Origin of the sequence: Bradyrhizobium sp. Bra78, from assembly GCF_024519855.1 — a bacterium.
Lineage (GTDB): Bacteria > Pseudomonadota > Alphaproteobacteria > Rhizobiales > Xanthobacteraceae > Bradyrhizobium > Bradyrhizobium japonicum_G.
The window spans coordinates 166524-281866 of record NZ_JALJRE010000010.1 but is presented as its reverse complement, the minus strand read 5'-3'; the positions used below and the strand labels follow the sequence as shown (position 1 = coordinate 281866).

Below are 115343 nucleotides of genomic sequence, written 5' to 3'. Positions count from 1 at the left end.
GCCGCCCGCGCAGATTCGTGGGCCCGGTCAAGAAGCGTGGGGCCAAATTAAGTCCCGCCATTCGGAACGGGCGGCGCGGAACAGCGCCGCCCTCCCCTGCACGATCAGAAGAAGCCGAGCTTCTTCGGACTGTAGCTGACCAGGAGGTTCTTGGTCTGCTGGTAGTGATCGAGCATCATCTTGTGGTTCTCGCGCCCGACACCCGACTGCTTGTATCCGCCGAAGGCCGCATGCGCAGGGTATGCATGGTAGCAGTTGGTCCAGACCCGCCCGGCCTGGATCGCCCGGCCGAAGCGGTAGCAGCGATTGGCATCGCGGCTCCAGACGCCGGCGCCCAGGCCGTAGAGCGTGTCGTTGGCGATCGCGAGCGCTTCATCGTCGGTCTTGAAGGTCGTGACCGAGACCACGGGCCCGAAGATCTCTTCCTGGAAGATCCGCATCTTGTTGTGGCCCTCGAACACCGTCGGCTGAACGTAGAAGCCGCCGGAGAGATCGCCGCCGAGTTCGGCGCGACCACCGCCGGCCAGCACCTTGGCGCCCTCCTGCTTGCCGATATCGATATAGGAGAGGATTTTCGCGAGCTGCTCGCCGGAAGCCTGTGCGCCGATCATGGTGTCGGCGGCACGCGGATCGCCCTGCTTGATGGCAGCGACGCGCTTCAGCGCCCGCTCCATGAAGCGGTCGTAGATGTCGGCGTGGACCAGTGCCCGGCTCGGACAGGTGCAGACCTCGCCCTGGTTCAGCGCGAACATGACGAAGCCTTCGATTGCCTTGTCGAAGAAATCGTCGTCCTCGGCGGCGACGTCGCTGAAGAAGATGTTCGGCGACTTGCCGCCAAGCTCCAGCGTGACCGGAATGAGGTTCTGGCTGGCATATTGCATGATCAGCCGGCCGGTCGTGGTCTCGCCGGTGAAGGCGATTTTGGCGATCCGCGGGCTCGAGGCGAGCGGCTTGCCGGCTTCAAGGCCAAAGCCGTTGACGATGTTGAGGACGCCGGGCGGCAGCAGATCGGCGATGATCTCGGCCCAGACCATGATCGAAGCCGGGGTCTGCTCAGCCGGCTTGAGCACGACGCAATTGCCGGCCGCGAGCGCGGGCGCGAGCTTCCAGCACGCCATCAGCAGCGGGAAGTTCCAGGGAATGATCTGGCCGACCACGCCGAGCGGCTCGTGGAAGTGATAGGCGATGGTGTCGTGATCGATCTCGCCGATCGAACCTTCCTGGCCGCGCACCACGCCGGCGAAATAGCGGAAGTGATCGATCGCGAGCGGCAGGTCGGCGGCGCGGGTCTCGCGGATCGGCTTGCCGTTGTCCCAGGTCTCGGCGATCGCGAGCCGCTCGAGGTTTTCTTCCATGCGGTCGGCGATCTTGTTCAGGACCGCGGCGCGCTCGGCGACGCTGGTGCGGCCCCAGGCGTCCTTGGCGGCATGCGCCGCGTCGAGGGCGGCTTCGACATCCTGCGCGTCGGAGCGCGCAATCTTGCAGACGATCTGGCCGTTCACAGGCGAGGCATTGTCGAAATATCTGCCCGAGATCGGTGCGACGAACTTGCCGCCGATGAAGTTGTCGTAGCGTTCGGCGAAGGGAACCTTGGTGACGCTGAGGAATTCCACCTTGTTCATTGATCACTCCCGATGTTTGCTGTTTGCGCAATTCGTCGCGTGGTCGCGACTTGCGCCGACGATGATGCGGGAGGCGTTTGTTGTCAGCCCGGGCGGGAGCGATGGTGGAGCGCACCTGTCGCAGTTCTGCGACAGGTGGTGCAGCGCCACTGAAGGCGGGAGACGCGATGGCTCAGTGGTTCAGCTCGAACCGCTTCAGCTTCCGGTGCAGCGTGGCACGGCTGACGCCGAGGGCCTTGGCGGCCGCCGACACATTGCCACTGGCGCGCAGGAGCGCCCGCTGCAGCACCGCGCGCTGACCGCCGGCGAGGTGGTCGCGCGCGGTATCGCCGCCCAACAGATCCGCCGCAGGCACCGGCTGCAACGGCCGGCCGGGCGCGATCCCGAGGCTCACCCGGGCGGAGCGGGTGGCGCCGATCACGAGATCGTCCGCATCGACTGCGACGAGGCCGCTGCACTGTCCGTCCGCCGCGGGCGTCAGTACGATGCGGGCGTGGGCGAAAGCCCTGCGAAACAGATCAGCCTCGATGCGCCTCGCCGCCTCGCATGCCGCCAGCGCGATCAGATTGGAAAACGCATCGGTGCGGTCGGCCCGGCAGGAGGAGACGTCGAGCACGCCGGCAAAGGCCGCCTCATGGTCGTAGATCGGTACCGCGGTGCAGCTCAGAAGCGTGTTGCGCGTGAAGAAGTGCTGGTCGCGGTCGATCGTCAGCGGACGCTGCTCGACGACACAGGTGCCGATGCCATTGGTTCCTTCATGCTCCTCGCTCCAGAGCGCACCGGTCCACAGGCCCCAGGACTGGAATGTGGCATCGTCTGCCGGTGTGCCGCGACGGTCGACCGGCACGCCCTCGCCGTCTGCGAGCAGCACACAGCAGCCGCTCGCACCAACCGCCTGATAGAGCCGGTCCATCGCGACTTGCGCGGCGGCCAGCAGCGGCGCGATTCGCTCGCGCGCCTGGTGCAGCTCCACCTCTGTCAGCCGCATCGGCGAGGTACGGCCGGCGGGATCGAGATGGTGCAATCTGGAGGAACGGCGCCACGAGGCCACGAGCGCGGACCGTGCCGCCTGGCCTGACGCGATGGCGGCCTCGACACGGGCCGCGTGATGCCGGCACATTGGCCCATTCATCACTGTTTCCTCCGGATGGCAGTCTAGGCTGTGCCCGCACGGCACGGTTGATCTGCGTCAACTTGGAGCGGCAGCGGCGGAAGCCATGAGCCCGTTGCGGCCCTGCCGTCAAGGCGGCCGTCCCGTTCCAGATCTACGACTTTGGGACGTGTTTTTCGAAAATTGCGGTCGGCGCTATTTCGCCGGGATCATTCGAACAAGATCGTGCGGATTGACATAGTCGAGCTGGAAGCGCGCCCGCTCGTCGAGCATGTCCGGATCGATCCGCGAGGTGCGCAGCAACGAGACGCGCTGCTCGCTCCTGGCGCGCTCGCGCTTGAGCTGCGCCAGCTCGCTCGTCAGCGCGATGATCTCTTGGTCGAGTTCCTGACGCGCATTGAGGCCGTATTTGCCGGTGTAGGCATTGACGCCGAAATAGCCGACGATGGCGGCCGCCATCGCATAGAGGGCAAGGCCGGTCAGGATCGATTTCAGGCGCGCGCGAGAGACCATCCTGGAAAGATGGGACAGGTTGGTTAAGGGAGTGCTAATTGCGGCTCCTGCCCGAACCACCAATCGTCGTGCCCGGGGTTGTCCCGGGCATGACGAAGACTTGGGTGTCGGCTTCAGCCGTGGTGCTTTGCGACGTGCGTGGCGAAGGCGTCGATATAGGCCTGGAGCACACCCTTCAGCGAGTCCTTGGCCAGATTGCCGTCGGCATCAAAAGCGTCGCCGACTGCGTTCAGATAGATCTCCGGCTGCTGCATGATCGGGCCGGCGATGCCCGGCAGGATGTTCTGGAGCGTCTTGGCAGCGCTGACGCCGCCGAGCGGGCCCGGCGAGTTCGAGACGATGCCGACCGGCTTGCCGTTGAACGAGCTCTTGCCGTAGGGCCGCGAGGCGACGTCGATCGCGTTCTTGAGAACACCCGGGATCGCGCGATTGTATTCGGGGGTGACGAAGATAACGCCGTCAGACCTCTGGAGCTTTTCGCGGAAGGCCAGCCAGTCGGCCGGCGGCGCGCCCTCGAGATCCTGGTTGAAGAACGAGATGCCCGCCGGCGTGACGACCTCGAGCTTGAGCGAGGCCGGCGCGAGCTTTGCCAGCGCATTGGCGATCTTCAGCGAAAAGCTGTCCTTGCGCAGGCTGCCGGCGATCGCGACGATGTTGTAGGCCATGGGGTGTCCTTGAAAGCTTGAGGGAAGTGCCGCGCGGCACTTAAGCGACCTCGGGGGATGGATGCAAGTGCATGGACCCCTCCGATTTGGAAACACTGCGTTTCTGAAACAATCGCCCCAAAAAATCAGGCCGCCAGACGGCGGCCCGATCCTTCGCGCAAACGTCGAGCCCGGATCAGATCGTCGGATTCCACGCCGACGGGATCAGGCGGTACTTGGCGCCGTCCTTCTCGACATGGCCGACCGAGGGAAAGGTGAAGTGGAAGCCGATCACGGTCGCCTTCTCGGCCGCCGCCATGTCGTAGAATTTATGGCGGGTTGCCTGCGCCATCGCGGCGTCGGTGTCGAACACCACGTGCCAGTCCGGATTGCGCAGGAAGAATTCCGGAATGTTGGTGACGTCCGACTGGATCAGCACCTTGGCATCGCCCGAGGCGACCGCGAACGAGGTGTGACCCGGCGTGTGGCCCGGTGTCGCGATCGAGGTGATGCCCGGCGCGACCTCCTTGCCCCAATCGTACTTCGTGACCTTGGATTCGAGGCCGGCAAAGGTCTTCTTCACGTTGGCAAAGTAGTTCTTCATCATCGCGTTGGGCTCGGCCTTGGCGGCGTTCTCCTCGCTGGTCCAGAACTCCCAGTCCTTGCCCGGCACCATGATCTCGGCATTCGGGAAGGCGAGTGCGCCGTCGGCCAAACGGATGCCGTTGGTGTGGTCGGGATGCAGATGCGACAGCAGCACGACGTCGATGCTCTTCGGGTCGACGCCGGCAGCCTGGAGATTTTGCAGCGTGCGGCCGACCGCGCCCTTGCTGGGCTCGAGATTGGCGACGCCGTTGCCGGTGTCGATCAGCACGAGCTTGCTGCCGGTGTTGATCAGCTGCGGATTGAACGGCACCGTGACCATACCCTTCGGCATGTAGGACGCCTCGCCTGCGGCGAGCGCCTCGTCCTTCGGCACGTTGACGACGAACTTGTCCGGCATCGGGAAGGTGCGCGCACCGTCATTGATCGAGGTGCACTCGTAGGACCCAACCTTGTAGCGATAGAAGCCCGGCGCCTGCGTGCCAGTTTGCGGCACTGAGGCATTCGCAATATTCGGCCGAAGCCCGGTAACGGCAGCCGCGCCGACGGCAGCGGCACCTGCGAGCAGGTGGCGGCGATTGAGGTCAGTCATGGAAAGTCCCCTTCTGAGCACTGCGGTTTTCCGCTTTCATTGGCGGCGGAATAATCTCCCGCCGCGCTCAGAAGGCAAGACCTTCTTTCGGTGACGTGCCGCCGCACATCACGATTATTTATTTGGGTTGATGAGGAATTTTTCGCCGGTGGCCCGTTTGGCGTAGACCGCGATGTTGGCGGGATCGAGCGCTTCCTGAAGCGACACCACCTTGGTGTAGTGGCTGGCAAACGTCGTCTTCAATTCGTCGACGACGCGCTGGCGCAGCTTTGCCCCGTCCGCCTGACCGATCTTCATCAGGAACGGAAACAGCAGCCAGCCGCCGACGCCCCAGGCCATGCCGAAGCCGCGCGGCAGCTCGATCGGGCGGACATCGAGCCCGCCGTAGACGTAGACCTGCTTATGCACGTTGGAGCCGTAGCGGCTGTATTCCTTCGCGGTCTTGTTGATCGCGACTTCCATGCAGTTGAGGATGTCGCCGGCGAGCTTGCCGCCGCCGATCGCATCGAAGGCGATGGTGGCGCCGGTCTCGACCAGCGCATTGGTGAGATCGCCGAGAAAGCTCGGCGCCGTGGAATCGACGACATGTTTGGCGCCGATCTTGTGCAGGATATCGGCCTGCTCCTTGCTGCGGACGATGTTGACGAGCGGTATCCCGTCCTTGATGCAGATCTTGTTCAGCATCTGGCCGAGATTGGAAGCCGCGGCCGTGTGCACCAACGCCTTGTGCCCTTCGCGCCGCATCGTCTCGGTCATGCCGAGGGCGGTCAACGGATTGACGAAGCAGGAGGCGCCTTCGGCCGGCGTGGTGCCTTCAGGCAGCGGCAGGCACTCGCGCAGTTTCAGCGTGCGGTACTGGGTATACATCGCGCCGCCGATCATGGCGACGGTCTTGCCCATCAGCGCCTTGGCGGCATCGGACGAACCGGTCTTGATGACCACGCCGGCGCCCTCGTTGCCGACCGGCATGGATTCGTCGAGCCGGCCCGCCATCGCCCGCATCGCGCCTTCCGGCACCTTCGCGGTGATGACGGGGGCATCCTTGCCGCCCGACGCTTTCGCCGTGCTCATATCGGCTGCGCCGATCAGGAGCCCGAGGTCGGACGGGTTGATCGGCGCCGCCTCGACGCGGACGACGACCTCGTCCGGGCCCGGTTCGGGCGTCGGCACGTCCAGGAGCGAGATCTCGAGCTCACCGCTCTTCTTAATCAGCGAACGCAGTTGCAGGCCGGTCTTGCCGTCGCTCATGTCGATCCTCCCCTGTCCGTGTTGGTGAAGCGCTGGCTTATGCCAGCGCCTTCAGTGCCGCCTTGCCGCCGTAGAGCGCCTGCTTGCCGAGCTGCTGCTCGATGCGCAGGAGCTGGTTGTATTTGGCGGTGCGATCGGAACGTGCAAGGGAGCCGGTCTTGATCTGACCGCAATTGGTGGCGACGGCGAGATCGGCGATGGTGGAATCCTCGGTCTCGCCGGAGCGGTGCGACATCACCGAGGTATAGCCGGCCTTGTGCGCCATCTCGACGGCGGCGAGCGTCTCGGTCAGCGTGCCGATCTGGTTGACCTTGATCAGGATCGAGTTGGCACGGCCGGCCTTGATGCCCTCGGCGAGGCGCTTGACGTTGGTGACGAAGAGATCGTCGCCGACCAGCTGGCACTTCTTGCCGACGAGGTCGGTGAGCTCCTTCCAGCCGTCCATGTCGTCTTCCGACATGCCGTCCTCGATGGTGACGATCGGATAGCGCGAGACGAGGTCCGCAAGATACTTGGCCTGCTCGGAGATCGAGCGGGTCTTGCCCTCGCCTTCATAGACGTACTTGCCGTCCTTGAAGAACTCCGTCGAGGCGCAATCGAGGCCGATCACAATGTCGGAGCCCGCCTTGTAGCCGGCCTTGCCGATCGCATTCATGACGAATTCGAGCGCGGCGTCGGCCGACGGCAGGTTCGGGGCAAAGCCGCCCTCGTCGCCGACATTGGTGTTGTGGCCGGCCTTCTTCAACTCCGATTTCAGCGTGTGGAAGACCTCGGCGCCGTAGCGCAGGCCCTCGGCGAAGGAGGACGCGCCGACGGGCAGGATCATGAACTCCTGGAAGTCGATCGGGTTGTCGGCGTGCACGCCGCCATTGATGATGTTCATCATCGGCACCGGCAGGAGCCGCGCCGAGGTGCCGCCGACATAACGATAGAGCGGCATGTCGAGCGAGTTCGCGGCTGCCTTGGCGCAGGCCAGCGAGACGCCGAGGATGGCGTTCGCGCCGAGCCGGCTCTTGTTCGGCGTGCCGTCGAGGTCGATCATGATCTGGTCGAGCTGGGCCTGCTGCTCGACATCGAGGCCGCTCAGGGCCTCGAAGATCTCGCCGTTGACGGCGCCGACCGCCTTGGTGACGCCCTTGCCGAGATAGCGGGCCTTGTCGCCGTCGCGCAGTTCCACCGCCTCATGGGCGCCGGTGGAGGCGCCGGACGGCACCGCGGCACGGCCGAGCGCGCCATCTTCCAGCACGACGTCGACCTCGACGGTGGGATTGCCGCGGCTATCCAGGATTTCACGTCCGATGATGTCGATGATGGCGGTCATGAGGGCCTCTTTTCGGGGAACGGAGGGGGCAGTTGGCGGTGCTTCTACCGCAATGCATCGAAGCGGAAAAGGCCGGGTGACGGCCGCACGATGATTGGCTAAGAGGGCCGCACGGAGGCGGCCTCATGTCGAAAAATCCCAGCAAATCGAAGAACTCACGCTCGAACCCGGCTGCCCTGCAACTCGGCCGCGCGGTGGAATGGCCGGATGCGCCCGAGAAGGCGAAGCTCGATCGCGTGCCCAATCCGCAGGCGGGTACCGATTACCTGGTGCGCTTCACCGTGCCGGAATTCACCTCGCTCTGTCCGGTCACGGGACAGCCGGATTTCGCGCATCTGATGATCGACTACGCGCCGGGTGCGTGGCTGCTGGAGTCAAAGTCGCTGAAACTCTACATCGCAAGCTTCCGCAATCACGGCGCCTTCCACGAGGACTGCACCGTGATGATCGGCAAGCGCATCGCCAGCGAGATCAAGCCGAAATTCTTGCGCATCGGCGGCTATTGGTATCCGCGCGGCGGCATCCCGATCGACGTGTTCTGGCAGACCGGACGCGCGCCGAAGGGGCTCTGGGTGCCGGAGCAAGGCGTCGCGCCGTATCGCGGGCGGGGTTAGCCACGAACGGGACCTGCGGCCGGCCATTGGCTGCGCGGCAATGAGGCCGATCCCTAATAAGCGCTCAGCAGATCCACCTTCGCATTCGCCAACACCAGCCGCCGCGCCAGGATGGCTGCGAGGTTGCGCATGATCTTCAGCGAGGTCTCGGGGTGCAGCCGTCGGTAGTCCGCAAAGCTGTCGAGCGGCAGTTCGAGGCAGGTCACCGGCGTGTCGGCGAACACATCGGCGCTGCGGCCCTGCTCCAGGATCGCCATCTCGCCGAATTCCATGCCGGGGCCGAGCGAGGCCAGCCGCACGCCGCTCCGCAATTTTACGCTGACCATGCCGCTCTGCAAGAAGAACAATGAGTTGGCGGGCTCGCCGGCGGCGATGATGCGTTGACCAGCGGAATAGTGGCGCGTGGTGGACAGCTTGACGATGGCGGCGATCTCGTCGGTGTCGAGCTCGGCCAGCAGCGCCTGTTCGCCGAGATGCGCGCTCTCCTTCACGTCGGTGAAGCCACCGAAGCGGTAGATCACCTGGTCCTCGGCCCATTCGATGGCATCGTCGAGCAGTGCAAAGCGGCGCAGCCGGCGTGGCTCCGCCGTGCGCGCCGAGATCGCGGCCCACACCGCCGAGGTCTCCTCGAAGCCCGACAGGATCGTGGTGATGCCTGCATTGCCGAGCGCCGTCAGGGTCTCGCCCAGAAGCTCGGCGCCGGCCGAAGTAATATCCGGAACGCGGCGGAAATCGACGATCAGCAGCGGCGCGTTCGGCGGCTCGCTGGTGAGCCTTCGCGTGACGTAATCGATGGTGCCGAAATTGAGCGCACCGACCAGCTCGAGGATGCGGATGTCGCTATGGCGATCATCGAGGATCTGCTGCTCGTGCGGCGGGCGGCTGCGGCGCGAGGAGATGCCGTAGACGTCGTAATCGGCCATGATGCAGGTACGGACGTCGGCATTGCGGTTGAGCATGTGCAGGTCGAACCGCGCCGACAGCGCCTCGCAGACCTTCAGGCCACGCACGCTGTTGAAATGATTGTCGAGCAGCGGCGAGAAGGTACCGAGCCCCAATTGCGAAGGCAGCGCCGCGACGATGCCGCCGCCGACGCCGCTCTTGGCGGGAATCCCGACGCGATAGGTCCACTCGCCGGCATAGTCGTACATCCCCGAGCTCGTCATCACCGACAACGTGCGCGCGACGATGTGCGGCGTGATCACCTGCACGCCTGTCACCGGATTGATGCCGCGATTGGCGAGAGTGGCCGCCATCACGGCCAGATCGCGCGCGGTCACCAGGATCGCGCATTGCCGAAAATACACATCGAGCACCGCATCGACGTCGTCCGGCAGCACCGCGTAATTGCGCAGCAGCCACGCGATGGCGCGGTTGCGGTTGCCGGTCGCGGTCTCCGAGACATGCACGGCCTCGTCGACCCCGAGCTCGCGCCCGGCGAACTGGCTGAGCTTGGAGCGGACGCGCTCGAAGGCGCCCTTCCCGTCCACTCCGTAGATCAGTCCCGAACATGCGATCGCGCCGGCATTGACCATTGGGTTGAAGGGACGGTTGTCGTTGGTGAGCCGGATCGAATTGAAGGCTTCGCCGCTCGGCTCGACCCCGATGGTTGCAGCGACACGCTCCTCGCCGACCGTCTCCAACGCAAGGGCAAAGACGAAGGCTTTCGAGACCGACTGGATCGTGAACGGCACTGCGCTGTCGCCGACCTCGTAGACGTGGCCGTCGATCGTGACGAGCGCAACGCCGAAATGACCGGGGTTGGCGCGCGTCAATTCGGGAATGTAATCGGCAAGCTCGCCAGAATTGTCGGTCCTGAATTCCTCGTAGCAATCGGTCAGGAAACGCCGCAGCGGTGGTCTCGTGGGATATCCGGTCGATCGGGTCGAACCGGCAACGCTGGGCGAACGGCTGGGCTGGGCATCCACGGTGTCACCTTCGGTTTTGCTCAAAATCGAAGCAATCCGCGTGCCATGCATGCAGAGGCACCCGTGGCACGGTGACGCGAATTGCGCGTTTTCGCGACCAAACGGCGGCGAACAACAAGATCGCCGCCAACCCGGGGCAATTCCCGCCTCATGCTTCCGACCGCAAGCTCAGCGGTTGATCCAGCTCGATTGCGAAGAGCGGTAGTTCGATACTTCCGTCAGGGCCGCGCGTCAGCCGGGGCTCGCGGCTTGAGCAGCCGCGCGCAGACGAAGCCGAGCGCAACCATGATCGCTGCGCTCGCAAACAGGGTCGGCATCTTGCCACCGTGCTGGAGACCGAGGCCATAAGCGAGCGGCCCCACCGTCTGTCCCATGAAGAAAAAGAACGAATGCAGCGACAGCGCGGTCGCACGGGCCTCGGCCGAGAGCTCGCTGGCGAAGACCTGCAGACAACCATGGGCGATGTAGAAGCCCCATCCCATCACGACGAGATTGAGCGCCTGCACTTCCCAGCGAGGGCCGAAGGCGACGACAACGAGCTGCGAGGCCACCAGCGTCATGCCCGCGATCATCATGCCCTTCATGCCCAGCCACGGCAGCAGGCGCGACACCGTCAGCGTGTAGAACAGGCCGCCGACCGCAAAGCCCGCGATGACGATTCCGGCGATCGAGAGCGATGTCTGCCCGAGCTCGAACAGGAACGAAGCGATGTAGGGAAACAGGCCGAGCACGCAGCAGCCTTCGATGAAAACAGCCGAATAGCACACATAGGCGTTCGGGTTGGTGAAGATGGTGCGATAGCCGGCCTTCAGCGCCGACAGGCTGGTCTTTGGCGGGTGCTTGACCCTGGCGCCACGAAAACCGGCGGCGACCGCGATCGAGGCAACGATCACGAGCACACCGAGCACCGCCAGCACGCCGCGCCAGCCGAGGAAATCGCCGATCAGGCCGGAGGCGGAGGCGCCGAGGAGATTGCCGGTCATCGCGCCCGCGAGCGTGCGGCTGATCGCGACCTGGCGCTTCTCCGGCCCGACGAGATCGCTGGTCAGGCTGAGCGCCACCGGAAACACGCCGCCGGAGCCGATGCCGGCGAGGATGCGGGTTGCGAACAGAACCGAGAACGAGGTCGAGAACGCACCCAGGATGTTGGCAAGGCCGAGCAGCGCGAGGCAGCCGATCATCAGCCGCGTCTTGCCGAACAGGTCGGCAGCGGCGCCGACGATCGGCTGGATGATCGAGAAGGTGAAGGCGAACACCGCGGCAAAGCCGGCAGCGGTCGCGATGCTGACGCCAAAATCCTCGGCGACGTGCGGCAGCACCGGATCGAGCGCGCGCGCGGAGAGCGCTGCGGCAAAGCTTGCACCGGAGATGACATAGAGCGCGGCCGGCAGGCCGTGATCGTGCGGCCGCGCCTCGCCTTGCTGCATCAGCGCGGGTTCTTTGCGATGGCGTCGAACGCCATCAGCTTTCGGATCAGTCCTTCGAACTCGCGCAGCGGCACCATGTTGGGTCCGTCGGACGGCGCGCGATCGGGATCGGGATGGGTCTCGATGAAGACGCCGGCAACGCCGACGGCGACAGCCGCGCGTGCCAGCACCGGCACGAATTCGCGCTCGCCCCCGGAGGAGGTCCCCTTCCCGCCCGGCTGCTGCACCGAATGAGTGGCATCGAAAATCACCGGAGCGCCGGTGGTGCGCGCCAGGATCGGCAAGGCGCGCATGTCGGACACCAGCGTGTTGTAGCCGAAGGACGCACCGCGCTCGGTGACGAGCACGTTGGGATTGTTCGCGCTGGTGATCTTGGCGACGACGTTGGCCATGTCCCAGGGCGCCAGGAACTGCCCCTTCTTGACGTTGACGACCTTGCCGGTCGCGGCCGCGGCCAGCAGCAGATCGGTCTGCCGGCACAGGAACGCCGGGATCTGCAGGATGTCCACGGCCTGCGCCACGTCGGCGCACTGCGTGGCCTCGTGCACGTCGGTCAGGACCGGCAGGCCGAGCGACGATCGGATTTCCGCGAAGATCGGCAGCGATTGCGCGAGCCCCAGCCCGCGCGCGGCGGATGCGCTGGTGCGGTTGGCCTTGTCGAACGAGGTCTTGTAGACGAGGCCGATCTTCAGCCGCGCGGCGATCTCCTTCAGCGCGGAGGCCACCTCCAGCGCATGCTGGCGGCTTTCGAGCTGGCACGGCCCGGCAATGATCGAGATCGGCAGATCATTGCCGAATTTGACCGTGCCGACGGTGACGACCGGCGCCGCTGACGTCGAAGAGCTCAAGGCAAATCCCTCGTTTCGCCGCGACCATAGCGGCGATGAAGGGCGGATCAACCCTATTCGGCCCGGGCTGTTTGAATATCAGGGTTGCGCGGGGTTCCCCGCACTGCGCCCTGCGGCGGGAGACGCTACCTGACCGACGAGAAGGCCGTCGGCGTCAGCAGCTGGCTGACGATATTGCCGACGATCTGGCCGTCCGCCTCGCTCTCGGCGCGTGCCTTCATCCAGTCCGGGTCGGTCATGAACTTGCCCCACTTCGCTTCGCGATCGGCGAGCGAATCCCAGGCCAGGAAATAGGTCAGCTCCTGGTTCGATTCGCCGATCAGAGTGGTGAAGAAGCCGGCCTGCTTGATGCCGTGCTTTTCCCAGAGCTTCAGTGTCACCGTCTCGAACCGCTTCAAGAGCGCCGGCAGGCGGCCGGGCACGCAGCGATAGATGCGCATTTCATAGATCATCGGAGTTCACTCCTGCATTGTTGTTCTTGCGGCAGGGAGTTGTCGCAACAAATGGCGCGATCGTCAAAGGCGGGGAAATCAGACCAGCCGGCTCTGCACCATCGCCGCCTGAATGAAGGACGCGAACAGCGGATGCGGCTCGAACGGCCGCGATTTCAGCTCCGGATGGAACTGGACGCCGATGAACCAGGGGTGATCCTCGTACTCGACGATCTCCGGCAGCACGCCGTCGGGCGAGAGGCCCGAGAATTTCAGGCCGTGCTGCTCGAGGCGATCCTTGTAGGCGGTGTTGACCTCGTAGCGGTGGCGGTGGCGCTCGGAAATCTCGGTCGCGCCGCCATAGACCTGCGAGACGCGGCTGCCGCGGTTGAGCGCGGCAGGATAGGCGCCGAGGCGCATCGTGCCACCGAGATCGCCGGCCTTGGAGCGCTTCTCGAGCTCGTTGCCGCGCAGCCACTCCGTCATCAGGCCGACCAGCGGCTCCTTGGTCGGGCCGAACTCGGTTGAGTTGGCCTCCTCGATGCCGACCAGATTTCGCGCGGCCTCGATCACGGCCATCTGCATGCCGAAACAGATGCCGAAATACGGCACGTCGCGCTCGCGCGCGAACTGCGCCGCGCGGATCTTGCCTTCGGCGCCGCGCTGGCCGAAGCCGCCCGGCACCAGGATGCCATTGACGTGCTCGAGGAACGGCGCGGGGTCTTCCTTCTCGAAGATCTCGCTCTCGATCCAGTCGAGATTGACCTTCACCTTGTTGGCGATGCCACCATGCGAAAGCGCCTCGATCAGCGACTTGTACGCATCCTTCATGCCGGTGTACTTGCCGACGATGGCGATGGTGACGTTGCCCTCGGGATTGCGGATGCGCTCGTTGATCTGCTGCCAGCTCTTGAGCACCGGCGGGATTCGCGAGCCGATGCCGAAGGCGGCGAGCACTTCGTCGTCGAGGCCCGCGTTGTGATAGGCTTCGGGCACGGCGTAGATGCTGTCGGCATCGCGCGCCTCGATCACCGCGCTTTCGCGTACGTTACAGAACAGGCCGAGCTTGCGGCGCTCCTCCTTCGGAATCTCGCGGTCGGTACGGCAGAGCAGGATGTCCGGCTGGATGCCGATCGAGCGCAGCTCCTTCACCGAGTGCTGCGTCGGCTTCGTCTTCAATTCGCCGGCGCTGGGGATGTAGGGCAGCAACGTGAGGTGGATGTAGATGGCGTGATCGCGCGGCAACTCGTTCTTGAGCTGGCGTATCGCCTCGAAGAACGGCAGGCCTTCGATGTCGCCGACAGTGCCGCCGATCTCGACCAGCACGAAGTCGTAATCGTCGTTGCCGGAGAGGACGAATTCCTTGATGGCGTTGGTGACGTGCGGAACGACCTGGATGGTCGCACCGAGATAGTCGCCGCGCCGCTCCTTCGAGATGATGTCCTGGTAGATGCGCCCGGTGGTGATGTTGTCCTGCTTGGTCGCGGGCCGTCCGGTGAAGCGCTCATAGTGACCGAGATCGAGATCGGTCTCCGCGCCGTCATCGGTCACGAACACTTCGCCGTGCTGATACGGCGACATCGTCCCGGGATCGAGGTTGAGATAGGGGTCGAGCTTGCGGAGGCGGACCTTGTAGCCCCGGGCCTGCAGCAGGGCACCGAGTGCCGCTGAAGCCAGACCCTTGCCGAGCGAAGAAACCACGCCGCCGGTGATGAATATGTACCGCGCCATGGGGCTTAACCTCTAATCCCTCGAATTCGATTCGCCAAAGCGATTCGTATTCCGCCCCAAATAATCTGCGGGCCTGTGGGTGAGCCAAAACTGAGAGTGGTGACAGAGCCTTGATGGGGATTTTTGATGCAGGACGGTAGAAGCCGCCCTGCATGGCCCCCCTGCTTTATTGCGAACGCGGAACCTGGGGGCCGCTCGGCGCCGGCGCGGGCTGCTGCTGCTCGTCGGCCTTCTTCAGCGAATCCAGGATGCCGCCGGAGGTCGGCGGCGCGATCGGCGATCCGCCGGCCGGCTGGCCCTGCGACGCCGGCGTGCCGATGATCGACGAGGGCGCACGATTGTAGCCGGCATACCAGGACAGGAACAGGCTGGTCAGGAAGAAGCCCGCGGCCAGGATCGCGGTCGTCCGCGACAAGAGATTCGCGGTGCCGCGGCTCGACATGAAGCCCGCGCCGCCGCCCATGCCGAGGCCGCCGCCTTCCGACTTCTGGAGTAGGACGGCGCCGATCATGACGGCGACGATCATGAGGTGGATGACGATGACAACAGTCTGCATAGTGTCCTTCCGTCACAAGCCGACAGCGCCGGTACCGGCAGCCGATCGCGCTTCGCGGGTTTTCCTGAAGTTGCGCGGTGTTACACGATCGGAAACGGCATTGCCACCCCCGATCGGGCCCGTATCCGCGCTTTGAGATTAGCTAGGGGCAGCCCTTCGCAATGGCAAGAAAATCGGCCGCCTTCAGGCTGGCGCCGCCGACCAACGCTCCGTTGACGTTCTTCACGGCCATCAGCTCGGCTGCGTTCGAGGGCTTGACCGATCCGCCATAGAGGACGCGCATCCTGGCGCCGTCAGCTTTGAACCGGGAGGTCAGGAACTCCCGGATAAAGCCATGAATTTGCTCGACATCCTTGGACGTCGGGGTCAGGCCGGTACCGATCGCCCAGACCGGCTCATAGGCCACGACCAGATTCGCCGCCGTGGAGCCGTCCGGCAGCGAGCCGTCGAGCTGGCCGCGCAGGACGTCCAGGGTCTGGCCGGCATCGCGCTGGCCTTGTGTCTCGCCAATGCAGACGATCGCGACCGCCCCGGCCCGCCGGGCGGCCTCGGCCTTCTGCCGGATCAGGGCATCGCCCTCGCCGTGGTCGGCGCGGCGCTCGGAATGTCCGACGATGATCGAGGTAGCGCCCGCATCCACCAGCATTTCGGCCGCGATATCACCGGTATGGGCGCCCGAGGCCTTGGGATGGCAATCCTGGGCCCCCACCGCGACGTTCTTGCCGCGCGCCCTCTCGGCGAAGGCTGCGATCAGGGTCGCCGGCGGGCAGACCAAGAGATCTGCCTTGCCGTGCACCTCTGCCGCACCATTGAGCATGGCGTCGAATTCGGCAGTCGCGCTCTTCAAGCCGTTCATTTTCCAGTTGCCGGCGATCAGCGGTCGGATGGCATCGGTCATGTCGATTTCCAGCAAAATGAGGTTTGTGCATGCGCTAGCAGAGGTGTCGCGGCAGTTCCAGAGACCCCGGGCCTTTAACCGCAGCTGCGAACGACCGCCTGACCCGAGGTTGCGGGGGGAAAGCCGCCACTTTATGATGATTGATCAATTTGGTGACGCGCTTTTGCGGAATCTGCATTAAAGACGCGCTCCGTTCCCCTCCTGCCAAACAAGTTGGACCAAATGCTTCGAGGAATGCGCAAGGCCTCATCAAACTGGCTCGGCAAGACCATTATGGCCGTGGTGATGGGCGTGCTGATCGTCAGTTTCGGCGTTTGGGGCATCGCCGACATCTTCAAGGGCTTCGGGCAGTCCACGGTCGCCAAGGTCGGCGGGACCGAGATTTCGCTGAACGAGTTCCGCCAGATCTACACCGATCGCCTGCAACAGATCAGCCGTCAGTTCGGCCGTCCGCTGACGCCTGACCAGGCGCGCGCGTTCGGCCTCGACCGCCAGGTGCTCCAGCAGACGATCGCGGAAGCCGCCCTCGACGAAGAGGCGCGCCGTCTCGGGCTCGGCCAGTCCGACGACCAGATCCGCCAGGTCATCATGAGCGATCCCAACTTCAAGGGCGTCGGCGGCAGCTTCGACCCGAACCGCTTCCAGGCCATGATCCGCAATTTCGGCTATACCGAGCAGCGCTACGTAGCCGACCAGCGCAAGGTCTCGCTGCGACGGCAGATCACCGGCACGATCGGCGCCGGTCTCGAGCCGCCGAAGGCGATGATCGACGTGCTGACGCGCTTCCAGAACGAGCAGCGCGCCATTGAATTCGTCAGGCTCGATGCGGCCCAGGCAGGCACCATCGACGCGCCCTCGCCCGAGGCGCTCGCCGCCTATTTCGAGGATCACAAGGTCCAGTTCCGCGCGCCCGAATATCGCAAGATCGCCTTCGTCGTGGTCTCGCCGGAAGAGATCGGCAAGTGGAGCGAGGTCTCCGACGACGACGCGAAAAAGCTGTTCGACCAGCGCAAGGACCGCCTCGGCACGCCGGAGAAGCGCCAGATCCAGCAGCTCGTGTTCCCCAACGCCACCGAGGCGCAGGCCGCGCGCGAGCGGCTCGTCGGCGGGATGTCGTTCGAAGATCTCGGCAAGGAGCGCGGGCTCAGCGCCTCCGACATCGACCTTGGGCTCGTGACCAAATCCTCGCTCGATCCCACAGTCGGGACTGCCGCCTTCGCGCTTCCCGCGGGGGAGATCAGCCAGCCGATCCAGGGCGCTCTCGGCACCTCGATCGTCAAGGTCGACAAGATCGAGCCGGGCAAAGAGGCGAACTACGCCAGCCTTGCCGGCGACATCAAGCGCGAGATCGCCACCGAGCGCGCGCGCGTCAAGGTCGCCGATCTTCGCGACAAGATGGAAGACGAGCGCGGCGGCGGCTCCAGCGTGATCGACGCGGCGCAGAAGCTCGGCCTCACCGCCGTGACCATCGACGCCGTCGACCGTTCGGGCCGCGCCCCGAACGGTCAGGCGGTCGCCAACATCCCGCAGGGCCTCGACGTGGTGTCCCAGGCCTTCAACACCGACGTCGGCGTCGACAACGACTCGATCTCGTTCAAGGGCGGCTTTGTCTGGTACGACGTGCTTGCCATCACGCCGTCCCGTGACCGCAATCTCGACGAAGTTCGCGACCAGGTCGAGGCGCGCTGGCGGCAGGACCAGATCGCGACCAAGCTGAAGGCCAAGGCGACCGAGATGGTGCAGAAGCTCGAATCCGGCGGCAAGCTCGCCGACGAAGCAGCCGCGGTCGGCGCCAAGGTCGAGACCGCGACCGGCTTCAAGCGCGACGACTCGCCCGCCAGCGTGCCCGCAACCGTCGTGGCGGCGGCCTTCCGCGCCGCCAAGGACAGCGTCGGGCAGACGCCGGTGACCGGCGGCACCGAGGTGATCGTGTTCCGCGTCACCGACATCATCGATCCCACGGTCGACGCCGCTTCCGACGCGGTCAAGAAGCTGAAGGACGGCCTCGATCGCGCGCAAACCGAGGAGCAGGTCGCCTCCTATGTCAACAAGCTCGAAACCGACATCGGGACCAGCATCAATCAGGCCGCCTTCGCGCAGGTGACCGGCGCGAACCAGTGAGTTGAAAGCACGCGATGGACGACCTGAAATCGATCATTGGAAAAGTGGCGACCGGCGCCAGCCTGTCGCGTGAGGAAGCGGCGTCCGCCTTCGACGCCATGATGTCCGGCGAGGCGACGCCCTCGCAGATGGGCGGCCTCCTGATGGCGCTGCGGGTGCGCGGCGAGACCGTGGACGAGATCACCGGCGCGGTCGCGGCAATGCGCTCCAAGATGCTCACGGTCGACGCGCCCGCGGACGCGGTCGACATCGTCGGCACCGGCGGCGACGGTTCGGGCTCGGTCAATGTCTCGACCTGCGCCTCCTTCATCGTCTCGGGTGCCGGTTTGCCGGTGGCCAAGCACGGCAACCGCGCGCTGTCGTCGCGCTCGGGCGCCGCCGACGTGCTGGCTTCGCTCGGGGTGAAGATCGACCTCCGGCCCGAACAGGTCAGCCGCTGCGTGCGCGAATGCGGCATCGGCTTCATGTTCGCCCCCGCCCATCATCCCGCCATGAAGAACGTCGGCCCGACCCGGGTCGAGCTGGCGACGCGCACGATCTTCAATCTGCTCGGCCCCCTGTCCAATCCGGCCGGCGTGAAGCGGCAGATGGTCGGCGTGTTCTCCCGCCAATGGGTGCAGCCGCTGGCGCAGGTGCTGAAGAATCTCGGCTCCGAATCCGCCTGGGTGGTGCACGGCTCCGATGGCCTCGATGAGATCACCCTCACCGGCCCGACCTTCGTCTCCGCGCTCCACAATGGCGAGATCCGGAATTTCGAGGTGACGCCGGAGGAAGCCGGCCTGCCGCGCTGCGAGCCCGGTGCGTTGAAGGGCGGCGACGCCGACGCCAATGCGATTGCGCTGCAGAGCGTGCTCGACGGCAAGCCGAGCCCCTATCGCGACGTGGCGCTGATGAACGCCGCCGCGGCGCTGGTGGTGGCTGGCCGCGCCAAGGATCTCAAGGAAGGCGTCGCGATCGGCGCAACGTCGCTCGACAGCGGCGCGGCGAGCGCACGGCTGAAACATCTGATCGCGGTCTCCAACGGCTGAGTTTCCCATGTCGGACATCCTGACCAAGATCGAAGCGTACAAGCGCGAGGAAATCGCAGCCGCTAGGCGCGCACGGCCGCTTTCGGACGTCGAGGCGGCGGCGAAGGCGCAACCCGCTCCGCGCGGCTTCCTCCGCGCGATCCGGACCAAGCTCGGCCATGGCGACTACGCGCTGATTGCCGAGATCAAGAAGGCCTCGCCCTCGAAGGGACTGATCCGCGCCGATTTCGATCCGCCGCTGCTCGCGAGGGCCTACGAAGCCGGCGGCGCCGCCTGCCTGTCGGTGCTGACCGACACGCCCTCGTTCCAGGGCCATCTCGACTTCATGGTGGCAGCGCGCACGGCGACATCGCTGCCGGTGCTCCGCAAGGACTTTCTGTTCGACACCTATCAGGTGGCGGAGGCCCGTGCGCATGGCGCCGACTGCATCCTGATCATCATGGCTGCGCTCGACGACGCCACCGCCAAGGATCTCGAAGACGCTGCTATCGCCTATGGCATGGACGTGCTGATCGAGATCCACGACCGGGCCGAGCTCGACCGGGCGCTGAAACTCCGTTCGCCGATGATCGGTGTCAACAATCGCAACCTGCGCACCTTCGAAACCACGCTTGCGACCAGTGAAGGATTGGCGCCCCTGATTCCCGGGGACCGGCTGATGGTCGGCGAGAGCGGCATCTTCACGCCCGCCGATCTCGCCCGGCTCGAGCGCGTCGGCATGTCGACCTTTCTGGTCGGCGAAAGCCTGATGCGGCAGGCTGACGTGACCGCCGCCACGCGTACGCTGCTGGCGCGTGAGACTGCGCTCGCGACGGGTACGCGCTGACATGGCGCGCAAATCCTCGGCGCGCAAATCTTCGGCGCGAAAGTCCTCCGCGGCCAAGTCCTCCGCGACCAGGCCATCCAGGAGGGTCGGCCCTGCCCTCACCCACATCGGCGCTTCCGGCGAGGCACGGATGGTGGACGTGTCTGACAAGCCCGCGACCGAGCGGCTCGCGGTCGCGGAAGGACGCGTCGTCATGACCAGGGCGACGCTTGATCTGATCGTCTCCGGCAACGCCAAGAAGGGCGACGTGCTCGGCACGGCCCGCATCGCCGGCATCATGGCCGCCAAACGCACCTCGGAGCTGATCCCGCTCTGCCATCCGCTCGCGCTGTCGAAGGTGACGGTCGAGATCGAGCCCGACGCAAAGCTGCCCGGCTGCCTCGTCCGCGCCAGCGTGAAGGTCACTGGGCCGACCGGCGTCGAGATGGAGGCGCTCACCGCCGTCTCGGTCGCCTGCCTCACGATCTACGACATGATCAAGGCGGTCGAGCGCGGCGTGCGCATCGAGGGCATCCACCTGGTCGAGAAGCTCGGCGGCAAGTCCGGCCATTACCGCGTCTAGAACCTCATTCCGATTGCATCGGAACGGAGCTCCGGATTTCTGTTTTGACGCGTTTTCTTTACGCGAACCGGTGCCCACTTCGCTTGAAAATGCTCTGGTGCGCGCCGCTATTTCAGCGACGTGCTGATCGACCCGAATTTTGTATTGAGCTTGCTGCCCATGCCGTTCACGACGGTGATGATCGCAAGCGCGATGCCGGCGGCGATCAGGCCGTACTCGATCGCGGTTGCACCGGTTTCGTCGGCGAGAAAATTCTTCAAAGTATTCTTCATGATCGTATCCTCTCTGCTTCGTTGCGAAGACACTCGCAATTCGTGTGCCAATGCGGACATGAGGATCGCCAGCACCTTAGATGGTTAAGCTCGCGTTGATCATCGCGATGCCCGGCAGGAATTGACCGGCCCGGTGCAAGCAACCGGCAAATCCTGCACGTCTCGTGTCCCGCGCATCGATCGCTTTTGTGCGCGTTCGTTCACGGCGCGTTAACCCACCTTCCTAACTTTGCCTCCACCCCGTTCCCGTAAACCAACGGATGCTTTCGGGGCCGAGAATGACCCTGACGTGTGCACGGCAACGATCGAGCATGATGACGAGATTCGGCAGTCGCCTTTTTGACCAGGCCTTCGCGCGCAGCGGGCCGATCCGCTGGCTGGTCGTGGGCGGCGCGCTGCTGATCGCGGCGATCGCCGTCGGCGCGACGCTGATGGCGCAGAACTTCCGCGAACGCGCGTTGCGCAACTCCGCCCGCGAGCTGGAAAATACCGTGCTGCTGCTCGCCCATCATTTCGATCAGCAGTTGCAGGATTTCGCCGTCATCCAGAAGGACTTCGTCGACCACGTCCGTATCAGCGGCATCGCAACCGTGGAGGACTTTCGCAAGCGCCTCGCCGGCCAGGACATCCACCGGATGCTGCGCTCGAAGATCGAGGCACTGCCCTATATGGGCGGCGTCAACGTCATCGATGCCGAAGGCAATTTGATCAATTCGTCGGCGGCATGGCCAGCCCCGAAAGTGAACGTTGCCGATCGCGCCTATTTTCGGACCTTCAAATACGATCCCAACTCGCCGGACGTGCTGATCGAGCCGCTGTACAGCCGCGTCTCCGGCGCCTGGACCATCCTGATCGTGCGCAGGATCAACGGACCGAACGGCGAGTTCATCGGCGTGGTCGGACGCGGCATCGAACCGGCCAATTTCGAGAAATTCTTCGAACCCGTCGTGCTCGGCGAGAGCGCCACGATCTCGATGCTGCACCGGGACGGCACGCTGCTCGCCCGCTATCCTCACTCCAGCGAATTGATGGGGCGGAATTTCAAGAACGGCGCGTTCGAGCAGCAGAGGGTCTTCGGGCTCGATCACTTCGCCGGTCACTTCACGAGTCCCGTCGACGGAGAGGACCGGCTGATCTCCGCGCATGCCCTGCCCCACTTCCCGATTCTGATGATGGCCACCACGACCCGCGCCGCAGCCCTTGCAGATTGGCGCGAGCAGATCGGCATCCTGATCTCGGTCGCCGCCTCTTCCGCGCTCGCCATCGCGGGCGTGCTGATCGCGATCGTGCGCAAGCTCATGGAGCAGCACCGCCTTTCGCGCGAGCGGCTGACGCTGGAAAAGCAGCGTCTCGATCGCGCCGTCAACAACATGACCCAGGGCCTGTTGCTGTTCGACGCTTCGCAGCAGCTCGTGATATGCAACCAGCGCTACATCGAGATGTACGGGCTGTCGGCCGAAATCGTGAGACCGGGCTGCAGCTTCCACGACATCATCGCACACCGCAAGGCCACCGGCTCGTTCACGGGCGATGTGGACCTGTACGTCGCGCGGGTCCTGCGCGACATCCATGCGCGCAATTCCATGGTGATCGACACCTCCGATGGGCGCTCGATCCAGATCGTCAACGAACCCCTCGCGGACGGCGGCTGGGTGGCGACGCATGAGGACATCACCGAGCGCCGGCGCATCGAGGAGCGCATCACCCATCTCGCCCATTACGACGCGCTGACCGACCTGCCGAACCGCGCCCTGTTCCACGAGCGTCTGCGCGAGGAATTGGCTGTCGTCGCCGGGGGCGAGCAGCTCGCGGTGCACTACATTGACATCGACGAGTTCAAGGGCGTCAACGACGCGCTCGGGCATCTCGTCGGCGACCAACTGCTGAAGTCGGTCGCGCACAGCCTCCGCCGCTGCGCGGGGCCGGCGGACTTCGTGGCGCGGCTCGGCGGCGACGAATTCGCCATCATCCAGGGAGCGGTGACATCGCTGGACCAGGTCAACGAGCTCGTCGCACGTGTGTTCGAGGCCATCCGCGCCCCCTTCGACTGCATGGGCCATCATCTTGCGACCGAGGCCAGCATCGGCATTGCGCTGGCGCCGCAACACGGCACGGCGCTCGACCAGATCCTGAAGAACGCGGACATGGCGATGTATGCCGCCAAAGCCGCCGGACGCCGGACCTATCGCTTTTTCGAGCCGGCCATGGATGCCAAAATCCACGAGCGGCGCCAGCTCGAGATCGACCTGCGCCACGCCATCGCCCATGGCGGCCTCGAGGTCTACTACCAGCCCTGCCTCAGCCTCAAGGACGACCGCATCACCGGCTGCGAGGCGCTGGTCCGCTGGCGCCACCCCGAACGCGGCATGGTCTCGCCCGCCGAATTCATCCCGATCGCGGAAGACACCGGCCTGATCAACGAGATCGGCGAATGGGTGCTGGCCACCGCCTGCCGCGACGCCGCCGCCTGGCCCGACGACATCCGCCTCGCCGTCAACGTCTCGCCGGTGCAGTTCAAGAGCGGCACGCTGGCGCTGAAGATCGTGGCGGCGCTCGCCGCGTCCAATCTGCCCGCGAGCCGGCTCGAGCTCGAGATCACCGAGGCGGTGCTGATCCGCGACGACGACACCGCGCTTGCGATACTGCACCAACTCCGCGCCATCGGCGTGCGCATCGCGCTCGACGATTTCGGCACCGGCTACTCCTCGCTGAGCTATCTGCACCGCTTCCCATTCGACAAGATCAAGATCGACCGCTGCTTCGTCAACGACATCGCCGGCCCCGACGGCTCCGCCAGCATCGTCCAGGCCGTCGTCAATCTGGCGGCCGCGCGCCGCATGACCACCACGGCCGAAGGCGTCGAGACCGAGGAGCAGCAGCGCCTGCTGCGCGCGCTCGGCTGCTCCGAGATGCAGGGCTATCTGTTCAGCGCCGCAAAACCGGCCGACCAGGTGCTGGAGCTGTTCGCAGTTCATTGCAGCCGCCTCGCCCAGCGCGGTAGCGAGGAAGGCCGCCGCCGCGAGGCGAGCTAGGGATCTGACCCCACAGGTGCGGTCGTCAGCTCATGGGGCCCAGGGGGACCGCTTGGAATTAAAGACCATTTGGTCTATATATCGGAAATGCGTCACCGAGCCACAGTCCAGTCACCCCGTGGCCGGCCCCGAGGTTTCGACACGGAAGCCGCCGTCGAACGCGCGATGGGTGTGTTCTGGTCGCGTGGCTATCACGCCACGGCGCTGCCGGACCTTCTTCGTGCGACCAAGCTCTCGCGTGGCAGCCTGTATGCCGCTTTCGGTGACAAGCACTCGCTGTTCCTGCGTGCGCTCGATCGCTACATCGCCGATGCCCTGACACGGATGGATGTTGAACTGGCGTCCCGCCGGGAGCCGGTGGACGGCCTGCGGGCCTTCCTTGCCGGGTATGTCGACCGAACCAGCGGCGCCAAGGGGCGGCGTGGATGCCTGCTGGTGGCCACGGCCATGGAACTGGCCGGTCAGGATGCCGACGTTGAGCGTCGCATCGCGAGCTTTTTCGAAGCCATGAAGGCCAGGGTGGCCGATGCACTTTCCCGCGCGAAGGCGGCGGGCAAGCTGGCCGACGGCGTCGAGCCTGCAAGTACCGCCGGAATTCTGGTCTGTTTCGTCGAGGGGCTGCGCGTGGTCGGCAAAACGGCACCGACACGGAGCAAGTCGCAAGCCACCGCCGACGCTCTTCTCGACCGCTTCATCAGGTAGACAACCCGTTTCATTGGGATAGCGACCTTGGGCACCTCCGCCGTTCAACACGCCAATATCTGGACCAATCGGTCTTGAAAGGAAGGGTGCCATGTCCGCCATCGAGATCGTCTGTGCCGTGGCCGTTCCCCTGCTCTGGGGTTATCAGTTCGTGGCCATCAAGGTGGGCGTGACGGAGTTTCCGCCTCTCTTCTTCCTCGCGCTGCGCTTCCTGGCGATCGCGCTGCTGCTCGTTCCGGTGGTCAAGAAGCCCACGCGTCGGCAGTTCGGCCCGATCGCAGCGATTTCGATTTTCCTCGGGGGACTGAACTTCGGGCTGTTCTATGTCGGCCTTGGGCTCGGCTCGGGAAGCATGTCGGCCGTCGCATATCAACTCGCCACGCCCTTCACGGTCCTGCTGGCGTGGCCGCTTCTTGCCGAGAGGCCCTCACTGACCACCTCCGCCGGCGTCGCTCTTGCATTCGCCGGCGTGGTCGTGTTGGCAGCGGGGCCCGGCCTGTCGGCAAACGCGCTTCCGCTGCTGCTTGTGGTCGCGGCGGCCTTCGCATTCGCCGTATCCAACGTCTTGACGAAACGCTTCGGCCCTTTTGATCCCCTGATGTTGATGGGATGGTCGTCGCTGTTCACGGTGCCTCAGGTGATGTTGATGTCGCTGCTCTTCGAGCATGGACAAGTCGCGAGCCTGGTCACGGCGGATGGACGCGGTTGGCTGGCGCTCGCCTATACGATCTTCATCGGAGGAATTGTCGGGTTCGGCCTCTGGTTCTGGTTGATCGCCCGCTGCTCCATGGGCCGCGTCGCACCCTTCGGTCTATTGCTTCCGGTGTTCGCCCTGATGTCGAGCGTGCTGTTCCTTGGCGAGCGCGTCACCCCCAAGTTGATTGTCGGTGGACTGCTCGCGATCTCCGGCGTCGCCCTGACACAGTTAAGACCCGGCGCGCGGGCAATTTGAGCAGTCGTCGTTCTTGAGCCGAGACGTCAGCCCGTGAGGATCTGACCGTGGTGATTCGTCCGGCGATGGGCCGAGCGCGGCGGCCGCTACGAGGCCACCTTTGCGGCCGTGAACCCGGGCTGAGACGGCGTCCGAAACGAATTCGCCCGGGAGCGGTATCCGCTCCCGGGCGATGGACGTCTCACAGTTCGCGAGGGTTCAGTTCGGCACCGTGGCCTTCGATGCGGGCTTGGCCGCGACGGCATTCGCGGTCTGGCCGTGCAGGAAGTCGTAGGCCGCATGCAGGGCCTTGTCGTTCTTCTCTTCCGGCGGGACATAGGACTGCGATCCGGTCTGCTCGGTGCCGTCGGCGGCCGACAGATGCCCACGCATCTGGGACTCCGCCATCGTATCCATCCGGCCCTTCAGCTCGGGCGGCACGTCCTGGAGGATCTCGATGTCGGGCGCGATGCCCTGGGCCTGGATCGAGCGGCCCGACGGCGTGTAGTAGCGCGCCGTGGTCAGCGCCAGCGCGCCATTGCCGGCGCCGAGCGGAATGATGGTCTGCACCGAGCCCTTGCCGAACGAGCGCGTACCGATGATGGTCGCACGCTTGTGGTCATGCAGCGCACCGGCCACGATCTCGGAAGCCGAGGCCGAACCCCCGTTGACGAGGACGACGAGCGGCTTGCCCTTGGTGAGGTCGCCCCCATGCGCGGTGAAGCGCTGGGTCTCTTCCGGATTGCGGCCGCGGGTCGAGACGACCTCGCCGCGCTGCAGGAACGCGCTCGACACCGACACGGCCTGGTCCAGCAGGCCGCCCGGATTGTTGCGCAGGTCCATCACATAGCCGACGAGCTTCTCCGGCGGGACCTCCTTCGAGATCGACGCGATTGCCTTCTTCAGGCCGTCGGTCGTCTGCTCGTTGAACGAGGTGACGCGGATATAGCCGATGTCGCCGTTCTCGACGTGGAAGCGCACCGGGCGCACATGGATGATCTCGCGCTTGATCGCGACGTCGAGCGGGGCGTCGGCGCCCTTGCGCACGATCGTGAGCTTGGTCTGGGTGTCGACCGGCCCCTTCATCTTGTTGACGGCCTGCTCGAGCGTCATGCCCTGCACGGCATCACCATCGATCTTGCTGATGAGGTCGCCCGACATGATGCCGGCCTTCGACGCCGGCGTGTCGTCGATCGGCGAGACGACCTTGACCAGGCCCTCCTCCATCGTGACCTCGATGCCGAGCCCGCCGAACTCGCCGGAGGTGGTCTCCTGCATCTCGGTCCAGGCCTTGTCGTTCATGTAGCGCGAATGCGGATCGAGCGAGGTCACCATGCCGGTGATCGCGCCTTCGATCAGCTTGGCATTGTCGGGCTTTTCGACATAGCTCGCCTTCACCCGCTCGAACACCTCGCCGAACAAATTGAGCTTGGAATAGGCGTCATCCGCACTCGCTGCCGCCCGTGCTGCCCATACGCCGCCGTGCGGACTGGCTACCAGAAGGGTCAGACACGCTCCCGTGAGCGCGCCCAGAGGGAACAGCAGGGTTTTCCGCATGGATAGGCTGGCCTTTTTCTCGCGCTTCGGTTGGGCTGGGAGCCGCCATGCAAATGGCGATCCAGCCTGTTTCTCACAATACCATTCTGGTTTCTTCAAGGCCGGGATGCCACGCCGGCGGTTACACCGAAAAAATCCCGTCGTTCGAACCTAACCTTTTGGCAACGTTGCAGAACCCGTTCGGGCGCGGCGGGAATCGGCGGACCGGCCACGCCGCGCAGTCATACCCAATTTAGGATGGTTTTGCAGAGCCGGACGGGTTAGGCGATCAGACAAGGCTTCAAATTCTCGGGAGGATAACAATGAACGAAGCACCCAGCATCCGGCCGGAAAGGAACGTCGAACTCGGCGCCAGCAACGAGCCGTTCCAGAATCTGCACGAATTCATCCGCAAAGCGCGTGCCAATCTCAACCAGAATGCCTGGGATTATATCGTCGGCGCCGCCGAGACCGAGACCACGATGCGCCGCAACCGCATGGCGCTGGACGAGATCGCCTTCCGCCCGCGCGTGCTTCGCGACGTTCGCAAGGTCGACGGCACGGTCGAGCATTTCGGCCGCAGGATGCGCCTGCCCCTGGTGCTCGCGCCCGTCGGCGCGCTGGAGATCTTCGATCCGGATGGCGCGGCGAGCGTTGCACGCGCCTGCGGCACGTTCGGTGCGGCGCACATGCTGAGCTCGGTGTCCGAGCCCGGGCTCGAGAAGACTGCCGAAGCCGCCCCCGACGCGCTGCGAATCTATCAGCTCTATGTCCGCGGCGACGATGCCTTCGTCGCCGATGTCGTCAGCCGGACCGAGAAGAACGGCTATGCCGCCTTCTGCCTGACGGTCGACACCGCCCATTACAGCCGTCGCGAACGTGACATCGCCAAGCGTTACGTTCGGGAGAGCCGCCTGCGCGCCACCGGCGGCGACTACCAGAAGGGTCTGGAGTGGCGGACCGTGAAGATGATCAAGGACAAGTTCAATATCCCGCTGATCCTGAAGGGCATCGCCACCGCCGAGGACGCGCAGATCGCGATCGATCACGGCGTCGAGTGGATCTACGTCTCCAACCATGGCGGCCGCCAGCTCGATCACGGCCGCGGCGCCATGCATTTGCTGCCCGAGATCGTCGACGCGGTGAAGGGCCGCGCCAAGATCATGGTCGATGGCGGCTTCGGCCGCGGCACCGACATCGTCAAGGCCATCGCCGCGGGCGCCGACCTCGTCGGCATCGGCCGGCTGCAATGCTGGGCGCTGGCGGCGGCCGGCGAAGCCGGCGTGGCGCGGATGCTGGAGTTGCTCGAGGACGAAGTGCTGCGCTGTCTCGGCCTGCTGGGTGCCACCTCGTTCGCCGGGGTCGACAAATCCTGCCTGCACCAGGCGGCCGCAACCAACGCGCCGAGCGTGTTCAGCGCGTTTCCGCTGTTCGATCACGAGCCATATCGATACTGAGTGAAAGGATGCAGGTGACACCGCTCTCTCCCGGCAGCGCGGATGCGCTTCTGTTCGATCTCGGCCGCGTGGTGCTCGATATCGATTTCTCCAGGGCGATCGCCTGCTGGGCGGGCCATGCCGGCTGCAAGCCCGACGCCATCGTCGCGCGCTATGTGCGGGATAGCGAAGCCTATCGGCTGCACGAGATGGGGAAGATCAGCGACGAGGATTATTTCGCCTCATTGCGCTCTTCGCTCGGGATCGGCATCTCGGATGCGCAGTTCCTGGAGGGCTGGAACGCGATCTTCGCCGGCGAGATGCCCGACATCGCCGAGCTGCTGCCGCGGGCGGCGAAGCGGATGCCGCTCTACGCCTTCTCCAACACCAACCGTCCCCATGTGGACTATTTCTCGAAGGAATATGCCGACGTGCTAGGCCATTTCCACGAGCTGTATTTGTCGTCCAGCATCGGTCTGCGCAAACCGGATGCCGAGGCCTTCGACCACGTCGTCTCCGCGATCGGCGTACCCGCCGGGCGCATCGTGTTCTTTGATGACCTCGCCGAGAATGTCGAGGGGGCGCGAGCCCGCGGCTTGACGGCGGTCCATGTGACCTCCCCCCGCGACGTTGGAAATGCCCTCACGGCGCTGGGAATCTGACCGTTTCGGGACCTATTTCGCCTAACGGCGAGGAACCAAAAGACTTTGTGCATTTTTGTACAGAGTTCCGGGAACGAATGCCCGTCTCGGGACTCATTAGTCCGTTGGGAATTCTACATCGGATTGATCGACGTGTTGGGCAAAACCTACCTCACGAAGCAGGCCTCCCTGCTGATGAAATTCGCCAGAACCACCTCGGATTCTGACCTCTCCGCAAAATTGATCAGCAAGGCCGCCGACCTGAAATCTCAGGCCGATCCGCTGCCCGACAAGGATCAAGGTCCAAAAGCTCCCGACGTCACACTGGACGGCAGTCCGGATGGACAGGCGAGGAGCTGACCGATGCTGGCCGTGGCGCTCGCCATGATCGTCCTTGCCATGGCCACGCTTCTGCCGATCTGTCTCGTTCTCGGGACCATGCCGCGACGGGCCTGATCTCGCCCTCAAGTGCAGTGTGAGCAGCGAGCTGAGTTACGCCCGCTCAGCTGTTTTGCCTCTGCGCCCGCGCTCGGCTAGAAGACTGGCGGAACATTCGCCCGAACGCGCCGAGCAGGAGTTTTCGCCGTGGCCCTGATGCCGGTTTCTGACGCGCTTGCCGCGGTGCTGGCGGGTGCGGATCCGCTGCCGGAGGAGACGGTTTCCCTCGACAACGCCTACCATCGCGTGCTCACGCGCGACGTCGTCGCGCGGCGCACGCAGCCGCCGCAGGCAATGTCGGCGATGGACGGATACGCGGTGCGCGCGGCCGATGCCGCAACGATCGGTTCGACCCTCGCCGTGATCGGCGAGGTCGCCGCGGGCCGGCCGTTCGCAGGATCGGTCGGCGCCGGCGAGGCCGTGCGGATCTTCACCGGCGGCGTCGTTCCCGATGGCGCGGATGCCGTGGTGATCCAGGAGGACACCGTCGCTGACGGCAAGCGCATCACGATCAAGGAAGCCGCGATCTCCGGCCGGCACATCCGCCCCGCGGGCGTCGATTTCCGCGAGGGCGACGTGCTCCTGCGCAAGGGCAGCCAGCTCACCGAGCGCGACCTCGCGCTCGCCGCCGGGATGAATCACCCCCACCTCGCCGTCAGCCGCCGTCCGAAGATCGCAATCCTCGCCACCGGCGACGAGCTGGTGATGCCGGGCACCACGCCCGGTCACGGCCAGATCGTCTATTCCAACGGCTATGCCCTGCATGCGCTGGCTCGCAGCGAGGGGGCCGAAACCGTCGACCTCGGTATTGCCGCCGACGCGCTGGAGGCCACCACCGCCGGCATCCGCCGCGCGCGCGCGAGCGGCGCAGACGTCCTCATCACTACCGGCGGCGCATCGGTCGGCGACCACGATCTGGTCCAGCAGGCGCTGAGGGACGAAGCCGTCGCGATGGCCTTCTGGAAGATCGCGATGCGGCCAGGCAAGCCGATGATGCATGGACGGCTCGGCGCGATGGCTGTGATCGGCCTGCCCGGCAATCCCGTGTCGTCCTATGTGTGCGCCTTCCTGTTCATGGTGCCGCTGATTCGCGCGTTGTCGGGCCGGGCCGCAATTCATCATCACCGCGAGCGCGCCGTGCTCGGCCGCGACGTCGGCGCCAACGACCAGCGCGAGGACTATCTGCGCGCACGTCTGGAGCAGCGCGACGACGGCACGCTCGTCGCCCTTCCCGTCAGCCATCAAGATTCTTCGTTGCTTGCGAATCTCGCTGCGGCACAGGCACTTCTCGTGCGCGCACCGTTCGCGCCGAAAGCCGAGACGGGCTCGCCTTGCGAAGTGTTGCGGCTCCCCGTCTGAGCGTCCCGCCAATGCGCGTTCCGCGAACTTTGCTCTGTTCACGGTAAATTAAGCAGTTGCGGAACATGTATCGAACATATAGTGTCCGTTCATGATTTGTTTCGAGCATGTCGCGGCATATTGCTGAATTCAGCGTCTCGGAATCGAACGACATCAACCGGGGGACTTAGGTCGAGATGTTAACGCGCAAACAATACGAGCTTCTGCGGTTCATCAGTGAACGTCTGAAGGAAAGCGGCGTGCCGCCTTCTTTCGACGAGATGAAGGATGCGCTCGACTTGCGCTCGAAGTCGGGCATCCACCGCCTGATCACGGCGCTCGAGGAGCGCGGGTTCATCCGTCGCCTCCCCAACCGCGCCCGCGCGATCGAAGTCATCAAGCTGCCCGAGCTCCAGGCGGCCGCCGGCAGCCGCCGCGGCTTCACGCCGAGCGTCATCGAGGGCAACCTCGGCAAGGTCCGCGCGAGCTCAAGCCTGTCTGCCGACGAGGGCGAACGCCCCGTTGCCGTGCCGGTAATGGGCCGCATCGCGGCCGGCACGCCGATCGAGGCGTTGCAAACCCGCAGCCATACCATCAGCGTACCGCCTGACATGCTCGGCTCGGGCGAGCATTACGCGCTCGAAGTGCGCGGCGATTCCATGGTCGAGGCCGGCATCCTCGACGGCGACATGGCGCTGATCCAGCGCAACGAGAGTGCCGATACCGGCGACATCGTGGTGGCGCTGATCGACGACGAGGAAGCGACGCTCAAGCGCTTCCGCCGTCGCGGCGCCTCGATCGCGCTCGAGCCCGCCAACGCGGCCTATGAGGTGCGCATCCTGCCGCCCAACAGGGTGAAGATTCAGGGCAAGCTGATCGGCCTGTACCGGAAATACTGATACCGGAAAGTATCCGGCGCATCCGCGCTCGCATGAGCAACGATCGCCATCGACGATTGGAGCGGACGATTGTCCGCTCCCGCTGGGTAGTCTTTCTGGTTTCGCGCAGATTATCCGGCCCCTCCTCCGGCGCTTCATCCTCGGCACGCCGCATGAAGCAGCACCGCTTCGCGGCCTCAGCAGCTCGAGGAAACAGCCATGCGCCAGATCGTCTTGAGCACAGTCGCGGCGGCGCTGATCGCAGTATCAGCGTCGCAAGCCGCCGCACAACCGCCTCGCCCTGTCTGCAAAGGTGGCGGTTAGCGAACGAGCCCGCGCCGGCCGCAATGCAATCGCCTGCCGTCGCAACCGAGCTGGCATTATTCGGGATGGTCGGCCCCCTCAGGGCGCTGACACGCGCCTGCAGAATGCACGGGAAGAGGCTTTGTTCCTATTGGATTCGGGAAAGTTAATGTGATCGTGGCCTGCGGATCCCAGCCGCAGATTTGCCTACAACCAAGCAGACCGTTGCGTGCTTGAACTCTGATAGAGGCCTGCGCCTCGATAAGAGACGCGGGTCGCTGTCTTCGCAAGAGGAGCACCCGATGTGTGACTACAGCCTGCATGCCGTCGCGTCGCGCCCCGCCGAAGTCGGCGAGACGATCGTCACGACAACCTTCCGCGGCACCTCCACGCGCGGCTTTGCGTCCGCAGCCGATCCGACAGTTGCCGTCTGCCTGCTGCCGGGAACGGAGCTCGCCTTTGCCGACAACGTCCGCTACGACAATCGCTGGATCTGGACGCGCACCATCAATTCCCGCGTCGGGAAGTTCGGCAAGATCGATCCGCACATTCCCGATCGCCATCATGACGCGATCGAATTCCCCGACGGTAAATACGTGCTGGTAACGCAGCTCGTTGAAGGCCAGCACGCAACCGTGCTGCAACTGCCGGTGACGCAGCAGCCGGCCGGCGAACGCGAGCACAAGCCGCAGATCACTGCCGACAGACAGCCGACGATTACCCGGCTGCCGATCGGCTGAACACAGCCGCTTCCGGCCGCAAGGTCGGAGGCCAGGATCGAATTGCCATCGCCGGCCGTGGCCGGCGAGACGGTATGGCTTGCGCCCCGCGAAATCCGATCGGATCGACCAAGCCGTTGCGCTTTTCCCGCCGCACGAAGTTTGAGCCGCCCTGCCTGAATTTTGAACGTCCGCCACACAGCCAAATGACCGATGCTGTCAAGGCTTGAGACGGCGGACATGCTCGATGAAAACCTTCATTCGCGTCGTTGAACTCTGGGTGCCGGACCGGACGCGCATGCGGCTGGAGTTCGGTGGCGGCCTCTACGGCGAAGGGCTGTCCGCGTTCAAGGCCGTCAGCGAAGGCTTGCATTTCGGATATGACGAGGGCCTTCCCGGCAAGGCTTGGGCCTCCGGCCACCCCGTGATCCTCACCAAATTCGCCAACTCCTATTTCAAGCGTACCGATCAGGCCCTCGCAGCCGGCCTCACCTGTGGGGTGGCGGTGCCCGTGTTCGCCGGCGAATTCCTCCAGGCCGTCATGGTGCTGTTCTGCGGTGAGGAAGAGGCCCATGTCGGCGCGATCGAGCTCTGGCACAACGACCCTGACGTCTCCCACGAGATGGGGCTCGTCGACGGCTACTACGGCACCGCCGACATGTTCGAATTCAACTCCCGCCACACCAAATTTCCGCGCGGTTTCGGCCTGCCCGGGCGGACCTGGAAGGCGGGGCTGCCGCTGATCATCAAGGACCTGCACGATGCGAAGAGCTTCCTGCGCTGGGAGGACGCGGCCAAGGTCGGGATCAATCTGGGCGTCGGCGTTCCCTATCGGACCGGCGTAGACCATACCTGGGTACTGACATTCCTCTCCGCGCAAGCCACGCCGATCGCGCGACGCTTCGAGATATGGGTTCCGAACGAGACCCGCTCGGCGCTGTTCTTTCGCGCCGGCGATTGCAGTGCGCAGACCGACCTCGCCGCGCTCTATGCAGGAAAATCCATCGCCAGGGGCGAAGGCAGCATCGGTGGCGCCTGGGCCACCGGCATGCCCGCGCTCAACGACGAGCTCGCGCATGACGGCTCGGCCGCCGGCTCTGAGGCCTGCGCATCCGGACTGAGCCGGATGGTGGCCTTGCCGGTCATCGGCAACAGCACGCTCGAAGCCGTGCTGGCCTGGTACCTCTAAAGCGCGATGAGATTGCGATGAATCATCATCGCGCTTTAGCGTTCTTGTTTGAGCATGACCTTTTCGGAAAACCGCTTCGCACTTTTCCGGATCATGCCCTGCCCGATCGGTTCAATCGTCGGCCTGCAAGTCGGTCTCCGCCGGCGTTGCGTCGCGGTTGCGGGGCGCAGCCGTCTTCGGCGCAAGACTGCCGTCGAAATCACCTTCGCCGGCGCCGGCCGGCAACCAGGGGCGGCTCGCACCTCGCGCCCTCACCGCCTGAACCGCAAAGCCGTCCCCCCGCTGCGTCAGGGCCAGCGCGCCCTGGCTCGCGAGCCGCTGCCGATCGACCACCATCGCGGCGCAATCGGGCGGCACGGGACGCGCCGTCACCACAAGCGCGGCCCGGCTGCAATCGTCCGCCAACGCGTCGATGCGCAGTGCCAGCGCGACCAACCGCCCGTCGCCGAGCGGCGTCACGCAGCCGGACTCGTCGCAGGACACGCCGTCGGCCAGCGAGGCATGACCGCCATCGCGCGGATCGGCGTCGGCAGCCAGCCATTCCTTGAGCAGAAAGCCGTCCTTGCTGGCCCGGATCAGATGCAGTTGCCCGTCCCTGCCCCGCACCGCGACACTCGCACCGTCGCCGGCAATCAGGATGTCGGGCTGGCGCGCGGCCAGCCCCCAGGCAATCGCGGCCAGCAACACCAGCGCGCCGGACCAACGCAGCGGCGTGCGCAGCAGGCCCATCACGATGATCCCGAGGCTGGCCGCGATCAGCGGCGCGATGCCGAAGGCCGGGATGCGGCCGACCGCGCCCGGTAATGCGGCGACCCAGCGCGAGACCGCGATCATCCAGTCGATGCCGATTCCCATCAGCCACCAGCACACGCTGTCGAGCCCGAACGGCGCCGCAAGCAGGCCCAACAGCCCCGCCGGCATCACCAGCGCCGAGACGACCGGCATCGCGCCGAGATTGGCGAGCACGCCGAACGGCGTGACGCGGTGGAAGTGGAAGGCGGCATAGGGCGTGGTCGCGAGCCCCGCGATCAGCGAGGCCAGGAACAGCATCGCGATCTCGCGGCCGCCCCACATCGCAACGCGCGCGGTCGCCGAATGGTCGGGCGAGGCAAACAAGTTCGGCATGCCGATCTGCACCAGCGCCACCAGCCCGAGCGTTGCCGCGAACGACATCTGAAAACTCGGATGCACCAGCGCTTCCGGCGCGACCGCCAGCACGATCAGCGCGGCCACGGCCAGCGTACGGAAGGTGATGGCGCGGCGATCGACCATCACCGCGATCAGCACCACCGCGGTCATGAAGAACGATCTTTGCGTGGCCACCTCCGCACCAGACAGCAGCAGGTAGAACGCGGCCGCAACCAGCGCCGCGGCCGCCGACCATTTCTTGATGGCGAAGCCGGCCGCCAGTCCCGGGATCAGAGCGAGCAGCGCACGGACCGCAAAGAAGACCACGCCGGCGACGACGGCCATGTGATAGCCGGAGATCGAGAGCACATGGCCCAGCCCCGAAATGAACATCGCATCGTTGACGGGGGTGGTGATCGCATCGCGCCGGCCCGTGAGCAGCGCGGTCGCGATCGCGCGATTGTCGCCGTCGAGCGTCGCACGAATGCGTGCGTCGATCGCATCGCGCAGGCCCTGCATCAAGGCCGCGTAGCGCAGCCGCAAACCACCGGCATCCGGCGGCACTGAAGCTGCGATCGCGCCCATCACGAAGCCGGAGGCGCCGATGCCCTGGAAGAACATGTCGCGGGAGAAATCGTAGCTGCCGGGGCGGAGCGGCGAAAGCGGCGGCAACAGCCGCGCCTTCAATTGCACGAAGCTGCCGACCTCGGGCGCGGTCCCCTTGCGGACCGACAGGCGCACGCGCTCGAGCTTGACGTCACTGCGCGGTACCTCCATCGCGGTGACCCGCAGAACGAAACGGTCGGTGCGCTCGCGGATGTCGCGGGCCTCGACGAAGCCCGACAACGACACCGAATAGAGCGGTTTTGCCAATAAGGTGTGGGCGATGCGCGCCGTCTTCCAGGTCGCGGCGGCGAAGCCGGCCGCGACCGCCGCGATCATGATTGCGGCCGCAAACAGCCGGCTCCGCCGCAACAGGACCGCCGCGATCGTGAGCGCGACCGCCGTCGCAGCGACGACCCAGAGCACCGGCTCATGATCTGCGGCAAAGTACAGCGCGATACCGCCGCCGAAAGCGACAGGCACCCAAGGCAGCAGCCGGCCGGCGCCGGCCTCGGCCCGCGCCCAAATGCGCAAGGCCTCGACGATCGAGGGCCAGGCGCCAAAACCTGCGGGCACGAAGCCACCGGCAGGCGCGGCTCGGCCGACAGGCCAAGTCCCCGCGATCCCGCTTGCAGTCCCCTGGGACCGAACTGGCCGGCCCTGCTCCGCCATTCCCTGCACCTTGCGATACGCAACCGGCGCAGAGGCTACCGGAACGTGCAGGCAGCCGAAAAGCGGTACAGATCAGGAACGGAAGGGCTTCGCCCTATTTTTCCTGTTCCATCGTAACGGCGACGTCCGCCTTGGCCGACAGCCGCACCTTGTTGCCCTCGACACCGGCGACGAGGCCCTTGTCGATGAAGTGATGGTGGCCCTTGTGGCTGCCTTCGCCGCTGTCCTTCTTGGTCAGCTTGATGCGGTTGCCCTCGACCTTGTCGACGGTGCCGACATGGACGCCGTCGGCGCCGATGACTTCCATATGCTCTGCGATGTTCTGCATGGTGGGTTCCTCTTCTGGACCCACACAACGCGCGAGGTGCGCGTTCGTTGCCTTCGCCGGAATGACGATGCCGTGCGCGCTCCTCAGATCAACGCCGCCTGCGACGAGGCGTGATGATTGACGATCTTCCAGTCGCCGTCCTCGCGAATGATGACCCAGCTCATCTTGACGACGAGATCCGGGCGCTCGCCGCCGAGATCGAACGAGATGCTCGCGGCCACGTTGATCAGGTCAGGACCGGACTGCGCAACACGCACCTCGGAAAACACCGCGCACGGCCTGCGCCAGCGCGGTAGGCCGTTGAAATAGTCGGCGACGCCGTCCCGGCCCCGATAAAGTCGTGGGTTTGATCCGAAGAAGAACGCGTTTTTCGCATAAAGCGACGACAGCCCGGCCGCGTCGAGCGTTGCGAAGCCGGCGCACCATTTCGCGATGATGGCGGAAACGATGGCGTCGGCTTCGTTGCTCATGCGTGCTCAACCTTTGGCGACTTCTTTCGCGAACGTATCGCGCAGGCCGATGGTCCGCGAGAACACCGGCTTGCCCGGCGTCGAGTCCTTGTCGCGCACGAAATAGCCCTGGCGCTCGAACTGCATCGGCTCGGTTGAATTGCTCTCCGCGACCGAGACCTCGACTCGGGCATCAGCCAGGATCTCCAGCGACTGCGGATTGAGGTCGGCCGCGAAGTTCGAGGCGTCCGGGCTCGGATTGGCGAACAGCTGGTTGTAGATGCGGATCTCCGCAGGCACCGAATTTGCCGCCGGCAGCCAATGCATGGTCGCCTTGACCTTGCGGCCATCGGGTGCGTTGCCGCCCTTGGTCGCAGGATCATAGGTGCAGCGCAGCTCCACAACCTCGCCGCTATCGTTCTTGATCACGCCGGTGCACTTGATGAAGTAAGCATAGCGCAGCCGCACCTCGTTGCCCGGCGACAGGCGGAAGAACTTCTTCGGCGGGTTCTCCATGAAGTCGTCCTGCTCGATATAGAGCTCACGGCCGAACGTGATCTTGCGCGTGCCGGCGGAAGGATCGTCCGGGTGGTTGATCGCCTCGAGCTCTTCGGTCTGCCCTTCCGGATAGTTCTCGATCACCACTTTCAGCGGCCGCATCACGCCCATGCGGCGCTGCGACGTCCGGTTCAGCTCCTCGCGGATGCAGAACTCCAGCATGCCGACGTCGACCACGCTGTTGGCCTTGGCCACGCCGATGCGCTTGACGAATTCGCGAAGGGCTGCCGGCGGCACGCCGCGGCGGCGCATCCCCGCCATGGTCGGCATGCGCGGATCGTCCCAGCCCGCGACATGGCCCTCGCGCACGAGCTGGGTCAGCACGCGCTTGGACAGCAGCGTGTAGGTCAGGTTCAGCCGTGCGAATTCGTACTGGTGCGGCTTGGACGGCACCGGCAGCTTCTCGATGAACCAGTCGTAGAGCGGACGATGATCCTCGAACTCCAGCGTGCAGATCGAATGCGTGATACCCTCGATCGCGTCCGACTGGCCGTGGGCATAATCGTAGCTCGGATAGATGCTCCATTTGGTGCCGGTGCGCGGATGGTGCGCATGCAGGATGCGGTACAGCACGGGATCGCGCAGATTGATGTTGCCCGCGCCCATGTCGATCTTGGCCCGCAGCACACGCGCGCCGTTCGGGAATTCGCCGGCTTTCATGCGGCGGAACAGGTCGAGATTCTCGTCCACGCTGCGGTCGCGGAACGGCGAGTTCTTGCCGGGCTCGGTCAACGTGCCGCGCGAGGTGCGGATCTCCTCCTGGGTCTGGTCGTCGACATAGGCGAGCCCGTCGCCGATCAGCTTCTCCGCCCATTCATACAGGCGGTCGAAATAGTCCGAGGCGAAGAACAGGTTCTTGCCCCAGTCGAAGCCGAGCCAGCGCACGTCGGCCTGGATGGAATCGATATATTCCTGCTCTTCCTTGACCGGGTTGGTGTCGTCGAAGCGCAGATGGCAGCGGCCTGGAAACTCCTGGGCGATGCCGAAATTGAGCGCGATCGACTTGGCGTGGCCGATATGCAGGTAGCCGTTCGGCTCCGGCGGGAACCGGGTCACGATCTCCTGGTATTTGGCCTGATCGAGATCGGCCTGGATGATGTCACGAATGAAATCGCGCCCAACCTCAGTCGCCACCGGTTCTGTCATTGCGAAAATCCTGTAGGGAAATCAGCGGTCCTTCTGCCAAATTCACTTGGCTGAGCCAAGGGCTTAAGCAAGGCCTCGGCGGTCCGCTGCCGGGCTTTAGTTATGCTCCGGTCCTGGTATATACCACCGCCTCCAATGCATAGGCCCTGCCAAGAATGACCGATTCCGTCGTCACCCGCTTCGCTCCCTCCCCGACCGGCTTCCTCCATATCGGGGGCGCCCGCACGGCGCTGTTCAACTGGCTCTATGCGAAGAAGCACGGCGGCAAGATGCTGCTGCGGATCGAAGACACCGACCGGGAGCGCTCCACGGAGGCGGCGATCGGCGCCATCCTCGACGGCTTGAAATGGCTGGAGCTCGGCTGGGATGGCGACGTCATCTACCAGTTCAGCCGCGCGGCCCGTCACCGCGAGGTCGCCGAGCAGCTGCTCGCCGACGGCAAGGCCTATCGCTGCTACGCCACCGCCGAGGAGCTGACCGCGATGCGCGAGAAGGCGCGCGCGGAGGGCCGCACCCGCCTCTATGACGGCCTATGGCGCGACCGCGATCCGGCCACCGCACCTTCCGACGTCAAGCCCACCATCCGCCTGCGGGCGCCGCAGACCGGCGAGACCGTGATCGAGGACCAGGTCCAGGGCCGCGTGGTCTGGCAGAACGAGAATCTCGACGACCTCGTGCTGCTGCGCGGCGACGGCAACCCGACCTACATGCTCGCGGTGGTGGTCGACGACCACGACATGGGCGTCACCCACGTCATCCGCGGTGACGACCATCTGATCAACGCCGCACGCCAGAAGCAGATCTACGATGCGATGGGCTGGGCTCTGCCGAGCATGTCCCACATCCCGCTGATCCACGGCCCGGACGGCTCGAAGCTCTCCAAGCGGCACGGCGCGCTCGGCGTCGATGCCTACCGCGCCATGGGATACCTCCCGGCCGCGCTCCGCAACTATCTCGTCCGGCTCGGCTGGAGCCATGGCGACCAGGAGATATTCTCGACCGAGGAGATGATCGCGGCGTTCGACCTCGCCAGCGTCGGCCGCGCCGCCGCGCGCTTCGATTTTGCCAAGCTGGAAAACCTCAACGGCCACTACATCCGCCACGCCGACGATCAATCACTCGTGAAGATGTTCGAGGACGTGCTCGACCACGTCGTGCCCAGCCGCGACGAGCTTAAGGCCAAGTTGAACGACACCACGCGCGCACAGCTCCTGAAGGCCATGCCGGCCCTGAAGGAGCGCGCCAAGACACTGATCGAGCTGATCGACAGCGCCTATTTCATCTTCGCCGACCGGCCGCTGGAGCTCGATCCGAAGGCGGCAGCGCTGCTGACGCCCGACAACCGCAAGCTGATCGGCCAGCTACATTCCGCGCTGGAGAAAGTCGCAACATGGAGCGGCGCCAGTACGGAAGCCGCGCTGCGCGCCTTTGCCGAGGAAAATAGTCTCAAGCTCGGCGCGGTCGCCCAACCCTTGCGGGCCGCGCTGACCGGACGGTCGACGTCGCCTGGTATTTTTGAGGTTTTGGACGTCCTGGGACGCCAGGAAAGCCTGGGCCGGCTTGGGGATCAGGCCAAGGACTAGGCCAAGGACCAGACTACGACGTAAGTCGACCATGCACGGCGCCATCTTGCAGCGCACACAGCAATAATATACCCATCTCCACGGTACTTCTGGAACATCCGGCCTGCCCCATCAACTCCTTTGGGGCCTTCCGGGTCCGGCCCGTTTCACCACACATCGGGGACCTCTGATGGACGCAAAAGCAAGCAATAAGACCGCCACGCTGACGGTCGGAAACAAGAATTACGATCTCCCGATCCACAGCGGCAGCGTCGGGCCTGATGTCGTCGATATCGGCAAGCTCTACGGCCAGTCCGGCCTGTTCACCTACGATCCCGGCTTCACGTCCACTGCGAGCTGCCAGTCCAAGATCACCTATATCGACGGCGACGCGGGCGTGCTGGAATACCGCGGCTACCCGATCGAGCAACTCGCCGAGAACGGCGACTTCCTGGAGACCTGCTATCTCCTGCTCTACGGGGACCTGCCGACCGCCGCGCAGAAGAAGGATTTCGACGACCGCGTGATCCATCACACGATGGTGCACGAGCAGATGGCCCGCTTCTTCCAGGGCTTCCGCCGCGATGCTCATCCGATGGCGGTGATGGTGGCGTCCGTCGGCGCGCTCGCCGCGTTCTATCACGACTCGACCGACATCAACGATCCCAAGCAGCGCATGATCGCTTCCATGCGCATGATCGCCAAGATCCCGACGCTGGCGGCGATGGCCTACAAGTACACGGTCGGCCAGCCCTTCGTGTATCCGAAGAACTCGCTGTCCTTCGCCGAGAACTTCCTCAACATGTGCTTCGCCGTGCCGTGCGAGGACTACAAGATCAACCCGGTGCTCGCTGACGCGCTGGACAAGATCTTCATCCTGCACGCCGACCACGAGCAGAACGCCTCGACCTCGACGGTGCGTATCGCCGGCTCATCCGGCGCCAACCCGTTCGCCTGCATCGCCGCCGGCATCGCCTGCCTGTGGGGCCCGGCGCATGGCGGCGCCAACGAAGCCGCGCTCGCGATGCTCGCCGAGATCGGCTCGGTCGACAAGATCCCCGAGTTCATCGCCAAGGTGAAGGACAAGAACAGCGAAGTCCGCCTGATGGGCTTCGGCCACCGCGTCTACAAGAACTACGATCCGCGCGCCAAGATCATGCAGAAGATGTGTCACGCCGTGCTCAAGGAGACCGGCCATGGTGACGATCCGATGCTGAAGGTGGCGCTCGAGCTCGAGAAGATCGCGCTCAGCGACCAGTACTTCATCGACCGCAAGCTCTACCCGAACGTCGACTTCTATTCGGGCATCACGCTGAAGGCGATGGGCTTCCCGGTCTCGATGTTCACCGTGCTGTTCGCGGTCGCCCGCACGGTCGGCTGGATCAGCCAGTGGAGCGAGATGATCGAGGATCCGCAGCAGAAGATCGGCCGTCCGCGCCAGCTCTACCCCGGCGTCACCCGCCGCGACTATGTGGCGATCAAGGATCGGAAGTAAGTCCTGGCCGATACGGCTTTCGAAGCGGCGCCATCACAGGATGGCGCCGTTTTGTTTTGTGCAGACGCCGTTGCAGGTCCGTCCGATGCTGCCGCGCACAACAACAAGTCGGCGCAATGCGTCGGCCGGCGCTTGACGTCGAAACGCTTCGCGCGCAAATTCTTACACTAAGTAAGAATGACGACAGGGATGGAAATGCCGGAGCAGCCGCGAAGTCGGCGGCAGACGCGTGCCGCCATTTTGACTCACCTGCTTCAGTCGGGCGGCTCGTTTCGTCCGCCGCTGGCCAGGGCCGTGCGCCTGTCCGAGGCGAGCCTGTCGCGCATCGTGTTCGACCTGAAGACCGAAGGCCTGATCGCGGAGGTGCGGCGCCCTGCCCCCTATGTCGGCGGCCCCACCGGCCTGGTGTCGCTCGGTTCTTCGGTGGCACTCGCAGCCGTTGAGCTGACCGGTCAATGGCTCAGCGTTGGCGTCGGCGGCCTGTCGGGCGAACTGCATTACACCGAGCGTGTGCCGCTGCCGGTGAAGCTGAATCTCGGGTCCGTCAGCCACGTCTTTCGCGAGGCGCTGGCCTTGCTGCGGGACTGGACACGCCAGCGGCGTGTCAGGCTCGCGCAGATCGGCGTCTCCGTTCCAGGCCTCGGCCGATTGAGCGAGTTTGGCAATCCGATCATCCCCTGTGATGTCGGACATATCAGCGACATGCTCGGCGAGATGTTTGCCGGCGTGCCGGTCGCGTTCACCAACTCCGTCGTGGCGCACGCCACGTTTCATCGCTGCCGCACGGAAAACTATCCATTCAGCGGCGCGCATCTGTTCGTCTTTGTCGGCCAGGGTGTTGCCGGCACCTGGATGGATGATCCGGTCGAGGACGATGCCCTTCAGCCGGTCGAACTCGGCCACATGGTGTTCGCTGCCGACGGACCGCGTTGCCGCTGCGGCCATCACGGCTGCGTCGAGGCCTATACGTCGCTTCCGGCCCTGGCCGAACTGTTGGGCGTCACCGAAGCCGACTTGCTCCGGCTCGGCAACGAATGGGTGACCACGATCCCGCTTCTGCCACGCGTGCGTCAGGAGTTGCGCGAGCGCTTGTTCCGGCTTGGCCTTGCGATCGGCAATACGCTGAACGTGAAGCCTTGCCGCGGCGTTGCGATCAGCGGCTGGCCGTCGCTTCTCTCCGAGGACGATCGCAAGGCCGTGGTCGACGGGATTGATGCCTGTCTGCTGGGTGGACGGACACTGGCACAGGTGTCGCTCGCCTTCGTGCCGCCCTCGACCGGCAACGATCCGCAGGCTGCGCTCGCCTTCGCCGCCTTCTGCCTCGCCAGATGCGGCGGAATGCACGCGGCTTCTACGGAGGCCGCCTGACATGAACTAAACCGCGCCTTTGACGCGCCAACAGCTTTCACACCGGGAGGAACTTGACATGCCGATCACCACAACAAGGCGCCGTCTGCTCGCTGGATCTGCGGCCGCGCTCGCACTGCCGGCATTTGCCCGCGCACAAGGCGCACTCAAGCCGCGCCTGACCGCAATCTCGCAATGGTCCGCGGGCAGCGACGGAGCGGCGATCACGGCGCTTGGCAAGAAATTCGAGGAAAAAGGCGGGATCTGGCAGCACTCGCCCGTCCCCGGGTTCACCACCGAGATGATGAACAAGCTGCGCGCTCAGATCATGGCGGGCGATCCGCCGGCCTGTTCGCAGCTCAAAGGTCCCGAGATTGCAGCCTGGTCGAAGATTGCCCCGACCGTCGATCTCGACGCCGTCGTCGCTGCCGCCGGCTATGAAAAGGTCGTCGCGCCAGATCTTGCAAAATTGCACAAGCCGGGGGGCAAGTGGATTGCCCTGCCGCTGCAGATCTACAGCACCAACATGCTGTTTCTCTCCAAACGCGCGATGGACAAGGCCAAGGCCGACAAGATCCCCGTCACATGGGCTGAGTTCAACGACCTCGCCGAAAGGATGAAAGCAGGCGGTGTCCCCTATCCCGTCGCAAACGGCGGCACCCGCCCCGACGACGGCCAAAAATTCGAGGCCGCTTTGGCGGGCATCAGTCCCGCTGCATACCGCGCTGCCATCATGAATCTCGACGCGAAGGCCCTGAAGGGACCCGAGATCAAGGCAGCGTTCGTACAGGTGCGCAAGATCGCCGACTGGATGGACCCCAACGTCGGCGCCCAGCACTTTTCGACCAACCTGAAGCGCTTCATCGACGGCGACATGGGCATGATGATCATGGGCGGGTGGGCGCAGGGCGTATTGCGCAATGCCGGTTTCAAGTTCGAGGACTTCATGATCGCGCCAGGCCCCAGCGACAATAGCAAGCCGGTCTTCCTCTTGAATGCCGATGCGTTCATATTCTGGCAGCGCAAGGAGCCCGACCTGCAAGCCGGCCAGACGCTGATGGCCCAACTCGTGATGGATCCGGCGATCCAGACGATGTATTCGCAGATTACGGGATCGATACCCGTGCGCACCGATGTCGATCTTTCCGGTGAAGGCTGGTCGGACGGTCAACGGCGGACCGCAGCTGCTCTGAAGGACGCTATCGCCAGCAATCAGGCCGTCCTCAGTCTTGCGCACAACATGGCGCAGGAAAACGGCATGACCGCGGCGTTGATCGACGTGATCACCGAGTACGTGAAGGACAAGACGATCAAACCGGAGCAGGCGGCCACCCGCCTCGCCGAGGCCGTCGAGGGCGCGCGTTGACCAACGCCGTCTCGACGAAACCGGGCCGGCCGGCGGCTTCCGATCTGGTGCGCCGGCTGCCCGAATACCTGATGATCTGGGTGCCGCTGCTGCTGTGCGCCGTGCATCTCGTGTCGTTCTCGCTGTGGACGATCTGGATATCGTTCACGCCATCCACGCTGGTCCCGGTCTCGGGCTGGGTGGGTTTGCGCAACTACACCGCGGTCCTGGCATCGCGAAACTGGCAGATCGCCTTCGACAATCTGCTGCTGTTTGGCAGCGCTTTCGTGCTGCTGAGTGCGGTGACCGGGCTCGTCCTTGCGATCCTGCTCGATCAGCGCATTCGCGGCGAAAACGCGCTGCGATCCATCTTTCTCTACCCCCTTGCGGTGTCTTTCGTCGTCACCGGCACGGTCTGGAGCTGGCTGCTCAATCCCGGCATCGGAATCCAGAAGCTGGTTCACGACCTCGGCTGGACCTCCTTCAAGTTCGACTGGCTGATCGACCGCGACATGGCGATCTGGACCATTGTCATCGCTGCGATCTGGCAATCCTCCGGCTTCGCCATGGCGCTGTTCCTTGCCGGCCTTCGGTCCGTCGATGCCGACATTATCAAGGCCGCGCAGATCGACGGCGCGGGACCGATCCGAACCTACTGGCGCATCATTCTGCCGACGCTTTGGCCGATCACCATCACCGTCGTCGTTGTCCAGTTGCAGTTTGCGATTTCGGCTTTCGACCTCGTCCGTGCGCTCACCAATGGCGGGCCGGGAATCGCGACCCAGCTGCCGGCTCTCGTCGTCTACGACCTGATGTTCCAACGCAGCCTGCTCGGCCGGGGGGCGGCAGCGGCTGTGCTCATGTTGCTTATTCTGCTCGCGGTCCTGCTGCCGTATGCAGCGTGGCGCTATGTCCAGAAACGGCGGGCGACCCATGCGTGAGCTCGCGCCAGGCCGCGTTCTGATCTATCTCATCGTTTCGCTGATCGCTGCAACATGGCTCGCGCCATTGGCGGTTGTCGTGCTGAACTCGCTGCGCACCAACGAGGAGATCGCGCAGGGGTCGATGATCGGCTGGCCGCAACACTTGGCCTGGAGCAACTACGCCGCTGCCTGGAGCGGCTTCTGCGTCGCCGAGACCTGCGCCGGTATCCGGCCGTACATGCTGAACTCCGCGCTCGTCACGATCCCCGCGACGATTTTCTCGACACTGCTCGGTGCGGTCGCCGGTTACGCCGTGTCGCTCTGGCGCTTTCGCGGCGACAACTGGATCTACGGAATCGTGACCCTAGGCCTCTTCCTTCCCCAGCAAATGCGCCTGCTTCCCTGGACCATCGTGCTGCGCGATATCGGCCTCATCAACACGCTGACGGGCCTGGTTCTGATTCACACGATCCAGGGGCTCTCCTTCACCACGCTGTTCTGCCGAAACTACTATGTCGCCATTCCCCACGAATTGATCAGGGCCGCGCGCATCGATGGCGCCGGGTTCTTCCGTATTTTCTGGCGCATCATCCTGCCGCTCTCGCCTCCGATCCTGATCGTCACCGTGATCTGGCAGTTCACGCATATCTGGAACGAGTTTCTCTATGGCGTGACGTTCACGAACGGCCAGCAGCAGCCCGTCACGGCCGCTCTCATCGCGCTGTCTGCCGCCGTCGCGGACATCCCGCAGCATGGCGTGCAGAGCGCCGCGGTGATCATCGCAGCGCTCCCCACTCTGCTGATCTATCTCCTCGGTGGCAGGTACTTTGTTCGCGGCCTGACCGCTGGCGCAGTGAAATGATGGATTTGTCATGGCAGCATTGAGCATTCGCGCCCTGTCCAAGCGTTACGCCAATCTGGAGGTGCTGAAGGGCATCGATCTCGACATCGAGAGCGGCGAGTTCACCGTTCTGGTCGGACCGTCCGGCTGCGGCAAGTCCACGCTGCTCAACATCGTCGCCGGGCTCGATCGTGCGAGCGACGGCACGATCGAGATCGGCGGGCGCGTGGTCAATGACGTTCCGCCCAAGGACCGCAACATCGCCATGGTGTTCCAGTCCTACGCGCTCTACCCGTCGATGACGGTGCGACAGAACATCACCTTCGGCATGGAATGCCGGCACGTAGCCAAGGCGGAGCAGGAGAAGGCGCTGGCGAACGTGGCCAAGCTGCTCCAGATCGAGCCCCTGCTCGGCCGCAAGCCGTCGCAACTCTCCGGCGGCCAGCGCCAACGCGTGGCGATGGGGCGCGCGCTGGTGCGCGATCCCCTGCTCTTCCTGTTCGACGAGCCGCTCTCCAATCTCGACGCCAAGCTGCGGGTCGAGATGCGGATGGAGATCAAGCGGCTGCATCAGCGCATCGGCGCCACCATCATCTATGTCACCCACGACCAGATCGAGGCGATGACGATGGCAACCCGCATCGCCGTGATGCATCGGGGCGTGGTGCAGCAGTTTGCCGATCCGGATACGGTGTATCGTTATCCGGCCAATCTGTTCGTTGCCCGTTTCATGGGTTCGCCGCCGATGAACACGATGCCGGCACGGCTCGAGGCTGATGCCGGTGGGCCGGTGGTCGTGATCGGCGCGGGGCGGCCGGATGAGGTTCGGCTCCGCTTGCAAGGATACGACGCGGCGATCCCCTTTGTCGGCCGCGAGGTGGTGTTCGGGATCAGGCCGGAATGCATCGCGGAAGGCAGCCGCGTGTTTCCCGGCGATGCGCCCGTCGTCCTCAGCGCGCCGGTGGAGATGGTCGAGCCGACGGGGGCCGAAACGATCGTGCTGCTGCGGCTCGGCGGCGAGTCGGCGCTGGCGCGCATCACGCCGGATATCCGCCCCGCGCCTGGGGCTACCGCGTCCTTTGCGCTCGATACACGGCGCATTTGCCTGTTCGACCCCGAGACGGAGCGACTGATCGCATGACCCAGACGAGCTATTCCAGCCTTGCCGGCCGCGTGGTGTTGGTTACCGGTGGCGCCAGCGGCATCGGAGCCGCCTTCGTGCGGGCGTTCGCGGCCCAGGGCGCCCGGGTCGCCTTCCTCGACGTCGATGCGAGCGCCGGCGAGGCACTGGCGCGGGACGTGGCGGCCGGATCCGCCTCCGCGCCGTTGTTCGTGCCATGCGATCTCCTGGACATCGACGCCCTGCGCGCCGCGATGGGAAAGGTGCACGGATCGCTCGGCGATGCCGCAGTCCTGGTCAACAACGCTGCCAATGATCAACGCCAGGTGCTGGCCGAGGTGACGCCCGCCGAGTTCGACTGGATGGTCGGCGTCAACCTCAAGCACGTGTTCTTTGCGGCCCAGGCGGTCGTGCCACAGATGCAGGCGCGCGGCGGCGGCTCGATCATCAACATGTCGTCGATTGCCTGGATGCGTGGCGCGCCGGCACTGCCGGTCTACGCTGCGGCCAAGGCCGCGATCGTCGGCTTCACCAACTCGCTGGCGCGGCTGGTCGGTCCCGACCGCATCCGCGTCAACGCGATTGCGCCGGGCATGGTGATCACCGAACGTCAGCGCCGGCTGTGGTATCCGGACGAGCAGGTCATCGCCGAGATTCGTACGCGGCAGGCCATCCCCGATGCGGTGACGCCCGAGGACATCGCAAACATGGCGTTGTTCCTGGCATCCGACGAAAGCCGGCGCATCACGCGCCAGTGCTTCCAGGTCGATGGCGGACTTGGCTAGCTCGTCCGCCTGCCCTTGCGCATGGTCGCGAGCAAAATGTCGGCGGCGCGCACGCTCGGCGATTGATCGCCGGTGGACATGATGGCGTCGAGCCGCGCGAAGGCCTCGACCTGCCGGCGGCGCATGTCGCTGTCCGTGAGCAGATCCGTCAGCGCCGGCGCGAGCTTCTCCGGCGTGCAGTCCTCCTGCAAATACTCCGGAATCACTTCCTCGCCGATCACGAGGTTGGCAAGGATCACCGAGGAGACGCTGATCGCACGGCGCAGGATGAAGGCCTCGATGGCGCCGACGCGATAGGCCGTCACCATCGGAATGCCCGACAACGCGAGCTCCAGCGTCACAGTGCCGGATTTTGCCAGCGCCGCGCGCGCGATCCGGAAGGCGGCGCGTTTCTCGCTTTCGCCAACCACGATCTGCGGCTTGACCGGCCAGGCCGCGATGCCTTCGCGAATGGTGGCTTCGAGATGCGGCATGGTCGGTAGCACCAGCTCAAAGCGGCGGCCTTCCGCCTGCAACCGGCCGATCGTGGCGCCGAACACCTCGATATGGTGCCTGATCTCGCTGCGGCGGCTGCCGGGCAGCACCAGCAAAACCGGCGGCTCGCCGTCACGGCGAGCCCGCTCCTCCGCGTTCGGACGCAGCGAGGGCAATTGCTCGATCAGGGGATGGCCGACATAGCTGCATGGCGGCCCGCCGAGCTTGCGGTATTCCTCCGGTTCGAACGGCAACAGGCCGAGAACATGATCCACATAGCCGAGCATGGTCCGCGCCCGTCCCGGCCGCCAGGCCCAGAGCTGCGGCGAAACGTAATCGACGACCGGGATGGCGGGATTGCGCGCCCGCACGCGGCGGGCGACGCGATGGGTGAAATCAGGACTGTCGATGATGACCAGCGCGTCCGGCGCTGCCACCAGCACGGCCTCCGCGGTCTCGCGGATCAGCCGGAGAATTTTTGGCAATTGATGCACGACCGCGGCGAAGCCGACGATCGACAGCTCCTCGATCGGAAACAGCGATTCGAGTCCCTCGCGCGCCATGGTGCCGCCGCCGACGCCCTCGAACTGCACGCCATCGCCGAGGCGCTGGCGCAGCACCTTCATCAAGGCGCTACCGAGCCGGTCGCCGGATTCCTCCGTCGCGATCAGAAAGATCTTCCGCTTGGGATCGCGGCTCTGCATCACGCCGGCAGGCCGATGACGAAGAGATATTTGGCATCGGCGAGCGCGATCATCGCCTGCGGCTCGGCGGCGATGGTGTTGCCGGCGACGACGGCGATGCCGGCCAGCCCGGCGGCGGCGACACCTTCGAGGGTGCGCGGGCCGATGGTAGGCAGGTCGAAGCGCAAATCCTGTCCGCTCTTCGGGACCTTCACCAGCACGCCCCGCCCGGCGGCGGCGCGGATGCGGCCCTCCTCGCGCAGGCGTGCCACGCGCGCGAGCAGCGCATCGGTGCCCTCGATGTCCTCGACCGCCACCACATGGCCGTCGATCACGACCGCAGCCTGGCCGATGTCGAACGGACCGAGCGCGGTCAGCACCGCGCGTCCGCGCTCGATGTCGGTCTTTCCGGTATCGCTCGGCCAGGCGCGGCTGATGCAGCCCTCGGGCATCAGCAGATCGGGCGCGACATCCTTGATGCCGACCATGCGAAACCCGCCCTCCTCGAGGATGCGCCCGACGCCGGACAACAAATGATCGTCGCCGCCGCGGAAGGCCCGGATGACGTTGCCGAGCAGCCGCAATGTCGTGAAGTCGAACCGGACTTCCGAGAGCGAGGGCCGTACCAAGGTGCCGATGAAGATCAGATCGCGGCAGCCTTCCTCGCGGAACAGGCGCATGGCGCGGCCGAGCTGGCCGACCGAGATCCAGCGATGGCGGAATTTCTCCACCCGCGCAGGATCGCAGGCCCCGCGCAGCGGAAACAGCACCGGCGTGATGCCGCGCGCGGCGAGCGACTCGGCGACCGCGAATGGCATCGCGCCGCCGCCGGCGACCACGCCGACCGGCGATGAAATGTCCGAAGCCGCCGATGTCATTCCCGCGGCCATCCCAGGATCACTTTGCGATGGCGGGAAGACAGAGCGGGCGCTTGCCCTTGCCGATGAAGTCGAGGATTTCGGCGATCGCCGGATCTTCGCCGGAGAGCGGTCGCGCCGTCTCCAGCCGTTCGGCAAAGGTGCCGGGACCGTGGAAAAGCTTCTGGTAGAACGCGCGCACGGTCGCAAGCCGCTGCTTGGTGAACTTGCGCCGCTTCATGCCGATCAGGTTGAGGCCCTCGAGCGCAGCATACTGGCCGTTGACCAGGCCGAACGGAATGACGTCGTCGCGCACGCCGCACACGCCGCCGACCATGACCTGCGGACCGATACGGGTGAACTGGTGGACTGCGGACAGGCCGCCGATGAAGACGAAGTCACCGATCTCGCTGTGGCCGCCGAGCGTCGCCGAGGTCGCGAAGATCACGTCGTTGCCGACATGGCAGTCGTGGCCGACATGGCTGCAGTTCATGAAATAGCCGCGGTCGCCGACCGTGGTAATGCCGCCGCCGGCGACGGTGCCGGCGTTCATCGTCACGGATTCGCGGATGGTGCAGCCCGACCCGATCTTCAGCTTGGTCAGCTCGCCACGATAGCTGAGCGACTGCGGCGGCGTGCCGAGCGAGGCGAAAGGAAAGATGGTGCAATCGTCGCCGATCGTGGTCTGCGCCGTAATGTGCACGTGTCCAATCAGCTTGCAGTTCGCGCCGATCACGACATTCGGGCCGATGATGCAGAAGGGCCCGATCTCCGTGCCCTCGCCGATCACGGCGCCGTCCTCGATCCGTGCGGTGGGATCAATCTTACTCATCAAGCAATCTGACTCATCAAGAAGGTCTGATTATGTGTTGAAGTCGCTCACTTTTCTGGTGGTTAGCGCGACTATGCCCGATCTGTCCAGTGACGTATCGTATCGGCCTGTTTCAGATACCGGATGAGCCGGCCGTCGCAGTCCTTCAACGCCTTCATGTGGAGATTGAGGTCATCGTGGTCAGAGCCCTGGCAATCCTGCTCGCACAGCTTGCGACCGTACCGATCGTGTCCGAGACGGTCGAGACCGGTGAACGCGGCCTTGTCGATCTCGGGACATTCGAGTGCCGCGACATCAACCGCAGCACGGTGCTTCAGCGGGTCTGTTACGATCGCGCGCAGCAGGACCTCGTCGTCGCGGTCAACGGCGCCTATGACCGCTATTGCGGCGTGACGTCAGATACGGTCGAGCGTCTCCTTGGCGCACCGTCCATGGGCCAGTTCTTCAACCAGAACTTCAAGAGCAAGGTCGCAGGCCGCTGGTATGCGTGCGGGGCGCGCGAGCGCACCCACAGGAGCTGATCCCGCTCAATCGGTCAGCATGGCACCGACGTCGGCTTCCGCAACGACCTGCCCATTGACCTTGGCATCGCCGTGAAACCACCACATCGCCTTGCGGCGGCCGACCGAGCGCATGTGATATTCGATGGTATCGCCGGGCAGCACGGGTTTGCGGAACTTGCACTTGTCGATGGTGAGGAAGTACACCGCGCGCGGCTTCTCGGTGCCTTCGACCGACTTGATGCCGATCACGCCCGCGGTCTGCGCCATCGCCTCGATCATCATGACACCGGGATAGACCGGCCGCTCGGGAAAGTGCCCCTGGAAGGCCGGCTCGTTGAAGGTGACGTTCTTGATGCCGATGCCGCTGTAATCGGCGCGGATGTTGATCACGCGGTCGATCAGCAGCATCGGAAAGCGGTGCGGCAGGGTCTGGAGGATTGCGTTGATGTCCACCAGCTCGAACCTGACAGGCGATTCCTCCGTCATTCCCGTCCCCCGTCCTTCGGATCGGCCTTGCTGTCGCGTACCAGGCGCTCCACCGCGATAATCTCCTTGAACCATTGTTTGGTCGGCTTGGCGAAAAAACCGCCCCAACGTCCGTTGGGCGGGATGTCGTCCTTGACGCCGCTCATCGCGGTCACCTGGGCCCCATCGCCGATCTTGAGGTGATTGTTGATGCCGACCTTCGCTCCGAGTGCCACGTTGTCGCCAAGGGTCAGGCTGCCCGCGAGCCCGATCTGGGCCGCCAGCAGGCAGTGCCTGCCGATCGTGACATTGTGACCGATCTGGACCTGATTGTCGATTTTCGTCCCCTCGCCAATCACGGTGTCGCGCAAGCTGCCGCGGTCGATCGTGGTCCCGGCGCCGACCTCGACATCGTTCTGGATCAGCACCCGCCCGGTCTGCGGCACCTTCAGATGGCCCTCGGGGCCGAAGAAGATGAAGCCGTAGCCGTCCTGGCCGATCGAGCATCCGGGATGGATCAGCACGTTGTTGCCGATCAGGGCGCATTGGATGGCGGTGCGCGCGCCGACATTGCAGTCCCGGCCGATCTTGACGCCGGGCCCGATCACGGCCCCCGCACCCACGACGGTGCCGCTACCGATCTCCACGTCCGGACCGATCACGGCCAGGGGATCGACGATCACGCCGTCCTCGAGCCGCGCCGTCGGGTCGATGATCGCCGATGGCGCGATGCCGTCGTTGCCGACCCAGGATTGCGGCCTCAGCGCCTCGCCATGCCACTCGCGGGCGATCCGGACGAAGGCGCGGAACGGCTGCGTCACCCGCAGCACGGCCACATGCGCGGGCACCTGGGCCTCGAAACGCGGGCTGACCAGGCAGGCGCCGGCCTTGGTCGTCTTGAGCTCATCGGCGTATTTGAGGTTGTCGAAGAACGCCAGATGCATCGGGCCCGCTTCGTCGAGCGAAGCAAGGCCCGTAATGATTCGGCCGCCCCTGGCGGGGTCGACCAGCTCGGCCTTGGTCAGCGTGGCAATGTCTGCCAACGCCGAGGCAGGCGGTTTTGTGAAGAAGGTCGGCTGCGCCATTCCACCCCGTCGCGGTCCGGCTTCGGCATGAAGCGGTCAAGCCGCATCATGCCTCATCTCATGGATCGGCACGACCCCTTCGGAAACCGGCTCCATCGATCCGGATCGTGCCCTGCTGCTCGAATTAGAAGCTGGTGCCGCCGCCGAACCGGAACTCCTGCGTGCGGTCGTATTTGCCCTTGGTGAGCGGCACGGCGTAGTCGAAGCGCAGCGGACCGAATGGCGACTGCCAGATCAGGCCGACACCCACCGACGAACGGATCACCTTGCTGTCGTCATACACGAGACCGGTACAGGTTCCGGTGGAGGACGGATTGACGGTCGACGGGATACAGCCAGGCGCGTTGGCTTCGTTGGTCACCGACCAGCTCGTCGGTCCCTTGTAGTCATACAGGCCGCCGGCATCGGCATAGACCGCACCCTTCAGGCCCACTTCCTTCGGCAGGAACCAGAACGGCATCTGCAATTCGAGCGAAGCGCCCCAGTATTTGGTGCCGCCGAGCGCGTCCTGCGTGCCGAAGGGATTGAGGTCCCGCGGACCGATGCCGTTGGGGGAAAAGCCGCGGACGAGGTTCGGGCCCATCTGGAAGTGGTCGAGCATCCGCAGATCGTCGCCCATCTTGGTCAGGATACCGCCCTGGAGATGGACGAGGCCAACGATGTCCGACACCAGCGGGGTGTAATACTTTCCGTCCGCCGCGGTCTTCAGGTAGGACACGTCGCCGCCAACCCCGGCGAAGTCCTGCCGGAAGTCGATGAGCAGGCCGTCGGTCGGGTTCTTGTTGTTGTCCAGCGTGTTGTAGGTCAGCGTGTAGCCCAGCGCCGAGGTCAGCGTCTTGCCGTTGGCAAGCTCCTTACGCACCGGCAGCGAGGCTTCGCCGTCGCTGTAGCAGCCCAGGCCGTTGGTCGAGCCAGCGAGGGCAATACCGGACGCTGCGGAGAAAGCCGGGCTGGGGTTGAAGGCCGGATTCGGAGTCACGCCATCAGGCAAGAATTGATTGTTGTTACAGTTCGCCAGGTAGGACGGCAGCGTGATTTCCTGCTGATAGACCGAATAGCGCAGCTGCAGCGACAGATCTTCACGCAGGGAGAAGCCGAGGCGCGGCGAGAAGCCGAGCGTCTTGGTGCCGTAGGAGATGTAGCTGTTGGACAGCTGCTCGCGCTGATAGAGGTCGAGGCCCAGCGCGACGCGGTAGTCGAGCAGGTACGGCTCGACGAACGACAGCGAGTAACCGCGCGCATACTGGCCGTAAGTCACCGACGCCTTGGCGAACAGGCCGCGGCCGAGCAGGTTGCGCTCGGAAATCGAGACTTCGGCCAGCGCACCGTCGGTCGTGGAGTAGCCGCCCGAGACCGAGAAGTCGCCGGTCGATTTCTCTTCCATGTCGACGAGCAGGATCACGCGGTCGCTCGACGAGCCGGGCTCCGTCGTGATCTTGACGCTCTTGAAGTAGTCGAGGTTCTTCAGGCGCCGCTCGGCACGGTCGACCAGGGCGCGGTTGTAGGCATCGCCCTCGGAGATGTCGAATTCGCGACGGATGACGTAGTCGCGCGTGCGGGTGTTGCCGCGAAGGTTGATGCGCTCGATATAGGTGCGCGGGCCCTCGTCGACGTTGAACACGACCGACACGGTGTGCGCCTCGAAGTTGCGGTCGCCGCCGGGACGAACCACGGCGAAGGCATAACCGCGGCGCGAGGCCTCGACCTGCATCTCCTCGACCGACTTCTCGACCGACTCCACGTTGTAGAGCGAGCCGACATTGACGCGCGAATAGCCCCGCAGCGAGCTGGGATCGAAGTTCGGAATGCTGGAACGGAAATCGACGCTGCCGACGCGGTACTGGGAGCCTTCCTCGATCTTGAAGGTGACGTTGAAGCCCTTTTTATCCGGATCGTATTCGGTGAGCGCGGCCACGACCTGGACGTCGGCAAAGCCGTTCTTGAGATAGAAGCGGCGGAGCAGGTCGCGGTCGGCTTCGACGCGGTCGGGATCATAGACGTCGCCGCTGCCGAGGAAGCTCAGCAGGTTCGTTTCGCGCGTCTTGATGACGTCGCGCAGGCGATAGGACGAGAACGCGACGTTGCCGACGAACTCGATCGACTTGACGCCGGTCTTGGCGCCCTCCTGGACCGTGAAGATGAGGTCGACGCGGTTGTTCGGCTGCTCGATGATCTCAGGCGTGACGTGAACGTCGTAGCGGCCGGAGCGGCGATAGATTTCGGCGATTCGCAGCGTGTCGGACTGCACCATGGCGCGGGAGAACGTGCCGCGCGCCTTGGACTGCACTTCAGCGGTGAGCTGCTCGTCCTTGATCTTCTTGTTGCCCTCGAAGGCAATGCGCCCGATCACCGGGTTCTCCACCACGGAGACGATGATCTGGCCGCCGGAGCCGCGGTTGATCCTCACGTCCTGGAACAGGCCGGTCTCGATCAATGCCTTGAGGCCGTCGTCGATGGCGCCCTGGTCCAGACGACCGCCCGGACCCGGCTTGAAATAGGAGCGGATCGTCTCCACCTCGACACGGCGATTTCCTTCGACGGAAATCGACTGCACGGTCTGCGCAAGCGCAGACGACGACACAAAAGCAGCCCCAACCGGGACAACCACCGGCGCGCCGAACATGATCAGGGTTGCGAGCAAGCCCCCCCGGAGTCGCAGTCCAAACTTCATTGCGCGATGCGCCCTTATCATTCCGTACCAGACCCAACCCCAAAGCCGGTCTGGAGATTCCCCAAGTTCAGGCCGCTTGTAGCCAATTTCCCCGACGCCGCAAACGGTCGAGCGCGCCGTAATTTCAATTTCATTCCAAGACGTTGCCCAAGAGCAACGCAATGAGTAACGCCACAAAAAAGCCCCTATCAGGAGGCCGCCATCCGAAGGATGTCATTGTAGGTCGCAAACACCATCAGCATCAGCACCAGACCGAGCCCGATTCGGAAACCCACCTCCTGAGTTCGCTCGGACAGCGGACGGCCGCGGACAACCTCCGCCGCATAGAACATAAGGTGGCCACCATCGAGCAGCGGGATCGGGAACAGGTTCAGCAGGCCGATCGACACCGACAGCACCGCGCAGAGGTTGATGACGAACTGGAACCCGGCGCTGGCCGCCTGCCCCGACATCTTCGCAATGCCGAGCACGCCGCTGACCTCGTTGGGGTTGCCGTTTCCGACAAACAGCGAGCCCAGGAATTTGAAGGTGCTGGTGATGATGAACCAGACCTGCTCGACCCCGATCTTGAGCGCTTCGCCGACGCCGACCGGCGCGGTCGAGGCCTCACCGGCCTGGGACTTGTGCTCGACGCCAAGCACGCCGAGACGGTGGCTGTTGCCGAACGGATCCTTGCGCTCGAGCAGCGCCGGCGTCGCGGTCAGCGATACGATGGCGCCGTCCCGCTTGACCTGGAAAGCAAGTGCCGAACCGGCATTCATCGCAACGATTCGCTGCATGTCGGCGAAGCTCTCGATCGGCTTGCCGTCGATCTGGACGACGACGTCCCCGATCTTGAAACCGGCCGCGGCAGCTGCGCCGTCGGCGACGACGCCGTCCACCCGCGCGATCGTGCTCGGCTTGCCGTAATACAGCGCCATGCCGGCGAAGATCAGCGCGCCCAGGATGAAATTGGCGATCGGTCCGGCGGCGACGATGGCGGCACGCGGGGCGACCTTCTTGTGATGGAAGCTGCCGGCGCGCTCCTCGGCCGTCATGGCCGCGAGCGCCTCGGATGACGGAGTCGAGGCCTCGCTCTCGTCCCCGAAAAACTTGACGTAGCCGCCGAGCGGGACCGCCGAAATCTTCCAGCGGGTGCCATAGCGGTCGTTGAAACCGACCAACTCAGGTCCGAAACCGAGCGAAAAAGTTAACACGCGAACGCCCGCCCAGCGCGCGACCAGGAAATGGCCGAGTTCATGAAAGAACACGACGATGGTCAGGACAAACAGGAAGGGAACCGCGTAGCCGAGGAGCCCATGGCTCAACGTATTGAAACTATGGACAAAAAAGTCAATCATCGAATTCCCTCATCCAGCGCCGCAAGGCCCTGGCCCCGAACCATCTAGGATGCCTTTAAGGCAATTTGAGGCAATAGGGCGGCAGCTCTATTTCGCGCAACATGGTCAACAGAAATTGCATCGTCGGCAGAGGCCAGCGGCGCCTGATTCCCGCCGCGAACCCAGTCGTTTAGCGTCGCCTCGACCAGCCGGGCGATCGCGCCGAACCGGATCTTGCCGGCGATGAAGGCGGCGACCGCGACCTCGTTGGCGGCGTTGTAGACGGTGGTCGCCCCCTTCCCGGTCCGGAGCGAATCGAAGGCCAGACGCAGGCCCGGGAAACGCTCGAAATCCGGCGCCTCAAAGGTGAGCTGACCGATTTTGGCCAGATCCAGCTTGGCCGCCGGGCCCTTGATGCGGTCGGGCCAGCCGAGACAATGCGCGATCGGCGTGCGCATGTCGGGTGCGCCGAGCTGGGCCACGACCGAGCGATCGGAAAACTCGACCATGCCGTGGATGATCGACTGCGGATGAACCAGCACGTCGATCTCGTCGGGCGAGAGCGCGAACAGGTAGGAGGCCTCGATCACCTCCAGCCCCTTGTTCATCATCGAGGCGGAATCGATCGTAATCTTCTGGCCCATGCTCCAGTTCGGATGCTTCAGGGCCTGCTCGAGCGTGGCCTGCTCGATGTCGGCGGGCTTCCAGGTCCGGAACGGGCCGCCCGAGGCCGTGATGATGACGCGGACGAGCTCGTCGCGATTGCCCGAGCCGAGCGCCTGGAACAGCGCGTTGTGCTCGGAATCGGCCGGCAAAATGCACGCGCCTGCTTTCGCCGCACGCTGCATGAAGAAATCGCCCGCGCAGACAAGGCATTCCTTGTTGGCGAGCGCGACATGCGCGCCGCGATCGACCGCCGCCAGCGCCGGCTTCAGTCCGGCAGCGCCGCTCACGGCCGCCATCACCCAATCGGCCGGACGCGCGCCGGCCTCGATCACCGCGCTTTCGCCGGCGCCGCATTCGGTGCTGGTGCCTGCGAGCGCGGCCTTGAGCTCGGCGAGCTTCGAGGTGTCGGCGATCGCGACGAAGCGCGCGGAAAATTCCTTGGCGAGCTTTGCCAGCGCCTCGACATTGCTGTTCGCCGTCAGCGCCTCGACGCGGTAGCGCTCGGGAGAGGCGCGCAGCAGATCCATCGTGCTGTCGCCGATCGAGCCGGTGGCGCCGAGGACCGTGACGCTGCGGACGGCAGGCGCCGCAGCCTTGTTGTTACGCAATGGGACCGCGCTCATATCCTCACCAAATCATAAGACCGCTTCCGGCGCTATGCACACCATGGCGGAGGAAGCCGATAATCCATGCCACCAGGATGGCGGCGACAAAACCGTCCAGACGGTCCAGTAACCCGCCGTGACCGGGGATTAAGTGACTGGAATCCTTGACATCGAAGCGCCGCTTCACCGCGGATTCGAACAGATCGCCGGACTGCGATACCACCGACAGGACGGCGCTGACGAGCAGCAGTGGAACCGCCTTCCCGATCCCGCAGGCGGCAAACCCCGCTGCGACCGCAAGGCTCCCGGCAAAGCCGCCGAACGCTCCGGACCAGGTCTTCTTCGGACTGACGCGCGGCCATAGCTTCGGCCCGCCAATGCTGCGCCCGGCGAAATAGCCGCCGATATCGGTCGCCCACACCACCAGCAGCACGAACATCAGCGCGGAGAAGCCGTTGACGAGATCCTTCCGCACCAGAATCGTGGCCAGCAGCGCCGCCGATGCGTAGGCAAATCCGGTCGCCGCCCAGATGAACTTTCCGCGCGCTATCAGCGTCACGATCGCGCCGCCGACAAATCCGGTGATGATTGCGGTCTTGAGTGCGCCGAAGGCGACGCAGGCCCCCATCATGGCGATCACGATCGTCCCTGCCCCCGTCAGCGCGGCCGAGCCTGCGCCCACAACCATCAGCCATTCCGCGAACAGCCCGATCGACACCAGGGTGACGAGCAGCGCCCACAGCCAGCCGCCGGCATAGGCCAGCGCAATGGTGAGCGGCGCCAGCACCAGTGCTGCGAGGACCCGCATCACGAGATTACTCGGGGCAGGCTTCGCGCCGGCCGGTGCGGCGTCGGGTTCGCTCACGAGGCGGTTTTCGCGACGAGACCGCCGAAACGACGTTCGCGCCTGGCGAATTCGGCGATCGCGCCTTCCAGCGCCGCCTTGTCGAAATCGGGCCAGTGGATCGGTACGAAGACGAGTTCGCTATAGGCGGCCTGCCACATCAGGAAATTGGACAGGCGCTGCTCGCCGCTGGTGCGGATGATGAGATCGGGATCGGGAATGTCGGGCGCGTCGAGATGTGCGCCGAGCGTCTCGGCGTCGATCGTGTCAGGATCGCGCTTGCCGTCCGCGACTTCCCGCGCGAGCTTCTGCGCCGCTTTCGCGATCTCCTGCCGCGAGCCGTAGTTGAAGGCGACGACGAGCGTGAGGCGCGTGTTGTCGCGCGTCAGCTCCTCGGCCTCGTTGAGGAGCGCGCAGATGTCGCCCTCGAGCCCTTCACGTTCGCCGATGATGCGGACCTTGACGCCGTCGCGATGCAGGCTCGCAAGATCGTTGCGGATGAAACGGCGGAGCAGACCGAAGAGATCGCCGATCTCGCTCGCCGGGCGCGACCAGTTCTCGGAGCTGAAGGAGAAGATGGTGAGATAGCGGATGCCGAGCTCGTGCGAGGCGCGAACTACGCGGCGCAGGGCCTCGACGCCGCGGCGATGACCTTCGGCTCGCGGCAAGCCGCGCGCAGCCGCCCAACGCCCGTTGCCATCCATGATGATGGCGACATGCGCAGGCGCCTCGGACCGATCGGGTCCCTCCGTTGCGGGCGCGGCGGCGTTGGACATGAGGCGGCCTTAGACGGTGAGGATTTCTTTTTCCTTGGCGGCCAGCAACTGGTCGATCTCGGAGATCGTGCCGTCGGTCGCCTTCTGCACCTCGTCGGCGTGGCGCTTCTGGTCGTCCTCGGACATCTCGTGATTCTTCTCGAGCTTCTTGAGAACGTCGAGACCGTCGCGGCGGACGTGGCGCGCGGCGACCTTGGCGGCCTCGGCGTATTTGTGTGCGACCTTCACCAGCTCCCTGCGCCGTTCCTCGTTGAGCTCGGGGATGCGCAGGCGCAGCACCTGGCCTTCGGTCGCGGGCGACAGGCCAAGATTGGAATCGACGATCGCCTTCTCCACCGCCTTGACCATCGACTTGTCCCAGACCTGCACCGAGATCAGCCGCGGTTCCGGCACGCTGACGGTGGCAAGCTGGTTCAGCGGCATGTGGCTGCCATAGGCCTCGACCTGCACCGGATCGAGCATCGAGGCGGCGGCGCGGCCGGTGCGCAGGCCGCCGAGCTCGTGCTTGAGCGACTGGATGGCGCCCTGCATGCGGCGCTTCACTTCGTTGAGGTCGAAAGTACCCGTGGCCATCACGCTTCTCCTTCAAAATCCCGGCGACCTCTCCGCGCCCTCCCTTGGGGCGCGCCAGATGAGCCGTCAGCCGGCGACGATGGTTCCGTGGCCGCCGCCACGCAATACCGCGCCGATCGAGCCCGGCTCCGCGATCGAGAACACGATGATAGGCAGCGACGTCTCGCGGGCAAGCGCGAAGGCGGTCGCGTCCATCACCTTGTAGCCGCCCTCGATCGCCTGTGAATGCGTCAGACGGTCGAACCGCGTCGCCGTCGGATCCTTCTTCGGGTCGGCCGAGTAGACGCCATCGACATTGGTCGCCTTCAGCACCGCCTCGGCGCCGATCTCGGCAGCGCGCAGCACCGCGGTCGTGTCGGTGGTGAAGAACGGATTGCCGGTTCCGCCGCCGAGCAGCACGATCCGGCCTTCGGCGAGATATTTGTGCGCCGCGGTGCGGGTGAACAGCTCGGAAATCTCAGGCATGACGAAGGCCGACAGCGTGCGCGCCGGCGTGCCCTTGCGCTCGATTGTCGCCTCCAGCGCCAGGCAGTTCATCATGGTGGCGAGCATGCCCATGGTGTCGCCGGTCGTCCGGGAGACGCCACGCGAAGACACCTCGACGCCGCGCACGATATTGCCGCCGCCGATCACCACCGCAACTTCGGTGCCTAGCTGGCGGGCGGCGATCAGATCGTCCGCGACCCGGTCGACTGTCGGCTGGTCGATGCCAAAACCCTGCGGTCCTGCGAGATATTCGCCGGACAGCTTGATCACGACGCGACGATAGACCGGATCAGTCATGAGCACTTTCCTTGTCCGGGCGCCGCTTCCGGCAGCACGCCGGAAGGAACGTTCCGGCGCTTACTTCTTGCCGCTGGCCGCCGCGACCTCGGCTGCGAAGTCGCTTTCCTGCTTCTCGATTCCCTCGCCGAGAGCATAGCGCACAAAGCCCGCGATCTTCACGGTGCCGCCGACCTTGCCTTCGGCTTCCTTCACCGCCTGCGCCACCGACTTGCCGGTGTCGTGGATGAAGGCTTGCTCGAGCAGGCAGACTTCCTTGTAGTAGGTCTTGAGGCCCGACTCGACGATCTTCTCGATCACGTTCTCGGGCTTGCCCTGCTGGCGATATTTGTCGGCGAGCACGTCCTTCTCGCGCTTGACGACCGCCTGATCGAGGCCGGACGGATCGAGCGCAAGCGGATTGGTGGCCGCGATATGCATCGCGATCTGGCGGCCGAGCGCTGCGAGCTCGTCGGCCTTGCCGGGCGATTCCAGCGCAACGATCACGCCCATCTTGCCGGCGCCGTCGATGACGGCACCATGGACGTAGTGCGACACCACGCCCTGGCTCACTTCGAGCAAAGCGGCGCGGCGCAGCGTCATGTTCTCGCCGATGGTGGCGATCGCGTCATTGATCGCGGTCTCGATCGTGACGTCGCCGACCTTGGCGGCCTTGATCTTCTCGACATCGGCGCCGACGTCGAACGCGACCTGAGCGATCATCTTGACGAGGCCCTGGAACTGGCCGTTGCGCGCGACGAAGTCGGTCTCGGAGTTGACCTCGACCACGACGCCCTTGTTGCCCTTGGTGAGCGCGCCGATCAGGCCTTCGGCGGCGACGCGGCCCGACTTCTTGGCGGCCTTCGACAGGCCCTTCTTGCGCAGCCAGTCCTGCGCGGCTTCCATGTTGCCGTCGTTCTCGGTCAGCGCGGCCTTGCAGTCCATCATGCCCGCGCCGGTCGACTCGCGCAGGTCCTTGACCATCGCAGCTGTGATCGTTGCCATCGTTGAATATCCTTTTTGCCTGCCGGTTCGCCGCGGCGCGGCCCGATCGCCTCGCCGCGGTCCATCTCAGGAATTCGCGTCAACTGAAATGGCGGCCGGATCTCATCCGGCCAACCCGTAGCTCTTTTCGACTATTCCGCTTCCGCGGTCAGCGCCTTGGCCTTGGCCACCCAGGCATCCGCCCGGCTCGGCAGACCGACTTCTTCGCCGATCTTGTGCGCGGTGTCGTGATCGAGTTCGGCGAGCTGCCAGAAGTGGAAGATGCCGAGGTCGTTGAACTTCTTCTCGATCGCACCCGACACGCCCGGGAGCTTCTTGAGATCGTCGGAAGTGCCGCGCGGACCGGCAAGGCCCTGGAAGCCGCTGGTGGCCGGCAGCTCTTCTGCGACCGGTCGAACCGAAGCGCCGACGTCGATGCCGGAATCGCCCTGGGCGCGCGAAATGCCATCGATCGCTGCGCGCGCGATCAGATCGCAGTAGAGCGCGATCGCGCGGCCGGCGTCGTCATTGCCCGGCACCACATAGGTGATGCCCTTCGGGTCCGAATTGGTGTCGACGATCGCTGCGACCGGGATGTTGAGCCGCTGGGCTTCCTGGATCGCGATGTCTTCCTTGTTGGTGTCGATCACGAAGATCAGGTCGGGCAGACCGCCCATGTCCTTGATGCCGCCGAGCGAGCGGTCGAGCTTGTCGCGCTCGCGCTGAAGCGTCAGGCGCTCCTTCTTGGTGTAGGAGGAGGCATCGCCGCCGGCGAGCACGTCGTCGAGATGACGCAGGCGCTTGATCGAGCCCGAGATCGTCTTCCAGTTGGTCAGCGTGCCGCCGAGCCAGCGCGAATTGACGAAGTACTGCGCGCAGCGCTTGGCCGCGTCGGCGACGCCGTCCTGCGCCTGGCGCTTGGTGCCGACGAACAGGATGCGGCCGCCCTTGGCGACGGTGTCGCTGACCGCCTGCAAGGCGTTATGCAGCAACGGCACGGTCTGCGCGAGATCGACGATGTGGATGTTGTTGCGGGCGCCGAAAATGAAAGGTGCCATTTTCGGATTCCAGCGGTGAGACTGGTGACCAAAGTGCACGCCGGCTTCGAGGAGCTGGCGCATAGTGAAATCGGGCAGTGCCATCGTTCTAATTCTCCGGTTGGTTCCTCCGGAAGCGTGTGAGCAAAACGGAGCGTTGTCGCCCCGGCTGCCACCGGACGGCCTTGTGAGCCATGCTTCCGTGTGAGATGGCGCGCTGTATAGCGCGATTTGGGCCAGAAGCAAGGAAATAAGGGCCTTTCGAGGGCGGTTTTCGTCCCCCGATGGCCCCTTCCGTCAAGGACACGCTGCGCCCTAAAGCATGATCCGGAAAAGCGCCAAGCGGTTTTCCGGAAAGATCATGCTCAAACAACAGTCTATAAAGCGCGGTCGCGCCGGTCCCGATCCCGTCGCCCTTCAGCACTTGGGCTGGTTCGGCGGGCACTTCTTGGCCGCCGGCGGCGGGGCTGCGGGACGCGGCGGCGGTGCTGCCGGGCGCGGCGGTGGCGGCGGCGCGACGGTCACCCGGGGTGGCGGCGGTGGCGCAGGCCGGGCCACCGGCGGTGGTGGTGGCGCAGGTCGCGCCATGGGCGGTGGTGGCGCGGGGCGCGCCATGGGCGGCGGCGCCGGCCGAGCGGCCGCCACGGGCGGAGCCACCCGGGCCGGCGGCGATGCGATGCGCGGCGGAGGCGGCGGGGCTGGACGCGCCGCGGGCGGCGGAGGCGTTGGTCTCGCCACGGCCTGAGGGCGCGGTGGTGCCGAGGGCCTGGCAGCCTGTGCCGGAGCGGTCGACGGCCGATTCTGTGGCCTGACCGGCTCCCGCGCGGCCGAGGGCGGCGGCGCGACCGGTCGTCCGGCCGCGCCGGGAGGCGTGCCGGCAGGCGAGCCAGCCGGCGCATGGGTTGCGGACTTGCCACGATCCCCCGGCCCGGTTCCGGGTGCCGTCTGGGCCACCGGCGGCTTCGGAGGTTGGCCGGGCACGCCGGCCGGGTTTGCCGTGGTGGGCGCGGCCGTCGCCGGCGCGGCGGCGGTGGGCGCAACGGGACGAGCCGGCGGCGGCGCACCGGGAGCGGCAGTCGTCGGCGCCCCCGGACGCGTCGGCGGCGTCACGCCGGGCGCAGTCGCCGTCGGTGGCACGGGTCTGCCGCCCGGCAAAGGCCCTGCCCCCGCTGGCGGCACGGGCGGACCACCCTGGGCCCCGGGGACCGGCAGCGTGTTGGCCTGTGGCAGCCTGGCCGGTGGCACAGCGGATGGCGCTGCAATCGGCGCGAGATTGGCCGGCGTCGCCGGAGGCGTCCCTGGCCTCGCTGCCGGCTGCATCGTCGCGCTCGGCGGCATCGGCGCCTTGCCCTGCTGAATCAGGGCGGCGCGCTGCGTGACCGCCTGCGGCAAGGCTGCACCGGCCGGATTGGCGCGGCCGGCAACTGCAGGCGCGAGATTGGCCGGACCTGCCCCTGCCCCCACGCCCGCGGCAGGTGCCGGCGGCCGGTTGATCACGGTGTTGATGACCGTGGTGTTGTGGATGTTGGCATAAATGATGTTGTTCGGCGGCGGCGCGACATAGACCGGCGGCCTGACGAACACCGGGATCGGCACGAACATCGGCTGCGGCAGCACGAACAGGCCGATCACAGGCAGCGGCGGCTCCAGCACGACGAAATCCGGCGGCGGCGGCGGCAGATAGTAGACCGGCGGCGGTGGTGGCGGCGCGAAGCCAAAATCGGGATCGCTGAAATACAGCACGGGACGGTCGACATAGACGACCTCCTCCGGCGGCGGGGGCGGCACGTCGTAGTCGATCATCGCGAAGGCCGGCGGCGGCTCGAGCGGCGCGGTGAGGATCGCGAGGCGCCGGCGCGCATCGCCTGCATGCGGGCCGCGCGGATAGCGGCGCAGATACGACCAAAAGGCTTCCGGCGTGTCGGTGCGATAGGTCCGCCGCCAGGTGATCGCCTCGCGGCGCGCCGCAACGATCGCCATCACGCGCCTGGACATCGGATCATTCGGATAGGCCGCGAGAAATTCCTCATAGGCCGGCAGCGTGTCACGCGTGAGCGCGGCGGCGTAGGCGTCCTGCACACCGAGATCCCGGATCGGCTTGTTGCGGATCGCAGCGACCTGGTCGGCCGAGGCCTCCGGCGGCGGCGCGTCGGGCCCGCGATCGAAGAATGAGAATTGCGCGCTGATTTTCTGCTCGTTCCAGGGCACCTGCGCGCCCTTGGAGGCCTCGTTGACGCGCAGGCGGACGCGATCGAACACCTCAGGCAGCGGCAGGCCGCCGGTGCGGATCATCTCGGCCAGCGACTGCGCATAGATGCCGTAGGGCCCCGGCTCCTCTGGCGCCACGGTGCCGGGCGCGGCATTGAAGGCGATCAGCATGTTCGGATCCGGTTCGACCAGCGCAAGCCCGCTCGCGATCTGCTGGCCGCCCTCGATGAAGGGCTGCGCACGCGCTGCGTCGAGCACGACGATGTTCGCCTTGAGCGGAACCGCCGCGAGCTGGCGCGCGTAGTCGCCGATGCGCAAGGCCTCGGTCGGAATGTCGGTGTCGCGGGTGATGTTGGAATCGACCGGGATGAAATAGTTCTCGCCGGCAAGCTGCACGCCGTAACCGGCCAGATAGACCATCGCGACGGTGCCGGGGCCCGAGGCCTGCGCCTTCTGGATGAAGTCGCGAAAACTCTTTCGCAGCGTGTCGCCGTCGAGATCGCGGGCGCCGACGACGTCGAAGCCCGCCGCTTGCAGCGTCTGCGCGATCAGGCCGGCATCGTTCGCGGTCGTCGCCAGCGGCGACTTGGCATAGGCGCCATTGCCGACCACGAGCGCGATGCGCTTTTCCTGCTGCTGCGCGCGCGCCGGATCCCGCGCTGCCCCGGCAAGGACCACGATCGGCAGGAAAAGGCAGATGAAGACTCTGAGCGTCCCACGCATGGCTTGCTTGCCCGCCTTTGTTGTTGAGGTGCCACCACGCATCAAGCGCGCGGCCGGCTGAACGGCACTTGAACGAAAGGCTCTGATAATGAAAGTTTTGAAAACGAAAGGCTTGATAACGAAAGGCTTGGATTGAGGCGGCGGCATGGCGCCCGGCGCCTCCGCCAACCCTTGCGCCAAACCCTTGCGCAAGACTCCTGCGCAAGGCTCCTGCGCAAGGCTCCTGCGCAAAGGCTCCTGCGCAAAGGCTCCTGGGTCAGGCTTGCGTAAGCGTCGCGCCGACGAACAGCGCGGCGACGGCTCGTCAGCCCTGCGCGATCAGATCGACCGTTCCCGTCGCAAGCCGGTAGATGCCGCCGACGACCTTCAGCTTGCCCTGCTCGACAGCCGCATTGAGGATCGGCGCGGCCGACTTCAGCTTGGCGACGTTGTCGATCACGTTCTGCCGGATCGCCGCGTCGAGGACGTTCCCGCTTTGCTGCATCGCGGCCTTGGCGGCCGGCGCGATCGCATCGACCAGCGAAGGGATGTGTCCCGGCGGCGGCTTGTTGTCCTTGATCGCCTTGAGCGTCGCATCGACCGCGCCGCAACTGTCATGGCCGAGGACCAGAATCAGCGGCGCGCCCAGCACCGCGACCGCGTATTCCATGCTGGCAATGGTCTCGGTGCCGGCGAAATTTCCGGCGACGCGGCAGACGAACAGATCGCCGCGGCCGGTGTCGAAGGCATATTCGGGCGCGATCCGCGAATCGGCACAGCTCAGCACGGCGGCAAACGGGTTTTGCCCGCCGGCCAGCGCCTCGCGCTCGTGCTTGAAATCGTGCCGCCGCGACACGCCGATGACGTAGCGGCCATTGCCTTCCATCAGGCGCTTCAGTGATGCCTCGGGAGACAGCACGTTCTGCGGCTTTGGCGGCGTCTTGGTCTCCTTGGCGAAGGCTTTGCCGGCGAAGGCAAGTCCGAACGCGGCAGCGCCAAACAGCATCGCGGACCGCCGCGACGGCCCGGTATTTCCATGCAGAGATTGAGAGCACTTGTCGCACATGTCGCGCTTCCTCCCGGCGAGGTGGACGATGGTACCGCCGCGATCATAGCCGCTATGACATGACGAAACCACAAACGTCGGTGCGGGCGGCGCCCCAACTCTTGGGTGTCGTCAGAACGACGCGTTCACCGGTCTTGCGTGCGCCTATTCCGCCAGCCGCAGTTCGGCGATTGTAGTCCTTGCGGCCGGTTCGTCCAAAGGCGGGAAATCCATCGGCCTCTGGTTCTTGCAACCGGCTGCAATTTCGTGCGTGCTGCTACAGCTGCTGCACGTCCACCACGCCCGCGACCGCCTTGATCGCACCGGCGATCTGCGGCGAGACCTTGAAGCGGCCGGGCAGCTTCATCTCGACCTCGGTCTCGAGGTCGAGCATCATCACCAGCGAGACCTCGCCGTCGCCGTTGGAGCGCGGGGCAATCCCCGGGCTGCCGACCTTTGGCGCGGCTCCGTTCGAAGCCGCCATCTCGGGGCCGGCCAGACGCTTGGCGATCGAGTCCAGCGGCTTGGTGTCGCGCACGAAGATGCGCAGGCCCTTCTGCGTCTTGGCGGCAGCGTCGTCCAGCGGCTCGGCATGCAGCACGCGGGCGCGGACGTCCTCGCCCTGGAGCTCGGCACCGAGCTGGAGCAGCACGGCGGCGCCCGGCTCCAGCACGTCGCGATATTGCGCGAGACCTTCGGAGAACAGCACCGCCTCGAAGTGACCCGTGGGATCGGAAAGTCCCATGATGCCCATCTTGTTGCCGGTCTTGGTCCGCCGCTCCATCCGCGACACCACGGTGGCGGCGACCTTGCCCGCGGTGGCGCCGGTCTTCACCGCGCGCGAGAACTCGGCCCAGGACTGCACGCGCAGCCGCTTCAGCACGGTGGCGTAATCGTCGAGCGGATGGCCGGACAGGAAGAAGCCGATCGCATCATATTCGCGGCGAAGCCGTTCGGCGGGCAGCCAGGGCTCGACCTGCGGCAGCATGATGGTCGGCGCATCGGCCGCGCTGCCGAACATGTCGTTCTGGCCAATGGTTGCAGCTTCATTCGCCCGCTGGCATGCGGCGAGGATCGAGTCGGCGCCGGCAAAGACCCGCGCCCGGTTCGGCTCCAGCGTGTCGAAAGCGCCCGCGGCGGCGAGGCTTTCGATGATGCGCTTGTTGATCGCGCGCGGCGACACCCGCGCGGCAAAGTCGGCGAGCGAGGTGAACAGGCCGTTCCGGGTCCGCTCCGCGATGATCTGGTCGATCGCCTGGATGCCGACGCCCTTGAGTGCGGCAAGCGCGTAATAGATGGTCTTCTCGCCGACCTCGAAGGTCGCACCGGACCGGTTGATGTTCGGCGGCTCGACCTTGATCCCGAGGCGCTGCGCCTCGGACCGGAATTCGGAGAGCTTGTCCGTGTTGTTCAGATCGAGCGTCATCGACGCGGCGATGAACTCCACCGGATAATGCGCCTTCATGTAGGCGGTGTGGTAGGATACCAGCGCGTAGGCCGCCGCATGGCTCTTGTTGAAGCCGTAATCGGCGAACTTGGCGAGCAGCTCGAAGATGGTCTCGGCCTGCCCTTTCGGCACGCCGTTCTTCACCGCGCCAGCGACGAAGATGTCGCGCTGCTTGTCCATCTCGGCGCGGATCTTCTTGCCCATGGCGCGGCGCAGCAGGTCGGCATCGCCTAGCGAATAGCCCGACATCACCTGCGCGATCTGCATCACCTGTTCCTGGTAGATGATGACGCCGAACGTCTCCTTCAGGATCGGCTCCAGCACGGGATGGAGATATTCCGGCTCCTCGTCGCCGTGCTTGCGCGCGCAATAGGTCGGGATGTTCGCCATCGGGCCCGGGCGATAGAGCGCGACCAGCGCGATGATGTCCTCGAAGCGGTCGGGCCGCATGTCGACCAGCGCGCGCCGCATGCCCTGGCTTTCCACCTGGAACACGCCGACCACCTCGCCGCGCGCCAGCATCTGGTAGCTTTCGGCATCGTCGATCGGCAGCGTGGCCAGATCGATGTCGATGTTGCGGGGCTTGAGCAGCTTGCAGGCGACGTCGAGCACGGTCAGCGTCTTCAGGCCGAGGAAGTCGAACTTGACGAGGCCCGCCGGCTCGACCCATTTCATGTTGAACTGGGTCACCGGCATGTCCGACTTCGGATCGCGGTACATCGGCACGAGCTCGCTCAACGGGCGATCGCCGATCACGATGCCGGCCGCGTGGGTCGAGGCATGGCGCGTCAGGCCTTCGAGGCGTTGGGCGATGTCGAAGGCACGCGCCACCACCGGGTCTTCGTCACGGAACGCCTGCAGCTTCGGCTCGCTCTCGATCGCCGCGGCCAGCGTCACGGGCGCTGCCGGATTCTGCGGCACCAGTTTCGTGAGCTTGTCGACCTGGCCGTAGGGCATCTGCAGCACGCGGCCGACGTCGCGCAGCACGCCGCGTGCCTGCAGCGTACCGAAGGTGATGATCTGCGCGACCTGGTCGCGTCCGTAGCGCTGCTGCACGTACTGGATCACCTCGCCGCGGCGGTCCTGGCAGAAATCGATGTCGAAGTCCGGCATCGAGACGCGTTCCGGATTGAGGAAGCGCTCGAACAGCAGGCCGAACTTGATCGGGTCGAGGTCGGTGATGGTGAGCGCCCATGCCACCAGGGAGCCTGCGCCCGAGCCGCGGCCCGGCCCGACCGGAATGCCCTGCCCCTTCGCCCATTTGATGAAGTCGGACACGATCAGGAAGTAGCCCGCGTATTTCATGCGCATGATGACGTCGAGCTCGAACGCCAGGCGCTTGTTGTAGTCCTCGTCCGTCGTGCCTTGCGACAGGCCGTGGACGCGCAGGCGGTTGGCGAGCCCCTCCTCCGCCTGGCGCTTCAATTCGGCCGCCTCGACCGCGGCAGCATCGGAGCTTGCGGCGGCGCCGACCGTGAAGAACGGCAGGATCGGCTTGCGCGTCATCGGACGGAACGAGCAGCGCTCGGCGATCTCGACCGTGGAGGCCAGCGCCTCCGGAATGTCGGCGAACAGCACCGCCATTTCCGCACGGGTCTTGAAGCGGTGATCGGGCGTGAGCTGAACGCGATCGGTCTCGGCGATCAGCCGCCCGCCGGCGATGCAGAGCAGCGCATCATGCGCCTCGTAATCGTCGGTCGCGGCGAAATAAGGCTCGTTGGTCGCAACCAGCGGCAGGCCCTTGGCGTAGGCGATGTCGATCAGCCCGCTCTCGACGCGCCGCTCCTTGTCGAGGCCGTGGCGCTGCAATTCGACGTAGAGGCGGTCGCCGAACAGGCCGGCCAGGCGCTCGCAGCGCGTGGCCGCAAGCTCGGCATAACCGCCGGCAAGCGCCAGCGAGACCGGCCCGTCCGGTCCGCCCGTCAGCGCGATCAGGCCTTCGGTCTCGCCCTCGAGCCAGTCGAACTTGATATGGGGGGCATGGGTGTCGGGCGTCTCCAGGAACGCCCGTGAGTTGAGCCGCATCAGGCTGCGATAGCCGCGCTCCTGTGCGGCCAGCAGCACGATGCGCGACGGCAGCAGCGCGTTGCGCGCATTGGGATCCTGGTCGGCGAAATCGATCGCCAGCTCGCAGCCGACGATCGGCTGGATGCCGGAGCCCGCCATCTTGTCGGAGAACTCCAGCGCTCCGAACATGTTGTCGGTGTCGGTCAGCGCCAGCGCGGGCTGATGGTCCTTCTTGGCAAGCTCGGCGAGCTTGGCGATCTTGATCGAGCCCTTCAGCAGCGAATAGGCCGAGTGAACGTGAAGGTGAACAAATCCGGCGCTCGGCATGGTCGCGTGACGGCCTCTTGCAGGTGGATGGAGCGGTCGCCGGCCCCGGGGGATCACAAGAGGATGATCACAAGAGGATCATGGGAACATCCTGCACCCGCCCGGCCGACTCGCTTCACAATGGTGGGGTGTCGCGCGACCAGAGTCCACGCCGGAGCGGCGGATCGGCCGCGTCGTCCTGCTTTTCCCCAACCAGGCCCGCACCTAGAGCTGCGGAATCACCTGGGCCCAGATCGCGATCATCCCGACGAACAGTGCAATCGACGCCAGTGCGGCGGCTTCTTCCACGAAAATCCTGAACATGGCCTACTCCCTCGCTGGAACGTATGAAGAACATTGTTCTCATTTCGTTCTCGGAAGTCAAGCGCGCTCGACCACTTCAAAATGCGATGGTTAACTCGCTGAATTTACGCAACAAAAAAGCCCCGGCACGAGGCCGGGGCTTTCCGCAACCGCTCGAAATGAGCGATCTGTATCAGTAACGGCCGATGATCGGGCCGCCGAACTTGTAGTTCAGGCGGACGAGGCCCATGTCGACGTCCTGCGCGGTATGGATCGCCAGAGCACCGAAGCCGCCGGTCAGGGTCTGATCCTTGCCACCCAGGAAGATGTGGTTGTATTCGGCGCCAACCGACCAGTTCGGCGCGAAGCCGTACTCGAGGCCTGCGCCAACCGTGCCGCCCCAACGGGTGTCGTTGGCCGATGCAAGCGACACCCCGGCGAGAGAAGCGTCGTACTTGGTGCTGACCACAGCCGCACCGCCCTTGACGTAGAGCAGCACGTTGTTCCAGGCATAACCGACCTGACCGGTGACCAGACCGAACGCATCGATCTTGGTGTTGTTGGTGAAGCCGGAGATCGCGCCGACGTGGCTGCCGGAGAAGTCAGCCCAGTTGCCCTGGCCTTCCAAGCCGAACACGAACTGTCCGGACTGCCAGCGATAGCCGACCTGACCACCGACCGTGCCGCCGGTCGCATCGTGCGAACCGTCGCGGCCGAACCCGACCAGATCCCAGGTCGCGTGCGACGAACCGCCGCCGCCGTTGATACCGATGTAGAAGCCGCTCCAGTCGTAGATGGTGGCGACCATCGCAGGCGCCTTGGTGTAAGGCCGCGCCGCGAGATCAGCAGCCAGCGCCGGCGCAGCCGCGCCGAGCGCGACAAGGCTTACAGCGGCAAGCAACAAATTCTTTTTCATTTGAATCCCGTTCCAGTTTCGTCGTTAGGCCCCCGGGCCGTGGCGTCGTCATAACAGCGCTCGACGGAATTGCTGTAACCTCGACGCAACAGTTCGAGCCAAAGGCCCCTGCTCGGTTAACGGATGTTTATCAGCGCGCGCAGGAAACCCTTTGAAACAAGTGTTTTCATGAGTTCCATTGTTCATTGCACGGCGTATATTGCATCTGCGCGCAAGGCACCGACGCACGCACGATTGCGTGATTGACGAATGAGATGCGTGACGAATCGCGCTCCCCATTGTCGCCACATTTGCGCTCGCGCTGAGCGCAAGCACTTGGGCGCAAGCACTTGGGCGCAAGCACTTGGGCGCAAGCACTTGGGCGCAAGCACTTGGGCGCAAGCGCTTGGCCGCAAGCAGTTGGGCGCATGCGCTCGGTCCGCATCATGCGTTCTGTCTCACCGCAGATGAATGACCGGGGCTGCGCAATTGCTCGTGCGACAGTCAAGCGCGCCGATCAGGGCACCCCCAACGCTCGCGGCCAAGCATGCCTACCAGGTCATGGATGCGATCACCGCAATGGACAGCGCGGCGGTGACCAGGATCAGGGATTGATAAATCCAGAGCCGACGGCGGGTCATTGACGCGCCTCCCTCGAACACCAGAGACGCTCGGCGGCAACGGTGCCTGTTGAGGCAAATCAATGAATGCTGCGCTATAGCCTGAAGAGGGCAAAGGCGATCAACGCCACCGGCAGCAAGCCGAGCACAATCACCAGAATGCGAAAACGCAACTCGTTTCCCATGGGGAAAAGGTTAACTGCACCAGGCCCCTGTGTGATGTGCAGTTTGTGCCAGTTCGGACCTATTGCGCCGGCCGCGGACCGGAAGGGCTCAGCCACTCGTTCATGTGAGCGGCTGTCTCGGCTTGATCGGCCTTCCTCAGAAGTTCGTCGCGGCGAATGCTGGGTGGCAAGCCTTCGGCTTGCTTGCGCAAATTCCTCGCCTCCTTGTTCAGGCGATCTCCGAGCGTCGATGATGGCTTGATGCGAATTCGCACGTGCTGCTCCTGGATGGGCGGGAGCGCAACCGGCGTTCTCATCACCGGCAACTGCCAAGGACCGGGCGGTGACGATCTCCAACGCGCCAGAACCGGAACGGTTGCCCGCCTCGAGGCGAATTAGGTAACCGCCATCTGCGATCGCAAGCAGGCCAGCCAGCCGCCGACTCGAGTGGCCGCGGAGCCAGCCGCGCTCGACAGGCCTCGCCGATCATCGTCCAACATCGGGGTTCGTCCGTCACTACGCGTGCCTCCATCGCCCAAATCGGGAGGCTGATATGCGGCCTGCCCTGCGTTGGGCCTCCGGTGTTGACGTAGACTGGGACCGGTTTAAGTACGACAGACAAATCTTGCAGGGGTGGCGACGTTCGCTGGGCTGGTTCCCGTTGACGCCACCAATGCAGGACACATGACCTCGCCCCAAGCGACAGCGCCCCGCGCGCATCCGACCGCGGCTTCAGCTTCCCCCCGTCTCGCCATCGTCCTGTTCTCGCTCGCGATGGGCGGCTTTGCGATCGGAACCACCGAATTCGCGTCGATGAGCCTGCTGCCGTTTTTCGCCGCAGACCTCGGAGTCGACGAGCCGGCCGCGGGCCACGCGATCAGCGCCTACGCGCTCGGCGTCGTGCTGGGCGCGCCACTGATCGCCGTGCTCGGTGCGCGCTTCGCGCGGCGCACGCAGCTCTTGGTCCTGATGGCCGTGTTCGCGCTCGGCAATGCGCTCACCGCGCTGGCGCCGGGCTTCGGCTGGATGATCGCGGCGCGTTTCCTCTCGGGATTGCCGCACGGCGCCTATTTCGGCATCGCAGCCCTGGTCGCCGCCTCGCTCGTTCCTCAACATCGTCGTTCGCAGGCAATCGGCCAGGTGATGCTCGGCCTGACCGGCGCCACCATCATCGGCGTGCCGCTCGCCAATCTGATCGGCCAGGCCGTCGGCTGGCGCGCGAGCTTCGGCCTCGTGTCGCTGCTGGCGCTACTCACGATGATGCTTTGCGCCCTGTTCGCCCCGCGCGACCAGGCCGGCAGGTCCGATCCGCTGCGAGAGCTCGGTGCGCTGAGAAGTGGCCGCGTCTGGATCACGCTGGCGATCGGCGCCATCGGCTTCGGTGGCATGTTCGCCGTCTACACTTATCTGGCGACGACGCTGATCGAGGTCACCAAGGTCAGCCCCGCGGTGATTCCGTTCTTCCTGGCCGTGTTCGGCATCGGAGCCACGCTCGGCAACCTGTTCGTGCCGCGCTTTGCGGACCGCGCGCTGATGCCGACGGCCGGCGTCATCCTGCTGTTCTCGGCGGTCGCGCTGCTGCTGTTTCCGCTTGCCGCCGGCAATCCCTGGCTGCTTGCGGCAGACATCTTCGCGATCGGTGCCAGCGTCTCGCTCGGCGCCATCCTGCAGACGCGGCTGATGGACGTCGCGGGTGATGCGCAGGCGCTCGCCGCCGCGCTGAACCATTCGGCCTTCAACACCGCCAATGCGCTCGGCCCTTTCCTCGGCGGCCTTGCCATTCGCGAGGGGCTGGGCTGGACCTCCACCGGTCCCGTCGGCGCCGCGCTGGCGGTTCTTGGTTTGCTGATCTGGATGGTGGCCTGGCGCGATGCCGGGTCCGCTCCGGTCGCGGTCACCTCGGGGCGCAAGGTCGCTCCGCCGGAGAACACTCCGGCAAGAGCCGCGCCGCCACTGGCACCGGGTCGTCGAAGCCGTTCGGATGCGGCCAGAGATCCGGTGGCGTGAGGTCGCCGGACCGGGCGTGAGACGTCTCGGACTCCGACCTCGGTGGCCTCAACCGGCCATGGTCACGATCAAAGGTCCCTGACGGGTGGCGATCACGGTGTGCTCGTACTGCACGGTCGGCGCCTCCGGGCTGCTGTAGAGCGTCCACGGATCATCGCCGTCCTGAGCCCATTCGGCGCCCAGCGACAGGAAGGGCTCGACGGTGAACACGAGTCCTTCGCTCATGACGCGGCGTTCGGAGGAGTCCGGCCATGTCGCGATCTCCGTCGGCTCCTCATGCAGCGACAGGCCGACGCCGTGGCTGGCGAGATTCCTGACCAGGCTGTAACCGTTCTTCCGCGCAAAGCTCCCGATGGCCTGACCGATGCCGGCAATCGGTTTGCCGGCGCCGACCTGCCGCAGCCCCGTCCACATCGCGCGCCTGCCATCCCTGCAAAGACGCTCGATCGCGCGGGTTGCAGGCGGAACGGCGAACGAGGCTCCCGTATCCGCAAAGAGCCCGTTCTTCTCGGCGGAAACGTCGATGTTCACGAGGTCGCCTCGCGCGATCCGTCGCCCGCTGGGGATGCCGTGAGCGATTTCCTCATTGACGCTGATGCAGGTCGCTCCGGGAAAATCATAGGCCAGTTCCGGCGCCGAACGCGCACCGGCAGCGTCCAGAAGTGTTCGCCCGATCCGGTCGAGCTCGGAGGTGGTCATGCCCGGCTCGAGCGCCTTCCCCATCGCCTCCAGGGTATTGGCGACGATGCGTCCGATCTCTTTCAGGCGGGTGAGGTCGTTGTCGTCCGAGATTGTCATATCACGGGTCTAGCGCTTGCGACCCTGGCTTGCAAACCGCAGAGGCCGTTCCAAAGGAGCAAGGTGCACTCGACCTGAAACCCGCCCGAGAAGAGGCGTTCAACTCTCGTCGAGAAGATTGCGAACCTTGGCCGCGAGGTCTTCGATCGCGAAGGGCTTGGACAGCAAATGCTTGCCGGCATCGAGCATGCCATTGTGAACGATGGCATTGCGCGTGTAGCCGGTGGTGAACAGCACCTTCAGCTCCGGGTGTCGTTTCGACAGCGCGGCCGCGAGTTCGGCGCCGGTCATGTCGGGCATGACGACATCCGTAAACAGCAGATCCGGAACAGAGCCATTTTCGATGGTCCTGAGTGCCTCTCTGGCGCTCGCGGCTTCGAGGACGTTATAGCCGAGCTCGCGCAGGCTTTCACATGAGATGCTGCGGACACGCTCGTCGTCTTCCACGACGAGGATCGTCTCGTTCTGCATGCTCGCACCGGGATGTGCCGCCACCTGCGACGCGCTCGAGGTGACGTCATCGCCGGCGAACCGCGGAAGATAGATCTTCACGGTCGTTCCGACATCGACCTCCGAGTAGATTTTGACGTGGCCGCCCGACTGCCGCACAAAACCATAGACCTGGCTGAGGCCGAGGCCGGTGCCCTTGCCCACTTCCTTGGTCGTGAAGAATGGATCGAAGACCTTCCCAACCACATCGTCCGGAATCCCGATACCGTTATCGGTCACGGCAACGAGCACGTACTGCCCGGGTATCAATGCATACTCGCGAGAATACTTCTGATCTATCGAGGCGTTGCTGGTTTCGATGGTCAACCTGCCGCCTTTCGGCATGGCATCCCGCGCATTGACCGCGAGATTGAGGATCGCGCTTTCCAGCTGGGCCGGGTCTGCCTTGACGCGCCAGAGACCGGCCGCCAGGACCATTTCGAGGCGGACAAGCTCGCCAAGCGATCGGTCGAGCAGCTCGCTCATCCCGCCGACCATCTTGTTGATGTCCACGACTTCCGGCGCGAGCGGTTGTTGACGCGAAAACGCCAGCAGCCGCTGCGTCAAGGTGGCTGCACGGTTCGCCCCGTCGATCGCGCCATCGATGAAGCGGCCGATGTCGACCTCTCCCTTGCCCAGCCGCCGCTTGGCGAGATTCAAGCTGCCGATGATGACCGCCAGCATGTTGTTGAAGTCGTGGGCGATGCCTCCGGTCAACTGCCCGACGGCTTCCATCTTCTGGGATTGCCGCAATTGCTCTTCGGCCTTCATGCGTTCGGCAATCTCGTCGGCGACGCGTTGCTCCAGTTCGGCATTGAGCGCCTGAAGCCTGGTCAGGAGCTGCGCATTGTCGATCGCCGTCGCGGCATGGCCGGCGATGCCGAGCAGTGCGGACTCGTGCTCGGCCTGGAATCTGCCCGTCTCGGCATGACCGAAGAACAGCCCGCCGAGGACTTCACCGGTTCGCGAGATCACGGGGACCGCCAGGTAGGATCGGACCGGAAGATGGCCCTCCGGCATGCCTTTGCGCGGCGCGTTCTTGCCGTAGCGAGGGTCCTGCAGGATGTCGTCGGACCTCATCACCCCCGTGCCCTTGAACGTCGGCTCAAACACCGCGGTGTTGCGCGGCATCGGAAAGTTCTCAAAAGCGGACCGTGGCACGCCGGACAGCGAATAGAGCATGTAGCTGCCGCCATCCGCTGCCAGGACGTTGTAGAAAAAGGCTCCGAACTGGGCACCGGTCAGCTCGACGCCGGCATCCGTCACGATCTGCACGATCTTCTCGAGGTCGCGTTCGCGGGAGACCGAGGCCCCGGTGTCGTTCAGCAGCCTGAGATGACGCTCCGTCTTTTTTGCGCAGTGATATCCAGCACCGTCCCGATGAACCGAACGGCCTGCCCATCGGAAAAGAGGGCTTGACCGGTCGCGGCAACCCAACGCTCGACACCATCCTCAAGACCGATGGTTCGGTATTCGATGTTGTAACTCGTCGGAGAATGAGGCGTCAGGGCTGCGGATACGGCCTCGTGGGCGCGCTGCCTGTCGTCCGGATGAATACCTTTCAGGAATGAACCTTCATAGCTGACTTCGGCGTCCGGCGGTAAACCGAACACCTCTTTGCAGCGGGTATCCCATCGAAGAACGTCGTTGACCGGGTCGTAGTCCCAGGTGCCGATTCCCGCCGCCTTGTTCGCGAGAACCAGCCGTTCGGCAGCCTCCCGTGCTGCCTGTTCCGATCGAACGCGCTCGATGTGGGCCCACGATCGCTCGGTCACCTCTGAGAGCAAGGCGAGTTCGCGCGGCGTCCACTGATGCGGGCCCCGGTGATGAATCGCCATCAAGGCGGTGAGTTGCCCCTCCTTGACCAAGGGCATGCAAATCGTCGAACCGATCCCGATGCTCTGGAAAGTGGCGGCTTCTTCGGGGGCAATCTCCCTGAGATTGTCATTGATGATGAGCGGCCTGCCGGCGCCCAGCTCTCGCACTGCCTTCCTGCCGAAGTCGGCCAGACTGTAATGACCGAGGGTATGCATCGCACCGGCCGCGGCCCAATCCCCGCGTATCGTGAAGCCGTCTTCGTCCGGGTCCATGTCGGCATAGGCGCAGTTCGAGACGCCGAGATGCTCACCGACCATTCTGGTCGTGACCGCCATGACGCCGTCGGCGTCGCGGGTCCTGGCGGTCTCCTTGTTGAGCGCGTCCAGGAAGCGCAGCCGGGCTTCGTTCTCCCTCACAGCTGTCTCCGCACGGCGACGTTCGACGGCGGTGCGTGTGCGCTCGGCAACTTCGCGGATGAGCTCCAGCTCTTCGGAGCTCCATTCGCGCGCTGTGGCATTGTTGAGGTAGAGCAGCGCCACGACCCCGTCGGGCTCGGAGATGGGCATGTTGACGAGCGCGCGGGCGGAGATCGCCTCGAGAGCTTGCGCACGATCGCCGACGCGAGGGTCTTCTTCCGCATCGGCGCAGACGACGGTGTCACCCCGCTTCAGGTCCTCGATGTAGCTGCCATAGTCGCGGAAGCACAGCACGCCTGCCAGGCTCAGGATGCCCGGTGCGTTCCAGTCGCGGACGATGGTGATGGTTTCGGCCGACGTGTCGACGGTGCCGTAGCCTGCCCTGCTGACGTTCAGGCTGCGGCCCAGCAATTCTGCTGCCGCATAGGCGAGATCGTCGGGATTGCTGATCTCTCGGATGTAGTCGCCGAGTGTGGCCAAGACGGAATTGCGATCGGCCGAGTGCGCCCCGGTCGCTGTCGTCATTGGTCTTCCCCTGCCACTTCCCTACTCCACGGCGAGCCAATCGGATCGATCGTCCCGCGGCTGTTCGTTTCGACCAGAGATGAGCCCGCCTGACCTCCGAGTGATGCAGGCAGGTCGCGCAAATTGTCTGCCCGATAACCGCATGATGGCATTTAGGTTCCCGTGCTCCCGGTCGACTGATGGCACGCCGGGTCTGAGCAAGGCCGGATATGGCAATTGCTGCCGCGGCTTCTCAGCCCGCGCCGCTGACCGGCGTATAAATCACGAGCTTCAGCGCCGGATCGTCGTTGGCCTGAAAGCTCGTGTGCTCGAACCGGAGCACGCCCCTGGTCGGATGGTTCATGGTCTTGAGGCCGGAGGCGGTGTTGCGGATCTCGTGCGCCTCCCACCATTTGACGAATTCCGGGCTGCCCTGGCGCAGCCGCGTGAGCAACTCGGTGAAGGCAGGATCCCCGGCCCAGACGTCGTGGGTGGCGCGAAACATCGCGACCATGCTCTTGGCGACATCGGTCCAGCCGGCGCCGTAGAATTTTCGCGTCTGCTTGTTGGTCAGCACGAGCAGCAGCGTGTTGCGATCCTGCTCGGGCAACTGCCCGAACCCGAAGACGTCTTCGGCGGCATCGTTCCAGGCCAGCACGTCCCAGCGCCGCCCGGTGACATAGGCCGGTTGCTTCAGGCTCTCGATCATCCGCCGAATTGGCGGCGGCACGATCTCGCGCGTGAAGGCGCGCTTGTCCCCGTCGCGCGCCAACGCCTTGAGATGCGCATGCTCGGTCTTCGTCAGGCGCAGCGCACGCGCCAGCGCATCGACGGTGGTCACCGAGGGGCTGACGGTGCGGCCCTGCTCGAGCCGGATGTACCAGTCGACGCCGATGCCGGCGAGCTGCGCGACCTCTTCGCGGCGCAGGCCCGCGGTGCGCCGCCGCCGGCCCGCCGGAAGCCCGACCGTCTTCGGCGACAGCTTTTCGCGGCGGGACCTGAGGAAGTCGCCGAATTCGACGCGGCGGGGGTCGGCCATGACGAGCGTCCTCGATGGAGGGTCCGGACAATACTAGGATAATACCAGGCCTTCCTGTCCTTTCCAAGGTGGCGCATAGCCGTATCACCCGAACATGAGGTGACCACGATGAAAGCCGCCGTACTCAAATCCTTTGGATCTCCGCTCGTCATCGAGAATGCTCCCGATCCGGTGCTCGGGACCGGCGAGGTGGTCGTCGACGTCGTCGCCACGCGCGTGCTGTCCTACATGAACGAGGTCTTCAGCGGGGTGCGCAACTATGCGCTCGACCTGCCGATCATCCCGGGGCCTGGCGGCATCGGCCGGGTGCGCGCGGTCGGCCCGGACGCGACCAAGCTTGCAGTGGGCGACTGGGTCTTCTGCGATCCGACGGTGCGTTCGCGCGATGACGCCGCAGCGCCCGACATTGCCCTGCAAGGACTCACCGCGGCCGGGGCCGGCGGCATGCGCCTGCAAAAGCATTTTCGCCACGGCTCCTTTGCCGAGCAGATGCGGGTGCCGACGGAGAACGTCAAACGCCTCGGCGCGATCACGCCCGAGCAGGCCACGCAATGGTGCGCGCTTGGCACGCTGCTGGTGCCCTATGGCGGTTTCCTCGCCGCCAGCCTTCAGCCCGGCGAGACCGTGCTGGTGAGCGGGGCCACCGGCAATTTCGGCAGCGCGGCCGTCTCCGTCGCGCTCGCGATGGGCGCGGCCTGCGTGGTCGCGCCCGGCCGCAACGAGACGATCCTGGCCGACCTCGTCAGGCGCTTCGGGAGCCGGGTGAAGCCGGTCAAGCTCACCGGCAACGAGGACGACGACCGCGAGCGCATGCAGCGTGCGGCGCCCGGGCCGATCGACTGCGTGTTCGACATCATGCCGCCCTCAGTCAGCACGACCGTCGTGCGCGCGGCGATCATGACGGTGCGCGCTTACGGCCGCGTCGTGCTGATGGGCGGCGTCGGCATGGCGGGCGGCGCGGGCCTCGAGCTGCCCTACCCCTGGATCATGCGCAACTGCATCAGCATCCACGGCGTCTGGATGTATCCGCCGGATGCCACCGCCCGCCTGATCGGGCTGGTGCGATCAGGGCTGTTGCGGCTGGAGGAATACGAGACCACGGCCTTCGACCTCGACCATGCCAATCAGGCGGTGGAACATGCAGCGGCCAATGGCGGGCCGTTCAAATTAACGGTGATCAGGCCGAACGGCTGACCGGAAAGCCGGCCGGCCGGGCGCGACGACGATCGACCAGTTCTCCTCGCGCCCGAATCCGATGTTCAGAACGCCACGCGCAGGCCAGCCCTTCCGCTGACGACGTTGGAACGATCCGACAGCGCGAGATATTCGGCGGCGGAATACAGCGTGACGCTGCGGCTGCGCCATTCGAGGCCGGCACCGCCGAAGCCGCCCCACACGCTCGCTTGCCCTGGCGTAGCGAACGGGATCGCCTGCCCGAGCAGGCTCGCACTGATGGTGGAGCCGCCGACGCGCTGGGTGCCGAGCAGGCCGGCGGTGAGACTGGCCGAGAGAACGTCGCTCGGCGTGAAGCTGACGGAACGCGTCAGCTTGGCCTCGCCTCGCTCCTCCAGCGTGCTCACGGTCTGGCTTCCTAGCGTCAGAGGAGCGGTGGTGCCGGCCTCGGTGTAGCCGTCAAAGGCACCATAGAGATAGCGCAACCGAAATGACGGCGTCAGGGTGTAGGCGGCGTCGGCGAGTTGGCCGAGCCCAATGCGCTGGCCGATCGTCGCCTCGGGGCTGACATACCAGCCGTTGTAGCTGGCCGTTGCGGTCTCAAGACCGCCGGCGACGAGATTGTTGTTGACGGTGCGCGCGCTCGCGTTGCGTGAGCCGCCGGCCTGCACGGCGCCGTGCAGGAAGGTTTGCCCGATGTCGTAGCGGGCATAGGCGCCGCCGAAGAAGAGATCGGAATCGAGCGCACCCTGGTTCGGATCGATGCTGGTGCGCGTCTTGCCACCGCCGAGAAACGCACCCACGCGCAGGTCCGGGCGCGTTTGCCAGTCGCCGCCGAGCATGCCGCCATAGAACAGGTTGGCGGTGCGGAGCAGCACGCCGTCCTGCTGCTGGATGCGCTGGCCGGCGAAGCCGCGCGTCCACACGGTGGTGCCGTCGGCGTAGCGCATCGCCGGCGCCTTGAACACGGCAGCTTCGCCGGCATAGGCCGACGTAAGCCCCGGGATCGCGGCAAAGGCATCGTCGAAACGAGAGGCGCCGTCCGGACCCGCAAAGGCGAGCGGCGCCGCGCCGCCGCCTGCGCTCCCCGAAAACACCGGCACGGCATCGGCCACGCCCCGCGTGAAGTCGGTCAGCGTTCGCCAGTTCGATGCGAACGGCGTGAGATCGACCGCGGCCGCCTGATTTCCGGACACGGCGAACGGCGTCGTGCCGGTCACGGTGGCGCCTGCCAGGGTGTCAAAGGTGAGATTGTGATTGCCACCGCGAAAGTTGACGGTGTCACCGCCACCGCCGAGGTTGATCGCGCCGATGATGCGGGAGCCTGGCAGCACGGTCAGGCTGTCGGGGCTGCCGCCGAACTGCAGAGCGGCTGTGTTGCCGAAAATGGTGCCGGAGTTCGTCACCTGCGCGGTATTGAAGATGAGGATGCCGTAGCCCGAAAAGCCGGTGGCTGTAATTGTGCCTGAATTGGTCACCGTGCCCGAACTGGCGAGCACGCCGTAGGCGCTGCCTCCTAACGAAAATGCCGATACCCGGCCCGAGTTCACCACGTTCGCCGCAGCGGTCGCCGAGATGCCTGCCGCGGAGGTGCCTCCGCTTCCGAAGATGGTGCCGGAATTCGTGATGTTGGCGTTGCGACCGGCGACAATGGCATTGCCGAACATTCCACCCGTCGCGGAGATCGTGCCGGAGTTCGTCACGTTGCTGTCGCGCAGCGTCTCAATGCCGTTGGCACTGCTCGTGCCGACGCCGGATATGGATCCGCCGTTCGTGACATTGGCATCCACGTTGGCCACGATGCCGACGACCGAGACCCCCGTTCCGACGATGCTGCCGGAACTCGTGTTGGCAACCGTCACAGTGCCCAGGTCGGACAGCCCGGCGGCCCCTGCCGAGAGGAAGACCGAGTTGGTGCAGGTCTGGTCGGTGCCTGTTGTCTGGCACGGCTGGGCCGACGCCGCATCCAGCGGTATCAAGATCAAGCCGAGCAACAAGCCGCCGCAGACCCCGCGCAACATGTTCATTCCCACATCGATTCCTGGAAATGGGGTCGATCGTACATCACGAGCAACGTTCCCGGGGTGGCGGAATCGCAACATTCGGTTGAAAAAGGGCCAACGTGCCGCACCCGCCGGCGAGTGCGCGGCTGCGCGGATTCATTCGAATTATCAACGGCGTTGCGGGGGACCCCGCGCGTCGTTGCGGCGAACCCGGCTACTGTGCATGGGGTTGTTTTCGCGTTTGTTAGTCGAGCTCGACCACTTGGCCGTTCGACAGCGACACGCGCCGGTCCATGCGGCCGGCCAGCTCCATGTTGTGGGTCGCGATCAGCATCGACACCTTGGTCGCCTTGACGAGCTGCATCAGGGCCTGGAAGACGTGGTCCGCCGTATGCGGATCGAGATTGCCGGTCGGCTCGTCCGCAAACAGCACCCGCGGCGCGTTGGCCACCGCGCGCGCGATCGCAACGCGCTGCTGCTCGCCGCCCGACAGCTCCGCGGGACGGTGCGTGACGCGCTCGCCGAGGCCGAGATAGCCCAAAATCTCTTTCGCGCGCTTGACGCTCTCGGACTTCTTCAGGCCGCGGATCATCTGCGGCAGCATGACGTTCTCCAGCGCCGAGAACTCCGGCAGCAGCCGGTGCGACTGGTAGACGAAGCCGATATCGGTGCGGCGCAGCTGCGTGCGCTCGATGTCGGGCAGTTGCGAGGTCGGCGCGCCGTTGACATAGACCTCGCCGGAATCGGGGGCTTCGAGCAGCCCCGCGATATGCAGCAGCGTCGACTTGCCCGAGCCAGACGGCGCCACCAGCGCGACGGATTGCCCCGCCCACAGCGCGAGCTTGGCGCCGTCGAGGATCGTCAGCGGCACCTCGCCCTGCAGGTACTGCCGCTTTATCTCGTGGAGATAAATGACCGGTACATCTTCCGCCCCCTGCTGCTCCATCAGCCCCTCACTCGTACCGCAGCGCTTCGACGGGATCGAGGCGCGCGGCACGCCAGGACGGATACAGCGTCGCAAGGAACGACAGCGTCAGCGCCATGACGACGACGGCCGTGGTCTCGCCGACGTCGATTTCGGCGGGCAGCTTCGACAGGAAATAGAGTTCCGGCGAGAACAGCTCGGTGCTGGTCAGCCAGGACAGGAATTGCCTGATCGACTCGATGTTGAGGCAGATCACCAGGCCGACGAAGAAGCCGACCAGCGTGCCGACCACGCCAATGGACGCTCCCGTGATCAGGAAGATGCGCATGATCGAACCTTGCGAGGCTCCCATCGTGCGCAGGATGGCGATGTCGCTGCCCTTGTCCTTCACCAGCATGATCAGGCCGGAGACGATGTTGAGCGCCGCGACCAGCACGATCATGGTCAGGATCAGGAACATGACATTGCGTTCGACCTGGAGCGCGTTGAAGAAGGTCGAATTGCGCTGGCGCCAGTCGACCAGGAACACCGGCCGGCCGGCCGCCTCCGTCACGGCCTGGCGGAAAGCGACGATCTGATCCGGATTGGTGGTGAAGACCTCGATCGAGGTGACGTCGTTGCTGCGGTTGAAATAGGCCTGCGCCTCCGCGAGCGGCATGAACACGAAGCCGAGATCATACTCGGACATGCCGATCTCGAAGACCGCAACGATCTTGTACGGCTTGATGCGCGGTGTCGTGCCCATCGGCGTGACTGCGCCCTTCGGTGCCACCAGCGTGATGCTGTCGCCGGCGTGCAGCGAGAGCTGGTCGGCGAGGCGCCGGCCGATCGCGACGCCCTGCCCGTCGTCAAAGCCCTCGAGCGAGCCCTGCTTGATGTTCTTGGCGATCGAGGTGAGGTTGTTGAGGTCCTCGGAGCGGATGCCGCGCACCAGCACGCCCGAGGCGTTCCACGGCGAGGACGCCAGTGCCTGACCGTCCACCACGGGCGCAGCGAGCCGGATGCCCTTGACCTGGCTGAGACGGTCGGCGACGTCCTTCCAGTCGGTCAGCGGCGATTCCAGCGGCTGGACCAGGATGTGGCCGTTCAGCCCCAGGATCTTGTCGAGCAGTTCCTTGCGGAAGCCGTTCATGACGGCCATGACGATGATCAGCGTCGCCACGCCCAGCATGATGCCGAGAAAGGAGAACCCGGCAATGACCGAGATGAATCCCTCCTTGCGGCGCGCCCGCAAATAGCGCGCCGACAACATCCACTCGAATGGCGCGAAAGGCGCGGTTTGAACTGTTTCGGTCATGGTCTCATCCATCGCTCGATAATCCCATGATTCGGGGTCAATTGTGGCCGGATTGGCGGCCTCTGCATCGGGCGATGAACAATATTCAGCCGACCAGCCTTGTCAGCCCACAAGTCTTGCGACCGCGTCCGCAGGCGACATGGTCTCGCGGGCGCCGTCACTTCGCCGCTTGATCTCGACCTTGCCGTCGGCAAGCCCCTTCGGCCCGATCATGATCTGCCAGGGGATGCCGATCAGGTCGGCGGCGGCGAATTTGGCGCCGGCGCGCTGGTCGGTGTCGTCGTAGAGCACGTCGACACCCTTGGCGGTAAGCTCCGCATAGAGCTTCTCGCAGGCGGCATCGACCGCCGCATCGCCCTGCTTGAGGTTGAGGATCGACACCCGGAACGGGGCAACGGCCTCCGGCCATTTGATGCCGGCATCGTCATGGCAGGCCTCGATGATGGCGCCGAGCAGGCGGGACACGCCGACGCCGTAGGAGCCGCCGTGGATCGGCACGTCGACGCCGTCGGGGCCGGCCACCAGCGCCTTCATCGCGTCGGAATACTTCGTGCCGAAATAGAAGATCTGCCCGACCTCGATGCCGCGGGTGTTCACGCGCTTCTCCGCGGGCACTTCCTGCTCGAAACGCGCGGCGTCGTGAACATCTTCCGTCGCCGCATAGACCGAGGTCCATTGCTGGATGATCGGCGTCAGGTCGCTCTCATAGTCGACGTCCTCGCCCGGCACCGGCAGGTCAAGCACGTCGCGATTGATGAAAACGCCGGATTCGCCGGTCTCGGCAAGCACGATGAATTCGTGGCTGAGATCGCCGCCGATCGGGCCGGTCTCGGCGCGCATCGGGATCGCCTTCAGCCCCATGCGCGCAAACGTGCGCAAATAGGCGACGAACATCTTGTTGTAGGCAACCCGCGCCGCCGCCTCGTTGAGGTCGAACGAATAGGCGTCCTTCATCAGGAACTCGCGGCCGCGCATCACGCCGAAACGCGGACGCTGCTCGTCGCGGAACTTCCATTGGATATGATAGAGGTTGAGCGGCAGATTCTTGTAGGACTTCACATAGGCGCGGAAGATCTCGGTGATCATTTCCTCGTTGGTCGGCCCGTACAGCAGCTCGCGCTTGTGGCGGTCGGCGATGCGCAGCATCTCCGGGCCATAGGCGTCGTAGCGGCCGCTCTCACGCCAGAGGTCGGCGAGCTGGAGCGTCGGCATCAACAGTTCCAGCGCGCCCGAGCGGTCCTGCTCCTCGCGCACGATCTGCTCGATCTTCTTCAAGACACGGAAGCCGAGCGGCAACCAGGCATAGATGCCGGCGGCCTCCTGCCGGATCATGCCCGCGCGCAACATCAGCCGATGCGAGACGATCTCCGCCTCTTTCGGATTTTCCTTCAGGATGGGCAGGAAGAACCGCGACAACCGCATGGCAATACTCGAGGAATCAGTGACGGCTTGCAGTGAAACCGGATTGGGAGCGAAAACACAAGACCGAGAATGAGGAAAAGCCGCTAACGCGGCGGAATTCCTGTCATTTTTCCGTCGACTTGAGGTTCAGCTTGAACCGCACCGGCGCGCGTCAAAGCGGCGCCAGTTCGAACTCGTCCTCCAGCGTGACCTTCTCGAAGTCGCTCACCAGCGCGTCGATCCGCAGATGCCAACGACCGGCAAAGGGCAGCGCGACCTTGCGCACATGCCAATAGCCGTCTGAGCCGAACAAGGCGTCCCTTTCCATCGGTTCGATGCCGCGTTCGGGCAGGCTCAGGGTCAGTGTCACCTCCTTGGCCGCAAGCGGCGCCGCTTCACCGGTCATGAGCTGGAGCACGAAATCATCGACGCCGGCCCTGCCCGGCGAGACCAGCACCTGGAACATCGCCTTGTCGGTGTGAATGTGGATCGCCAGCGGCGTCTCCGGAACGATGGTCCGCGGCGGCGGCGTGAAGCGCCAGCCGGCGACGACGGCAAGGATGCAGAGCGCGATAGCGCATTCGAGCAGGATCGAGCGCTTCAAGGCCGGCGCGGCCTTGTGATCGCCCGCGAGCGCCGGGGTCAGGCGAAAGCGGTTGAGCGTGGCGAGCACCAGCAGCGCAAGGACGAGCCCGAGCTTGATCGAGAGGATCAGGCCGTAGCGGGTCTCGACCAATGCGGACGGCCTTTCAAGCTGGACGATGGCTAGCGCAAGGCCGGTAAATGCGAGAACGCCGACGACCGGCACGGCGAGGCGAGAAAAGCGGTTCACGACAGGCAATGCCGCGGCCAACGGCTTCGACACAAGTGCCGCGAGCGGGGCCAGCGCGCCAATCCAGAAAGCAACGGACAGGCCATGCAGGAAGATCGCAGGGCGTGTCAACGCCTCGGGCGGCGCCGTCGCCGCGTGGCCGGTCATGGCCAGCGACATGCCGACGCCGACAAACGCGATGAGCGCGAGAGCCCGCGCGTACCATCCGCCACGCAGCGCTATCAGCGCGAACAGCATCGCGGTGATCGCAACCAGCATTGCGGGACCCGCGCTGGTCGCGAACGCCACCTTCCAGGGGGCGATTGTGACGAGGGCCGCTGGCGGCAGGCCGAGGAGATCGAGGCCCAACAGACCGAGTGATCCAACGGCACTCGCAAGGCCGATAGCGAGCGCTACGCGCGCTATGGTCGTGCCGGCCATCGACCAGGCAACCCAGCGCGCAAAGAACACGCCCCCAACGCCGACGAACAGCCCGAGATAGAGACCGACTCGCGCCAGCCAGATCAGCACGTTCAATCCGTTGTCCGTATTGGCGGGCGGTCGCGTCCCTGTCGGCATGCCAATCGAGAAAATCACCGATCCCGCGACGGGATGACCGTCCTGCGAGATCACGCGATAACTCACGACCGCCGTGCCCTGCGGCAGCTCCGGCGGCATCGCGACCGAGATCGTCTCGCCAGATGCGCTGACACGCGCATCATCCCGCGCCTTGCCCGCGCCATCGATCAGGCGGATCGCGCCCGGCGTCACAGCCTCGTTGAAGCGCAGCTCCACCGCCTTCGGTGCGGCCGCAAGCTTGCTGCCGCTCGCCGGCTCGACCGCGACGAGCGCCGCATGGGCAAAGGCGCCGGTCGCGAACCCGACAACGAGGAGCATCGTCGCGAGTGCGGCGAGCCGGCGCATCAGGGCTTTGGCAACAGCTTCACGCCGGGCGCCGGCGACTTGCCCTCGTGCGAATGCTCCGCCCCCTCCGCCGGAATTTCGATCCAGCGGCTGACGCCGGTCTCGCACTCCTGGACGACGGGGAAGTACAGGGTCGTGTTCGGCTTGAGCTTGTCGGTCAGGACCGTGTGCATGACGAACTCGTCATAATTTTTGTCCGGCAGCTTGCCGCCGGACCACGCGACCTCCTTGACGCCGGAGGAGAGCTTGTTGCCGTGATAGTCGTACTCGCTGGCATATTTGCCCTCGACGACATCGACGCTCCAGCCCGCCTTCGGCATCGGCTTCACCGCTATCACCCCTTCCGGGATCTGGACGCGGATCTTCACCGTGGGCGAGCCCGCGCAGCCGTGCGGCACGGCGAAGACGGCCTTGTACGATCCCCCCACACTCGCCTGCTTGCCTTCGAGGAAGACGTGCGCACTGGCCGGCGCTGCCGCAAGTACGCACAGAAGACTAAGCCCAGCTCGCTTCGACATGTTCGGTCTCCCGAAGGTCCAGATCATGCTCATCACATCTTCATTCCCGAATGATCCGGCATTTTCTTCATCATGTGACCACCGTCGCCGGGCGCCTGCGCGCCGACGCCCTGGACGTCGAGGGCGACGGCGACCTTGCCGGCCTTCTCGAACTGGAGCGTCACCGGTACCTTGTCGCCCTGCTTGAACGGGCCCTTCAGCTCCTGGAGCATCAGATGATAGCCGCCGGGAGCGAGCTTCACCGTCTTGCCGGGATCGATCACGAGGCCCTTGTCGAGCGGGCGCATCTTCATCACGCCGTTCTCCATCGCCATCTCATGGACGTCCGCCTTCCCCGCGATGTCGGCGGACACGCTGACCAACTTGTCGGCCGCCGCTCCTTTGTTCTCGATGGTGAGATAACCGCCCGCGACCTTGGCGCCGCCCGGCGTCGCCCGGCTCCACGCCTGCGAGATGACGAGATCGCCGGCCTTGACATCGTCGGCCGATGCGGGTGCTGCGAACATCGCGACCGAGAGCGCTGCGAGCGCCAGTATGCGTGAGAGCTTGTTCATGTCGTTTGCCTTTCTTGTCGTCGTCAACATCGTCAGAACGTGTACTTGCCGGCCAGAACGAAGGTACGGCCCGGGAAAGGATGAAACAGGAAATACTGCTCATTGAAGAGATTATCGATGCCGAAGTCGAACGCGAAATTCTTCGTCGCGTTATAGTGCATCTTCAAGTCCACAACGAGAAAGTTATCGAAGGCGCCGTAGACGTGGGCGACGCGATCGGTGTTGTCCAGTGTCGAGTACTGCTTGCCGCTGAAACGTGCGGCAACCGTGTAGGCCCAGCTTTCGTTCGGCCGATAGGTGACGCCGAACTTGGCGCGCCAGTCGGGTACGTATGGCACGCGCTTGCCGACGGCGGTCGTGGCCTGATTGGTCAGAGGATCAATGCCGGCCCAACTCGCGTCGGCAAGGATGCGCGAGTCGACATAGGTTATGCTGCCGAACAGCTGTAGACCGTTCATGAGAACGTTGTCCTTGTCGGCGGACAACTCTACACCCTGCATCCTGATCGCATCGACATTGCTGAACGTGGTCGCGCTCTGGGTCGCGTTGATCATGTTGGTCTGCGCGATGATCGCGTTGTTGGTCCGCTCCCTGAAAAGGGTCAACCGGACTCTGCCATCATTCCAGTGCCGTTCGATGTTGAACTCGCCGGTGAAATCCTGCTCGGGTTTCAGGAAAGGGTTGGCCACCGTAATCGTATTGCCGACGGTCACGTTCTGATAGAGTTCCAGAACGGTCGGGTAGCGATAGGCCTCGCCGAAATTGACCGTGACATTCCAATCCTTGTTCGGATCGTAGGAGAGCGAGGCCTTCGGCGAGAAATTCGTCGAAGCAAGACCCGGCTGGTTGGTCGTGAATGACGAGGTGATCGCGCCCGCGCCGTTTGCCAGGGTCACGACGTTCTGACCATCGAGCGATTGCCAGGTCTCCAGCCGCCCCCCCAGGGTCAGCTTCAGATTGGGCTGGATTTTCCAGGCATCCTGAAGCCAGAGCGCTCCGGTGCGCGTTTCGCCCTGACTGTTGGCGTAAAGCTGTCCCGTAGCGGTCGCAGCCTGATACCAGACCGACGACCCATAGGTCGGATTTTCCAGGCGGTACCGATCGCCGTGAATACCAAAGCTGATCTCGTGTGCCCCGCCGTACCCCAGCGGACGCCAGATTCCCTTGGCGTCGGCGTTCTGCCAGTTGGTGCCGTCCATGCGCTGGACCCTGCCGTTCTGCGAGAAGCCCACGCCCGACGTCACCGTGTATGGATTGAGCTGGGTATCCTCGAGATAATTGTAGCTCGATGCGGACAGATCGAAATCGAAGATGCCCTTGGTATCGCTCTTGATCGCGACCGCGTTGCTTAGGTGGGTCTCGTCCCAGATATATTTGGCGTTTGCGAACGTCGTGATGTTGTTGAACGTCGGCAGCCCTGTCGCGGTCGACCGCAGGTAGGTCTGGGGATCGGAGACCTGGTGGTTATTCCAGATACCGAACGAATAAGTCGCCTGCACCTGCGCCGTCAAATCATAGGCAAGGCGAATATTGCTGGAGCTCTGCTGCGAATGAGCGAGGATTCCCGTGCCAACTACGTTGGCCGGAACGCCTTGCTTGTTCAGCGCGGGAAACACGCCGGTTGTACCAGCCTGGTTTGCGCTGCTCGTCGTGTAGGTCAGCGGCTGCTGGTAGCTGTCGAGGTAGTTGGCGCTGACAAGCCAGGACAGCGCACCTTCGCGGTTACCCGCCGCCGCGCTGGTCTGGCTTGTGACATAGGTGTCCTTGGTGCCGTACTGATTCCACGGCATCACCGAAACCGTTTCCTTGGCGACCGCAAACGGCTTGTCCGGCATCTTGGAAGTGATCAAGAGGACGCCGCCGATCGAATTGCCGGGATAGGCCGCGGCGAACGGGCCGTTGAGGTAATCGACCCGCCCGATCGCTTCCGGCGAGATCAGGTTCCAGCGCGGCGACGAATTGGTGTTGTTGTTGCCGATCAGCGCCGAGATCAGGAGGTCGTCGTAGTAGATCAGCGTGCGCGCGCTGGAGTTCAGGCCCCAGCTTCGCGTCGCCAGCACCGCCTGGTTGTCGCCGTCGTTGCGCTTCCGCACGAACAGGCTCGGCATGTATTTGACGGCATCCTCAGGGTCCTTGAGGTTGATCGTCTCGTCGATTTCCTTCGCCGTAACGCTGAAGGAGCGCTGGGGTAGTTGATAGCGCGCCACGGCGGCCGGCGGATCCAGCGACGCGCGGGCGCTGCCCGCTCCCTGCTCGCCGGTGGGAGCGGAAGCGGCCCGCTCGCTGGCGGGCTTTGCGGAGCGGCTCCTGGCGGCAGCAATGGGCACCGCCGGCTTGCGCGGCTTGGGTTTCACTGCGGCGGGCGCGTCGACGGTTACCGGCGGCAGCACCGCACCGCTGCTTTGGGCAAAAACTCCGCTCGATGATGCAAGCAGCGCGGCCTGAACGGCAACGACGCTCACGCCACGGCGGGCATGACAATGTAACATTGGGGGCATTCCTGACGCCGGCTTTCTTCCCGGCTGTTCGACAGCATCCGTCGCCAGCGGACGAACCGCGGCGACACTGGGGTCGTCAGGAGAACTGAGGCGGCGCGCGCGCCTGGGCGCTGGTGCCTCTATGCGCCGCGACGGCAGACACCTCCGCCGCGTGCCAGATCACGCGCTCGGCGTGGCGGAAGGGAACGGAGAGTGCTGCGTGCCGTGGCGAATCGAGCGACGCGCCCGCCTGTGCCAGACAGCAGAGCGCGCAGGCGGCGCCATGCGCCGTCGGCGTGCCGGTCTGATCGTCCAGGCCGCCCTGCTCGCTCGCGCTGTGGCAGATGATGCCGGCAGACAACGGATCGGCCACGGCCTGGCCAGCCGCCAGACAGGCGGCAATCGGCGCCAGCACCTGCATCGCCAAAGCGAGCAGGACCAGGGGTAGGAATTTTTGCAGCCGTGCGCGCATCCGCCGAACCATTCGTTCGTCTGCCAACTAAACACCGCGCGGGGACCCAAGTCGAGGTCAGTTCCGCCGCCTTCTTGGCCCAGCGCAAATTTCTCGAAACTGTGATCGGGGCCCCCCGCCGCGGCGGGCCGTCCGGCATTTGAGGCAAATAGACCACCCCACCCATCCACAGATTTCATATATTTGTCATATGCTTAGGCGGCCAAAAGCCCGATCATTTCGTCAATTGCTCGAATTTTGAACATTCGTTGCCGAAAATGATGACAAGTGAGAAAAGTTGATCTAGCATCACCCTTGCTCAGGCTGGCCGCGAGGTCGAAGTCTGGTGGTCCAAGTCTCGGGAGGAGCCCCTGACGCGCAAAACGCAGCGTCGCCCCGCCAATCAAGATCAAATCTTAGAATCGGGGATAATAGGGTCGACACAATTTTCGAGCGGGGCTAGGGCCCCGCTCTTTTTTTGTCTGCGTGGCTGAACTGCCGATGAACGCTTCTCCCAATCCGGTCGAACAGAGTTTCGAGATCGCGGCGACGTGCTGCGCCGATCTCACGCCGCTCGTCTATCAACGTCTGTCCAAAGAGCATCCGGAAACGCAGGCGATGTTCCGCTCGCAAGGCAGCGAGTTCGTGAAGGGATCGATGCTCGCACTGACGATCGAGGCGATTCTCGACTTCGCCGGCGAACGTCGCGGGCATTTTCGGCTGATCGCCTGCGAGATCGCCTCGCACGACGCCTATGGCACGCCACGCGAGCTCTTCCTCGCGTTCTTCGCCGTCATCAGGGATACGCTGCGCGATCTCCTCCGCGATGAATGGTCGCCGGAGATCGCGCAGGCCTGGGATCAACTGCTCGTGGAGATCGACGCGTTCGCAGCCGTCCAGGCCTGACACTTTGCGCTGCACCAACACAGGCTGCGGCGATCTCGCGTTGATTGCAGATTGAGTGGCATCTACTCTTGTGAGACACTTTCGGAGATCGGTCGCGCAATCAATGACGCGCCGACGCTGAGATTTTATGGGAGCGAGCGATGTCCGGGACGAAAGATTTCTCGACGACGAGGCGCGATCTTCTTCAGGCGGCAGCGACCGCCGGCGCCGCGACTGCCATCCTCGGCAGCATGGGCATAAACCCCGCCCTTGCAGCCGAAGTCGGACGAAGCGAGAAGCCGCTGAAGGCGGCCTTCTCCAATGCAGGCCTCCAGGCGACCTGGTGCGCGCAGGGCAAGCAGGCCGCGGAATTCTGGGGCAAGCTGTTCAACGTCGAGGTCACCTGGTTCGACGGTCAGCTCGATGCGGTGAAGCAGCGCGCGGCGATCGACAACATGGCCTCCCAGAAATGGGATTTCGTCGCCATCCAGGCCTTCGGCATCGGGACCCTCACCCAGCCCGTGCAGAAGATGATCGACGCCGGCACGCCGGTGATCGACATGGACACGCTGATTGCGCCGCTCGACCAGATCAACGTCCACTCCTTCCTTGCCCCCGACAACGAGTTCATGGGCGCCTCGGTGACGCAGGCGCTGTGCAACGCGATGGGCGGCAAGGGCAAGATCATCATGACCCAGGGCGCACTCGGCCACACCGGCGCGCAGGGCCGCGCAAAGGGCTTCAACAATGTCGTCAAGCAATTCCCCGGCATCGAGGTGCTCGACACCCAGCCCGCCGACTGGGACGTGTCGAAGACCGCGCGGCTATGGGAAACCTACCTGACGAAGTACCCGCAGATCGACGCGGCGTTCTTCCACAATGACGACATGGCGCTGGCCGCCGCCAACATCATGAAGGCGCGGGGCCGCACCAATATCCTGATCGGTGGCGTCGACGCCATGCCGCCGGCGATCCAGGCGGTCAGCGAAGGCCGCATGTTCGCCACGGTTCGCAATCCGTCCTGCCGCATCCACGGCGGCGCCATCATCGCGGGCGTCTCTGCCGTGGTCGGCGGCGAGAAGAGCGGACAGGGCATTCCGAAGAACGTCGTCACCGACGGCCCGGTCGTGACCAAGGCCAACGCCGCCGGGATGCAGTGGATGCAGGATCACTTCCTGATCTGAGCCTCCATGCGAGAGGATCGTTCGCCTATCCTGGAACTGCAGGGCATCACGAAGAGCTTCGGCGGCGTCGAAGCGCTTCGTGGTGTCGACTTCGCGCTTCATCCCGGCGAGATCCACGGTCTCGTCGGCGAGAACGGCGCGGGAAAAAGCACGCTGATGAAGATCATCGCCGGCGTGCACAGCGAATTCTCCGGCCGCTTCCTGATCGATGGAAAGGAGACCCATTTCCGCTCGGCGCGCGACGCGCATGCGGCCGGTATCGCCATGGTCCACCAGGAGCTCAGCGTCGCGCCGGACCTGACGGTCGCGGAGAACGTGTTCCTGGGCAATCAGCCGACCAACCGGCTCGGCCTGGTGCAATGGCGGCGCATGGCGCGCGAGGCCGGCGAGCAGCTCGCCCGCTTCGGCATCGACGTCGACCCGATGAGCAGGCTCGGCGACCTCCCGATCGGGCTCCAGCAACTGATCGAGATCGCGCGCGTGCTGTTCTCCGGCGCCCGCATCGTCATCCTGGACGAGCCGACCTCCGCGCTCTCGCCGCCCGAGGTCGAGCGGCTGTTCGCAACGCTTCGGCGGCTGCGCGAGGAAGGCACTGCCATCGTCTTCATCTCGCATTTCATCGAGGACATCCTGCTCGTGTCCGACACGGTGACGGTGTTCCGCAATGGGCGGAAGGTCGCCGAAACGCCTTCCACCGCAACCAGCAAGGGCGCGCTGATCGAGGCCATGATCGGCCGCGGCGGCGAAGCGCTCGAGCACAGCTATAGCGACGATCTGATGCTTCCCCAGCCGAGCGACAGCTCGGTGATCCTGAAGGTCGATCAGCTCTCGCTGGCGCGCAGCCTGAAGGACATCTCGTTCGAGGCCCGCGCGGGCGAAGTGCTCGGCATCTACGGTTTCATGGGCTGCGGCCAGCAGGAGCTGTCACGAATCCTGTTCGGCAAGCTGCAGCCGGACAGCGGCACGCTCGCCGTCGGCGGCACGCCCAAAACCTTCGCCAGCACGGCAGCGGCGCGACGCGCCGGCGTGGCGCTGGTGCCGGAGAGCCGGCGCGCCATGCTGTTTCACCAGGAGCCGGTCTACAAGAACATCTCGATCAGCATTCTGGACCGCATCTCGTCCCTGCTGCTCAAGCCGGCGCAGGAGCGCGACATCGCCCAGCGGCAGGTCGAGCAGTTGCAGATCCGGCCGCCGGTGGTCGGCCTCGACCTCGGCATGCTCTCCGGCGGCAACCAGCAGAAGGTCGCGCTGGCAAAGTGGCTGACCTACCCGCCAAAGCTATTGGTGCTGTGCGAGCCGACCCGCGGCATGGATGTCGGCGCCAAGAACGACGTCATCAACATCGTCCGCGATCTCCGCGCCAAGGGGCTCGCCATCATCGTGCTGTCGACCGAGCCGGAGACGGTGCTGTCGCTGGCCGACCGCATCCTCGTGCTCAAGCGCGGCGCATTGGTGCGGGAATTCAAGAACGAGCCGGTCAGCAAGGACCGCCTGCTGGAAGCGGCGTGACGGAGAATCACCATGGCGAGCAGTGAGACGGCAGTGGCGGCAGGGCAGCGGGCGCGTGGTCTTGCGCCCTTCCTGCGCTCGCAGATGCGCAACATCGCGCCGTTCCTGACGCTGATCTTCCTGTCCGGCTTCTTCGCCTTCGCCAGCCCCTCCTTCGCCACGCTCGACAATCTCGGCAACATCCTGACCCAGGTGTCGGTGACCGGCATCATCGCGGTCGGCCTCACCTTCGTGATCCTCTGCGCCGAGATCGACCTCTCCATCGCCAGCATCGCCAACGTCACCGGCATCGCGGTCGCCTACTTCACGCTGCAGGAATCCTACGTCAACATTCCCAACATCCCCCTGCCCGGGGCCGCGGCGATCCTGATGGCCATCCTGCTCTGCGCAGCGCTCGGCCTCGTCAATGCGCTGGGGCTGACCGTGATCGGCATCCCCTCCTTCATCATGACGCTGGCGATGATGCAGATCGCCGCCGGCATCTCGGCGCTGCTGGTGCGCGGCCAGATCGCCTACAAGGTGCCGGGCCTGATCACCACGCTCGGCTCCGGCTCGATCGGCGGCATCCCCTGGATCGTCATCGTCGCCGCGATCATGCTGCTCGGCGGCCATCTGGTACTGACCTACACGCGCTTCGGCCGCTACGTCTACATGGTCGGGGGCAACCGCGAGGCGGCCGAATATTCCGGCCTCAACGTCAAGCTGATCCTCGGCGCCGTCATGGTGATCTCGGCGGTCTGCTCCGGCATCGGCGGCATGCTCGGCGTCGCCCATTTCGGCAGCGCGCAGCAGAACGAGTTCGACACCTATCTGCTCGACTCCATCGCCGCCGTCGTGGTCGGCGGCACCAGCCTGTTCGGCGGCCGCGGCGGCATCGGCAACACCATCGTCGGGCTTTTCGTTCTCGGTGTGCTCAACAACGGCCTCGACCACGTCAACATCGACAGCTTCCTGAAGATCCTGATCCGCGGCCTGATCCTGCTGGCGGCGCTGGTGATCAACGTCTATGCGCAGCGGCTGAGGGAGAAGGCGGAGGATTAGACAAGCCTCAAAACAAAAAGCGCGAAAACAACCCCATGCACAGTAGAAATCGCTGAGGAATCCAGATCGGCTTGACTTGAGCCGCAGCGAGACGAGCGTTTGACACGTCGGGCAAAACAGGTGCACGATGTCATCATGGGCGGTTGCTTCGAAAAGCCGTTGCCTACCCCGTCATTGCGAGCGCAGCGAAACAATCCAGGCTGCCGCCGCGGAAAGATTCTGGATTGCTTCGCTGCGCTCGCAATGACGATACGTCAACGGGGGCAATCAAGGACCGATACGATCGCAGGGCATGAGAAGGCGGCTCAGCTTGCCGCCTTCCTATCCGGCGCAAGCCGCGAGAACCGGAAATCGCAGTGGCTCGCGCCGCCCGCCAACGTCTGTGTCCTTTCCAGGCGAATGCCTCGCGCTGCGTAGGCGACGAAATCGAGCCCGCAAATGTTCGGCAAAATTTCCTTGTCGCCGTGGCGCGCCGCGAGTTTGCAGAAGCCGCAAGCCTTGTAGTTGATGCCGAATTCAAAGCTGTCGCCCGTATCCGGCTCGACAAAATCGTAGACGAAATCCTCCGGAAAATCCTTCTGATGGCTTTCAGTAACGCTCTTCGCCGCGTGCTGGCGCAGCACGGCCTGGTTCTCCAGCGACATGAAATGGCGCCCCGAGGCGAGACGTTCCGTTTCGGGCGTAGTCAGCAATTGCGCCTTGTAGGTTTCGCGCTCGATCTCGCCGATCACAGGCGGCGGCACGCCGTGGCGTCGCAGCACGCGGCTGATAGCCATGAAGCCCATGAGACGCATGAAGAAATCGCTCATGCGGCTTGCCGCGCCGCCGACATAGGGCATCTGGGTGAGCACGATCTCGAATTCGGCCATCACCTCCCGCCCGATCCCGTCGATGTCGGATAGATGCGCGCGCTCGCGCAACATCGCCTCGGCAAGGTCGAGGCGATCGCGCATGGCGGCCTCCATTGCGTCCCGATGCGTCTCGTAGAAAGCATGAATGTTCTCAGCCATTGGATACACCCGATATGATTGGTTCATTGCAAGGCCGGCGACACCGGCTTCACTCCGCGGCGATCGCCTCGATCTCCAGCAGCCATTTGCTGTCGACGGTCTCGACGATCACGACCGTCAGCGCGGGCTGGTGTTCCCCGAGCATCGTGCGGCGAATGATGCGGTTAGGCACGACTTGATTGCGGTCGGTCAGGAACGTGGTGACCTTGACCAGATGCCCGACGCCAAGGTCCGCGGCGGCGAGCACCTCGATGACGTTGCGCCAGGCCTGCTCGCATTGCGCCTCGAAACCCTCGGGCACGGTACCGTCGGATCGTTCCGGCACCTGGCCGCTGATGAACAACAGGCGGCGATGCTGCTTCAGTTCAAGTCCCATGCAGTAGCCGCCGGCGGGCGCGTGGACCGTTGCGGGATTGTGGCTGACGACATGAGCTGGGGGCATGGAGTTTCTCCGGATTGCGGGCCGACCGTATCCGGCGACATCGCTGCTTCGCAAAGCATCATTCCTGCGGCTCAGCGCAAGAAAATCTATTGCAAGGCCGAGGCCCATCAGTGTCAAAATGGTGCGCGATGACCTACATCCTGCCACCACTCAACGCGCTCCGCGCTTTTGAGGCCGCCGCCCGGCATCTCAGCTTCAAGCTGGCCGCGCACGAGCTGCACGTGACGCCCGCCGCCGTGGGGCAGCAGGTGAAAGCGCTGGAGGCGCGCCTCGGCGTGCAGCTGTTCGAGCGGCTGCATAAGCAGCTCATCCTCACCGCGGCCGGTCGGGCCTATCTTCCCGGGGTCTCCGAAGGCTTCCGCCACATTGCGGAGGCCACCTCGCAATTGAAACCGGCAGGTGCGGCACTCCTGCAGCTGGGCGTCCATGGCGGCGTCGACTTGCGCCGCCTCCAATTGGAGGAGTTTCGCAGCACGCATGCGGAGATCGGCCTGCGGGTGCTGCAGCCGGCCGGCTTGCACGAATTGGTCGAGGGCAAGGTCGACCTGCTGATCGCCCGGGGCCTCCGCCATCATCCGGGCTATCGTTGCGACCGGGTCGATGAGGGATCGGGCGTCGGCGATTGGCTGATTGCGCCTCAAGGCACCGCGGATTGCCCCGAAATCGTCAGCTTCCGCGATTGGCTGCGCGCGCTGCCAGCCGAGAACCGGCTCGCAAACCACCGGCGCCCTCGGCTGGTCGGCATCATGGGAAGTTGAGGCGGCCGTCAGACGATGCCAACGCCGCCTGCCCCGCAATCTCCTCACTCCGCCAACACCGCACCGCGTGCCCGTCGGGGCGCGTTTCCAGCATCGGCCCCGGCTCGTGACGGCACACATCCTCCGCGTGGCGGCAACGTGGGCTGAACGCGCATCCGTTCGGCGGATTGAGCGGATTGGGAAGGTCGCCTCCTGTCGTCGCCAGCGGCGCATGGTGCAGCGGATCGGGAATGGCGGCGATCAGGGCTTGCGTGTAGGGGTGCGCAGGCCGCTCGAAGATCTCGCGCCAGCCGCCGTTCTCCACGATCCGGCCGAGATACATCACGGCGACCTTGTCGCTCATGTGCTCGACGACACCGAGGTCGTGGCTGATCATGATGTAGGAAAGACCGAGGGTGTCCTTCAATTCCAGCAGCAGATTGATGATCTGGGCGCGGATCGAGACGTCGAGCGCCGACACGGGCTCGTCGCAGATGACGATCCTGGGATTGAGGATCAGGGCGCGCGCAATGCCGATACGCTGGCGCTGGCCGCCGGAGAATTCGTGCGGGTAGCGGCCAGACTGTTCGGGCCGCAGGCCGACATGCCGAAGCATCGTCGCAACGCGGTCCTCGATCTCGCTTGCGGCGGTCACGCCGTGCACACGCAGGGGATCCTCGAGCGTGCGGCGCACGGTCTGGCGCGGATTGAGCGAGGCGTAGGGATCCTGAAACACCATTTGCACGGTGCGGGCCAGCGCCTTGCGATCGCCGGATTGCCGGTTCGTCACAACCTGCCCGTCCAGAACGATGCGGCCGCGCGTCGGCGTCAAGAGGCCGAGGATCGACAATGCGACCGTCGACTTGCCGGAGCCGGATTCGCCGACGAGGCCGAGGCATTCGCCGCGCTTCAGCCTGAGATCGACACCGTCGACGGCGCGCAACAGGCGCCGGCTGCGGCCGAGCAAGCCGCCGCCCAGCGGAAAATGAACCGCAAGATCCTCGACGCTGAGAATGACATCGTCGGCCTGCCCCGCCACACCCAGACCGTCGTGCGGTTCATGCATGATGATGACACCTGACCAGACCGCCGGCACTCAACAAATCCGTCTCCGGCACGACGGTCCGGCAAATATTGGTCGCCTGCGCGCAGCGCGGGTTGAACCTGCAGCCGTCAGGGAAATTCGTGATGGCCGGGACCACGCCCGCGATCTCCTTGAGCCTGCTGCGGCCGAGCGCGGCACGACTGCCCAGCCGCGGCAGCGAGTCGACCAGGCCCTGCGTATAGGGGTGCGAGGGGGCACGGAAAATATCGGCCGAGCCGCGCTCCTCGACGATGCGGCCGGCATACATGACGGCCACGCGGCGGCAGACATTGGCGACGAGGCCAAGGTCATGGCTGATCATCAGGATCGCCGTCCCCCGCTCGGCGCACAGATTGCGCATCAGCTCGATAATCTCGGCCTGCACGGTCACGTCGAGCGCGGTGGTCGGCTCGTCGGCGATCAGCAGGTCCGGACCGCAGGCCAGCGCGATGGCGATCATCACGCGCTGGCGCATGCCGCCCGACAGCTGGTGCGGGTAATCGTGCACGCGGCGCTCCGGCGCGGGGACGCGAACGTTCGCCAGCGCCTCGACCGCCAGCCGGTTGGCCTCCCGCCAGCTCTTGCCCTTGTGCAGCACGAACATCTCGGCGATCTGCCGTCCCACCGGCGAAACCGGATTGAGCGCCGTCATCGGCTCCTGGAAGATCATGGCGATGCGGTTGCCGCGGAGCTCCCGCTGCCTGGCCGCCGAAAGGTGCTGGATCTGATTCCCCTCGAAGCGGATGACGCCATTGCCGATCGACAGCGGCGGCCGCAACAGGCCGATCAGGGCGAGCGCCGTGATGCTCTTGCCGCAACCGGATTCGCCGACGAGACCGAACGTCTCGCCGCGATCGATCCGGAATGAAACGCCCTCGGCCGCCGCAACGCGCCGCGATCCGTCGTGAAGGTCGATACGCAAATCCTGGACTTCGATCAGCGGCGCGCCGGTCATGTCCGCCGGCTCCGCGATTGGGGATCGAGGATGTCGCGCAGGCCGTCGCCGAGCAGATTGAGACCAAGCACCGTCAGGAAGATGGCGAGGCCCGGAAAGACCGAGAGCCACGGCGCCGTCGTGATCTGGTCGCGGGCATCCGACAGCATGCTGCCCCAGCTCGGAAACGGCGGACGGACGCCGAGGCCAAGGAACGACAATGCGGCCTCGGAGAGGACCGCGCTGCCCATGCCGAGCGTGCCGATGACGACGATCGGTCCCAGCATGTTCGGCAGCAGCTGCGTAATCATGATGCGCAGATCGCCATAGCCGAGCACGGTCGCGGCCTGCACATAGCCCTGGCTTCGCAGCGACAGCGCCGAGGCCCGCGCGATGCGGCAAGTAAAGGACCAGTTGGTCAAGCCGAGCGCGATCAGCAGGCTGGTCAGGCCGGGGCCCAGCACCGCCATGATGGCGAGCGCGAAGATCAGCGAGGGGATCGCGAGCATGACGTTGGTCAGGCCGTTGACGACATCGTCCCACCAGCCGCCCCAATAGCCGGCACTCAGGCCCAGCGCCACGCCGATGACGCTGTTGATGAGCTGCGAGACGATGCCGACCGTCAGCGAGACGCGCGCACCGTAGACGACGCGAGAATAGATGTCGCGGCCCTGGTCGTCGGTGCCGAACCACCAAGTCCAGCTTGGCGGCTCCTCCGCGTTCATGAGATTGGCGTCGAGGACAGGGTCGGTATGCGCCAGCCAGGGCGCGAGCAGGCCGACCAGGATCGCAAGCGCGAACAGCGCGCCACCGATGATGAGATTGGCGCGGAGCTTCATGCGTATCTGATCCTGGGATCGATCACGCCGTAGAGCACGTCGATCAGCAGATTGATCGCCAGAAAGGCCAGCACCACGACGAGAATGGAGCCCTGGACCGCCGGAATGTCGCGCTGCAGGACACTGTCGACGAGCAGCGAGCCGATGCCCGGCCAGGAGTACAACTTCTCGACCACGACCGCCTGCCCCATCAGCGCGCCGAACTGCAGGCCGACGGTGGTGAGAATGATGACGAGCGCGTTGCGCATCACATGCCACTTCACGACTCGCGTCTCGCTCATGCCCTTGGAGCGCGCGGTGCGGACGAAATCGGCCGTCATGATCTCGAGCACAGCAGCGCGTGTCGTCCGGGCGAACAACGCCATCGGCGAGACGCCGAGCGTCACGGCCGGCAGGATCAGATATCTCAATCCCCCGTCGCCATAGCCGAAACTCGGCAGCCAGCCGAGCTTCAACGCGAAGAAGTACATCAGCACCAGCCCGAGCCAGAATTTGGCGATCGAAAGGCCCGATACCGCCAAGACCATTGCGAGCGTGTCGACGATGCCCCCGGGCTTCAGGGCGGCGATGAAACCAAGCGGCACGCCGATCACGACGGAAAACGCCATGGCGGCGAAGATGAGCTGCAGCGTCGGCCACATCCGTTTGGCGATCATGGTCGTGACAGGCTCGCGCGTCCGGAATGACGTGCCGAAATCACCGGTCGCGAGCTTGGCGATGTAGGCGCCGAAGCGCACATAAACGGGATCGTCTAGGCCGAGCTGCTTCTTCATGCGTAGCTCGACCTGCGGATCGGCATCGTCGCTCATGCTCGAGACGATGCTGCCGGGCACGACGCTGAACAGCACGAAGACCAGCAGCACGACGGCGAGCACGGTCGGAATGGTCTGCACGAGACGGCGGAACAGGAAGGAGAGCATCGGCACTTTTCCTCTCTCCCTCCGTCGTTGGTCGCGATGGAGGGAGCGCGACAGCGCATGTCACTTCGCGGGCGAGGTCTCGTCGACCCAGAGGTCTTCGACGTTCTGATGGGTCAGCTCCGTCGCGTTCAGCTGGATCCCCTTGAGCCAGGGCTGCACGGCCATGACCGCCTTGTTGTAGTTGAAGAACCAGACCGGAGCCTCTTCGTACAGCAGCGCATTGGCCTTCTGCAGCAGCTGGATGCGCTTTGCAGCGTCGTCGGTCTGTCCGGCCTCGTCGATCAGCTTGTCGAACTCGGGGTTCTTGTAGTTCATGTAGTTGCAGGCCGATTGTGGCGTCGCGGAGTGGAAGCACTTGAGCGCGGCCTGGGGATCCGGGCCGGTCGCCTGGGAATAGATGAAGGCCTGGTAGTCGCCGCTGCGAACCACCTCCGCCAATACCGCGGTTTCGACCTGCTTGACCTTCGCCTTGATGCCGACCTTGTCCAGCATCGGGATGACGGCCGAAACGATCGGCAAGCCCCAGCTCTCGTTCTGGCTGGTGGTCCACTCGAACTCGAAGCCTGAAGGGTAGCCGGCGTCTGCGAGCAGCTGCCTGGCCTTGGCGGGATCGAACGCGTAGGGCTTCATGGCCTTGTCGTAGGCGGGCGAGGTCAGCGGCAGCCAGCTGGTGGCGCGATAGGCCTTGCCCTTCACCAGCTTGTTGATGATCAGGTCGGTGTCGATCGCGTAGTTGATCGCCTGCCGGACGCGCTTGTCGGCGAACGGCTTGAACGAGGGATTCATCCCCATGTAGCGGGTGAAGACCTCGGCGACTTCGACGACGGTGCCCTTGAGGTCGGCGTCGTTCTGATAAGCGACATATTGCGCAGGTCCCAGCACCGAGGTGTCGATCTCCTTGTTGCGGAAGGCGACATCGCGGGCCGCGGCCTCGCCCATGACCGACACGATGACCTTGTCGGCGTAGGGCTTGCCGGGCTTGTAGAACCGGTCCCACCGCTCCAGGACGATGCGCGATCCCGGCACGTGCTCGACGAATTTGAACGGCCCAAGGCCGATCGGATGCTGGATGAAGGTCTCCTTTGCTCCCTCATCGGCGGGATAGATCGAGGTCAGCGCGGTGAAGAAGTAGAATCCGGGATCGACTTTTTCGGTCAACTTCATTTCGAGGGTGAAGTCGTCGATCTTCCTCAGGCCGGAGATCTCCTTGGCCTGGCCCTTCTCGACCGCGGCCGCGCCCTCGATGATGCGGACGTAACGTGCGCCGGGATAGGCCTTGGTGCCATCCATGATGCGGTTGTAGGACCAGATGACGTCGTCGGCCGTCATCTTGCGGCCGTTGTGGAAATAGGCGTCGTCGCGCAGCTTGAAGGTGTGAACGAAGCCACCGCCCGAGACCACATCCTCCTTGGCGAGTTCCAGAACCGGCTTGCCTTCCGCGGAATTCCAGATGTAGAGCGACCGGTGCAAGGCCTTGGCGTAGATCTCGTCCTGGGCGCGCTGGGTCGTATGGATGTCCAGGCTGGTGAAGCTCGAACCATAAGGCGCGGTCATGCGGATGGTTCCGCCCTTGCGCGGGGTCTGGGCCTCTGCCGCACCGGCGAGCGCCAGGCCCAAACCAGCAACGATCGCCACTATCCTGAACATCATGTGTCCCTCCGACAATGCAGGCGTGCTCCGATCCGAGAGTTGACCATTCGCGGCACGTCGAATGCAAGCGCCTTGAAGCGGTTGGCATATGCTGGCGCGGCGCCCGGGCTCCGCCGATCTGTTGGGACGCGCCTAGCCGGCCGTGAACTCCGGCTGCCAATCCCGCAGCTTCCGCGCTGCAGCGGTGACGTCCGCGATCGCCGGAAATGCCCCCGCCTCCACCATCATCGCCCTCGCCAGCCGCACGGCTCGGGCCTCGCTCACCGCCCGCCTCTTCGGATCCTCGATCAGCTCGAAGTCGATATTGTGGGCGAGACCGAAGATGCGGCGGATGGTTTTGGCGGCGGCGAAGCCGACGGTGTCGGTGAACAGCCGCTGCATGTAGGCATGCCGCTCCGCCTCGAGGCGGGCGGCGCCCTTCTCGCCGGCGAAGAGCGAGGCGGGATAGGCATCCCCCGCCGCGCTTGCGCGCCAGAGGTCAAGGAACTTGCGGGCGAACTCGTTCCAGACCTGCTCCACCGTTTCGAGCACCCAAGCCTCGAACGCGCGCCGCTCGCCGGGCGAGCGCTCGTGGCCGGCGGAGGCGAAATAGGCCATCAGGAGATTGGCCAGCACCGCGCCGATGTCGAATCCCATCGGGCCGTAGAATGCGAATTCGGGGTCGATCACCCGCGTCTGGCTGTCCGTGACCATGATCGAGCCGGTATGGAGGTCGCCATGGAGCAACGCCTCGGGGCTCGCCATGAACTTCAGCTTCAGCCGGGAGACGGCGACGTGCAGGTCCATGTCGTCGCGCAGTTCAGCGGCCAGACCGTCGAGATACGGCGCGGTCCAGCGGTTCTGCTCGGCGATCCGGTAGGGATCGGTGAAGATCAAATCCTCGGTGATCTTGCAGAGCGCATGGTTGCCGGCGAAGGCCGCGATGCCTTCCTTCTTCTCGGCGGCGGACAGCGCGAGGTCGGAGGTGAAGAACAGCGTCCGCGCCATGAAGGTGGTGATGTCGTCCACAAAGCGCGGATATTGCGTGCCCGCGACCATCCCCTTGCGCATGATGATGTGGGGCTCGAGCAGCTCCATCACCGTCAGCGCCAAGGTCTCGTTGTGGTGCAGCAAAGCCGGCACGAGACCGGGTGCGAGCTCGGCCTGCCGGGACAAGGCCAGAAATTCGTAATGGGCGCGCGACAGCGGCAGCGGCCAGCTCTCGCCGACGAGGCGGACGTAAGGCAGCGCCTGCTTCACGGCGACGCCGCCGCGCGCGCCCTTGACGATGAAGACGAGGTTGAGGTTGCCGTCGCCGACTTCGGTGATGGGCCAGGCGGCCGGCTCGCCGCCGAGGATCGCCCCAAGGTCCGGAGCGGCCGCGAGATAATCCCGCAGATCCGCCTCATGCAAGATCCGGTAGCCTCCCGCCTGCCCCTGCGCCATGACGATCCCATCCCATTTGCATGGCCGGATCGTTACTCCCGCTCCAGGAAGCTCGAGCCGATCTCGGCCTTTCTTTTGATCGGATCGTAATCGCAATAGACGTTGTCCGCCACCAGCGTGTAGCTGGCACTGACGTTGTATTTGTCCAGCTTGACCGAGTTCAGGCCGATCACCGAAGTGCTCTTGCCCCCGTTCCACTTGAACGGCGTCGAGCTCTTGGCCTGCTCGCAGGCGATCACGGCCTCGTTGAAGACGTAGCCCTCGACGAACGCCTTCAGCGTCCGTGCCTGCACGGCCATCTTCCATTCAAAATAGCCGATGGCGCCGAGGCCAACGACGATCAGAAACAGAAGCGCGACGACGATCCTCTGAAAAGTCATTCGTTCCCCCAAAAACAACGACGCAACACCGAAAAATCCGGCAAAAAACCCAGCAAAAACCTAGCAGAAAACCTAGAACGGCATGCCCATCAATTTCGACAGGCGTTCGATCGAGAGATAGCCGGCGTGATAGGCGACCATGGCGATCCCGTAGATGATCGCCGAGATGATCGTGGTCCAGATCAGCTTGCTCCTCATCCGCGTCAGGATCGGCGCACCGGGGTCGGTGCCGGGTGTGCCGACGCCGTCCTCGTGCTGGCTGCGCACGCCGAAGGGCAGCGTCAGGAATAGCGCGATCCACCAGATGACGAAGTAGATCGCGATTGCGGTTGAGATCTGGATGGCCATGGTCCGGCCTTACGCCTGCTCGATTTCGACCAGGGCACCGGAAAAATCCTTCGGGTGCAGGAACAGCACAGGCTTGCCATGCGCGCCGATCTTCGGCACGCCGTCGCCGAGCACCCGCGCGCCCTCCTTCACCAGCGTGTCGCGCGAGGCGATGATGTCGACGACCTCGTAGCAGACGTGGTGGATGCCGCCGTCGGCATTGCGCTCGAGGAATTTTGCGATCGGCGAGGCCTCGCCGAGCGGCTCGATGAACTCGATCTTGGTGTTGGGGAGCGTCGCGAACACGGTGGTGACGCCATGATCGGGCAGCGCGACGGCCTCCGAGATCTGCGCCCCGAAGGCGGCGCCATAGATCTTCGCGGCCTTGACGGCGTCCTTGGTCGCGATCGCGACATGGTTGAGCCGGCCCAGCATGTTTCTTCTCCCTTAATGCATGATCCGGAGCCGAAGGGCCGCGGTAGCGCAAAGTGTGAAGCGGTCTTCCGAAAAGATCGTGCCCAAATCAGACTGTCAGGACGTGTACCAGACAGGGAGGCTTTTTGCCCCAATGTTCGTTGATCACGGCACGGACGGCGCGCCGCACCGACTCGGCCAGCGCATCCGCATCGCGGCGGCGCGCCTTCGGCAGGCCCTCGACGGTGGAGACCACGGCGTCGAAGACGATGTCGTCGAAGGGTTCGCCCGCCCTGTTCTTCTCGGGGATGCCGACGAGATCGACCTCGGGATCGTCGGCAAGCTCGCCCTGCTCGGTCATGGCGATGGCGACGAAGGCACAGCCCGAAAACGCCATGCGGCGGCGCTCGACCACGGCACGGGACTTGGAATCCTCCAGGATCGTGCCGTCCTTGTAGAGACGGCCCGAGGGCACTTCCCCGATGATGCCGGGATCGCCGGGGCCGAGCTTGACGAGATCGCCGTTGCGGACGACCAGCACGCGCGGCACGCCGGCGGCGCGCGCGAGCTTGGCGTGCTCGTTCAGGTGCAGCGCCTCGCCGTGGACGGGGATCAGGAGCTGCGGCCTGGTCCAGGCGATCATGTCGCGCAGCTCGTCGCGGCGGGGATGGCCGGAGACGTGAACCAGATGGTCGCGGTCGGTGATGACCTCGACACCCTGTAAAACCAGGCCATTGATAATTGCGCCGACCGCCTTCTCGTTGCCGGGAATGGTGCGCGAGGAGAAGATCACGCTGTCGCCGCGGTTGAGCGTGATCTCGGGATGGTCGTCATTGGCGATGCGCGCCAGCGCCGCGCGCGGCTCGCCCTGGCTGCCGGTGCAGAGCGCCAGCACCTTGTCCTGCGGCAGATGGCCGTAGACCTCGGGGGAGCGGAAACTCTGCACGCCGTCGAGATAGCCGGTCTCGCGCGCGACCTGCACCACGCGCTCCATGGCGCGGCCGACCACGACGACCTCACGGTCGGCGGCCTTCGCAGCGATGGCGACGGCCTTGAGGCGCGCGACGTTGGAGGCAAAGGTCGTGACTGCGACGCGGCCCTTGGCGGCCTTGACGAGTTCGGTAATGGATCGGGCAACCTCGGCTTCCGAGGGTGAGCGGCCGTCGCGCACGGCGTTGGTGGAATCGCCGATCAAGGCGAGCAGCCCCTGATCACCCAGTTCGCGCAGCCGCTTCTCGTCGGTCGGGCGGCCGATGATCGGGGTCGGATCGATCTTCCAGTCGCCGGTGTGCAGCACCGTGCCGACGTCGGTGTGAATCGCCAGCGCATGCGACTCCGGGATCGAATGCGCGACGGGAATGAACTCGACGTTGAATGGGCCGACATCGATGCGGCCGCCCGACGGCACCACCGTCACCGGGATCTTCGGCGCGTTGCGCTCGGCGGCGCATTTGGCCTCGAACAGCGCCGCGCTGAACTGGGTCGCATAGATCGGGCATTTCAGCCTGGGCCAGAGATCGATGATGGCGCCGAAATGGTCCTCATGGGCGTGGGTCAGCACCAGCCCCATCAGGTTCTTGCGCTCCTTCTCCAGGAAGCTGATGTCGGGCATGATCAGGTCGATGCCCGGCAGATGCTCCTCGTCGCCGAAGGAGACACCGAGATCGATCGCCAGCCAGGCCCGCTGCTGGCGGTTGCCGAGGCCGTAGATCGACAGGTTCATGCCGATCTCGCCGACGCCGCCGAGCGGCGCAAAGACCAGTTCTTCAGGTTTCGCCATCACGCAGCTCCCACGGAGGCGGCCGAGCCGAAGAACACCTCGCCGGCCGCCACCGGCAGGCGTCGGCCGTCAGTGGTGCGGACGATCAGGCAACCGGTATCGTCGATCGTGTCAAAAATGCCTTCCAGTGTCATCGTTCCCGTGTTGATCGCGACCCGCGCGCCAAGCCCGGCCGCGCGCTCCAGCCAGAGCTTGCGGATCTCGGCAAAGCCGCGGCCATTGTCCCAGATGCCGCGGAACTCCACCCAGGCATCGGATAGCGCCGCAAACAGCTCTTCCGCGCTGATCTGGACGCCGAGCGCGGCGAGCGACACTGCGGGCGTCGGGGTGCCCTCGGGTGCTGCGACGACGTTGGTGCCGATGCCGACGACAACGGCTAGGCGATCGCCGATGGCCTCGGCCTCGAGGCCGATGCCGACCAGCTTCCTGCCGCCCGCAAGCACGTCGTTCGGCCATTTCAGGGCGTAGCGGGGACGGCCCTCGCCAAGGCGCAAAGCGGCCTCGAGGCTGACCTTCTCGAGGGCAGCCTCCTCCGCCAGCCCCGCCGCGAAGCCGATCGTGGCGGCGACGGCGGGCGCAATGTCCAGAACCTCGAGGACGCTGGCCGCAAGGTTACCACGCGGCGCGATCCAGGAGCGCTGGCGGCGGCCGCGGCCGGCGGTCTGCTCGGATGTCACGAACCACATCGGGCCGCGCTCGCCGCCCCTGGCATGCGCGATCGCCTCGGTATTGGTCGAGCCGGTCCGGTCGAAAGCTGCGAGCTTGTAGCCCGCCGAGAGTGCGCGAGGACCGAGCGCGAATCCCATCCTAGAACAGCGACTTTGCCGCGGCGGAGGCGACGCTCACCACTGGCCCTGCGAACAACGCGAACAGGATGTTGAACAGGCCCGCGACCGCCAGCACCGTCTTCACCTCGACGCGCACCGGATCGACCTGCCCGGCCGGCTCGTCGAAATACATCGTCTTGACGATGGTGAGATAATAGTAGGCGCCGACCACGCTGGTCAGCACGCCGACCACCGCAAGCGTGAACAAATTGGCCTTGATCGCGGCGACGAAGACGTACCATTTGGCGAAGAAGCCCGCGAGCGGCGGGATGCCGGCCAGCGAGAACAGCAGCATCGCGAACATGAAGGCGAGCAGCGGATTGGTGCGCGACAGGCCCGCGAAATCGCTGATCTGCTCGACCGCCTGGCCGTTGCGGCGCATGGCCAGGATGATCGAGAACGAGCCCAGCGTCATCGCGACATAGATCACGATGTACATCAGCACGCCCTGCGCGCCCTCGACGGTGCCGGAGGCAAGACCGACCAGGGCAAAGCCCATGTGGCCGATCGAGGAATAGGCCATCAGGCGCTTGATGTTGCTCTGGCCGATCGCAGCGAACGAACCCAGCGCCATCGACGCAATGGCGACGAACACCAGGATCTGCTGCCACTGCGAGACGATGCCCGGGAATGCGGTGAGCGTGACGCGGGTGAAGACGGCGAGCGCGGCGACCTTCGGAGCCGAGGCGAAGAACGCGGTGACCGGGGTCGGCGCGCCCTCGTACACGTCGGGCGTCCACATGTGGAACGGCACGGCCGAGACCTTGAAGCAGAGGCCGGCGAGCAGGAAGACCAGGCCGAACACCAGGCCGACATTCGAGACCGTCGCGGCTGCCGCGATGCCCGTGAAGGAGACCGTTCCGGTGAAGCCGTAGATCAGCGAGGAGCCGTACAGCAGCATGCCCGACGACAGCGCGCCGAGCACGAAGTACTTCAGGCCGGCTTCGGTCGATTTGGCGTTGTCGCGGTTCGAGGCCGCCACGACATAGAGCGCCAGCGACATCAATTCGAGGCCGAGATAGAGCGAGATCAGATCGCCGGCCGAGATCAGCACCATCATGCCGAGCGTCGAGAGCAGCACCAGGATCGCGTATTCGAAGATGCGGCGCGACGGGTCGGACAGGAACTCGGTCGACAGCACCAGCGTCACCGCCGAGCCGATCAGGGCCAGGATCTTCATGAAGCGGGCGAAATCGTCGACGATGAAGCTGCCGCCGAAGGTCACCTGCTTGTCCGCGGGCTGAAGGTAGACGAGCAAGCCGACCGCGACCAGGAGCAGGACCGCGAGCGAGGTCACCGTCCTGGTGGTCTCCTGCCCGCGATAGGCGCCGAGCATCAGGAGCGCCATGGCGCCGACCGCGAGCACGAGCTCGGGCAGCACCGGCGCCAGTTGATAACCTGCAGTCTCAAAGCTCATGGCGATATCCTGACCTGCCCGCTCACTGGAGCAGTGCGGCGGCCTTCACGGCCGTCACAGCGGTGTTGTAATTGTTGACGAGTTGCTGGACCGAGGCGGCCGACATGTCGAGCACGGGCTTCGGGTAAACGCCGAACAGGATCGTCAGCGCGATCAGCGGGAACAGCGTCACGCACTCGCGCAGGGTGAGATCCTTCATGCTCATCAGCGACGGCTTGACCAGCGCCCCGAACACGACCTTGCGGTAAAGCCACAGCGCATAGGCCGCCGACAGGATCACACCGAAGGTCGCGAAGAACGCTGTCGGGATCGAGACCTTGAAGGTGCCAAGCAGCGTCATGAACTCGCCGACGAAGCCGCTCGTTCCGGGCAGGCCGACATTGGCCATGGTGAAGACCATGAAGGTCAGCGCGTAGAGCGGCATCCGGTTGACGAGGCCGCCATAGGCCGCGATCTCGCGGGTGTGCATGCGGTCGTAGACGATGCCGACGCAGAGGAACAGCGCGCCGGAGACGATGCCGTGCGAGATCATCTGGAACACGCCGCCGGCGACGCCCTGCATGGTGCCGGCGAAGATGCCCATGGTGACGAAGCCCATATGCGCGACCGACGAGTACGCGATCAGCTTCTTCATGTCCTCCTGCATCAAGGCCACCAGCGAGGTGTAGATGATGGCGATGGCGGAGAGCGTGAAGACCAGCGGCGCGAAGTCGTGCGAGGCCAGCGGGAACATCGGCAGCGAGAAGCGCAGGAAGCCGTAGCCGCCCATCTTCAGCAGGATTGCGGCGAGCACCACCGAGCCTGCGGTCGGCGCCTCGACGTGCGCGTCGGGGAGCCAGGTGTGCACCGGCCACATCGGCATCTTCACCGCGAAGGAGGCGAAGAAGGCCAGCCACGCCCAGGTCTGCAACGACCGCGGCACGGCGGTGTGCATCAGGGTCGGGATGTCGGTGGTGCCGCCGTTCCAGTACAGCGCCATGATGGCGAGCAGCATCAGGACCGAGCCGAGCAGCGTGTAGAGGAAGAACTTGAAGGACGCGTAGACCCGGCGCGGACCGCCCCAGACGCCGATGATCAGGAACATCGGGATCAGGCCGCCCTCGAAGAACAGGTAGAACAGCACGAGATCGAGCGCCGAGAAGGTGCCGATCATCAGCGTTTCCAGGATCAGGAACGCCATCATGTATTCGCGGACGCGGTTGGTGATCGCCTTCCAGCTCGCGATGATGCAGAACGGCATGATGGCGGTGGTCAGGATCACGAGCGGCAGCGAGATGCCGTCCACGCCCATGTGGTAGGTGATACCGGTGGCGAGCCAGTTCGCCTTCTCGACGAACTGGAAGTCGGGGTTCGACGCATCGAAGCGCATGACCAGGATCACCGACACCGCGAAGGTGATCAGCGTGGTCCACAGCGCGATCCAGCGCGAGTTGCGCCGGGCCGCCTCGTCGTCGCCGCGGCTGAGATAGACGATCAGCGCGCCGACCAAGGGCAGGAACGTCGTGACCGAAAGGATGGGCCAGGTCGTCATTTACTGGCCTCCAAAGCCGAACATGAACCAGGTGATCAGGCCGGCGGCGCCGATCAGCATGGCAAACGCGTAGTGATAGAGATAACCGGTCTGGATCTTCACGACGTTGCGGGTGACGTCCAGCACGCGGGCCGAGATGCCGTCGGGACCCAGGCCGTCGATGATGACGCCGTCGCCCTTCTTCCAGAGCTGGTAGCCGATCCACTTCGCCGGACGGACGAAGATGAGGTCGTAGAGCTCGTCGAAGTACCATTTGTTGAGCAGGAACTGGTACAGCATCGGCTGCGTCTTCGCGAGTTCGACCGGCAGATAGGGCCGGCGGATGTAGAACAGGTACGACACCAGGAAGCCCAGCACCATCATCACCGTCGGCAGGAACGCGATGCTCTCGGGGATGTGGTGCATTTCCTCGATGATGTGCGGATTCATCTTCACGGATTCGCGGAAGAACTCCTCGATGCCGTGACCGGCGAACAGTTCCTTGAACGGGAAGCCGGCCATGATGGAGCCGACCGCGAGCACGCCGATCGGGATCAGCATCCAGATCGGGGCCTCGTGCGCCGCCTCGTAATGATGCTCGTCATGCGGCTCGCCATGGAAGGTCTTGAAGATCAGGCGCCAGGAGTAGAACGAGGTCAGGCCGGCGGCGACGACCGTCATCAGGAAGCCGTACATCGCGAACGGATTGTGCGAGGCGTAGGCGGACTCGATGATGGCGTCCTTGGAGAAATAGCCCGCGGTCAGCGGGAAGCCGGTCAGGGCCAGCGTGCCGACCACCATCACCGCGTAGGTGTAGGGGATCTTCTTCCAGAGGCCGCCCATGTTGCGGATGTCCTGCTCGTGGTGCATCGCGTAGATCACCGAGCCGGAGCCCAGGAACAGCAGCGCCTTGAAGAAGGCGTGCGTGAACAGATGGAACATGCCGACCGAATAGGCCCCCGCACCCATCGCCACGAACATGTAACCCAGCTGCGAACAGGTCGAATACGCGACGATGCGCTTGATGTCGTTCTGGACGAGGCCGATGGTCGCGGCGAAGAACGCCGTGGTCGCGCCGAAGAACATCACGACGGCCTGCGCGTTCGGCGCCAGCTCGAACAGCGGCGACAGGCGCGCCACCATGAAGACGCCGGCGGTGACCATGGTCGCGGCGTGGATCAGTGCCGAGACCGGGGTCGGGCCTTCCATCGCGTCCGGCAACCAGGTGTGCAGCAGGAACTGCGCCGATTTGCCCATCGCGCCCATGAACAGCAGCAGGCAGGTCAGGGTCAGCGCATCGGCGTGCCAGCCGAGGAAGTCAATGGTCTTGCCGGTGAGGCCCGGCGCCGTGTGGAAGATGGTCTCGAAATCGGTCGAGCCGACCAGCAGGAAGATCGCGAAGATGCCCAGCGCGAAGCCGAAATCGCCGACGCGGTTGACCACGAAGGCCTTGATGGCGGCGGCGTTCGCCGACGGCTTCTGGTACCAGAAGCCGATCAGGAGGTAGCTCGCCAGACCGACGCCTTCCCAGCCGAAGAACAGCTGCACGAGATTGTCCGCGGTCACCAGCATCAGCATGGCGAAGGTGAACAGGCTGAGATAGCCGAAGAAGCGCGGCCGGTTCGGATCCTCGTCCATGTAGCCGATCGAATAGAGGTGCACGAGCGAGGACACGGTCGTCACCACCACCAGCATCACGGCCGTGAGCGTATCGACCCGAAGCGTCCAGTAGACCTGGAGATCGCCGGAGAGAATCCACGGCATCAGCGGAATGCGCATGTCGTGATGCATGAAGCCGACGTCGACCAGCGTCATCCATGACAGGGCCGCCGACACGAACAGGAGCGCCGTGGTGATCAGCTCGGCGCCGCGCGAGCCGGCCGCGGGCGGCTCGGCCGGACCGTGGTCGTCGTGAGCATGATCGTCGTGACCATGGTCGTCATGGGCCGCCGCCGCGTGGGCGTCGCCATGGCCGTGACCGTGGTCGCCGTGATGCTCCACTTCGTCGCCCGAGGGGTTGCGGGCATGCGCGCCGAACAGCGCGATCAGGCCGGCCAGAATGGCGCCCAGCAGAGGCAGAAAAACGATCGCCTGGACCATGACTGAGATCAGCCCTTCATCAGATTGACGTCCTCAACCGCGATCGAGCCGCGGTTGCGGAAATAGACCACCAGGATGGCGAGACCGATCGCGGCTTCAGCGGCCGCGACGGTGAGCACCAGGAGCGCGAAGACCTGGCCGACGATGTC

At 65.0% G+C, this 115343-nt stretch carries 97 protein-coding genes and 1 pseudogene (1 of these 98 only partly in view); 31 read left to right on the top strand and 67 right to left on the bottom strand.

From position 1 onward, the window contains the following. Nucleotides 1–104: 104 nt before the first annotated feature. The 7 genes from adh to eno all read right to left on the bottom strand — a co-directional run bounded on the left by adh (nucleotide 105) and on the right by eno (nucleotide 7654). Nucleotides 105–1622 (bottom strand): aldehyde dehydrogenase, encoded by a 1518-nt coding sequence (adh, locus tag OC450_RS23085; RefSeq protein ID WP_211387137.1) that lies wholly within the window; start codon nucleotides 1620–1622, stop codon nucleotides 105–107. A 172-nt stretch (nucleotides 1623–1794) separates the two neighbouring features. Continuing rightward, entirely contained in the window at nucleotides 1795–2754 is a 960-nt protein-coding gene (locus OC450_RS23080; RefSeq protein WP_262048743.1) for a helix-turn-helix domain-containing protein, read from the bottom strand. Nucleotides 2755–2928: 174 nt separating this feature from the next. After that, nucleotides 2929–3246 carry an FtsB family cell division protein gene (locus OC450_RS23075; protein WP_211387139.1) on the bottom strand — a complete coding sequence of 106 codons (318 nt, stop codon included), beginning with the start codon at nucleotides 3244–3246 and terminating at the stop codon, nucleotides 2929–2931. Between the two features lie 113 nt (nucleotides 3247–3359). Beyond that, a complete protein-coding gene (locus tag OC450_RS23070; protein WP_211387140.1) occupies nucleotides 3360–3911 on the bottom strand; it encodes an NADPH-dependent FMN reductase in 552 nt (183 codons plus the stop codon). 175 nt (nucleotides 3912–4086) lie between these two features. Continuing rightward, nucleotides 4087–5085 carry an MBL fold metallo-hydrolase gene (locus OC450_RS23065; protein WP_211387141.1) on the bottom strand — a complete coding sequence of 333 codons (999 nt, stop codon included), beginning with the start codon at nucleotides 5083–5085 and terminating at the stop codon, nucleotides 4087–4089. 114 nt (nucleotides 5086–5199) lie between these two features. Beyond that, entirely contained in the window at nucleotides 5200–6333 is a 1134-nt protein-coding gene (locus OC450_RS23060) for a zinc-binding dehydrogenase (RefSeq protein WP_211387142.1), read from the bottom strand. Between the two features lie 37 nt (nucleotides 6334–6370). After that, complete coding sequence (gene eno / locus OC450_RS23055; RefSeq protein ID WP_211387143.1) at nucleotides 6371–7654, bottom strand: phosphopyruvate hydratase; 1284 nt, start codon at nucleotides 7652–7654, stop codon at nucleotides 6371–6373. A 125-nt stretch (nucleotides 7655–7779) separates the two neighbouring features. Here eno and queF point away from each other — a divergent pair, with 125 nt between their 5' ends. Further along, nucleotides 7780–8268 (top strand): preQ(1) synthase, encoded by a 489-nt coding sequence (gene queF, locus OC450_RS23050; protein WP_211387144.1) that lies wholly within the window; start codon nucleotides 7780–7782, stop codon nucleotides 8266–8268. A gap of 53 nt (nucleotides 8269–8321) precedes the next feature. Here queF and glsA read toward each other — a convergent pair whose 3' ends face one another. The 7 genes from glsA to tpiA all read right to left on the bottom strand — a co-directional run bounded on the left by glsA (nucleotide 8322) and on the right by tpiA (nucleotide 16087). Further along, the gene (gene glsA, locus OC450_RS23045; protein ID WP_262048753.1) at nucleotides 8322–10196 is read right to left on the bottom strand and encodes a glutaminase A; all 1875 of its coding nucleotides are present in this window, start codon (nucleotides 10194–10196) and stop codon (nucleotides 8322–8324) included. 218 nt (nucleotides 10197–10414) lie between these two features. Further along, entirely contained in the window at nucleotides 10415–11623 is a 1209-nt protein-coding gene (locus OC450_RS23040) for an MFS transporter (protein WP_211387145.1), read from the bottom strand. Then, nucleotides 11623–12471: a 3-deoxy-8-phosphooctulonate synthase gene (gene kdsA / locus OC450_RS23035; protein WP_262048742.1), complete on the bottom strand. Its 849-nt coding sequence runs from the start codon at nucleotides 12469–12471 to the stop codon at nucleotides 11623–11625. The genes OC450_RS23040 and kdsA overlap by 1 nt, the downstream gene beginning before the upstream one ends. 125 nt (nucleotides 12472–12596) lie before the next feature. Beyond that, nucleotides 12597–12923: an NIPSNAP family protein gene (locus OC450_RS23030; protein ID WP_211387147.1), complete on the bottom strand. Its 327-nt coding sequence runs from the start codon at nucleotides 12921–12923 to the stop codon at nucleotides 12597–12599. Between the two features lie 78 nt (nucleotides 12924–13001). Next, nucleotides 13002–14633 carry a CTP synthase gene (locus OC450_RS23025; RefSeq protein WP_211387148.1) on the bottom strand — a complete coding sequence of 544 codons (1632 nt, stop codon included), beginning with the start codon at nucleotides 14631–14633 and terminating at the stop codon, nucleotides 13002–13004. Between the two features lie 166 nt (nucleotides 14634–14799). Further along, the gene (secG, locus tag OC450_RS23020) at nucleotides 14800–15189 is read right to left on the bottom strand and encodes a preprotein translocase subunit SecG (RefSeq protein ID WP_262048741.1); all 390 of its coding nucleotides are present in this window, start codon (nucleotides 15187–15189) and stop codon (nucleotides 14800–14802) included. 142 nt (nucleotides 15190–15331) lie between these two features. Further along, on the bottom strand, nucleotides 15332–16087 hold the full coding sequence (gene tpiA / locus OC450_RS23015) for a triose-phosphate isomerase (protein ID WP_262048740.1): 756 nt from the start codon (nucleotides 16085–16087) through the stop codon (nucleotides 15332–15334). A 222-nt stretch (nucleotides 16088–16309) separates the two neighbouring features. On the opposite strand from tpiA, the gene OC450_RS23010 reads away from it, so the two are divergent. Genes OC450_RS23010 through moaC form a run of 4 tightly spaced genes read left to right on the top strand, consistent with a single transcriptional unit; the run spans nucleotide 16310 to nucleotide 20624 of the window. Continuing rightward, a complete protein-coding gene (locus OC450_RS23010) occupies nucleotides 16310–18208 on the top strand; it encodes a peptidylprolyl isomerase (RefSeq protein ID WP_262048739.1) in 1899 nt (632 codons plus the stop codon). A gap of 14 nt (nucleotides 18209–18222) precedes the next feature. Next, nucleotides 18223–19236 (top strand): anthranilate phosphoribosyltransferase, encoded by a 1014-nt coding sequence (gene trpD / locus OC450_RS23005; protein WP_211387152.1) that lies wholly within the window; start codon nucleotides 18223–18225, stop codon nucleotides 19234–19236. 7 nt (nucleotides 19237–19243) lie between these two features. Then, nucleotides 19244–20062: an indole-3-glycerol phosphate synthase TrpC gene (gene trpC, locus OC450_RS23000; RefSeq protein WP_256807248.1), complete on the top strand. Its 819-nt coding sequence runs from the start codon at nucleotides 19244–19246 to the stop codon at nucleotides 20060–20062. A gap of 1 nt (nucleotide 20063) precedes the next feature. Beyond that, entirely contained in the window at nucleotides 20064–20624 is a 561-nt protein-coding gene (moaC, locus tag OC450_RS22995; protein WP_256807247.1) for a cyclic pyranopterin monophosphate synthase MoaC, read from the top strand. A gap of 107 nt (nucleotides 20625–20731) precedes the next feature. On the opposite strand, the gene OC450_RS22990 is transcribed toward moaC, so the two are convergent. Next, nucleotides 20732–20896, bottom strand: a complete 165-nt coding sequence (locus tag OC450_RS22990; protein WP_211387154.1) for a Flp family type IVb pilin — start codon at nucleotides 20894–20896, stop codon at nucleotides 20732–20734. A gap of 311 nt (nucleotides 20897–21207) precedes the next feature. On the opposite strand from OC450_RS22990, the gene OC450_RS22985 reads away from it, so the two are divergent. From OC450_RS22985 to OC450_RS22975, 3 genes are all read left to right on the top strand, one after another. Beyond that, complete coding sequence (locus OC450_RS22985; RefSeq protein WP_262048738.1) at nucleotides 21208–23928, top strand: EAL domain-containing protein; 2721 nt, start codon at nucleotides 21208–21210, stop codon at nucleotides 23926–23928. Nucleotides 23929–24015: 87 nt separating this feature from the next. Further along, nucleotides 24016–24630, top strand: a complete 615-nt coding sequence (locus OC450_RS22980) for a TetR/AcrR family transcriptional regulator (protein WP_410050522.1) — start codon at nucleotides 24016–24018, stop codon at nucleotides 24628–24630. A gap of 91 nt (nucleotides 24631–24721) precedes the next feature. Continuing rightward, complete coding sequence (locus OC450_RS22975) at nucleotides 24722–25582, top strand: DMT family transporter (RefSeq protein WP_256807244.1); 861 nt, start codon at nucleotides 24722–24724, stop codon at nucleotides 25580–25582. 198 nt (nucleotides 25583–25780) lie between these two features. Here OC450_RS22975 and OC450_RS22970 read toward each other — a convergent pair whose 3' ends face one another. Continuing rightward, nucleotides 25781–27118 (bottom strand): S41 family peptidase, encoded by a 1338-nt coding sequence (locus tag OC450_RS22970; protein WP_256807243.1) that lies wholly within the window; start codon nucleotides 27116–27118, stop codon nucleotides 25781–25783. A gap of 302 nt (nucleotides 27119–27420) precedes the next feature. On the opposite strand from OC450_RS22970, the gene OC450_RS22965 reads away from it, so the two are divergent. From OC450_RS22965 to OC450_RS22935, 7 genes are all read left to right on the top strand, one after another. Further along, the gene (locus tag OC450_RS22965) at nucleotides 27421–28554 is read left to right on the top strand and encodes an alpha-hydroxy acid oxidase (RefSeq protein WP_211387158.1); all 1134 of its coding nucleotides are present in this window, start codon (nucleotides 27421–27423) and stop codon (nucleotides 28552–28554) included. Nucleotides 28555–28562: 8 nt separating this feature from the next. After that, complete coding sequence (locus OC450_RS22960) at nucleotides 28563–29195, top strand: HAD-IA family hydrolase (RefSeq protein WP_256807241.1); 633 nt, start codon at nucleotides 28563–28565, stop codon at nucleotides 29193–29195. A 132-nt stretch (nucleotides 29196–29327) separates the two neighbouring features. Next, entirely contained in the window at nucleotides 29328–29534 is a 207-nt protein-coding gene (locus OC450_RS22955; protein WP_256807265.1) for a hypothetical protein, read from the top strand. 225 nt (nucleotides 29535–29759) lie between these two features. Next, on the top strand, nucleotides 29760–30971 hold the full coding sequence (glp, locus tag OC450_RS22950) for a gephyrin-like molybdotransferase Glp (protein WP_262048736.1): 1212 nt from the start codon (nucleotides 29760–29762) through the stop codon (nucleotides 30969–30971). 176 nt (nucleotides 30972–31147) lie between these two features. Next, entirely contained in the window at nucleotides 31148–31849 is a 702-nt protein-coding gene (gene lexA, locus OC450_RS22945) for a transcriptional repressor LexA (protein WP_027518170.1), read from the top strand. A gap of 584 nt (nucleotides 31850–32433) precedes the next feature. Next, nucleotides 32434–32871 carry a hypothetical protein gene (locus tag OC450_RS22940; RefSeq protein WP_211387161.1) on the top strand — a complete coding sequence of 146 codons (438 nt, stop codon included), beginning with the start codon at nucleotides 32434–32436 and terminating at the stop codon, nucleotides 32869–32871. A 226-nt stretch (nucleotides 32872–33097) separates the two neighbouring features. Continuing rightward, nucleotides 33098–34039 (top strand): GAF domain-containing protein, encoded by a 942-nt coding sequence (locus OC450_RS22935; protein WP_262048735.1) that lies wholly within the window; start codon nucleotides 33098–33100, stop codon nucleotides 34037–34039. Nucleotides 34040–34150: 111 nt separating this feature from the next. Here OC450_RS22935 and OC450_RS22930 read toward each other — a convergent pair whose 3' ends face one another. The 4 genes from OC450_RS22930 to OC450_RS22915 all read right to left on the bottom strand — a co-directional run bounded on the left by OC450_RS22930 (nucleotide 34151) and on the right by OC450_RS22915 (nucleotide 38923). Then, the gene (locus tag OC450_RS22930; protein ID WP_262048734.1) at nucleotides 34151–36442 is read right to left on the bottom strand and encodes a ComEC/Rec2 family competence protein; all 2292 of its coding nucleotides are present in this window, start codon (nucleotides 36440–36442) and stop codon (nucleotides 34151–34153) included. 94 nt (nucleotides 36443–36536) lie between these two features. Then, nucleotides 36537–36770 (bottom strand): DUF2171 domain-containing protein, encoded by a 234-nt coding sequence (locus tag OC450_RS22925; RefSeq protein ID WP_211387167.1) that lies wholly within the window; start codon nucleotides 36768–36770, stop codon nucleotides 36537–36539. Nucleotides 36771–36853: 83 nt separating this feature from the next. Beyond that, complete coding sequence (locus OC450_RS22920) at nucleotides 36854–37240, bottom strand: YybH family protein (RefSeq protein ID WP_262048733.1); 387 nt, start codon at nucleotides 37238–37240, stop codon at nucleotides 36854–36856. Between the two features lie 6 nt (nucleotides 37241–37246). Then, nucleotides 37247–38923: a glutamine--tRNA ligase/YqeY domain fusion protein gene (locus tag OC450_RS22915; RefSeq protein ID WP_262048732.1), complete on the bottom strand. Its 1677-nt coding sequence runs from the start codon at nucleotides 38921–38923 to the stop codon at nucleotides 37247–37249. A gap of 155 nt (nucleotides 38924–39078) precedes the next feature. Between OC450_RS22915 and gltX the strand changes: the two genes are divergently transcribed. The 8 genes from gltX (at nucleotide 39079) to OC450_RS22875 (ending at nucleotide 48341) form a co-directional block, all read left to right on the top strand. Then, nucleotides 39079–40506, top strand: a complete 1428-nt coding sequence (gene gltX, locus OC450_RS22910; RefSeq protein WP_211387170.1) for a glutamate--tRNA ligase — start codon at nucleotides 39079–39081, stop codon at nucleotides 40504–40506. Between the two features lie 169 nt (nucleotides 40507–40675). Further along, a complete protein-coding gene (gltA, locus tag OC450_RS22905; protein WP_262048731.1) occupies nucleotides 40676–41980 on the top strand; it encodes a citrate synthase in 1305 nt (434 codons plus the stop codon). 189 nt (nucleotides 41981–42169) lie between these two features. Further along, nucleotides 42170–43348: an ROK family transcriptional regulator gene (locus OC450_RS22900; protein ID WP_262048752.1), complete on the top strand. Its 1179-nt coding sequence runs from the start codon at nucleotides 42170–42172 to the stop codon at nucleotides 43346–43348. A gap of 58 nt (nucleotides 43349–43406) precedes the next feature. Continuing rightward, nucleotides 43407–44693, top strand: a complete 1287-nt coding sequence (locus OC450_RS22895) for an ABC transporter substrate-binding protein (protein WP_315986396.1) — start codon at nucleotides 43407–43409, stop codon at nucleotides 44691–44693. After that, nucleotides 44690–45613, top strand: a complete 924-nt coding sequence (locus tag OC450_RS22890; RefSeq protein ID WP_211387173.1) for a carbohydrate ABC transporter permease — start codon at nucleotides 44690–44692, stop codon at nucleotides 45611–45613. The genes OC450_RS22895 and OC450_RS22890 overlap by 4 nt, the downstream gene beginning before the upstream one ends. After that, a complete protein-coding gene (locus OC450_RS22885; protein ID WP_372703167.1) occupies nucleotides 45567–46457 on the top strand; it encodes a carbohydrate ABC transporter permease in 891 nt (296 codons plus the stop codon). The genes OC450_RS22890 and OC450_RS22885 overlap by 47 nt, the downstream gene beginning before the upstream one ends. Before the next feature lie 10 nt (nucleotides 46458–46467). Beyond that, complete coding sequence (locus OC450_RS22880; protein ID WP_211387175.1) at nucleotides 46468–47577, top strand: ABC transporter ATP-binding protein; 1110 nt, start codon at nucleotides 46468–46470, stop codon at nucleotides 47575–47577. Next, entirely contained in the window at nucleotides 47574–48341 is a 768-nt protein-coding gene (locus OC450_RS22875) for an SDR family NAD(P)-dependent oxidoreductase (RefSeq protein ID WP_256807235.1), read from the top strand. Before OC450_RS22880 ends, OC450_RS22875 begins: the two co-directional genes overlap by 4 nt. On the opposite strand, the gene lpxB is transcribed toward OC450_RS22875, so the two are convergent. Genes lpxB through lpxA form a run of 3 tightly spaced genes read right to left on the bottom strand, consistent with a single transcriptional unit; the run spans nucleotide 48338 to nucleotide 51187 of the window. Continuing rightward, complete coding sequence (gene lpxB / locus OC450_RS22870) at nucleotides 48338–49522, bottom strand: lipid-A-disaccharide synthase (RefSeq protein WP_262048729.1); 1185 nt, start codon at nucleotides 49520–49522, stop codon at nucleotides 48338–48340. The genes OC450_RS22875 and lpxB overlap by 4 nt on opposite strands. After that, nucleotides 49519–50376, bottom strand: coding sequence for an LpxI family protein (locus tag OC450_RS22865; protein WP_262048728.1), 858 nt, complete (start codon nucleotides 50374–50376; stop codon nucleotides 49519–49521). Before OC450_RS22865 ends, lpxB begins: the two co-directional genes overlap by 4 nt. A gap of 19 nt (nucleotides 50377–50395) precedes the next feature. After that, nucleotides 50396–51187: an acyl-ACP--UDP-N-acetylglucosamine O-acyltransferase gene (gene lpxA, locus OC450_RS22860; RefSeq protein WP_211387179.1), complete on the bottom strand. Its 792-nt coding sequence runs from the start codon at nucleotides 51185–51187 to the stop codon at nucleotides 50396–50398. 176 nt (nucleotides 51188–51363) lie between these two features. On the opposite strand from lpxA, the gene OC450_RS22855 reads away from it, so the two are divergent. Continuing rightward, nucleotides 51364–51708 carry a KTSC domain-containing protein gene (locus OC450_RS22855; RefSeq protein ID WP_211387180.1) on the top strand — a complete coding sequence of 115 codons (345 nt, stop codon included), beginning with the start codon at nucleotides 51364–51366 and terminating at the stop codon, nucleotides 51706–51708. Between the two features lie 6 nt (nucleotides 51709–51714). On the opposite strand, the gene fabZ is transcribed toward OC450_RS22855, so the two are convergent. The 15 genes from fabZ to OC450_RS22780 all read right to left on the bottom strand — a co-directional run bounded on the left by fabZ (nucleotide 51715) and on the right by OC450_RS22780 (nucleotide 72411). Beyond that, on the bottom strand, nucleotides 51715–52176 hold the full coding sequence (gene fabZ / locus OC450_RS22850) for a 3-hydroxyacyl-ACP dehydratase FabZ (protein ID WP_211387181.1): 462 nt from the start codon (nucleotides 52174–52176) through the stop codon (nucleotides 51715–51717). After that, nucleotides 52173–53240, bottom strand: coding sequence for a UDP-3-O-(3-hydroxymyristoyl)glucosamine N-acyltransferase (gene lpxD / locus OC450_RS22845; RefSeq protein ID WP_262048727.1), 1068 nt, complete (start codon nucleotides 53238–53240; stop codon nucleotides 52173–52175). Before lpxD ends, fabZ begins: the two co-directional genes overlap by 4 nt. 124 nt (nucleotides 53241–53364) lie before the next feature. Further along, entirely contained in the window at nucleotides 53365–55911 is a 2547-nt protein-coding gene (gene bamA / locus OC450_RS22840; protein ID WP_256807232.1) for an outer membrane protein assembly factor BamA, read from the bottom strand. Between the two features lie 188 nt (nucleotides 55912–56099). Beyond that, the gene (gene rseP, locus OC450_RS22835; protein ID WP_256807231.1) at nucleotides 56100–57251 is read right to left on the bottom strand and encodes an RIP metalloprotease RseP; all 1152 of its coding nucleotides are present in this window, start codon (nucleotides 57249–57251) and stop codon (nucleotides 56100–56102) included. A 44-nt stretch (nucleotides 57252–57295) separates the two neighbouring features. Further along, a complete protein-coding gene (gene dxr / locus OC450_RS22830) occupies nucleotides 57296–58519 on the bottom strand; it encodes a 1-deoxy-D-xylulose-5-phosphate reductoisomerase (RefSeq protein ID WP_211386077.1) in 1224 nt (407 codons plus the stop codon). 4 nt (nucleotides 58520–58523) lie between these two features. Beyond that, nucleotides 58524–59366 carry a phosphatidate cytidylyltransferase gene (locus OC450_RS22825; protein WP_262048726.1) on the bottom strand — a complete coding sequence of 281 codons (843 nt, stop codon included), beginning with the start codon at nucleotides 59364–59366 and terminating at the stop codon, nucleotides 58524–58526. Continuing rightward, the gene (locus OC450_RS22820) at nucleotides 59363–60121 is read right to left on the bottom strand and encodes an isoprenyl transferase (RefSeq protein WP_211386075.1); all 759 of its coding nucleotides are present in this window, start codon (nucleotides 60119–60121) and stop codon (nucleotides 59363–59365) included. The genes OC450_RS22825 and OC450_RS22820 overlap by 4 nt, the downstream gene beginning before the upstream one ends. A 9-nt stretch (nucleotides 60122–60130) precedes the next feature. Beyond that, the gene (frr, locus tag OC450_RS22815) at nucleotides 60131–60694 is read right to left on the bottom strand and encodes a ribosome recycling factor (RefSeq protein WP_262048725.1); all 564 of its coding nucleotides are present in this window, start codon (nucleotides 60692–60694) and stop codon (nucleotides 60131–60133) included. A 66-nt stretch (nucleotides 60695–60760) separates the two neighbouring features. After that, on the bottom strand, nucleotides 60761–61477 hold the full coding sequence (gene pyrH, locus OC450_RS22810; RefSeq protein WP_211386073.1) for a UMP kinase: 717 nt from the start codon (nucleotides 61475–61477) through the stop codon (nucleotides 60761–60763). A gap of 60 nt (nucleotides 61478–61537) precedes the next feature. Next, nucleotides 61538–62461, bottom strand: a complete 924-nt coding sequence (tsf, locus tag OC450_RS22805) for a translation elongation factor Ts (protein ID WP_211386072.1) — start codon at nucleotides 62459–62461, stop codon at nucleotides 61538–61540. 131 nt (nucleotides 62462–62592) lie between these two features. Continuing rightward, the gene (locus tag OC450_RS22800) at nucleotides 62593–63582 is read right to left on the bottom strand and encodes a 30S ribosomal protein S2 (RefSeq protein WP_007603625.1); all 990 of its coding nucleotides are present in this window, start codon (nucleotides 63580–63582) and stop codon (nucleotides 62593–62595) included. 312 nt (nucleotides 63583–63894) lie between these two features. Continuing rightward, nucleotides 63895–66408, bottom strand: coding sequence for a caspase family protein (locus OC450_RS22795; RefSeq protein WP_262048724.1), 2514 nt, complete (start codon nucleotides 66406–66408; stop codon nucleotides 63895–63897). A gap of 304 nt (nucleotides 66409–66712) precedes the next feature. After that, nucleotides 66713–67453, bottom strand: a complete 741-nt coding sequence (locus OC450_RS22790) for a carbonic anhydrase (protein ID WP_211386070.1) — start codon at nucleotides 67451–67453, stop codon at nucleotides 66713–66715. Between the two features lie 256 nt (nucleotides 67454–67709). Further along, complete coding sequence (dnaE, locus tag OC450_RS22785; RefSeq protein ID WP_262048723.1) at nucleotides 67710–71213, bottom strand: DNA polymerase III subunit alpha; 3504 nt, start codon at nucleotides 71211–71213, stop codon at nucleotides 67710–67712. Between the two features lie 475 nt (nucleotides 71214–71688). Beyond that, entirely contained in the window at nucleotides 71689–72411 is a 723-nt protein-coding gene (locus OC450_RS22780; RefSeq protein WP_211386068.1) for an outer membrane protein, read from the bottom strand. A gap of 1447 nt (nucleotides 72412–73858) precedes the next feature. Between OC450_RS22780 and OC450_RS22770 the strand changes: the two genes are divergently transcribed. Continuing rightward, nucleotides 73859–75181 (top strand): MFS transporter, encoded by a 1323-nt coding sequence (locus OC450_RS22770; RefSeq protein ID WP_211386067.1) that lies wholly within the window; start codon nucleotides 73859–73861, stop codon nucleotides 75179–75181. Nucleotides 75182–75229: 48 nt separating this feature from the next. On the opposite strand, the gene map is transcribed toward OC450_RS22770, so the two are convergent. From map to OC450_RS22755, 3 genes and pseudogenes are all read right to left on the bottom strand, one after another. Beyond that, nucleotides 75230–75979 carry a type I methionyl aminopeptidase gene (gene map, locus OC450_RS22765; RefSeq protein ID WP_262048721.1) on the bottom strand — a complete coding sequence of 250 codons (750 nt, stop codon included), beginning with the start codon at nucleotides 75977–75979 and terminating at the stop codon, nucleotides 75230–75232. Nucleotides 75980–76078: 99 nt separating this feature from the next. Continuing rightward, a pseudogene (locus tag OC450_RS22760) lies at nucleotides 76079–79227 on the bottom strand (GAF domain-containing protein). Between the two features lie 232 nt (nucleotides 79228–79459). After that, nucleotides 79460–80245, bottom strand: coding sequence for a helix-turn-helix transcriptional regulator (locus tag OC450_RS22755; RefSeq protein ID WP_211386065.1), 786 nt, complete (start codon nucleotides 80243–80245; stop codon nucleotides 79460–79462). A gap of 108 nt (nucleotides 80246–80353) precedes the next feature. On the opposite strand from OC450_RS22755, the gene OC450_RS22750 reads away from it, so the two are divergent. Continuing rightward, nucleotides 80354–81439: an alcohol dehydrogenase catalytic domain-containing protein gene (locus tag OC450_RS22750; protein WP_211386064.1), complete on the top strand. Its 1086-nt coding sequence runs from the start codon at nucleotides 80354–80356 to the stop codon at nucleotides 81437–81439. A 65-nt stretch (nucleotides 81440–81504) separates the two neighbouring features. On the opposite strand, the gene OC450_RS22745 is transcribed toward OC450_RS22750, so the two are convergent. The 9 genes from OC450_RS22745 to OC450_RS22705 form a co-directional block, all read right to left on the bottom strand. Beyond that, nucleotides 81505–83445 carry an autotransporter domain-containing protein gene (locus OC450_RS22745; RefSeq protein WP_262048720.1) on the bottom strand — a complete coding sequence of 647 codons (1941 nt, stop codon included), beginning with the start codon at nucleotides 83443–83445 and terminating at the stop codon, nucleotides 81505–81507. Between the two features lie 220 nt (nucleotides 83446–83665). After that, complete coding sequence (locus OC450_RS22740) at nucleotides 83666–84367, bottom strand: ABC transporter ATP-binding protein (RefSeq protein ID WP_211386062.1); 702 nt, start codon at nucleotides 84365–84367, stop codon at nucleotides 83666–83668. Between the two features lie 7 nt (nucleotides 84368–84374). Further along, on the bottom strand, nucleotides 84375–85655 hold the full coding sequence (locus tag OC450_RS22735) for a lipoprotein-releasing ABC transporter permease subunit (RefSeq protein ID WP_211386061.1): 1281 nt from the start codon (nucleotides 85653–85655) through the stop codon (nucleotides 84375–84377). 90 nt (nucleotides 85656–85745) lie between these two features. Then, nucleotides 85746–87065 (bottom strand): proline--tRNA ligase, encoded by a 1320-nt coding sequence (gene proS / locus OC450_RS22730; protein ID WP_211386060.1) that lies wholly within the window; start codon nucleotides 87063–87065, stop codon nucleotides 85746–85748. A 151-nt stretch (nucleotides 87066–87216) separates the two neighbouring features. Next, nucleotides 87217–88779, bottom strand: coding sequence for a copper resistance CopC/CopD family protein (locus OC450_RS22725; protein WP_211386059.1), 1563 nt, complete (start codon nucleotides 88777–88779; stop codon nucleotides 87217–87219). Beyond that, the gene (locus OC450_RS22720) at nucleotides 88779–89297 is read right to left on the bottom strand and encodes a YcnI family protein (protein WP_211386058.1); all 519 of its coding nucleotides are present in this window, start codon (nucleotides 89295–89297) and stop codon (nucleotides 88779–88781) included. The genes OC450_RS22725 and OC450_RS22720 overlap by 1 nt, the downstream gene beginning before the upstream one ends. Nucleotides 89298–89329: 32 nt before the next feature. Beyond that, entirely contained in the window at nucleotides 89330–89851 is a 522-nt protein-coding gene (locus tag OC450_RS22715) for a copper chaperone PCu(A)C (RefSeq protein ID WP_211386057.1), read from the bottom strand. 32 nt (nucleotides 89852–89883) lie between these two features. Continuing rightward, nucleotides 89884–92340: a TonB-dependent receptor gene (locus OC450_RS22710; RefSeq protein ID WP_262048719.1), complete on the bottom strand. Its 2457-nt coding sequence runs from the start codon at nucleotides 92338–92340 to the stop codon at nucleotides 89884–89886. An 85-nt stretch (nucleotides 92341–92425) separates the two neighbouring features. Then, nucleotides 92426–92800 (bottom strand): DUF2946 domain-containing protein, encoded by a 375-nt coding sequence (locus OC450_RS22705; protein WP_256807215.1) that lies wholly within the window; start codon nucleotides 92798–92800, stop codon nucleotides 92426–92428. Between the two features lie 480 nt (nucleotides 92801–93280). Here OC450_RS22705 and OC450_RS22700 point away from each other — a divergent pair, with 480 nt between their 5' ends. From OC450_RS22700 to OC450_RS22685, 4 genes are all read left to right on the top strand, one after another. Continuing rightward, complete coding sequence (locus tag OC450_RS22700) at nucleotides 93281–93685, top strand: globin (RefSeq protein WP_262048718.1); 405 nt, start codon at nucleotides 93281–93283, stop codon at nucleotides 93683–93685. 140 nt (nucleotides 93686–93825) lie between these two features. Then, on the top strand, nucleotides 93826–94848 hold the full coding sequence (locus OC450_RS22695) for a sugar ABC transporter substrate-binding protein (protein WP_007610940.1): 1023 nt from the start codon (nucleotides 93826–93828) through the stop codon (nucleotides 94846–94848). Between the two features lie 6 nt (nucleotides 94849–94854). Next, nucleotides 94855–96357: a sugar ABC transporter ATP-binding protein gene (locus OC450_RS22690; protein WP_262048717.1), complete on the top strand. Its 1503-nt coding sequence runs from the start codon at nucleotides 94855–94857 to the stop codon at nucleotides 96355–96357. 12 nt (nucleotides 96358–96369) lie between these two features. Then, entirely contained in the window at nucleotides 96370–97398 is a 1029-nt protein-coding gene (locus OC450_RS22685) for an ABC transporter permease (protein WP_262048716.1), read from the top strand. 305 nt (nucleotides 97399–97703) lie between these two features. On the opposite strand, the gene OC450_RS22680 is transcribed toward OC450_RS22685, so the two are convergent. Together OC450_RS22680 and OC450_RS22675 are read right to left on the bottom strand one after the other, a co-directional pair. After that, on the bottom strand, nucleotides 97704–98408 hold the full coding sequence (locus tag OC450_RS22680; protein WP_211386051.1) for an L-2-amino-thiazoline-4-carboxylic acid hydrolase: 705 nt from the start codon (nucleotides 98406–98408) through the stop codon (nucleotides 97704–97706). Nucleotides 98409–98457: 49 nt separating this feature from the next. Continuing rightward, nucleotides 98458–98850, bottom strand: coding sequence for a RidA family protein (locus tag OC450_RS22675; RefSeq protein ID WP_262048715.1), 393 nt, complete (start codon nucleotides 98848–98850; stop codon nucleotides 98458–98460). Between the two features lie 128 nt (nucleotides 98851–98978). Between OC450_RS22675 and OC450_RS22670 the strand changes: the two genes are divergently transcribed. Beyond that, nucleotides 98979–99608, top strand: a complete 630-nt coding sequence (locus OC450_RS22670; protein ID WP_211386049.1) for a LysR family transcriptional regulator — start codon at nucleotides 98979–98981, stop codon at nucleotides 99606–99608. Here the strand turns inward: OC450_RS22670 and OC450_RS22665 are convergent. The 15 genes from OC450_RS22665 to nuoK all read right to left on the bottom strand — a co-directional run. Beyond that, nucleotides 99595–100653, bottom strand: coding sequence for an ABC transporter ATP-binding protein (locus OC450_RS22665; protein WP_262048714.1), 1059 nt, complete (start codon nucleotides 100651–100653; stop codon nucleotides 99595–99597). The two genes, OC450_RS22670 and OC450_RS22665, sit on opposite strands and share 14 nt — an antisense overlap. After that, the gene (locus OC450_RS22660) at nucleotides 100646–101626 is read right to left on the bottom strand and encodes an ABC transporter ATP-binding protein (protein ID WP_211386047.1); all 981 of its coding nucleotides are present in this window, start codon (nucleotides 101624–101626) and stop codon (nucleotides 100646–100648) included. The genes OC450_RS22665 and OC450_RS22660 overlap by 8 nt, the downstream gene beginning before the upstream one ends. Further along, nucleotides 101623–102444: an ABC transporter permease gene (locus tag OC450_RS22655; protein ID WP_211386046.1), complete on the bottom strand. Its 822-nt coding sequence runs from the start codon at nucleotides 102442–102444 to the stop codon at nucleotides 101623–101625. Before OC450_RS22655 ends, OC450_RS22660 begins: the two co-directional genes overlap by 4 nt. Beyond that, entirely contained in the window at nucleotides 102441–103364 is a 924-nt protein-coding gene (locus OC450_RS22650; protein WP_262048751.1) for an ABC transporter permease, read from the bottom strand. Before OC450_RS22650 ends, OC450_RS22655 begins: the two co-directional genes overlap by 4 nt. Nucleotides 103365–103424: 60 nt before the next feature. Then, nucleotides 103425–105014 (bottom strand): ABC transporter substrate-binding protein, encoded by a 1590-nt coding sequence (locus OC450_RS22645; protein WP_262048713.1) that lies wholly within the window; start codon nucleotides 105012–105014, stop codon nucleotides 103425–103427. Nucleotides 105015–105146: 132 nt separating this feature from the next. Then, nucleotides 105147–106439 carry an S-methyl-5-thioribose kinase gene (gene mtnK / locus OC450_RS22640; protein WP_262048712.1) on the bottom strand — a complete coding sequence of 431 codons (1293 nt, stop codon included), beginning with the start codon at nucleotides 106437–106439 and terminating at the stop codon, nucleotides 105147–105149. Nucleotides 106440–106471: 32 nt separating this feature from the next. Then, the gene (locus OC450_RS22635) at nucleotides 106472–106819 is read right to left on the bottom strand and encodes a hypothetical protein (protein WP_256807203.1); all 348 of its coding nucleotides are present in this window, start codon (nucleotides 106817–106819) and stop codon (nucleotides 106472–106474) included. Between the two features lie 72 nt (nucleotides 106820–106891). Continuing rightward, complete coding sequence (locus OC450_RS22630) at nucleotides 106892–107167, bottom strand: DUF1467 family protein (protein ID WP_262048711.1); 276 nt, start codon at nucleotides 107165–107167, stop codon at nucleotides 106892–106894. Nucleotides 107168–107176: 9 nt separating this feature from the next. Next, nucleotides 107177–107581: a methylmalonyl-CoA epimerase gene (gene mce / locus OC450_RS22625; RefSeq protein WP_211386041.1), complete on the bottom strand. Its 405-nt coding sequence runs from the start codon at nucleotides 107579–107581 to the stop codon at nucleotides 107177–107179. Between the two features lie 88 nt (nucleotides 107582–107669). Beyond that, a complete protein-coding gene (locus OC450_RS22620) occupies nucleotides 107670–109340 on the bottom strand; it encodes a ribonuclease J (RefSeq protein WP_256807201.1) in 1671 nt (556 codons plus the stop codon). Next, entirely contained in the window at nucleotides 109340–110146 is an 807-nt protein-coding gene (locus OC450_RS22615; RefSeq protein ID WP_211386039.1) for a biotin--[acetyl-CoA-carboxylase] ligase, read from the bottom strand. The genes OC450_RS22620 and OC450_RS22615 overlap by 1 nt, the downstream gene beginning before the upstream one ends. A gap of 1 nt (nucleotide 110147) precedes the next feature. Next, nucleotides 110148–111584, bottom strand: a complete 1437-nt coding sequence (nuoN, locus tag OC450_RS22610; RefSeq protein WP_262048710.1) for an NADH-quinone oxidoreductase subunit NuoN — start codon at nucleotides 111582–111584, stop codon at nucleotides 110148–110150. A 22-nt stretch (nucleotides 111585–111606) separates the two neighbouring features. Next, a complete protein-coding gene (locus OC450_RS22605) occupies nucleotides 111607–113115 on the bottom strand; it encodes an NADH-quinone oxidoreductase subunit M (protein ID WP_211386037.1) in 1509 nt (502 codons plus the stop codon). Continuing rightward, on the bottom strand, nucleotides 113116–115194 hold the full coding sequence (nuoL, locus tag OC450_RS22600; protein ID WP_211386036.1) for an NADH-quinone oxidoreductase subunit L: 2079 nt from the start codon (nucleotides 115192–115194) through the stop codon (nucleotides 113116–113118). Nucleotides 115195–115202: 8 nt separating this feature from the next. Beyond that, nucleotides 115203–115343, bottom strand: partial view of an NADH-quinone oxidoreductase subunit NuoK gene (gene nuoK, locus OC450_RS22595; RefSeq protein WP_008547737.1) — the end only. 168 nt of this gene lie beyond the right edge of the window; 141 of the gene's 309 nt are visible here — the last part of the coding sequence; its start codon lies beyond the right edge, outside the window; its stop codon occupies nucleotides 115203–115205.

Bases quoted from the DNA above. Each gene is read 5' to 3' on its own strand.
- adh (WP_211387137.1), bottom strand. From the start codon at position 1,622: ATGAACAAGGTGGAATTCCTCAGCGTCACCAAGGTTCCCTTCGCCGAA.
- OC450_RS23080 (WP_262048743.1), bottom strand. From the start codon at position 2,754: ATGAATGGGCCAATGTGCCGGCATCACGCGGCCCGTGTCGAGGCCGCC.
- OC450_RS23075 (WP_211387139.1), bottom strand. From the start codon at position 3,246: ATGGTCTCTCGCGCGCGCCTGAAATCGATCCTGACCGGCCTTGCCCTC.
- OC450_RS23070 (WP_211387140.1), bottom strand. From the start codon at position 3,911: ATGGCCTACAACATCGTCGCGATCGCCGGCAGCCTGCGCAAGGACAGC.
- OC450_RS23065 (WP_211387141.1), bottom strand. From the start codon at position 5,085: ATGACTGACCTCAATCGCCGCCACCTGCTCGCAGGTGCCGCTGCCGTC.
- OC450_RS23060 (WP_211387142.1), bottom strand. From the start codon at position 6,333: ATGAGCGACGGCAAGACCGGCCTGCAACTGCGTTCGCTGATTAAGAAG.
- eno (WP_211387143.1), bottom strand. From the start codon at position 7,654: ATGACCGCCATCATCGACATCATCGGACGTGAAATCCTGGATAGCCGC.
- queF (WP_211387144.1), top strand. From the start codon at position 7,780: ATGTCGAAAAATCCCAGCAAATCGAAGAACTCACGCTCGAACCCGGCT.
- OC450_RS23040 (WP_211387145.1), bottom strand. From the start codon at position 11,623: ATGCAGCAAGGCGAGGCGCGGCCGCACGATCACGGCCTGCCGGCCGCG.
- OC450_RS23030 (WP_211387147.1), bottom strand. From the start codon at position 12,923: ATGATCTATGAAATGCGCATCTATCGCTGCGTGCCCGGCCGCCTGCCG.
- OC450_RS23025 (WP_211387148.1), bottom strand. From the start codon at position 14,633: ATGGCGCGGTACATATTCATCACCGGCGGCGTGGTTTCTTCGCTCGGC.
- secG (WP_262048741.1), bottom strand. From the start codon at position 15,189: ATGCAGACTGTTGTCATCGTCATCCACCTCATGATCGTCGCCGTCATG.
- tpiA (WP_262048740.1), bottom strand. From the start codon at position 16,087: ATGACCGATGCCATCCGACCGCTGATCGCCGGCAACTGGAAAATGAAC.
- OC450_RS23010 (WP_262048739.1), top strand. From the start codon at position 16,310: ATGCTTCGAGGAATGCGCAAGGCCTCATCAAACTGGCTCGGCAAGACC.
- trpD (WP_211387152.1), top strand. From the start codon at position 18,223: ATGGACGACCTGAAATCGATCATTGGAAAAGTGGCGACCGGCGCCAGC.
- trpC (WP_256807248.1), top strand. From the start codon at position 19,244: ATGTCGGACATCCTGACCAAGATCGAAGCGTACAAGCGCGAGGAAATC.
- moaC (WP_256807247.1), top strand. From the start codon at position 20,064: ATGGCGCGCAAATCCTCGGCGCGCAAATCTTCGGCGCGAAAGTCCTCC.
- OC450_RS22990 (WP_211387154.1), bottom strand. From the start codon at position 20,896: ATGAAGAATACTTTGAAGAATTTTCTCGCCGACGAAACCGGTGCAACC.
- OC450_RS22985 (WP_262048738.1), top strand. From the start codon at position 21,208: ATGATGACGAGATTCGGCAGTCGCCTTTTTGACCAGGCCTTCGCGCGC.
- OC450_RS22980 (WP_410050522.1), top strand. From the start codon at position 24,016: ATGCGTCACCGAGCCACAGTCCAGTCACCCCGTGGCCGGCCCCGAGGT.
- OC450_RS22975 (WP_256807244.1), top strand. From the start codon at position 24,722: ATGTCCGCCATCGAGATCGTCTGTGCCGTGGCCGTTCCCCTGCTCTGG.
- OC450_RS22970 (WP_256807243.1), bottom strand. From the start codon at position 27,118: ATGCGGAAAACCCTGCTGTTCCCTCTGGGCGCGCTCACGGGAGCGTGT.
- OC450_RS22965 (WP_211387158.1), top strand. From the start codon at position 27,421: ATGAACGAAGCACCCAGCATCCGGCCGGAAAGGAACGTCGAACTCGGC.
- OC450_RS22960 (WP_256807241.1), top strand. From the start codon at position 28,563: ATGCAGGTGACACCGCTCTCTCCCGGCAGCGCGGATGCGCTTCTGTTC.
- lexA (WP_027518170.1), top strand. From the start codon at position 31,148: ATGTTAACGCGCAAACAATACGAGCTTCTGCGGTTCATCAGTGAACGT.
- OC450_RS22940 (WP_211387161.1), top strand. From the start codon at position 32,434: ATGTGTGACTACAGCCTGCATGCCGTCGCGTCGCGCCCCGCCGAAGTC.
- OC450_RS22935 (WP_262048735.1), top strand. From the start codon at position 33,098: ATGAAAACCTTCATTCGCGTCGTTGAACTCTGGGTGCCGGACCGGACG.
- OC450_RS22930 (WP_262048734.1), bottom strand. From the start codon at position 36,442: ATGGCGGAGCAGGGCCGGCCAGTTCGGTCCCAGGGGACTGCAAGCGGG.
- OC450_RS22925 (WP_211387167.1), bottom strand. From the start codon at position 36,770: ATGCAGAACATCGCAGAGCATATGGAAGTCATCGGCGCCGACGGCGTC.
- OC450_RS22920 (WP_262048733.1), bottom strand. From the start codon at position 37,240: ATGAGCAACGAAGCCGACGCCATCGTTTCCGCCATCATCGCGAAATGG.
- OC450_RS22915 (WP_262048732.1), bottom strand. From the start codon at position 38,923: ATGACAGAACCGGTGGCGACTGAGGTTGGGCGCGATTTCATTCGTGAC.
- gltX (WP_211387170.1), top strand. From the start codon at position 39,079: ATGACCGATTCCGTCGTCACCCGCTTCGCTCCCTCCCCGACCGGCTTC.
- gltA (WP_262048731.1), top strand. From the start codon at position 40,676: ATGGACGCAAAAGCAAGCAATAAGACCGCCACGCTGACGGTCGGAAAC.
- OC450_RS22900 (WP_262048752.1), top strand. From the start codon at position 42,170: ATGGAAATGCCGGAGCAGCCGCGAAGTCGGCGGCAGACGCGTGCCGCC.
- OC450_RS22895 (WP_315986396.1), top strand. From the start codon at position 43,407: ATGCCGATCACCACAACAAGGCGCCGTCTGCTCGCTGGATCTGCGGCC.
- OC450_RS22885 (WP_372703167.1), top strand. From the start codon at position 45,567: ATGCAGCGTGGCGCTATGTCCAGAAACGGCGGGCGACCCATGCGTGAG.
- OC450_RS22880 (WP_211387175.1), top strand. From the start codon at position 46,468: ATGGCAGCATTGAGCATTCGCGCCCTGTCCAAGCGTTACGCCAATCTG.
- OC450_RS22875 (WP_256807235.1), top strand. From the start codon at position 47,574: ATGACCCAGACGAGCTATTCCAGCCTTGCCGGCCGCGTGGTGTTGGTT.
- OC450_RS22865 (WP_262048728.1), bottom strand. From the start codon at position 50,376: ATGACATCGGCGGCTTCGGACATTTCATCGCCGGTCGGCGTGGTCGCC.
- lpxA (WP_211387179.1), bottom strand. From the start codon at position 51,187: ATGAGTAAGATTGATCCCACCGCACGGATCGAGGACGGCGCCGTGATC.
- fabZ (WP_211387181.1), bottom strand. From the start codon at position 52,176: ATGACGGAGGAATCGCCTGTCAGGTTCGAGCTGGTGGACATCAACGCA.
- lpxD (WP_262048727.1), bottom strand. From the start codon at position 53,240: ATGGCGCAGCCGACCTTCTTCACAAAACCGCCTGCCTCGGCGTTGGCA.
- bamA (WP_256807232.1), bottom strand. From the start codon at position 55,911: ATGAAGTTTGGACTGCGACTCCGGGGGGGCTTGCTCGCAACCCTGATC.
- rseP (WP_256807231.1), bottom strand. From the start codon at position 57,251: ATGATTGACTTTTTTGTCCATAGTTTCAATACGTTGAGCCATGGGCTC.
- dxr (WP_211386077.1), bottom strand. From the start codon at position 58,519: ATGAGCGCGGTCCCATTGCGTAACAACAAGGCTGCGGCGCCTGCCGTC.
- OC450_RS22820 (WP_211386075.1), bottom strand. From the start codon at position 60,121: ATGTCCAACGCCGCCGCGCCCGCAACGGAGGGACCCGATCGGTCCGAG.
- frr (WP_262048725.1), bottom strand. From the start codon at position 60,694: ATGGCCACGGGTACTTTCGACCTCAACGAAGTGAAGCGCCGCATGCAG.
- pyrH (WP_211386073.1), bottom strand. From the start codon at position 61,477: ATGACTGATCCGGTCTATCGTCGCGTCGTGATCAAGCTGTCCGGCGAA.
- tsf (WP_211386072.1), bottom strand. From the start codon at position 62,461: ATGGCAACGATCACAGCTGCGATGGTCAAGGACCTGCGCGAGTCGACC.
- OC450_RS22800 (WP_007603625.1), bottom strand. From the start codon at position 63,582: ATGGCACTGCCCGATTTCACTATGCGCCAGCTCCTCGAAGCCGGCGTG.
- OC450_RS22795 (WP_262048724.1), bottom strand. From the start codon at position 66,408: ATGCGTGGGACGCTCAGAGTCTTCATCTGCCTTTTCCTGCCGATCGTG.
- OC450_RS22790 (WP_211386070.1), bottom strand. From the start codon at position 67,453: ATGTGCGACAAGTGCTCTCAATCTCTGCATGGAAATACCGGGCCGTCG.
- dnaE (WP_262048723.1), bottom strand. From the start codon at position 71,213: ATGCCGAGCGCCGGATTTGTTCACCTTCACGTTCACTCGGCCTATTCG.
- OC450_RS22780 (WP_211386068.1), bottom strand. From the start codon at position 72,411: ATGAAAAAGAATTTGTTGCTTGCCGCTGTAAGCCTTGTCGCGCTCGGC.
- OC450_RS22770 (WP_211386067.1), top strand. From the start codon at position 73,859: ATGACCTCGCCCCAAGCGACAGCGCCCCGCGCGCATCCGACCGCGGCT.
- map (WP_262048721.1), bottom strand. From the start codon at position 75,979: ATGACAATCTCGGACGACAACGACCTCACCCGCCTGAAAGAGATCGGA.
- OC450_RS22755 (WP_211386065.1), bottom strand. From the start codon at position 80,245: ATGGCCGACCCCCGCCGCGTCGAATTCGGCGACTTCCTCAGGTCCCGC.
- OC450_RS22750 (WP_211386064.1), top strand. From the start codon at position 80,354: ATGAAAGCCGCCGTACTCAAATCCTTTGGATCTCCGCTCGTCATCGAG.
- OC450_RS22745 (WP_262048720.1), bottom strand. From the start codon at position 83,445: ATGAACATGTTGCGCGGGGTCTGCGGCGGCTTGTTGCTCGGCTTGATC.
- OC450_RS22740 (WP_211386062.1), bottom strand. From the start codon at position 84,367: ATGGAGCAGCAGGGGGCGGAAGATGTACCGGTCATTTATCTCCACGAG.
- OC450_RS22735 (WP_211386061.1), bottom strand. From the start codon at position 85,655: ATGGATGAGACCATGACCGAAACAGTTCAAACCGCGCCTTTCGCGCCA.
- proS (WP_211386060.1), bottom strand. From the start codon at position 87,065: ATGCGGTTGTCGCGGTTCTTCCTGCCCATCCTGAAGGAAAATCCGAAA.
- OC450_RS22725 (WP_211386059.1), bottom strand. From the start codon at position 88,779: ATGCGCCGGCTCGCCGCACTCGCGACGATGCTCCTCGTTGTCGGGTTC.
- OC450_RS22720 (WP_211386058.1), bottom strand. From the start codon at position 89,297: ATGTCGAAGCGAGCTGGGCTTAGTCTTCTGTGCGTACTTGCGGCAGCG.
- OC450_RS22715 (WP_211386057.1), bottom strand. From the start codon at position 89,851: ATGAACAAGCTCTCACGCATACTGGCGCTCGCAGCGCTCTCGGTCGCG.
- OC450_RS22710 (WP_262048719.1), bottom strand. From the start codon at position 92,340: ATGTTACATTGTCATGCCCGCCGTGGCGTGAGCGTCGTTGCCGTTCAG.
- OC450_RS22705 (WP_256807215.1), bottom strand. From the start codon at position 92,800: ATGCGCGCACGGCTGCAAAAATTCCTACCCCTGGTCCTGCTCGCTTTG.
- OC450_RS22700 (WP_262048718.1), top strand. From the start codon at position 93,281: ATGAACGCTTCTCCCAATCCGGTCGAACAGAGTTTCGAGATCGCGGCG.
- OC450_RS22695 (WP_007610940.1), top strand. From the start codon at position 93,826: ATGTCCGGGACGAAAGATTTCTCGACGACGAGGCGCGATCTTCTTCAG.
- OC450_RS22690 (WP_262048717.1), top strand. From the start codon at position 94,855: ATGCGAGAGGATCGTTCGCCTATCCTGGAACTGCAGGGCATCACGAAG.
- OC450_RS22685 (WP_262048716.1), top strand. From the start codon at position 96,370: ATGGCGAGCAGTGAGACGGCAGTGGCGGCAGGGCAGCGGGCGCGTGGT.
- OC450_RS22680 (WP_211386051.1), bottom strand. From the start codon at position 98,408: ATGGCTGAGAACATTCATGCTTTCTACGAGACGCATCGGGACGCAATG.
- OC450_RS22675 (WP_262048715.1), bottom strand. From the start codon at position 98,850: ATGCCCCCAGCTCATGTCGTCAGCCACAATCCCGCAACGGTCCACGCG.
- OC450_RS22670 (WP_211386049.1), top strand. From the start codon at position 98,979: ATGACCTACATCCTGCCACCACTCAACGCGCTCCGCGCTTTTGAGGCC.
- OC450_RS22665 (WP_262048714.1), bottom strand. From the start codon at position 100,653: ATGCATGAACCGCACGACGGTCTGGGTGTGGCGGGGCAGGCCGACGAT.
- OC450_RS22660 (WP_211386047.1), bottom strand. From the start codon at position 101,626: ATGACCGGCGCGCCGCTGATCGAAGTCCAGGATTTGCGTATCGACCTT.
- OC450_RS22655 (WP_211386046.1), bottom strand. From the start codon at position 102,444: ATGAAGCTCCGCGCCAATCTCATCATCGGTGGCGCGCTGTTCGCGCTT.
- OC450_RS22650 (WP_262048751.1), bottom strand. From the start codon at position 103,364: ATGCTCTCCTTCCTGTTCCGCCGTCTCGTGCAGACCATTCCGACCGTG.
- OC450_RS22645 (WP_262048713.1), bottom strand. From the start codon at position 105,014: ATGATGTTCAGGATAGTGGCGATCGTTGCTGGTTTGGGCCTGGCGCTC.
- mtnK (WP_262048712.1), bottom strand. From the start codon at position 106,439: ATGGCGCAGGGGCAGGCGGGAGGCTACCGGATCTTGCATGAGGCGGAT.
- OC450_RS22635 (WP_256807203.1), bottom strand. From the start codon at position 106,819: ATGACTTTTCAGAGGATCGTCGTCGCGCTTCTGTTTCTGATCGTCGTT.
- OC450_RS22630 (WP_262048711.1), bottom strand. From the start codon at position 107,167: ATGGCCATCCAGATCTCAACCGCAATCGCGATCTACTTCGTCATCTGG.
- mce (WP_211386041.1), bottom strand. From the start codon at position 107,581: ATGCTGGGCCGGCTCAACCATGTCGCGATCGCGACCAAGGACGCCGTC.
- OC450_RS22620 (WP_256807201.1), bottom strand. From the start codon at position 109,340: ATGGCGAAACCTGAAGAACTGGTCTTTGCGCCGCTCGGCGGCGTCGGC.
- OC450_RS22615 (WP_211386039.1), bottom strand. From the start codon at position 110,146: ATGGGATTCGCGCTCGGTCCTCGCGCACTCTCGGCGGGCTACAAGCTC.
- nuoN (WP_262048710.1), bottom strand. From the start codon at position 111,584: ATGAGCTTTGAGACTGCAGGTTATCAACTGGCGCCGGTGCTGCCCGAG.
- OC450_RS22605 (WP_211386037.1), bottom strand. From the start codon at position 113,115: ATGACGACCTGGCCCATCCTTTCGGTCACGACGTTCCTGCCCTTGGTC.
- nuoL (WP_211386036.1), bottom strand. From the start codon at position 115,194: ATGGTCCAGGCGATCGTTTTTCTGCCTCTGCTGGGCGCCATTCTGGCC.